This is a genomic window from Pedobacter sp. SG908, from assembly GCF_011759615.1.
Classification (GTDB): domain Bacteria; phylum Bacteroidota; class Bacteroidia; order Sphingobacteriales; family Sphingobacteriaceae; genus Pedobacter; species Pedobacter riviphilus.
Genome location: NZ_JAAOYY010000001.1, coordinates 2,119,870 through 2,235,212 on the forward strand (window position 1 = coordinate 2,119,870; position 115,343 = coordinate 2,235,212).

General features: G+C 38.1%; 100 protein-coding genes, 1 tRNA gene, 1 other RNA gene and 1 pseudogene (2 of these 103 only partly in view). 76 read left to right on the forward strand and 27 right to left on the reverse strand.

Annotated elements, in window-relative coordinates; genetic code table 11:
- Positions 1–281, forward strand: the 3' portion of a protein-coding gene (locus tag FHT21_RS08575) for a helix-turn-helix domain-containing protein (protein WP_167294271.1). 97 nt of this gene lie to the left of the window's left edge; 281 of the gene's 378 nt are visible here — the last part of the coding sequence; its start codon lies beyond the left edge, outside the window; its stop codon occupies positions 279–281.
- A gap of 133 nt (positions 282–414) precedes the next feature.
- Here the strand turns inward: FHT21_RS08575 and FHT21_RS08580 are convergent, their stop codons facing one another.
- Positions 415–1,032, reverse strand: a complete 618-nt coding sequence (locus FHT21_RS08580; RefSeq protein WP_167294272.1) for a response regulator transcription factor — start codon at positions 1,030–1,032, stop codon at positions 415–417.
- An 8-nt stretch (positions 1,033–1,040) separates the two neighbouring features.
- Complete coding sequence (locus FHT21_RS08585) at positions 1,041–2,981, reverse strand: sensor histidine kinase (RefSeq protein WP_167294273.1); 1,941 nt, start codon at positions 2,979–2,981, stop codon at positions 1,041–1,043.
- Between the two features lie 165 nt (positions 2,982–3,146).
- On the opposite strand from FHT21_RS08585, the gene FHT21_RS08590 reads away from it, so the two are divergent.
- The 22 genes from FHT21_RS08590 (at position 3,147) to FHT21_RS08695 (ending at position 33,975) form a co-directional block, all read left to right on the forward strand.
- On the forward strand, positions 3,147–3,770 hold the full coding sequence (locus tag FHT21_RS08590; RefSeq protein ID WP_167294274.1) for a hypothetical protein: 624 nt from the start codon (positions 3,147–3,149) through the stop codon (positions 3,768–3,770).
- A 125-nt stretch (positions 3,771–3,895) separates the two neighbouring features.
- Positions 3,896–5,002, forward strand: a complete 1,107-nt coding sequence (locus FHT21_RS08595; RefSeq protein ID WP_167294275.1) for a hypothetical protein — start codon at positions 3,896–3,898, stop codon at positions 5,000–5,002.
- A gap of 54 nt (positions 5,003–5,056) precedes the next feature.
- On the forward strand, positions 5,057–6,433 hold the full coding sequence (locus FHT21_RS08600; RefSeq protein ID WP_167294276.1) for a hypothetical protein: 1,377 nt from the start codon (positions 5,057–5,059) through the stop codon (positions 6,431–6,433).
- Positions 6,434–6,554: 121 nt separating this feature from the next.
- Positions 6,555–8,402, forward strand: a complete 1,848-nt coding sequence (locus tag FHT21_RS08605) for a hypothetical protein (RefSeq protein ID WP_167294277.1) — start codon at positions 6,555–6,557, stop codon at positions 8,400–8,402.
- Positions 8,403–8,453: 51 nt separating this feature from the next.
- A complete protein-coding gene (locus FHT21_RS08610; protein WP_167294278.1) occupies positions 8,454–10,640 on the forward strand; it encodes a hypothetical protein in 2,187 nt (728 codons plus the stop codon).
- 10 nt (positions 10,641–10,650) lie between these two features.
- Entirely contained in the window at positions 10,651–11,910 is a 1,260-nt protein-coding gene (locus FHT21_RS08615) for a hypothetical protein (RefSeq protein ID WP_167294279.1), read from the forward strand.
- Positions 11,911–11,954: 44 nt separating this feature from the next.
- Positions 11,955–12,974: a hypothetical protein gene (locus tag FHT21_RS08620; protein ID WP_167294280.1), complete on the forward strand. Its 1,020-nt coding sequence runs from the start codon at positions 11,955–11,957 to the stop codon at positions 12,972–12,974.
- An 82-nt stretch (positions 12,975–13,056) separates the two neighbouring features.
- Positions 13,057–15,090, forward strand: a complete 2,034-nt coding sequence (locus tag FHT21_RS08625; RefSeq protein WP_167294281.1) for a hypothetical protein — start codon at positions 13,057–13,059, stop codon at positions 15,088–15,090.
- Positions 15,091–15,107: 17 nt separating this feature from the next.
- Positions 15,108–16,388: a hypothetical protein gene (locus FHT21_RS08630; protein ID WP_167294282.1), complete on the forward strand. Its 1,281-nt coding sequence runs from the start codon at positions 15,108–15,110 to the stop codon at positions 16,386–16,388.
- A gap of 90 nt (positions 16,389–16,478) precedes the next feature.
- Positions 16,479–16,955 carry a hypothetical protein gene (locus FHT21_RS08635; protein ID WP_167294283.1) on the forward strand — a complete coding sequence of 159 codons (477 nt, stop codon included), beginning with the start codon at positions 16,479–16,481 and terminating at the stop codon, positions 16,953–16,955.
- A complete protein-coding gene (locus FHT21_RS08640; RefSeq protein ID WP_167294284.1) occupies positions 16,955–17,365 on the forward strand; it encodes an SET domain-containing protein-lysine N-methyltransferase in 411 nt (136 codons plus the stop codon). Before FHT21_RS08635 ends, FHT21_RS08640 begins: the two co-directional genes overlap by 1 nt.
- Entirely contained in the window at positions 17,365–17,760 is a 396-nt protein-coding gene (locus FHT21_RS08645; protein ID WP_167294285.1) for an SET domain-containing protein-lysine N-methyltransferase, read from the forward strand. The genes FHT21_RS08640 and FHT21_RS08645 overlap by 1 nt, the downstream gene beginning before the upstream one ends.
- 73 nt (positions 17,761–17,833) lie before the next feature.
- Positions 17,834–18,145, forward strand: a complete 312-nt coding sequence (locus tag FHT21_RS08650) for a hypothetical protein (protein ID WP_167294286.1) — start codon at positions 17,834–17,836, stop codon at positions 18,143–18,145.
- Between the two features lie 378 nt (positions 18,146–18,523).
- Entirely contained in the window at positions 18,524–19,084 is a 561-nt protein-coding gene (locus tag FHT21_RS08655; protein ID WP_167294287.1) for an RNA polymerase sigma-70 factor, read from the forward strand.
- 67 nt (positions 19,085–19,151) lie between these two features.
- Positions 19,152–20,348 (forward strand): FecR family protein, encoded by a 1,197-nt coding sequence (locus tag FHT21_RS08660; RefSeq protein ID WP_167294288.1) that lies wholly within the window; start codon positions 19,152–19,154, stop codon positions 20,346–20,348.
- Positions 20,349–20,566: 218 nt separating this feature from the next.
- Positions 20,567–23,977, forward strand: a complete 3,411-nt coding sequence (locus FHT21_RS08665) for a TonB-dependent receptor (protein ID WP_167294289.1) — start codon at positions 20,567–20,569, stop codon at positions 23,975–23,977.
- Between the two features lie 35 nt (positions 23,978–24,012).
- A complete protein-coding gene (locus FHT21_RS08670) occupies positions 24,013–25,572 on the forward strand; it encodes a RagB/SusD family nutrient uptake outer membrane protein (protein WP_167294290.1) in 1,560 nt (519 codons plus the stop codon).
- A 14-nt stretch (positions 25,573–25,586) separates the two neighbouring features.
- On the forward strand, positions 25,587–26,639 hold the full coding sequence (locus FHT21_RS08675) for a DUF6528 family protein (RefSeq protein ID WP_167294291.1): 1,053 nt from the start codon (positions 25,587–25,589) through the stop codon (positions 26,637–26,639).
- Between the two features lie 45 nt (positions 26,640–26,684).
- Positions 26,685–27,770, forward strand: coding sequence for a DUF6528 family protein (locus FHT21_RS08680; protein WP_167294292.1), 1,086 nt, complete (start codon positions 26,685–26,687; stop codon positions 27,768–27,770).
- Positions 27,771–27,775: 5 nt separating this feature from the next.
- On the forward strand, positions 27,776–29,689 hold the full coding sequence (locus FHT21_RS08685) for a family 20 glycosylhydrolase (RefSeq protein WP_167294293.1): 1,914 nt from the start codon (positions 27,776–27,778) through the stop codon (positions 29,687–29,689).
- A gap of 13 nt (positions 29,690–29,702) precedes the next feature.
- A complete protein-coding gene (locus FHT21_RS08690; protein ID WP_167294294.1) occupies positions 29,703–32,864 on the forward strand; it encodes a glycosyl hydrolase in 3,162 nt (1,053 codons plus the stop codon).
- A 121-nt stretch (positions 32,865–32,985) separates the two neighbouring features.
- The gene (locus FHT21_RS08695) at positions 32,986–33,975 is read left to right on the forward strand and encodes an NAD(P)-dependent oxidoreductase (RefSeq protein ID WP_167294295.1); all 990 of its coding nucleotides are present in this window, start codon (positions 32,986–32,988) and stop codon (positions 33,973–33,975) included.
- Between the two features lie 41 nt (positions 33,976–34,016).
- Here the strand turns inward: FHT21_RS08695 and FHT21_RS08700 are convergent, their stop codons facing one another.
- The 3 genes from FHT21_RS08700 to FHT21_RS08710 all read right to left on the reverse strand — a co-directional run bounded on the left by FHT21_RS08700 (position 34,017) and on the right by FHT21_RS08710 (position 36,798).
- Positions 34,017–34,886, reverse strand: coding sequence for an alpha/beta hydrolase (locus FHT21_RS08700; protein WP_167294296.1), 870 nt, complete (start codon positions 34,884–34,886; stop codon positions 34,017–34,019).
- A gap of 176 nt (positions 34,887–35,062) precedes the next feature.
- Positions 35,063–35,785 carry a LytTR family DNA-binding domain-containing protein gene (locus FHT21_RS08705; RefSeq protein ID WP_167294297.1) on the reverse strand — a complete coding sequence of 241 codons (723 nt, stop codon included), beginning with the start codon at positions 35,783–35,785 and terminating at the stop codon, positions 35,063–35,065.
- Entirely contained in the window at positions 35,782–36,798 is a 1,017-nt protein-coding gene (locus FHT21_RS08710) for a histidine kinase (protein ID WP_208398896.1), read from the reverse strand. The genes FHT21_RS08705 and FHT21_RS08710 overlap by 4 nt, the downstream gene beginning before the upstream one ends.
- A gap of 266 nt (positions 36,799–37,064) precedes the next feature.
- Between FHT21_RS08710 and FHT21_RS08715 the strand changes: the two genes are divergently transcribed.
- The 6 genes from FHT21_RS08715 to FHT21_RS08740 all read left to right on the forward strand — a co-directional run bounded on the left by FHT21_RS08715 (position 37,065) and on the right by FHT21_RS08740 (position 45,055).
- The gene (locus FHT21_RS08715; protein WP_167294299.1) at positions 37,065–38,420 is read left to right on the forward strand and encodes a TolC family protein; all 1,356 of its coding nucleotides are present in this window, start codon (positions 37,065–37,067) and stop codon (positions 38,418–38,420) included.
- 98 nt (positions 38,421–38,518) lie between these two features.
- Positions 38,519–39,553, forward strand: a complete 1,035-nt coding sequence (locus tag FHT21_RS25115) for an HlyD family efflux transporter periplasmic adaptor subunit (RefSeq protein ID WP_167294300.1) — start codon at positions 38,519–38,521, stop codon at positions 39,551–39,553.
- Positions 39,554–39,559: 6 nt separating this feature from the next.
- A complete protein-coding gene (locus tag FHT21_RS08725) occupies positions 39,560–40,795 on the forward strand; it encodes an ABC transporter permease (RefSeq protein WP_167294301.1) in 1,236 nt (411 codons plus the stop codon).
- A gap of 4 nt (positions 40,796–40,799) precedes the next feature.
- Positions 40,800–41,501 (forward strand): ABC transporter ATP-binding protein, encoded by a 702-nt coding sequence (locus tag FHT21_RS08730; protein WP_167294302.1) that lies wholly within the window; start codon positions 40,800–40,802, stop codon positions 41,499–41,501.
- Positions 41,502–41,699: 198 nt separating this feature from the next.
- Complete coding sequence (locus tag FHT21_RS08735) at positions 41,700–44,072, forward strand: TonB-dependent receptor (RefSeq protein ID WP_167294303.1); 2,373 nt, start codon at positions 41,700–41,702, stop codon at positions 44,070–44,072.
- 161 nt (positions 44,073–44,233) lie between these two features.
- Positions 44,234–45,055: a DUF4249 domain-containing protein gene (locus FHT21_RS08740; RefSeq protein ID WP_167294304.1), complete on the forward strand. Its 822-nt coding sequence runs from the start codon at positions 44,234–44,236 to the stop codon at positions 45,053–45,055.
- A gap of 90 nt (positions 45,056–45,145) precedes the next feature.
- On the opposite strand, the gene FHT21_RS08745 is transcribed toward FHT21_RS08740, so the two are convergent.
- Positions 45,146–45,892: a metallophosphoesterase gene (locus FHT21_RS08745; RefSeq protein WP_167294305.1), complete on the reverse strand. Its 747-nt coding sequence runs from the start codon at positions 45,890–45,892 to the stop codon at positions 45,146–45,148.
- Positions 45,893–46,158: 266 nt separating this feature from the next.
- Here FHT21_RS08745 and FHT21_RS08750 point away from each other — a divergent pair, with 266 nt between their 5' ends.
- The gene (locus tag FHT21_RS08750) at positions 46,159–46,752 is read left to right on the forward strand and encodes a hypothetical protein (protein ID WP_208398897.1); all 594 of its coding nucleotides are present in this window, start codon (positions 46,159–46,161) and stop codon (positions 46,750–46,752) included.
- A 104-nt stretch (positions 46,753–46,856) separates the two neighbouring features.
- Here FHT21_RS08750 and FHT21_RS08755 read toward each other — a convergent pair whose 3' ends face one another.
- Both FHT21_RS08755 and FHT21_RS08760 read right to left on the reverse strand, forming a co-directional pair.
- Positions 46,857–47,273, reverse strand: coding sequence for a hypothetical protein (locus FHT21_RS08755; protein ID WP_167294307.1), 417 nt, complete (start codon positions 47,271–47,273; stop codon positions 46,857–46,859).
- 10 nt (positions 47,274–47,283) lie between these two features.
- Positions 47,284–48,000, reverse strand: a complete 717-nt coding sequence (locus FHT21_RS08760) for a TNT domain-containing protein (RefSeq protein WP_167294308.1) — start codon at positions 47,998–48,000, stop codon at positions 47,284–47,286.
- 1,376 nt (positions 48,001–49,376) lie between these two features.
- Between FHT21_RS08760 and FHT21_RS08765 the strand changes: the two genes are divergently transcribed.
- The 17 genes from FHT21_RS08765 (at position 49,377) to FHT21_RS08845 (ending at position 63,629) form a co-directional block, all read left to right on the forward strand.
- Entirely contained in the window at positions 49,377–50,189 is an 813-nt protein-coding gene (locus tag FHT21_RS08765; protein ID WP_167294309.1) for a hypothetical protein, read from the forward strand.
- An 84-nt stretch (positions 50,190–50,273) separates the two neighbouring features.
- The gene (locus tag FHT21_RS08770) at positions 50,274–52,151 is read left to right on the forward strand and encodes a hypothetical protein (protein ID WP_167294310.1); all 1,878 of its coding nucleotides are present in this window, start codon (positions 50,274–50,276) and stop codon (positions 52,149–52,151) included.
- A 27-nt stretch (positions 52,152–52,178) separates the two neighbouring features.
- The gene (locus tag FHT21_RS08775) at positions 52,179–52,979 is read left to right on the forward strand and encodes a hypothetical protein (RefSeq protein ID WP_167294311.1); all 801 of its coding nucleotides are present in this window, start codon (positions 52,179–52,181) and stop codon (positions 52,977–52,979) included.
- 71 nt (positions 52,980–53,050) lie between these two features.
- The gene (locus tag FHT21_RS08780) at positions 53,051–53,599 is read left to right on the forward strand and encodes a DUF4269 domain-containing protein (protein ID WP_167294312.1); all 549 of its coding nucleotides are present in this window, start codon (positions 53,051–53,053) and stop codon (positions 53,597–53,599) included.
- Positions 53,600–53,602: 3 nt separating this feature from the next.
- Complete coding sequence (locus tag FHT21_RS08785; protein WP_167294313.1) at positions 53,603–54,382, forward strand: hypothetical protein; 780 nt, start codon at positions 53,603–53,605, stop codon at positions 54,380–54,382.
- Positions 54,383–54,617: 235 nt separating this feature from the next.
- A complete protein-coding gene (locus FHT21_RS08790; RefSeq protein ID WP_167294314.1) occupies positions 54,618–55,613 on the forward strand; it encodes a nucleotidyltransferase in 996 nt (331 codons plus the stop codon).
- A 1-nt stretch (position 55,614) separates the two neighbouring features.
- Entirely contained in the window at positions 55,615–56,487 is an 873-nt protein-coding gene (locus FHT21_RS08795; protein WP_167294315.1) for an S-4TM family putative pore-forming effector, read from the forward strand.
- Positions 56,488–56,518: 31 nt separating this feature from the next.
- Positions 56,519–56,959, forward strand: a complete 441-nt coding sequence (locus FHT21_RS24935) for a hypothetical protein (protein WP_243853930.1) — start codon at positions 56,519–56,521, stop codon at positions 56,957–56,959.
- Between the two features lie 159 nt (positions 56,960–57,118).
- Positions 57,119–57,850, forward strand: coding sequence for a DUF6794 domain-containing protein (locus tag FHT21_RS08805; RefSeq protein WP_167294317.1), 732 nt, complete (start codon positions 57,119–57,121; stop codon positions 57,848–57,850).
- Between the two features lie 43 nt (positions 57,851–57,893).
- On the forward strand, positions 57,894–58,172 hold the full coding sequence (locus FHT21_RS08810) for a hypothetical protein (RefSeq protein WP_243853932.1): 279 nt from the start codon (positions 57,894–57,896) through the stop codon (positions 58,170–58,172).
- A 77-nt stretch (positions 58,173–58,249) separates the two neighbouring features.
- Positions 58,250–58,738, forward strand: a complete 489-nt coding sequence (locus FHT21_RS08815; protein ID WP_167294318.1) for a DUF695 domain-containing protein — start codon at positions 58,250–58,252, stop codon at positions 58,736–58,738.
- A gap of 65 nt (positions 58,739–58,803) precedes the next feature.
- Positions 58,804–59,355 (forward strand): hypothetical protein, encoded by a 552-nt coding sequence (locus FHT21_RS08820; protein WP_167294319.1) that lies wholly within the window; start codon positions 58,804–58,806, stop codon positions 59,353–59,355.
- 167 nt (positions 59,356–59,522) lie between these two features.
- On the forward strand, positions 59,523–60,488 hold the full coding sequence (locus tag FHT21_RS08825; RefSeq protein WP_167294320.1) for a hypothetical protein: 966 nt from the start codon (positions 59,523–59,525) through the stop codon (positions 60,486–60,488).
- A gap of 139 nt (positions 60,489–60,627) precedes the next feature.
- Positions 60,628–61,299 carry a hypothetical protein gene (locus FHT21_RS08830; protein WP_167294321.1) on the forward strand — a complete coding sequence of 224 codons (672 nt, stop codon included), beginning with the start codon at positions 60,628–60,630 and terminating at the stop codon, positions 61,297–61,299.
- Positions 61,300–61,458: 159 nt separating this feature from the next.
- Positions 61,459–61,830 carry a hypothetical protein gene (locus tag FHT21_RS08835; protein ID WP_167294322.1) on the forward strand — a complete coding sequence of 124 codons (372 nt, stop codon included), beginning with the start codon at positions 61,459–61,461 and terminating at the stop codon, positions 61,828–61,830.
- Positions 61,831–62,102: 272 nt separating this feature from the next.
- Positions 62,103–62,615 carry a hypothetical protein gene (locus tag FHT21_RS08840; protein ID WP_167294323.1) on the forward strand — a complete coding sequence of 171 codons (513 nt, stop codon included), beginning with the start codon at positions 62,103–62,105 and terminating at the stop codon, positions 62,613–62,615.
- Positions 62,616–62,933: 318 nt separating this feature from the next.
- Entirely contained in the window at positions 62,934–63,629 is a 696-nt protein-coding gene (locus tag FHT21_RS08845; RefSeq protein WP_243853934.1) for a hypothetical protein, read from the forward strand.
- Positions 63,630–63,702: 73 nt separating this feature from the next.
- Here the strand turns inward: FHT21_RS08845 and FHT21_RS08850 are convergent.
- Positions 63,703–63,954, reverse strand: a pseudogene (locus FHT21_RS08850) (tyrosine-type recombinase/integrase); the annotation flags it as partial.
- 204 nt (positions 63,955–64,158) lie between these two features.
- A tRNA-Lys gene (locus tag FHT21_RS08855) sits at positions 64,159–64,231 on the reverse strand.
- Between the two features lie 184 nt (positions 64,232–64,415).
- Here FHT21_RS08855 and FHT21_RS08860 point away from each other — a divergent pair.
- The 3 genes from FHT21_RS08860 to FHT21_RS08870 all read left to right on the forward strand — a co-directional run bounded on the left by FHT21_RS08860 (position 64,416) and on the right by FHT21_RS08870 (position 67,595).
- A complete protein-coding gene (locus tag FHT21_RS08860; protein WP_167294324.1) occupies positions 64,416–65,534 on the forward strand; it encodes a formylglycine-generating enzyme family protein in 1,119 nt (372 codons plus the stop codon).
- A 104-nt stretch (positions 65,535–65,638) separates the two neighbouring features.
- Positions 65,639–66,925, forward strand: coding sequence for a sugar MFS transporter (locus tag FHT21_RS08865; RefSeq protein ID WP_167294325.1), 1,287 nt, complete (start codon positions 65,639–65,641; stop codon positions 66,923–66,925).
- Positions 66,926–67,088: 163 nt separating this feature from the next.
- Positions 67,089–67,595 (forward strand): HAD family hydrolase, encoded by a 507-nt coding sequence (locus FHT21_RS08870; RefSeq protein ID WP_167294326.1) that lies wholly within the window; start codon positions 67,089–67,091, stop codon positions 67,593–67,595.
- A 474-nt stretch (positions 67,596–68,069) separates the two neighbouring features.
- On the opposite strand, the gene fsa is transcribed toward FHT21_RS08870, so the two are convergent.
- Positions 68,070–68,729, reverse strand: coding sequence for a fructose-6-phosphate aldolase (gene fsa / locus FHT21_RS08875; RefSeq protein WP_167294327.1), 660 nt, complete (start codon positions 68,727–68,729; stop codon positions 68,070–68,072).
- Positions 68,730–68,815: 86 nt separating this feature from the next.
- An RNA gene (gene ffs, locus FHT21_RS08880) (signal recognition particle sRNA small type) lies at positions 68,816–68,915 on the reverse strand.
- Between the two features lie 422 nt (positions 68,916–69,337).
- Between ffs and gltB the strand changes: the two genes are divergently transcribed.
- From gltB to FHT21_RS08895, 3 genes are all read left to right on the forward strand, one after another.
- A complete protein-coding gene (gene gltB / locus FHT21_RS08885; RefSeq protein WP_167294328.1) occupies positions 69,338–73,837 on the forward strand; it encodes a glutamate synthase large subunit in 4,500 nt (1,499 codons plus the stop codon).
- A gap of 3 nt (positions 73,838–73,840) precedes the next feature.
- A complete protein-coding gene (locus FHT21_RS08890; RefSeq protein WP_167294329.1) occupies positions 73,841–75,307 on the forward strand; it encodes a glutamate synthase subunit beta in 1,467 nt (488 codons plus the stop codon).
- 557 nt (positions 75,308–75,864) lie between these two features.
- Entirely contained in the window at positions 75,865–76,422 is a 558-nt protein-coding gene (locus tag FHT21_RS08895) for a transposase (protein ID WP_167294330.1), read from the forward strand.
- Positions 76,423–76,933: 511 nt separating this feature from the next.
- On the opposite strand, the gene FHT21_RS08900 is transcribed toward FHT21_RS08895, so the two are convergent.
- Both FHT21_RS08900 and FHT21_RS08905 read right to left on the reverse strand, forming a co-directional pair.
- Complete coding sequence (locus FHT21_RS08900) at positions 76,934–77,377, reverse strand: SRPBCC domain-containing protein (RefSeq protein ID WP_167294331.1); 444 nt, start codon at positions 77,375–77,377, stop codon at positions 76,934–76,936.
- Positions 77,378–77,529: 152 nt separating this feature from the next.
- Positions 77,530–78,732: a DUF763 domain-containing protein gene (locus FHT21_RS08905; protein WP_167294332.1), complete on the reverse strand. Its 1,203-nt coding sequence runs from the start codon at positions 78,730–78,732 to the stop codon at positions 77,530–77,532.
- A 259-nt stretch (positions 78,733–78,991) separates the two neighbouring features.
- On the opposite strand from FHT21_RS08905, the gene FHT21_RS08910 reads away from it, so the two are divergent.
- On the forward strand, positions 78,992–80,095 hold the full coding sequence (locus FHT21_RS08910) for a metallophosphoesterase (RefSeq protein ID WP_167294333.1): 1,104 nt from the start codon (positions 78,992–78,994) through the stop codon (positions 80,093–80,095).
- Here FHT21_RS08910 and FHT21_RS08915 read toward each other — a convergent pair.
- On the reverse strand, positions 80,081–81,172 hold the full coding sequence (locus FHT21_RS08915) for a HAMP domain-containing sensor histidine kinase (RefSeq protein WP_167294334.1): 1,092 nt from the start codon (positions 81,170–81,172) through the stop codon (positions 80,081–80,083). The genes FHT21_RS08910 and FHT21_RS08915 overlap by 15 nt on opposite strands.
- 156 nt (positions 81,173–81,328) lie before the next feature.
- On the opposite strand from FHT21_RS08915, the gene FHT21_RS08920 reads away from it, so the two are divergent.
- Entirely contained in the window at positions 81,329–82,795 is a 1,467-nt protein-coding gene (locus FHT21_RS08920; protein WP_167294335.1) for a glycoside hydrolase family 130 protein, read from the forward strand.
- Between the two features lie 252 nt (positions 82,796–83,047).
- Here the strand turns inward: FHT21_RS08920 and FHT21_RS08925 are convergent, their stop codons facing one another.
- A complete protein-coding gene (locus FHT21_RS08925) occupies positions 83,048–85,318 on the reverse strand; it encodes a glycosyltransferase family 4 protein (RefSeq protein ID WP_167294336.1) in 2,271 nt (756 codons plus the stop codon).
- A 130-nt stretch (positions 85,319–85,448) separates the two neighbouring features.
- On the opposite strand from FHT21_RS08925, the gene FHT21_RS08930 reads away from it, so the two are divergent.
- Complete coding sequence (locus FHT21_RS08930; protein ID WP_167294337.1) at positions 85,449–86,219, forward strand: Ku protein; 771 nt, start codon at positions 85,449–85,451, stop codon at positions 86,217–86,219.
- A 168-nt stretch (positions 86,220–86,387) separates the two neighbouring features.
- Here FHT21_RS08930 and FHT21_RS08935 read toward each other — a convergent pair whose 3' ends face one another.
- Entirely contained in the window at positions 86,388–87,506 is a 1,119-nt protein-coding gene (locus FHT21_RS08935; RefSeq protein WP_167294338.1) for an alpha/beta hydrolase, read from the reverse strand.
- A 137-nt stretch (positions 87,507–87,643) separates the two neighbouring features.
- Here FHT21_RS08935 and FHT21_RS08940 point away from each other — a divergent pair, with 137 nt between their 5' ends.
- Genes FHT21_RS08940 through FHT21_RS08950 form a run of 3 tightly spaced genes read left to right on the forward strand, consistent with a single transcriptional unit; the run spans position 87,644 to position 88,371 of the window.
- Complete coding sequence (locus FHT21_RS08940) at positions 87,644–88,012, forward strand: STAS/SEC14 domain-containing protein (protein ID WP_167294339.1); 369 nt, start codon at positions 87,644–87,646, stop codon at positions 88,010–88,012.
- A 13-nt stretch (positions 88,013–88,025) separates the two neighbouring features.
- Complete coding sequence (locus tag FHT21_RS08945; protein WP_167294340.1) at positions 88,026–88,178, forward strand: hypothetical protein; 153 nt, start codon at positions 88,026–88,028, stop codon at positions 88,176–88,178.
- 43 nt (positions 88,179–88,221) lie between these two features.
- Positions 88,222–88,371, forward strand: a complete 150-nt coding sequence (locus tag FHT21_RS08950; protein WP_167294341.1) for a hypothetical protein — start codon at positions 88,222–88,224, stop codon at positions 88,369–88,371.
- 4 nt (positions 88,372–88,375) lie between these two features.
- Here the strand turns inward: FHT21_RS08950 and FHT21_RS08955 are convergent, their stop codons facing one another.
- Positions 88,376–88,744 carry a response regulator transcription factor gene (locus tag FHT21_RS08955; RefSeq protein WP_167294342.1) on the reverse strand — a complete coding sequence of 123 codons (369 nt, stop codon included), beginning with the start codon at positions 88,742–88,744 and terminating at the stop codon, positions 88,376–88,378.
- Between the two features lie 144 nt (positions 88,745–88,888).
- Between FHT21_RS08955 and FHT21_RS08960 the strand changes: the two genes are divergently transcribed.
- The 4 genes from FHT21_RS08960 (at position 88,889) to FHT21_RS08975 (ending at position 92,545) form a co-directional block, all read left to right on the forward strand.
- Complete coding sequence (locus FHT21_RS08960; RefSeq protein ID WP_167294343.1) at positions 88,889–91,102, forward strand: ATP-binding protein; 2,214 nt, start codon at positions 88,889–88,891, stop codon at positions 91,100–91,102.
- A 1-nt stretch (position 91,103) separates the two neighbouring features.
- On the forward strand, positions 91,104–91,523 hold the full coding sequence (locus FHT21_RS08965; protein WP_167294344.1) for a response regulator: 420 nt from the start codon (positions 91,104–91,106) through the stop codon (positions 91,521–91,523).
- Positions 91,524–91,598: 75 nt separating this feature from the next.
- Positions 91,599–92,183 carry a biliverdin-producing heme oxygenase gene (locus tag FHT21_RS08970; RefSeq protein ID WP_167294345.1) on the forward strand — a complete coding sequence of 195 codons (585 nt, stop codon included), beginning with the start codon at positions 91,599–91,601 and terminating at the stop codon, positions 92,181–92,183.
- A 182-nt stretch (positions 92,184–92,365) separates the two neighbouring features.
- The gene (locus tag FHT21_RS08975; RefSeq protein ID WP_010602585.1) at positions 92,366–92,545 is read left to right on the forward strand and encodes a hypothetical protein; all 180 of its coding nucleotides are present in this window, start codon (positions 92,366–92,368) and stop codon (positions 92,543–92,545) included.
- Between the two features lie 300 nt (positions 92,546–92,845).
- Here the strand turns inward: FHT21_RS08975 and FHT21_RS08980 are convergent, their stop codons facing one another.
- On the reverse strand, positions 92,846–93,898 hold the full coding sequence (locus FHT21_RS08980; protein WP_167294346.1) for an HmuY family protein: 1,053 nt from the start codon (positions 93,896–93,898) through the stop codon (positions 92,846–92,848).
- Positions 93,899–93,924: 26 nt separating this feature from the next.
- Entirely contained in the window at positions 93,925–95,988 is a 2,064-nt protein-coding gene (locus FHT21_RS08985) for a TonB-dependent receptor (protein ID WP_167294347.1), read from the reverse strand.
- Positions 95,989–96,090: 102 nt separating this feature from the next.
- Between FHT21_RS08985 and FHT21_RS08990 the strand changes: the two genes are divergently transcribed.
- Complete coding sequence (locus FHT21_RS08990) at positions 96,091–97,026, forward strand: AraC family transcriptional regulator (RefSeq protein WP_167294348.1); 936 nt, start codon at positions 96,091–96,093, stop codon at positions 97,024–97,026.
- A gap of 21 nt (positions 97,027–97,047) precedes the next feature.
- Here the strand turns inward: FHT21_RS08990 and FHT21_RS08995 are convergent, their stop codons facing one another.
- The gene (locus FHT21_RS08995) at positions 97,048–98,064 is read right to left on the reverse strand and encodes a LacI family DNA-binding transcriptional regulator (RefSeq protein ID WP_167294349.1); all 1,017 of its coding nucleotides are present in this window, start codon (positions 98,062–98,064) and stop codon (positions 97,048–97,050) included.
- 552 nt (positions 98,065–98,616) lie between these two features.
- On the opposite strand from FHT21_RS08995, the gene FHT21_RS09000 reads away from it, so the two are divergent.
- The 8 genes from FHT21_RS09000 to FHT21_RS09035 all read left to right on the forward strand — a co-directional run bounded on the left by FHT21_RS09000 (position 98,617) and on the right by FHT21_RS09035 (position 105,284).
- Positions 98,617–99,711: an MBL fold metallo-hydrolase gene (locus FHT21_RS09000; protein WP_167294350.1), complete on the forward strand. Its 1,095-nt coding sequence runs from the start codon at positions 98,617–98,619 to the stop codon at positions 99,709–99,711.
- Positions 99,712–99,763: 52 nt separating this feature from the next.
- A complete protein-coding gene (locus FHT21_RS09005; protein WP_167294351.1) occupies positions 99,764–100,126 on the forward strand; it encodes a hypothetical protein in 363 nt (120 codons plus the stop codon).
- Positions 100,127–100,182: 56 nt separating this feature from the next.
- Complete coding sequence (locus FHT21_RS09010) at positions 100,183–100,965, forward strand: hypothetical protein (protein ID WP_167294352.1); 783 nt, start codon at positions 100,183–100,185, stop codon at positions 100,963–100,965.
- Positions 100,965–101,894 carry a tRNA (adenosine(37)-N6)-dimethylallyltransferase MiaA gene (gene miaA, locus FHT21_RS09015; RefSeq protein ID WP_167294353.1) on the forward strand — a complete coding sequence of 310 codons (930 nt, stop codon included), beginning with the start codon at positions 100,965–100,967 and terminating at the stop codon, positions 101,892–101,894. The genes FHT21_RS09010 and miaA overlap by 1 nt, the downstream gene beginning before the upstream one ends.
- Positions 101,895–102,012: 118 nt before the next feature.
- Entirely contained in the window at positions 102,013–102,531 is a 519-nt protein-coding gene (locus FHT21_RS09020) for a hypothetical protein (protein WP_167294354.1), read from the forward strand.
- A gap of 152 nt (positions 102,532–102,683) precedes the next feature.
- Positions 102,684–103,235, forward strand: a complete 552-nt coding sequence (locus FHT21_RS09025; protein ID WP_167294355.1) for a hypothetical protein — start codon at positions 102,684–102,686, stop codon at positions 103,233–103,235.
- 95 nt (positions 103,236–103,330) lie between these two features.
- Positions 103,331–103,861, forward strand: coding sequence for a DUF3347 domain-containing protein (locus FHT21_RS09030; RefSeq protein ID WP_167294356.1), 531 nt, complete (start codon positions 103,331–103,333; stop codon positions 103,859–103,861).
- A 133-nt stretch (positions 103,862–103,994) separates the two neighbouring features.
- The gene (locus FHT21_RS09035; RefSeq protein ID WP_167294357.1) at positions 103,995–105,284 is read left to right on the forward strand and encodes a citrate synthase; all 1,290 of its coding nucleotides are present in this window, start codon (positions 103,995–103,997) and stop codon (positions 105,282–105,284) included.
- A gap of 60 nt (positions 105,285–105,344) precedes the next feature.
- Here FHT21_RS09035 and FHT21_RS09040 read toward each other — a convergent pair whose 3' ends face one another.
- The 5 genes from FHT21_RS09040 to FHT21_RS09060 all read right to left on the reverse strand — a co-directional run bounded on the left by FHT21_RS09040 (position 105,345) and on the right by FHT21_RS09060 (position 110,472).
- A complete protein-coding gene (locus FHT21_RS09040) occupies positions 105,345–106,460 on the reverse strand; it encodes a DUF3667 domain-containing protein (RefSeq protein ID WP_167294358.1) in 1,116 nt (371 codons plus the stop codon).
- A gap of 14 nt (positions 106,461–106,474) precedes the next feature.
- Entirely contained in the window at positions 106,475–107,854 is a 1,380-nt protein-coding gene (locus FHT21_RS09045; protein WP_167294359.1) for a nucleoside permease, read from the reverse strand.
- Between the two features lie 184 nt (positions 107,855–108,038).
- A complete protein-coding gene (locus tag FHT21_RS09050; protein ID WP_029275168.1) occupies positions 108,039–108,653 on the reverse strand; it encodes a bifunctional nuclease family protein in 615 nt (204 codons plus the stop codon).
- A 51-nt stretch (positions 108,654–108,704) separates the two neighbouring features.
- Complete coding sequence (locus FHT21_RS09055; RefSeq protein ID WP_167294360.1) at positions 108,705–109,673, reverse strand: electron transfer flavoprotein subunit alpha/FixB family protein; 969 nt, start codon at positions 109,671–109,673, stop codon at positions 108,705–108,707.
- Positions 109,674–109,734: 61 nt separating this feature from the next.
- A complete protein-coding gene (locus tag FHT21_RS09060) occupies positions 109,735–110,472 on the reverse strand; it encodes an electron transfer flavoprotein subunit beta/FixA family protein (RefSeq protein ID WP_167294361.1) in 738 nt (245 codons plus the stop codon).
- A gap of 131 nt (positions 110,473–110,603) precedes the next feature.
- Here FHT21_RS09060 and FHT21_RS09065 point away from each other — a divergent pair, with 131 nt between their 5' ends.
- The 3 genes from FHT21_RS09065 to FHT21_RS09075 all read left to right on the forward strand — a co-directional run bounded on the left by FHT21_RS09065 (position 110,604) and on the right by FHT21_RS09075 (position 112,900).
- On the forward strand, positions 110,604–110,939 hold the full coding sequence (locus tag FHT21_RS09065) for a tetratricopeptide repeat protein (RefSeq protein ID WP_167294362.1): 336 nt from the start codon (positions 110,604–110,606) through the stop codon (positions 110,937–110,939).
- A 35-nt stretch (positions 110,940–110,974) separates the two neighbouring features.
- Positions 110,975–112,192: a chromate efflux transporter gene (chrA, locus tag FHT21_RS09070; RefSeq protein ID WP_167294363.1), complete on the forward strand. Its 1,218-nt coding sequence runs from the start codon at positions 110,975–110,977 to the stop codon at positions 112,190–112,192.
- A 90-nt stretch (positions 112,193–112,282) separates the two neighbouring features.
- Positions 112,283–112,900: a porin family protein gene (locus tag FHT21_RS09075; protein ID WP_167294364.1), complete on the forward strand. Its 618-nt coding sequence runs from the start codon at positions 112,283–112,285 to the stop codon at positions 112,898–112,900.
- Positions 112,901–112,960: 60 nt separating this feature from the next.
- On the opposite strand, the gene dnaB is transcribed toward FHT21_RS09075, so the two are convergent.
- Complete coding sequence (gene dnaB / locus FHT21_RS09080; protein ID WP_167294365.1) at positions 112,961–114,523, reverse strand: replicative DNA helicase; 1,563 nt, start codon at positions 114,521–114,523, stop codon at positions 112,961–112,963.
- A gap of 200 nt (positions 114,524–114,723) precedes the next feature.
- Here dnaB and rlmB point away from each other — a divergent pair, with 200 nt between their 5' ends.
- Positions 114,724–115,343 carry the 5' portion of a 23S rRNA (guanosine(2251)-2'-O)-methyltransferase RlmB gene (gene rlmB / locus FHT21_RS09085; RefSeq protein WP_167294366.1) on the forward strand. 148 nt of this gene lie beyond the right edge of the window, so only the first 620 of its 768 coding nucleotides appear in the window; the start codon lies at positions 114,724–114,726; its stop codon lies beyond the right edge, outside the window.

The window sequence follows — 115,343 nt, forward strand, 5'->3', positions numbered from 1 at the left end:
AAGCGGTTATCCTATATCATTTAAAGGATACTGAAAAACGTTACAATGAACTTCGAAAAGAAGTACCGCATATTACAGAAATGACCTTGAGTTTACAGTTAAAACAGCTAGAAAAAGACGGCCTGGTATCAAGAAAAGTTTATGGCAAAAAACCGCCTATTAAAGTGATTTATGATCTTACAGATTTTGGCAAGACATTTATACCAGTCTTGGAGGTAATTACACAGTGGGGAAATCAGATCGCATCAGAAAAAGGTGAATTTTTAACATCTGGCATATAGATTTTTAGAAATAGTTCAAAAAATTAGCTCGGAGCTCATTTAAGCTCAATTTTAAAAGTAATTCTTAAAGGAGTTGTTGTTTTTTTAAGCTTTGCGTTTCTTTTGCTGCATCCCTTTCGAAACTGGAGTTGTATCATTCAAACAGGCCAAGCTTTGTAGCCTTGCCAATTAACATGGCGGTATTTTTTACATCAAATTTTTCTAATAAACTTTTACGATGCGTATTTACGGTTGGAATGCTGATAAAAAGTTTTTCAGCTATTGCTGCGTTGGTTAGTCCTTCGGCAATTAACAGTAACACTTCTTTTTCTCTTCGGGTGATCAGGAGTTGAGTAGGTTCAGGTTTTCTCAATGCGCTTAGCACCTCGAAACTATAATATACTTTGCCTTTGAGCACGCTATTTATGGCCTCCATTAATTCTTCCTTGGTAGCGTTTTTTAACACATAGCCAGCAGCGCCGTTATCGATCATATTTTTGATAATGGTCTGCTGATTAAAAGTACTTAGGCCAAGTATAGCCACGGAAGGATATAATTGTTTGACTTCTTTACATAAATCTATTCCACTTTTATCGGGAAGGTTTATGTCCATTAATATCACATCAGGTTCTTGTCGCTTCAAAAAACTTAAGCAAGATACGGCATTGGTGGCATGCCCCATCCAGTCGAGCGTCTTTTCGTTTTGCAGCAAAGAGCGGATGCCCTCTATCACCATATAATGATCGTCAACTACAAAAACGCCTATTTTCATCACTTAGATTAAATGTTAATTTCTATCATTATCGAAGTTCCCTTGCCAAGGCCAGACCGCAGGTCTACTTTACCTTTTAAAAACTCAATACGGTTTTGAATATTTAGCCAACCCATCCCGGCAGATTGTTTCAGCAACTCGGTATCAAAGCCATTTCCATCATCTTCTACAGTAACTACCAGTAGTTTATCCTGATCAGATTGGTGGAGCTGTACCAATACATTTTTAGCGTGGGCATGTTTCATTGCATTGTTCAACAGTTCTTGTACGATACGATAAATGGTAATTGATGTGGTTTGTGAGATATCTGTCTGATGCATACCTACCGATTGGTAGTTTACGTGAAGTACACTACTGCGGTCAACTTCTGCACAAAACTCCTTCAATGCCGTGTCCAATCCATATTTTACTAAAATTTCAGGCATCATATTATGTGCTACACGGCGCATTTCCTTAATTGAACTGTCCAGCATATCTATGCTTCGTTCAAAAGCATGTAGATTATCGGGTGTCATTATTAGATTTTCTTTCACGTTATTTAATGAAAATTTTATACCACTCAGCATCCCACCAAGCCCATCGTGAAGATCTTTGGCCAATCGGGTGCGTTCCTGTTCTTCGCCTTTTAGTACGGCTTCTGTAGCAGTAAGTTGTTGTGCTGTTTCTAATTCATCTATTTTGGCTTGCTGTAATTTTCGCCTATGCTTGTAATTCCGGTAGCTAAGTAAAGAAATTGCAAGCAATGCAATAGCACCTGCATACAAGGAATAAATTAGGTTGTTTTTTTGTCTTAGTTGTGTTTGTTGCAGTTTTATTTGTGCTTCTTTTCTTGAGGTTTCAAATTTTTTTTCGGTAAGGATGGTATGTTTTGTAATGGTTGCATTTAGCAAACTATCATTAAACATTTCGGCTTTGTGATAATAAAAGTAGCCCTGCTTTGGTTCCTGTTTAGCGTAAAATAAACTTGAAAGTAAAGGATATAACTTTTGATTTAAGTAGGGTATATTATATTGTTGAGTTAAGCGAAGAGCGGAGTCTGCGTATAGTTTTGCATTTACATAGTTCTTTTTTTGCAGGTAATAATAAGCCAGTCCGTACTGTGCTAAACCTTCCTGCTCATGCCAATTATTAGCCTTGGAAAGCCTAAGCGCTTTAGTTACATAGGGTTTTATGCTGTCTATTTGTTGAGACCTGAGTGCAATTAATGCAAAGTTTAGTGCCGTTGTTGTTTGTATCTGTTTGTTTCCACTTGCATTTGCCAAAACCATTGCCTTATTTAAGTGGTATCTGGCAGAGTCATATAATTTTAGTTCGATATAATTTAATCCCAGATTGCTTAAAGACTCTTGAAGCCATACCTTATTTTTTGATTTTGCCAAAATATTAACTGCTAACAGGCCATTATTTACCCCTTTTCTGTATTGATGCATGCGATAATACAATAGTTGGAGCACATCATAAATTTTACCGTCGTATTTATGGTTGTTGTTTTTAATTAATATATCTTTTGCCTTTTCATAGTGGTTTACAGCACTTTGATAATCTTCGATTAATGTATAGCCAATACCGACATTAAGCATGGTACGGGCAAATTGGGTAGCGTCAGCATTTTTTTTTGCATACTCCATAGCCTCCAGATCTAATTTTAGGCAGTCGTCAAATCTTCCATTCATATATAGCACATTACTATAATTGGTATAATAGTCCAGTATCCCTTGTTTATAATTTAGTTTCCTGCTTAAAGCTTTAGCTATGCGGCAAAATTTTTCTGACTCTTTTAAATTGAGATTAAGATATTGGTCGGCTAAGGCATAATACAATTTTACCTTGTTGGTATCATCCGGTATAACTTTGATTTTCTTTAACAGACTGTCTACTTTGTGTTCCACCTGGGCACTACATACAAAACAGGTTATCACCGAAAAAAATACCAGCGTTAATTTTCTCATATCCTAATTTACAGTTTTCTATTTGCAAATTAAATACAGATCTAGCCTGTTTTATATCGTCTTTTTTAATGATTTTTTTTAGAAATATGGCTATAAAAATCATCTTTTTTAATGATTGATATGCCTCTTCCACGCCATTAATTTTATACTAATAAATTTTACAAAATGAAAAAGCTAACGATAACCATCTTTTGCATTTGTTTTTTAAATCTGCTTCATGCACAAATTTTAAAACCTGTCAAAAACACTGGAAATATCCAGCAAACGTCTACAATACCGGTTACAATTAATGATGCCGATTATTTTTTAGCCGTAGCAAAAGTTACAATTAAAACGGGGAAGGATAATAAGGAGCTAAACTCAAAATTAATTGTAAGAGTATATCCCGCCTCCGGTACCGACAATTACCAAAAAGGATATATAATGGAAAATTACATGCCAGAGCTAAAAATCTGGAGTACAAAAGAATTTACATTGCCGCAAGCATCTGGTTTCGATCAAGCCTTTAATAGCCTTGCCCGCTACAGACAAACCGGTGTTATGTTAGATATTTTATACAACACACAGGGCAATGGGCCATTTTTTGGATTGGATGCCTGGAAAATTGATGAAGTAAGCGCTACGCTTGAGTTTAAGGATAAAAACGAAAACCCGCACCCAACCATACCTTCAAAAACAATCTATTTTACAGGATCTGATATGTATCTCGATTTTATGAAATGGCATTTATTCTGTAAAACCGATGCCTATTTTAATACGCTTCCAACTTTTATTACCAAGAGGGAATAATCCAGTATAGGCTTTTAATGGTATAATCCATTTATCTGTCCAGATACGCTTACAATATGAAATTTTACGGCCTTCAGCAATAAAGCTCATCCAATGAACAAGTTACCTCATAAAATCTAAAATACATGAAAAAAATACTCACCTTATTCTTATTCATTGCAGGTGCAATAGGCAGCAATGCACAAGTAAAAAAAATTGATTCAAGTAGATTGGTTAAACCAATTATTAACGCTAAGGTTAAGGGGCAAATCATTACGTCAACACCACAGCAAACGAATACGCCGCCAACTACTAACGTTTCAATAGTTCCGCCGAAACAAACGGCAACAGGAATATTATACGTACCCCCATCAACCACAACGCAAACGCCAGATCAGCCCGCCACAACGAATTCGACTATTACACCAGCGCCCCTTCCAGACATTGTGATTACAAATATTAGCTTCTCTCCCAATTCAGGTAATACATACGCCGTAAATTATACCTTAAAAAATGTGGGAACTGCCGCTGTAAAAAAAGGTCTACTATCAGTACAAGGCTATATAAATAGTGGCGCCGTGGGAGGTGGCAATTCTACCAGCCAAACGACAGAAATGAATCAATTGCTAAATCCCGGAGAATCTATGAGTAGCAGAAATACATTTAGCACTAATGGTATTATAGTGGGCAATGCATACACATTTGAACTTTGTGTAAATGGAATGAAATCAAATGTTGGTACTGCTTCCGAAACATGGGTTGGACAGCAATTTTCTGAATTGAATTTTACAAATAATACGATCCAATCCTCATTTACCATTCCACCACCGCCACCAGCTCCGGCAGATATAGAAGTTACCATTACCAAAATAGAAAAGAGCCCGGTGGATACAGCAACATTCGTTAGGATTTATTATACCTTAAAAAATATTGGGGAAACAGCTATTCCATCAACTGCTTCACTAAGCTTACAAAGCAGAGTTGAAGATACAGACAATAACCCAAGTACTTTTCTCGAAACGGCCTGTTGTGGGCAGGCCACAGGGGGAAATACCTTAAACGCAGATGAAATTCCATTTACACCCGGAAACGTAAAAGAACTTTTCTATGATGCGAGAGTAGCTGGAGGCGCTAATTTCTCCACTTTACCCAAAAATGTACTTTACAAATTCAACATTGAAATAACCGGATCTGGTTTTACCGATGGCAACAATTCAAATAATAAAAACGGATATAACTATTTACTTCGCTAACGTATAACTGCTGGCATTTTGAAATGATTTTCCAGAAATGACAAACCTAAAAAGATGGAACCTATAAAAAACATGCTCCTGTTTTACCTGCTGTTGATGGTAAGTTGTACTTGTTTTGCTCAAAAGCAGACTTTTGATGTAATAAACTATACGATACCCAACGGTTGGGATAAAACAGAAATGGCAAATGGCATTCAGTTGTCTACCAAAAACGATGGTAAAGGAAACTATGCAGCAGCTGTTATTCTGCGTTCGGTAGCAAGCACAGCCCCAGCAAATGAAAACTTTACCGCCAGTTGGGAAAAACTGGTAAAAGGTACCGTGTCTGTTTCGGGCGAACCAACCATACAGGCACCTGTTACTGAAAAAGGATGGAACGTTATTTCGGGGCAGGCCAGCTATACCGACGGCGCCAATAAAGGATGGGTAACCCTGATAACTGCTACAGCAACCGGTAAAATGGCCAATGTGGTAATCATGACCAATACCGATGAATATCAAAACCAAATATCGGATTTTATAAAAAACCTTGACCTAAATGAAACTGCTAGTGAAAAAGCTGTTAATGAAAACCCGGTTTCGCCCACAAACTATGCAACTGGTTCAAGCAGTAAAAATATTTATTCAATTACTGTTCCGCCCAGCTGGAGTTTAAATGCCGGCCAAAATAGTTTAACGTTAGAAAAAACTACAAATACCGGGAAAAGAATTATCGAGTTTATGAGTTTGATAAAATCATCTGGCAGTTTAGAAAAAGATATGGAACATATTTTCTTTGATGTTTTTGATGGTTGGAGCCTACATAACAGCCCTAACAGTCTATTATTTGAAAAAGGTGATCATGAAAAAGGCGTTACCAGTCAGGGGCTGCCTTATTATATGTTAAGCAATAGCATTACTAAACCTGGGGGTGACGTTATAAAAGCTACCGTATTGATTATACAGGTAGGTACAAACATAGCCATTATCAATACGGCTGATAACATACTGGGCAGCGAATCAGAACAGGCTTTGAATTTTCTTTTATTCACTTTAAAAATAAACGGTGTTGCCGATAAAAATGTGGATTATAAAAAACAGCTGACAGGTACATGGGCTTCAAGCAGCGGCTCATACGGAAATAGTTTAATTGCTGCTACCAGTTACACGGCAGAAGGAAAATATTATGTGTTAACACAATCTTCTTATACGGTGGGCTATGACTATTATAATGACTTAATTAAGAAAAAACAATTCAAAAGCGAGGGATTATACTCCTTTAAAGGAAATGTACTGGAAAGAAGGTCTGGTTCAGGTTCAAGCTCAAAATACTTCACCAGGTTTTATTCAAGAAAATATGGTAATAATACATGGAGAGATGTAATGGGTTTGTATGACTGTAATTATGATCAAAACAAAATAGAAACGGTACTTCCTTTTCAAAAAATTTAATTACTATGCCAATTTGAATAAAGGAAAGCAGATGAAAATCAGGATGGCTTTTACACAGGACAGGCATGGGGCAGCTTTTAAAAATCAACAGCTAATTTTCTATAATACAACATCCGCAATCATGACCAGATTTACAGCCTTAACCATTTTGCTATTTACGGTGTGCGGTGCAAAAGCCCAAAGCGACTTAGAACTTAACCGTGACTCCATAATAGGATGGCAGTATATAAGTAATCCACTCAATGCTAAAGTCATTTACAAACCCGTTAAAAGCCAGGATGGCGGTGTTTATTCTGTATGGCAACAACAGGCTTCGGATTTGCTGATCAACTGGATTCAACAATCGTACCTGCCCCGTGGCTTGGTGATGCGTACCATTGCAAAAAACGATGAACGTTGGTATCTGGATGGCAATGGCCCTTTACACAGTTATGGCGTAAATTTTCTGGGATATTCCACTCATTTTGTCAAAGGAAAAATTGACCTCCATTGTTGCGAACAAGGACAAAGATTAGTTGCCGGATTTAATGATTTTCCGGGTTCATTCATTAAAGGTTTTAATCCCGGTGGGATGTATTTTTTTGCCGAACAAGCACAGTTTGCGAGTGGCGATGATGATGCCCAACTAACTAAAGAAAACATTGACAAGAGCATTCAGCCCAATCTCTATAATTATCGCACCTACTTAGATCATTATCACAATAATGGGCAACAGGTTTTTAAAATGGGCGTGGTGGTTCCAAAAAATGGCGAATGGCCTTTTAAACCGGTTCTCGTAAAAGATGCCGTGGCATACATTCAACAGCAAATGGCAACTTACCCCGGCATCATGCAAAAAAATCCCTACTCGGTAGAGCCGTTGAAAAAAAATTTGGAAAGATTGAAACCTTACTACAATGAAGTTGTAAAATTAAATGCAAGCTATAATTACGACAACGGCATTAATGATGGCAATGGTCATTATCTGCTCAATTCCGAAGCTATTATAAACGGGAAAGGTAGCAACAAAACATTTCCCGAGTACAACATACTTGTTTCTACAACACAACAAACCATCGACCAAACAAAAACAGACGGCCCGCTTTGGATGTATTTTAATTTAACGCCAGCGATTGTAAACCTGGAAGGAAACCCGGCAAAATTTGATACAAAGTTTGGCACAGGCATATCGCACATGATATATTCTTTGTTGAACAATTTCAATTTTGATTTTGTGGCAAAATGGTTGGCACAGCCGGATACAAGAAAAACTATGGTTTATACGCCACTAAAAATTCCGGCAAAATCCACAGGCAATATTTTGGTAGTACCTACAGCGGTTTCTGCAACCTCATCTGAAAAAAATAAAGATCCTAATACCATTTTATATGAAGATTTTGAGGGTTATCCTGTCGGGTTTCTTTCTGCAAAGGGATGGCATACTCATGGGCGCGACGGGCATAGTGTTGAAAACGTAACCTTGAATAAAATTAATGGAAAGAGTGGTAAATGGGTTTCTATTCCTGATATGTACACTTTTTATCCGGATTTTAATAAGCCTTTAGGGAGCAGTTTTACGGTTAATTATGATCTTTATTTTGGTAATGATGTTCAAAACAACAGAACGCCCCTGTATTTCAGATTGGATACTAAAGACCCTAACAAAAGCAATCCGATTGATTTGCACGATATAAACAGGGAAGGATTCCAGTTTGCAATAGCCATGAGTGGGGAAACTGAAACCAGCAAAAGATTTATGAGCACAAGTTCAAATGAGATAATCGGCAAAGTAAAAATACCTGCATTTAAAGCAAATGATATAGCCCACATCAGTATTTCGATAAAGGGAGCTGTAGTAGCTATAGCTGTAAACGGAAAGGAAATCATGCGTGATGAGAATGTAATTCCTTCGGGAAAAATATTTAAAAGATATGGCTGGTACTGCGGTGTGCCAGGCGTACACCTTGGCAATATTGAAATAAGAAAATAAAGGACAACAATAGTTCTTCATTAAACAAAATAAAACATCAAAATTTAGGATATGAAATATTTAATCGCAGTCATGCTGATGCTCATCAGCAGCATTTCTTATGCCCAAAAGCCCTCTAAAGAGCAAATGGAAGCAGACAGGAAAAAAATGGCCGAAGCCCAAAAACAACTGGAGGCTAAAAAAGCATCCATGAGCCCGGAGGCTAGAAAGAATTTTGAAGATATGATGGAAAAAATGGGCGCGAACAAAGCCATGCAAAGTGCACAACAGGGTTTGAACTATAATGCCAAAGGCAACACGAATGTAATGCTGCGGAGTACCGACCCCAATCTTGTTCCCGATAAAATTGCTGAACTTAAAATTGCCACTACACCACAGACCAAGCCACAGCTAACAGCTTATCTTACGCCCATTTTTACCGAAGTGGATAAACTGATAAAGCCTGAAAGCAAAAACGCGGTAAAAAACCTGATGAACAAAGGCGAAAAAACCGGAAAGTATGCCATGGTATTTTGGGCAAATAATGAATTGGACAAAGCATTGTATCTCTTGCTGAATGCCTGTATGACCAATCCAGATGATTTGGCTTCCTTAAATAACTTGGGGAGCCTGCTTACCATTTCGGGTTATGCGCATAAATCGCTGCCTATATTATTGTATACCCAGAAGTTGTTGCCCAATAGCGCTACCGTACTCAACAACACCGGGCAGGCTTTGCTTAGTGTTGGCCATGTTGATCAAGCCAAAACGATGTTAGTTGGGGCAGTTACAAAAGATTCTACCAATTCTCAGGCGTATCGTTCTTTGGCATTAATTGCTCAGAAACAAGGAGATAAACCGCTATGCGCCGGTTATCTTCAAAAAGCCATTGCTCATGGTGGTGCAACCACGCAAAACATTAACCTTTTACAACAGCTGTCTCCAACAGCCGATAAGTCGGCTATGTACCGGGCTATACGCAATAATTTCAAACAATTTTATAAAGACCATAGCATCACCAAAAGATTTATTATACCTCCAATACCTAATAGTTACGAGACTGCCTTAGCAGTATATCCGGAAGTAAACAGCTTTTTTCTTAACCTGGATGCAACCATAAATGCAGCAGATAAACAGAGCAAAGAATTAAAGAAAGATTACGAAAAATCATTTATGGATAACGTGAATAAACGGATGGCGCAAACGAAACAAATAGTGGATAATGTGGGAAAGCCGGGCGCAACCAAAATGATACAAAATATGAAAGCAGAGCTTACCAATCCGTTTTTGGCCCATGCCCTCCTGATGCTCAATGCCATTGATAACCCACAATACAGCGTTTCTTACATCAGCCGAATGAAAAAAGAAAAGGCAAACGCAAAGCAAGGAATTGACGAATTGAAACTAGGATTGAAAACAGATTATGACGATAAAATAAGCGCCCTGGTAAAAGAAAAAAGTAAACTGGATGACGGAGAAGGCAAAGGTGCGGCAAACCAACGGTCTATGGAAATTGAAAAAGAACTCTGCGAATTAAGGACAGCAAGGCAAAATAAATGGCTGGAAAAATCGGCTGAGATCAATAATCAATATATCCGCAATATGGAAGATTTGATGAACCAGCGATTGCAGGAATATCTATTTTGGAATACGATAGCCATGCAATCTTTTCAAGATCCCACACCTGTAAACTATCAGGCTTATGTTGGCTACCTCAACGATTTAAAAAGCTTCCGTTCTTTTTTTCCTTTTTATGTAGATGGCGGTTTGTCGAAGCCTTGCGGCGATTATTTAAAACCAGATTACAATACCAAAGGGAAAATACAGGTTTGGGAGAAGGAACATTGCGAAGTGGATTTTGGTTTTGACGCTAAGGTAGTCGCTGGAAAAATGAACTGCGAAGGATTTTCAGTTTATGGCAGTATTCCCGCAGGCGAATTTACCTATAGCCGAAGCTATGATCCGGTAACCTGGGAAACCACTGGCCACAGTATTACAGTAAAAGGAGGGAAGGATAAAGAATTTGAAATTGGCAAACTCGGCGGGAAAATTGGCGCTTCAGTAGAAACAACTGTACAATTTGACGGTAATATGAACCCAGTTGATCTGATCGTGACAGGATCGGCAGGAGCAGAAATAAAGGGACCGATGGGGGGAGGGGTTTCAGCAGATTTAGGTGCTGTAACCGTAAGTGTAAACGGAGGCTTTAATTCTTCAGGCCCCGGATTTACACCATTCGGAAGTAGTTTTTTAAAATAGATATATTTCAATGAAAAAAATAGTACTCATTAGCCTGCTGTTTTATGGTTTTGCTGCACAGGCACAATTTAATGCCTTGGCAAAACAAATGAATAAGGATTGCACTGCTGAAAGTGTATTAAAAGAACCGGGTAGGTTTCTTGATGCTCATATTGGCGGCGTAACTGGAGGGGGCAAAGAAGGTATTTCTTCGACGGAGATTGCCAATGCAAGAAAAATGATGGAGGCATTTGAAAACATAACCAAACCAAAGCTACAGTTTACAGGCGGGCTGGCCAAAGCCAGCTTTGGGCTAAATTCTAAAATATGTTATAATCAGTTTTCTATCTGTAGCTATACGTACAACCTGGGTTTTCATGCATTTGTATGTAATGTGCAAACACATAAGCTGGCCATTGTTGACGAATACCAGGGCGTGCTTAGGGTAATCGGGAATCCATCGTTTCAAAAAGCGTTTAATTCATTCCAGGGAAATGCCGATGCTTATAAAATCCCGGCAAATTCACAGCTTGTAAATGCCCCTTTTATTGCTATACTTAATTACTATGGTTTTGCAGACAGCAGGGTGGTAAATGCCATCAACAACGGAAATGGTTTTATTGATCTGAATAGTGAACAAGCAGGTAACCTTAGTTCCTATCCGGTAATTGAGAATAAACCAGGCAAAGGATACGGCATTAACTTTCCTAATTCCGGTTTCGTTACAGTAAATAACGATTTTGTATATCGCCACGCATTTATTACACATAGCGATATTCCTTTTTTTATTCCCATTACAAGGAAGAAATTTTTACAGGATATGCTGGAATATTATGACCGGGAAAAAATAGGGATTGTACCTCTACTCGAAGAGAAAGTAAAAAATAAAATAGCCTATGCAGAATTGAACTTAAAAGAATTCTATGAGGTAAATGCAAGAAAAAAAACTACTGCACAAAACCTATTATCAAAGAAAGATGAAAAATGGCTGAACCAGCAGGCTGTTATACCGGGTGATAACAAAGCTTTTGTTGTGCCAACCGATCGTAATCGGTATTTGGGTGATGTGTATGGTAATTTTTATTTCACCGAATTTTATACCGGCACCGAAGGCTTCTGTCTGTACCAGATCAACCCCGAATACCTGAAAAAATATCCACCAAATGGCACAAAACCAATATTGGTCGATGTAATGTATCGTTTCAAGCCAAATTATAATTTTTTAATGGGCGTAAAAGAATCTTTTATAGACCAACTTAACCTGGATGAGTTTAGGAAACTGTTACAATAATCCGATAGGCAATGAAGCACATAAAAATATTTTTACTGTTCAATATGATAGTAGCGATAAGCTTTACAAGCTTCGCCCAAAAACAAACTTTCGATGTGGTTTCATATGCCTTACCCAAAGGCTGGCAAGAATTAAAAAATGAGGCTGGTATTCAATTATCCATTACAGATAAAAAAAATGCTTCCTATGCGATAGTAGTTATTACCAAAGCAACTGCATCTACTGCATCGGCAACAGAAAATTTCAACAATGATTGGCTTAAGCTGGTAAAAAGCACTGTACAGGTAAATGCGGAGCCAATTATGCAGCAACCCACAAACGAAAACGGCTGGGAAGTAATTTCTGGTGGAGCAAATTATGCCGATGGTGCAAATACAGGTATGGCTACTTTATTAACCGCCACTGGCGGCGGGCAAATGGTAAGTGTGGTTTTAATGACCAATACTAAGCAACATCAAAACGAGTTACTCGCATTTTTAAATTCTTTAGCGTTAACAAAACCCGCTCAAAATGAAATTGGTAATGCTACTGCTACTATCTCAAACCAAGCAGGGAAACCTTCGGTTGCAGGCTTGTGGTGTGATAACCATTTAGAAACGAGTGGGTATTATAACGGATTTCCGCAGTATACAGCGGGCTATTTTAGGCGGGAATATTTATTTAAAGACGACGGCACTTATATTTTCCGTCTAAAAAATTGGTCTACACTGATGAAAGAAATACTTTTTGCGTACGAAAGTGGAACTTATGTTGTTCAGGCAAACCAACTTATCGTAATTCCTAATCAAGGCAGAGGCGAATGGTGGAGCAAGAAGGATAATAATGCATCGCTATGGGGAAATAGATTAAAAGCATCCGATTATAAGCCGGAAAAAACGAATTACATCTTTGAAATAAAATATTATTCGGGAACAGATAGTTATAGTCTAATTCTTAACCCCAAAAAGAATACCGAAAGAGACGGCACTTATAATCAAAATGGTTTTTCATATGCCCGGAGTAGAACCGGAAAATCAATTATTGATAACCCACCAGGTTTTAAAACAAGTTTAGAAAATAAATAACTGCCAAAATGGAATCCGTTTAACTTGGTTTGAGCATCTCGTAACGGATTAAAATTTCAATTCTAAAAATCATTTTTAACCGATGAAACAGATCAATACCCTAATCATCGCTACCTTATTTGCATCAGCAGCTTTTGGCCAACAAAAAAATCCAAGCAATAAAAAAGAAGTAGATGATAAAATAAAACAGGCACAGGGGCAGTTAATTAAACTAACACCTGAACAGAAAAAGATGTTGGAGCAGATGGGAATGTCTACCAAAGTTCCTTCAATGCCTACCGGGATTACGGATGCGGATGTGAAGACCACCATAAGTGGTGGCGGAGCATTTGATGTGCCATCAAAAAATAATACGCTTATTAGCGCTATCCCTCAAATCACATTAACTGCTGCTACAGTTCCAGCTTATATCAAAACCCTAAACGATTATGTTGAAAAAGGAATTGCAAATGATGCAAAGCAGGTGGGACAAAATGTGTATTCCTACTTTAAAACCAATAAATATAAACCTGAAATAATAGGTAACGAAGGTATTGGCTTTTGGACAACAGGCCAGCCTGAAATTGCGGTGTACATTATGGGGCGAGCTTGTGCCGACAATAGTTCTGATGCAGATCTGCTCAGCAACTTTGCGGCTATGCTAAGTATGGGTGGTGCACCACATCGCGCCATTCCATTATTGGAATATCTTAACAAACAATACCCTGATAATACAACTATTCTGAACAACCTGGGGCAGGCCTGGTTTTATTTGGGCGAAACGGATAAGGCAAATACCAATTTAGAAAAAGTGATAAAAGCATTTGCTTATCATCCACAGGCAAACTATACCCAATGTCTTATTCAGCAAAGTAAGGGCAATACAACACAGGCAGTTGAAAAAATGAAAAACTCTTTAGCATATAGTTTTTCATTAGATAAAATAAATATGCTGCGCAAATTGGGCTACAAAGTAAAAGGCAGCGACATGCGGAAACCTTTTCGCCCTGATCCCAACCCTTTGGGTTTGAAAAATTTTGTGCGTCCGGATGTACCAACAAGCTATGAAGATGAAATGAGACTGAAAGTAGACTGGGATGCCTTTCAAAAACAAGTAGGTGATCAATCAATGGCGTTGGCAAAAGAAATGATTCCATATCAACAGGCAGCCGCAGCCAAGGCGGCACAAGCTTATAAAAAATTCGATAATAAGGGCGTGAAAGAAATTAGTGAAATGAAAGCAAATTCAGTATTGTCCGATAACCTTTATCGAATCGTTGGCGAAAAAAACCTGGAAGAAATGAATAAAGATGGGGGCGTAGGTTACCGTTTTAAAAAAGCAAAAGCACAGGTTGACTCGTTGATGAAAGATTTTATGGCAAAAGATGAAGCACAAAGAAAGAATTTGGAAAAACAAAACAGCGTCATTGCCGACAAGGAAACTGAGCTTGCTAAAAAAGGAGAAAATATTGGCTATGATAACTGCAAAGTACAACAGCAATACAGTGAGTGGGTATATAAAAATTATAATAAGCCACTAGAAGCAGCCTATCAAAACTTCCTGCACCAAGCGTATTTAAAAATAACCGAAGAGTTGTACTGGGAACAATTTACGATGGATGATGCAGCTTTTGAAGCAACAAAAATTGCAGCCAAAAAAGAATGGCTGGGAGTTCTTGGCAATACAAGATACATTGCTACCAATAAATATGGTAACAATTGCATAGCAGCTGAGAACAAAGCCTCAGGCTATAAGTTGGCTGATTTTGACGATATGCACTGCACTCATATTTCTACTTTGGATTTTGGTGCGTACAAGCAAATTGTAGCATGTGGTAAAATGCGTGTAGAATTTGATGCTGGTAAGTTGAAAGGTAGCTTTGATTTCAAGTCGGACAATGCAGGCAAAGATAAATTTGTAAAAGGTACGGTCGAAGCTACAGTAATTGATAAATCGATAGGTAAGGGGCCCTTAGAAGCGTCAGCTAAGGCCGGTATGGGCATGGAGTTTACCAGCCACGGTGTTGAAGATGTGTATGTAAGCGGCGAAGCATCGGTGGCAAACGTTTCTGCTTCTGGTCGCATGAGTTTGATTTCTGGAAGTATGTCGGGGGCTATTAGTGGCTTTGGTAAATAAAACTAAAAATATACACCATGAAAACAATAACTTCTTTTCAAATAATTGTTGCGTTTTTTGTATTCACTCAACAAGTACATGCACAAGATTGCCAGTCGTCAAAAGATCTGGAAAACCTTCCCGGAAAACTGATAGACGCGGCCCATTGTGAATGGCCACAACAAAAAGCCCATTGGTTAGATGACTTAGGTACAGCGGCCAATAAGGCCATGGCCAATACGGTACTCACAAAAATAGAGGCCCTCGAAAAACAAAGCCGCATTAACTATCCCCTTAAAGGTTGTATACTCAAAACCACCTTTTCGGGCCATACGGCTGTTACAATAGCTGGTAAATATCCATTAGCAAGCTATGACCTTAATATGGGTTGTTATGAATATATCTGTATCAAAAACAAAATGATAGTGAACAGCGAATACGCCAATGTTTTTCGTGCCTATGTTAACCGGTATACCGACATAGAGAATGCCTTTTCTTTCCCTGATGAGGCATACTATTACGAAACAGCCAAAAAATACAACGGACAGTTTATCGCGCTGCACGATTTTATCAAAATAGATGCCTCAAAAAATATCAACAATGGGAAAGGCTTTTATCAGGATTTGGCCGAGACCACTGTAAAACAGGGCAACCGCAGTGTATATATGACCCGCCATTGGTATTTTACCAAACCTGGTGTTTTATTGTTTGTGCCTGTTACCCGCAAAGAATACCTCGAAGCGCTATTGGTCTACTACGAAAGAGAAAAACTATTGGTAGCCGATAAAATAAAGGAGATTGAAAATGAATCCGCTGGCATGATGAAAGATCCACAAAAATATCCTCAGTTGTATGAAAACGGCAAGCGAAATCTTATCGTCAGGAAGGCAAAATATCCCGATTGGCAACAAAAAATCGAAGCAAAAAAAGTGATTGTACAAAAGGCATTGAAAGAAAATACTGCAAATTGGTTGGCGCAACCTGCTATAGTGAAGCCCAAAACAGAAACCTTTTCTTGGAAAAACAATTATGGTCCAGGTTCGAATGATAATGTTTGGATTGATACCTACAATGTGGATACCAAAGAAGATGCACAAAAAACAGGATCATTCACCTTTAGTGGCTTTTGGGATGATAAAAATGGCGCCACCCTCTATCAATATAACCGCGAGTATTTTAAGGGCGCAGAAAAAAATCCGGTCAAACCTTATATGATAGAATTGACCTATAGATATGTAAAAACCACACTTGGGAAAAGCCTTGTAGAAAATTTTACCGAAAACTTCGACTTTGATGCCATCAGGAATATGTTGGAATAAGCATATAAAATCATCTTTTTTAATGATGTTAACTAAGATTGGTACTATTTAATTTTATATCATCAATAACATTTTCTAAAACTGAATAACATGAAAAAAATCTTCTCCATTCTAGGCTCACTGTTGTTTGTAACAGCAGTTAAAGCACAAACTGTTACGGTAAAAAAAGAAACTGTAAACCCAGGTAATAATCAAACTACTAATACTTCAACCCCATTGAAAGATCCTAAGGGAGCTGCTGTCGATCCTAAAAAGGAAGCAGCCGATAAAGCTGCAGCAGAAAGAGCGATTAAAGATGCAAAAGTTGCACAGCATACTGATCCGCAAAGCATTACTGCAAAAGACCCTAAGGCAGCTCCTACAGATTTCAAAAAACAAGAAGCAGATAAAGCTGCAGCAGAAAGGGCAGCTAAAGAAGCAAAAATTGCGCAACATGTTAACCCTAAGGCCACCACGGCAAAAGATCCTAAAGCTGCACCTATCGATTATAAAAAGGAAGCAGCCGATAAAGCAGCAGCAGAAAGAGCAATTAAAGATGCAAAAATTGCACCCACAAAAGGCAACTAATGCTGTTCAATAGAAACATTTATCAACCGTTGTGTATTGAAGTAAAAGAAAGTCTCGCACATGGGCGTGGCGTATTTGCAAAAAACAAGATCCTAAAAGGGAGCCTTATAGAGCAGGCTCCCGTTGTTTTCTTATCGCATAATGAAAAAGAAGCGTTACGGTTTACCAAGCTTTTTCATTATTATTTTTTATTGGGCGAAGTTGAAAAACAGGCAGCTTTTTGTTTCGGCTACGCCTCGTTTTACAATCACTCGCCCCAAGCAAATGCCTTTTACACGTTTTCTAAGAAAAAAAATACCATTAATATTTATGCTTACCAAACCATTGAAGCTGGCGATGAAGTAACCATTAACTATAATGGCAAACCAGCAGATAAGAGTGAGGTTTATTTCCCAAATCCGGATGAATAATGACGAAACAATTATACTTAAAAACGATAAAGGGAAAGGGCAGGGGTGTTTTTTGTAATACAGCTATTCGCGAAGGAGAAGTGATAGAAGTTTGCCCTGTCATTATTATCCCTGCTAAAGAATTTGCTGCATTAAACGCTACAGCTCTGATGGATTATAGCTTTTATTTTAATAAAGAAGAAAATACATTGTCGTTAACCATGGGTTTTGGCTCCATGTATAACCACAAACAATATCCTAATGCTGTTTATATACTTGATAGAGGGAAAAAACAGATGGTGTTTACGGCTCACGAGCAGATAGATGCACATACTGAAATATGCATCAACTATGGAGGCGAGTATGGCAGAGATTACACTAAATGGTTTATAGACAGAGATATAGTTCCGGTTTGATCAGAAAAATCATCTTTTTTAATGATTGACCTGCCTACGCAGGCAGCCTATTTTTACTAGAAAAAAGCAAACCATGAAAAAAGTAATTTTGGCCTTTTTCCTCACTATTGGTATAGGAGGGATAGCACAAGCACAGATTTTGGGCAAACTCAAAGCAAAAGCAAAAACTGCTGCAGAAACCTCAGTCGATCGCTCTACAGATAAAGTTGTAGACAAGGCTGTAAATAAAACCGCAGATAACGTTACCGACAAAGCAATAAACAAAGTAAGCGATAAACTGAACAACTTGTTTAAGAAGAAAAATAAGAAACGTCCTGATACTGTTCCATCTCTAGTACCAGATTCGGGCAAAACTGCAATCAAACCTAAAAATCAAGATAAATAGTTTGCGCTATAAAATTAAGAAGTGGCAATAAATCGTAGTTTTTCCAAACTGGAACATCAAAACTACAATATATCATATGCCAACTTTTTGTGCTAAAGTAACCTTCTCAAGGTAAGTCCATTTTTAAATTACCTTGAGAATTACTGCATTTCCATATAATTTTTCGCTGTAAATCTTCAATAATGAACACGATAAGCTATAAAAAACGCTTTAAGCGTTAAAAAATTTTAAATCAGTATTAGCCATTCACGCCAAAAATAACCAGGTATATATGAGTCAGTAATATTTAATAGAAAGTTAATACATTAGGACTTGCTTAATTGCAATTTTTTTTTGGAACTTTATCTTTTTAACAATCTTAAGCAAGATATAAGAGCCATGGCTGCCTACGCCAAATTTACTGATGAGGAATTGACTGCCTTGCTTATAGAGGGAGACCATGCTGCATATACTGAGATTTATCATCGGTATTGGAAAAAGCTGTTTTATATAGCCGGGAAAAAACTGGGCAATATGGAAGAAGCAGAAGAAGTGGTACAAAATATTTTTATGTCGCTTTGGAACAGAAGAGCAGTTATTACCATCACCACTACTTTGGGCGCCTATCTTACTACCTCGGTAAAATACTGGATCATTAAAATACTAGATAAGCAGTACCATCAGCAAAAGTATGCCAAGAGTATTGCCAGTAATGTACTTGACGATTCTACCCAGCAATGGCTGGAGTTTCTGGACCTGAAAGAAATTCTAGACAGGTACGTCTCTGAACTGCCCGAAAAGTGCCAGCTGGTATTTAACATGAGCAGAAACCTGAACATGTCCCAGAAACAAATTGCCGAAGAACTTAATATTTCTGAAAAAACAGTTGAGGCGCATATGGGAAAGGCCATAAAAACCCTACGGACAAGGTTTAATCACTTCTTTTTGATTTTGTTGTAATTTTTTTGAGGGGGAACTAAGGGATTTCCATTTTACGATGGATATTATAGTTACAGACCCCTAAAAAATGGAACATTCAGAAGAACTACAAAGATATAGATACCTTGCCTCAAAATGGCTGGACCACAGCATTACGGAAGATGAGCTTAGGGAGTTTAATGATTGGTATAGTACAAACCTTGAAACACCATTAAACATCCCGAGTTCTTTTGCTGCAACCGAGCAGGTACTTGAAGCGCGGATACTCCAAAAATTAAACGACACACTAGAAGTTAACGTAATAACAGAAGACAGTAAATACAAAAATGGCAGCATAAAAATTGGCTGGCCTATACGTATTGCGATAGCTGCTTCCATTCTGATTGCCCTGGGCACAGGATTATGGTTTTATCAGAGCCAGACAATAGCACCCCAATTACAGGGTGTAACCCACACCGATATCTCTCCGGGTAAAAATACCGCTATGTTGACTTTTTCAAATGGGGCAGTCATACAACTCAGCGACAAAAGGAAAGCAGTATTCGTTACCCATAACAAATTAACATACAATGATGGCAGTGTAGCGGGCTTGGGCAGCCAAGACAGAAATATTGCAGCAGGTGAATTGATTACTGCAGTTACCCCAAAAGGAGGGACGTACCAGGTAATTTTATCCGACGGAACCCGTGTCTGGTTAAATGCTGATAGCAAATTATCATTCCCCTCACAGTTTACCAGTAATAAACGGGAAGTAAGTCTTAGTGGAGAAGCTTATTTCGAAGTCGCTAAAAACAAGGCAAAACCATTTGTTGTAAATTATGGTAGGGCAGAAGTGGAGGTTTTAGGTACTCATTTTAACATTATGGCCTATAAAGATGAAACAGCCAGCAAAGTTACCCTACTTGAAGGTGCAGTCAAAATAAATAATGGAGCCGAAAAAGTTGTATTGAAACCTGGGCAGCAAGCAGAAATTTCTGAACGTACAGGGCAGGATATTATACTCAATAATGAAATTGATACAGAACAGGCCGTTGCCTGGAAGGATGGATATTTTATGTTCGCTAATGAACCAGTTGAAAGTATCATGCGTAAAATAGAGCGTTGGTACGATGTATCTATTGTTTACCAGGATAACCTACAGGACAAAGCCTTATGGGGTACAGTGTCGCGGTATAAAAATGTGTCGGAAGTTTTAAAACGCCTAGAGCTTACAGGAGTGGTACGCTTTAAAATGGACAACCTAAACGGCAAGGGGAAAGAAAGGAGGATAATTGTTATGAAATAGCAATACACCATTTCAGCATAATTATCTAAAAAACCAGGAGCGATTGCAGCGCCCCCGGTTTACCCGCATCAATGCGGTTTAGGTGATTACTGCCGGTATAGACATTATAATAAGATCAAACAAATTATTGAACCAACCTAATATTCAAAGATATGGAATTTTATCCTTATGAACTCTGTAATAAAAAACGTTACGGGGGTTATAAACTATTTTTAATCATGAAACTAATAGTTTTTTTTCTCCTTATTGGTTTGCTGCAGGTAAGTGCTAATGGCTTTGCCCAACGGGTAACGCTGTCAGAAAAAAATGCAAAGCTGGAGCAGATTTTCAATAAAATCCGCAAACAAACCGGTTATGACATTTTGTGCGATGCAGATATTATCAAACAAACCAAACCAGTTACAATAAATGTAAAAGACACCCCATTAACCACTGCGCTTAAAAAATGTTTTGAAGGGCAACGGGTATCTTTTAGCTTTATTCAGGATATGGTCGTTGTTAGAAGAACGACCGACCTTTTGCTTTCCGAAATCAACCTCGTTACAGTTAAGGGAACTGTAACAGATACAAAGGGCTTGCCATTACCTGGTGTTTCGGTTAAACTCAAAGGTACATCTTCAGGTGGTGCAAGCACCAACAAGGACGGTAATTACACAATAACAATACCTGAGTTAACTGGTATCCTTGTTTTTTCCTATATTGGTTATGCCCCAAAGGAGGTTCCTGTTAATGGCAAAACTACTATAGATGTTCAATTAACGGAGTCGAATACAGCATTAAACGAAGTAGTTGTAGTTGCTTACGGAACGCAGACTACAAGAAACATAGTTGGATCTGTTGCAACGCTATCGGCTGCCAATATCAAGGATCAGCCAACGGGAACTTTTGCTGAAAGATTAACGGGAAAACTTCCGGGAGTACAAGCCGCTCAGGGAACCGGACGCCCTGGCCAGGGTATGGATATCCGCATACGTGGAGCCGCCTCGCTAACTTCATCGGTAAGGCCACTGGTTGTTATTGACGGAATACCTATGATTGGTAACCCAGATAACATCAATAATATCAATCCTGACGAGATTGAGTCTTTCTCCATATTGAAAGACGCTTCGAGTACTTCCATGTATGGTTCGCGCGGAGCCAATGGGGTTATCCTCATTACAACCAAACGGGGTAAATCAGGCGCACCTAAAATTGAATTTAACAGCTATTACGGGCTTGCAGAAAACATGAAAGAGCTGAAGCCTGAGGTAATGGATGCTACGCAGCTGGCTACTTACATGAAAGGTTTTTTTGAAGATAAGGCTTTATATGAAGGTTATACAGGAGGTGTACCCGGCGCTTACCAAAACCCCGAACAATATGGTAAGGGAACCGACTGGTACGATTTACTGACCCGTCAGGGTGCCGCCCAGAATTATAGCCTGGCCATTTCATCGGGCAATGATAAATCTGCCTTGAGCATAACAGGAGGTTATTTTGATCAGGATGGTATTGTAAAAAACACAGGTTATAAACGTTTTTCGCTACGTATAAACGGCGATGTAAAATTGACCGATAATATTAAGTTAGGGGTAAGCCTTGCTCCATCGGTGCAACTTGAGCACAACAACAGGCAAAACAGAGCAAATAGTTCAGGTTTCAATGTTGACGGGCAAAGGGCAATTTTTGCTTCAACCCTGATGATGCCCACTATGGGATCGCCATATAACGCGGATGGATCTTTAGCGTTAGGGGTTGGATCTTTTCCGAATCTGTTTGTGTGGGCGAATCCGTTGCGACAGTTAACTGAAATTAATGATGACGTTAAAAGAACACGTGTGCTGGGGAATATCTTTGCAGAGATCGGTTTTTTAAAACATTTTACCTTCAGAACTTCTGCCAATCTTGATCTGGGAAACATGCAGGCAAAAAAATTCGTGCCATCTACCGCATTCGGAGGATTTAATGATGTACCAGTCGAATTTCCTACTGCAGGAAGCAACGATACTGCTTTGGGCGAATCATATACAGAAAACCCAACCACCTGGTTAAACGAAAACCTGTTGAGCTACAAGAATACTTTCGCTAAAGACCATTCATTGGAGGTATTAGCCGGTTTTACTGCCCAGCGTTTTGATGTTTACTCTTCACAAATTGTTGGACGCGATTACCCTGATAACAGCGTACCTTATTTAAGCGCTGCTACGCGTTTTACAACAAATACATCAGCCGCTTACGCCTGGACCATGTTATCAGCCCTTAGTCGTGTAAATTATACGTATAAGAACAGATATTCCCTTCAGGCTTCGGTAAGAAGAGACGGCTCATCGCGCTTTGGTTCGAATAACAAATGGGGAACTTTCCCTTCAATAGGTGCTAACTGGATTGCCAGCGAAGAAGCGTTTTTAAAGGATTTTTCTAAAATAAGTTTTTTAAAAATACGGGCCAGCTATGGTTTAACAGGTCAAAATGAGTTTGGCGGCAGTCTTGCCAACCAGAATTATGCGCATACACCAACTATAGGCAATAGCAATTATGTGTTTGGCAGTGTATTGGCCCCTGGAAAGGTACAAAGTGGTTTAGGAAACATTGATTTGGTTTGGGAACGGAATAAACAGCTAGATCTGGGGATAGATATTGGCCTGTTTAAAGACAGGATTAATTTTACCTACGATTATTATAACAAATATACTGATGGCTTATTGTTTACCGTTCCGGTACCGCACTCATCCGGCTATACCAGCGTACAGGATAATTTGGGCGACATTAAACAATGGGGACACGAATTTACCTTAAGTACCAAGAATTTAACAGGTGCATTTAAATGGAATACTGATTTTAATATTTCTTTCAATAGGAATATAGTTAAGAAAATCGGTGTAAATAATATATCATTTGCCGATAATCCTTCGGGAGTATTGTCTGAATTTACCGACTGGAGAACAATTGTGGGCAAGCCGATAGGCCAATACTTTGGTTATGTGTTCGATGGTGTGTTTATGAACCAGGCAGAAGCAGATGCAGGTCCTAAATACTATGGTACAAGCCCAACTACATTATCGCAGGCAGGAACTGTACGTTACAAAGATTTGAATGGCGATGGTAAGATTACGTGGCCTGAAGACATGACTATTATTGGAAATCCTAATCCCGATTTTATATTTGGTTTCACCAACAGCTTTGCATACAAGAACTTCGACCTCAATATTGTACTTTCTGGTACTTATGGTAATGATCTGTACAATGGTATGGAAGAAAGCACCTATAATCTTGATGGGGTTTTTAATGGTCCACCAGAATTGTTGCAGCGCTGGCGTTCAGAAGCAAACCCGGGAAATGGTTTGGTTCCGCGTACATTGGCCGGAACAACGGGGGCTTATCGCGCCAATTCAAGCAGATGGGTCCATGATGCTTCACATATTACCATCAACAACATTGCGTTGGGCTATACTTTCAGGAATTTTAAAAAATTAACCTATATAAAAAGCCTGCGTTTGTACACGACTGTACAAAATGCCTACATATTTACCAGTTATCCTGGCAATCCTGAAGTGAGCATAAACGGCCTGACCTCTGTTGCACAGGGACAGGATTTAGGGGCATACCCAATACCCAGAACATTTACGTTTGGGATTAACCTTGTTTTATAAATTGATGTACAGTTCTCATCTAAAAAGCATTAAAAATGAAAAAGCATATTTTATATAGCATCATTATACTTACCCTGGGATTAGCTTCCTGTAAAAAGTTTCTAGACGAAAATAATCCGAACAGCATCAATCTCGGCAGTTATTTTAAAAGCCAAAATGATTTCGATCTGGCGGTGAACGGGGCTTATGCCCAACTTAGAGGCATATACAACAACAGAAGTGCCTGGCTTATGGGCGAAATGCGGTCAGATAATGCGCATTACGATTATACCCCGACTGATCAGGCCGTAGCAACTTTTAGTAAATGGGCCATTGCCGATTTTATTAACGATGGATCTAATATCGAAACCCCGGCCAAATGGGATGCAGCGTATAATGCCATATCAGCAGCAAACACCATACTGGATCATATCAATGATGTGGATCTCGCTGTAACTAGTAAAAACCAGATCATTGGCGAAGCTAAATTTATACGCGCACTTTCCTATCTTGAACTGGTACGGTATTTTGGTGGCGTACCTATTTATCCGCGGGCCCCGTTAAGTCGAAACGAAACGTATATAGCCCGTTCATCAGCACAGGAAGTCTATGATTTTATTATAGCTGATGCAAAAGATGCAGCAGAAAGGCTTGCTCCACCTTCCTTTCCTCAAACTGGTAGGGCCACAAGAGGAAGTGCGCTTACCTTACTTGGCGATGTATATGTAACAACAAAAAAATATGACCTGGCAGAAGCGGTATTAAAACAGGTTACCCAAATGAATTATGGCCTGATGACAACCTATCCTGATGTGTTTCAGCTTGCCAATAAAAACAGTAAGGAATCAATATTCGAAATCCAGTTTAATACCGGTTTGTCAACCCCTCAGGCAAATACAGGAGGAAATGTTTACAATTATTTGCCTAGAATGACGAGCACTACAATCATAACAGGCGTAAATACAAATACAGTAACAGCTCCTGGAGGATACAACACACCAACCCAGGAACTGATCTCAGATTATGAATCAGGAGATCAGCGGCTGGATGCGACTATCGCAGTGGCAGAAGGCTCTTTCAATGTAAATGATATATTTACTGCTACTGCGGTTAAATCTGTTGTTGGATACACGCCACCTTCGGGTAAAGTAGGCAGACCCTTTGCCAAAAAATTTCTTCATGCACACACCATTGCCAACCAAACAAACGATAACCTGCCTATTTACCGCTACGCAGAAGTGTTGCTGCTGCTGGCCGAAAGTTTAAACGAACAAGGTGGAAAATCGGCACAGGCATTACCTTACCTGAACCAGGTTAGGGACCGAGCATTTGGGGCAGGTAAAGGTACAATTAGCACGACCGATCAAAATGCATTAAGGGCTATTATACTACATGAAAGACGGGTAGAACTGGCTTTTGAAAATAAACGCTGGATAGATCTGGTAAGGACCGGAAATGCAATTACCGTGATGAATGCTTTTGGGGTAAGCCAAAAGCAGAGATTCAGCTATTTACAGGCGGGAACTTATAATATCACCCAGGAAAAGCTATTATTTCCAATTCCAACCTCCGAAATAATGCTGAATGATAAACTTAAACAAAATCCTGGTTACTGATTATTCCGAACGTCATGAAAAGATTTTTTATTTTATATGCCATTTTTACACTGGCACTGAATTGGTCATGTGGTAATAAAAAGACCACAGAACCCCCGGTTGTTAAACCTCCTTTTGTAAGCAAGCCACCTGAGGCCTTTGCCGGCTTTTTGACGGTGCTTACCAACGATGCCAGCCGGAAAATTGAAATTTACGATCCAACAATAGAAAACTGGAATGCTGCCGAGGCGAAGAAATGGTCATGGGCACCTACAACTGCGCTTGGCTTCGTTACTGCCGATATCAATACTTTTGGTGGCGGGACAGATTTTAAGCTCAGAAAAGTTCCGGTATGGAATAATGCCGAATATGCAGCACTCACTGATAATGGCTTTGCGGCCATTATCGAATATCCTTCGGGTAAGCGCAAATGGTCAAAACGCCTTAGCGGAAACCTTCATTCGGCAGAACTGCTGCCCAATGGAAATATCGCCATCGCTGCATCAGATGGGGGCTGGGTTAGGCTGTATGCTTCATCGCAAGGCCCAGATCAGGAATATTATGCCGAATATCCCCTTATTTCAGCACATGCCGTTTTATGGGATCCCAAAACCAATGTACTTTGGGTTACCGGTCAGCATGCCATAACCAAGGCGCATATTATTACAGCGCTTGCCATTGGGGGTACAGATGCTGTTCCGGAACTTACTGAAATTGATTCCTGGAGAACTACCATTCCATCTGCCTGGGGGCACGAAGTATCAGCTTACTATGGCAATGACAATTTACTTTGGGTAACCAGCAATGGCGGAGAGTATGTGTACAACAAAACGACCAAGACTTTTTCCATCGCCCCAACCGCAGGCCTCACCTTTGTTAAGGGGATAGCAAACCAGCCTAGCGGGCAAATTGTGCTGACCCGTCCTGATTACAATAAAAATCCACGTCCTGCAATGAACTGCGGTTTGAACGACTGGAGCACAAGCACGGTAGATTTTTATTCGGCCAACGGCCAGCTCGATGGCTCAAGGGTAGTAAATGGAGCATGCTTTTATAAAGTTAAGCTGCTTAATAGTAACTATCAATAACAGCTTCTGTACAAGCTTTTTCATACACAATCAAAATGTATAAAGATGAAAACATTAAATGCTAAAATCATATTCTTTTTATGTTGTTCAATCCTATTTTTGGCATGTAAAAAAGAAAACAAACAGCAGGAAGCGAATAAGCTTGCTGCTGCAAACAAACAATTAAATGCAAATGCTACGGCAAATGCAGTGCTGGCAAGCTGTTGCTGGATCGGTACCACCAACCAGGCCAATGCCACCATGGAAGCCTACGACCCTGTATTAACGAGCTGGGCCACCCCTAAATGGTCGTTTAAGCCAACAACAGCATTGGGATTTAATGCTACTACAGAAATACCTTTATGGGGCTATGTGAATGATTTAAAAGTTAGGAACAACAACCACTGGGGTTCTGGTCAGGTGATTACAGCCCAGGCAGAAAGATTATCGGTAATTGCTAAATACCCGGGGGGACAACGCATTTGGGCAACGGGATTTCCGGCTGATGCAGGTGTGCATGGTATGGAAATTCTCCCCGACGGAAATTGTGTGGTAGCTGCTGCCGGCACAAACTCTGGTACCGGTGGTAATTACATCAGGATCTATTCTTCTTCGCAGGCTGCGCCCAATCAATATGTAAATACAATTTATCCGTTGAAAGCTGCCCATCAGGTACTATGGGACCCTGTTAACAATTGTTTATGGGCAATTGGCGATTCACTGAAAAAGTACGCTTATAATACCGCTGCGAGTGGAGGAACGGTATCAAATCCTAAGCTGTCTTTAATAACAAGTTATTCCCTTAGTTCTATTACTCCTTGGGGGCACGATATTGCGCCTTACGATGGGGATACCAATAAACTGCTGGTTACCACCAATGGAGGCGTTTATGTATTTGATAAATCTGCTGGTGCATTTATTCCCAACGCAATAACCGGTGCTGCACAACGTACCTTTGTAAACTCGGTAAGTACCCTGCCAGGCCAGAACACCATGGTGCAGACCTATAAAGATCCTGGTTGTCCCATTAATGGCTGGTGCAGTACGCATGTAGATTTTTATAACCTCACCACCGGCGCATTTCTATATTCACGTACGGTTAGTTCTGCAGGATTTTACCGCGGAAAATCATTTGACCCCAATTATCTTTAAAATCTATGAGATCAACGATAACAGCAGGATGCATATTTATTTTATTGTTCAATTTTGCCTTAACAAAAGCACAGGAAACCGGCCATAGGAGCGCTATTATCCCTGCTCCTGTGACGTTTGAAAAACACGCGGGCGAATTTGTGTTCAATGAACAGACCGTCATTACAGCCGATGCTACTGGGCAGCCACTGCTCGTTTTTTTTAAAACCTATCTTTCTGGACTAAGCAAATTTCCGGGAGGACAGCCCGCCAAAAGGATGCTTCCCCAAACAGTAAAAAATAAACCGAATAGGATCCTGTTTACCAGCAAAGGCGCAGAAAATCTGCCAGATGAAGGCTACAAGCTTAGCATTACGCCGCAGACCATTGTGGTGACGGGCAAAAAAGCGGGGTTATTTTATGGAATGCAATCGCTCATCCAGCTGTTCCCCGTAGAAACTACTGGGGAGCTGAGGCTGCCCTGCCAGAGCATTAGCGACTATCCAAGATTTGGCTATCGCGGGCTAATGCTCGATGTATCACGTCATTTTTTTACGGTTACTCAGGTTAAAGATTTGCTCGATATGATGGCACACTATAAATTAAATCGCTTTCACTGGCACTTAACCGACGATCAGGGCTGGAGAATAGAGATTAAAAGTTTGCCAAAACTTACACAGGTAGGTGCTTTTAGGGTGCCCCGTATAGGCGATTTTGGCGCAATGGATCCGCCTAAACCTGGAGAGAAGGCCACAGATGGTGGTTTTTATACACAGGATGAGATACGCGAGGTGATCAGGTATGCTGCAGAAAGAAACATCCAGGTAATGCCCGAAATCGATGTACCTGGCCATTCCATGGCCGCCATTGCCGCTTATCCCGAACTTTCCTGCACACAGGATACCAGTATTAAAGTAAATCCGGGCAGCAGTTTTGCCAAATGGTTTTCCGACGGGAAGTATGAGATGTATGTCGACAACACCCTTAACCCTGCAAACGAAGCAACCTATGTATTCCTAGACAAGGTTTTTACTGAGGTTGCCTCCTTGTTTCCATATGAGTATATCCATATCGGTGGTGATGAGTGCTTTAAAGGATTTTGGGAGAAAGATGCTGGAATACAGGCGTTCATGAAAAAAATGAATATCGCAACCACCCATGAGTTGCAGGGCTATTTTATCAGCAGGTTGAATAAGATCATTAGTTCAAAAAACAAAAAACTGATCGGCTGGGATGAAATACTGGAAGGCGGATTGAATGACCAGGTTGCCATTATGAACCGTTTTGGAGAGAAAGGGGCCATAGCCCAATTAAAGAAAAAACTGAATATTGTTCTGGCACCTGGAAATAATGGTTTATATTTTGATTATGCACAGAGCCAATCAGATATGGAATCCATCAATCACGGAGGCTTTTCGCCGGTCTGGAAAGCTTACGCCTATAACCCCGAATATGAATCATTAACAGCCGAAGATAAAAAACATATCCTGGGTGTTTCCGGCTGCGTGTGGACTGAACATATTCCTTCTGTTTCCAAATTACAATATATGATATTTCCGAGGATGTTTGCGCTTGCAGAAACGGCATGGAGCCAGGAAAGCAACAAGGATTATAAAGGATTTGCTGAAAACACCCTGCCAAAGCATCTCGAAAAACTGGATAAAGCCGGCTACAATTACCGCGTACCTACACCTTTTGCCTATACCGATACTACCCTTGTTGGAAAACAGTTTTATTTTGACCTGAAAGTGCCAATGGCGGGAGCAAAGATATATTATACGCTGAGTAACCGTTTACCCGGCGATGCCGATCATGAATATCGCGGGCCGATAAGCCTCGATGTTCCGGAGGGAAAAAAAAGAGTATTGAAAATATTGGTGGTTTCGCCTTCAGGCCGTAGAAGCGTGGTTACGAACATTACATTGGATAACAGCATTTAAAGCAAACACACAAATGAAATTAAAACAATTATCAGCCCTTGTTCTGGTTGCCGGATTGCTGGTTCTCTTCGGTTTTCAGCTAAGAGAAGAGCAGCCTAATCCCGGCAGTTTCGAAGTATTGAAAAGAAGCTTTAAAAATCCTGTCAGCGCCTACGGCACAACCCCATTTTGGGTTTGGAATGCTAAGGTAAGCAAGCCGCTAATCGATTCGATGCTGCTCGATTATAAGAAAAACGACTTTTCGGGGGTAATCGTTCATGCCAGGCCCGGACTGATTACCGAATATTTATCAGCAGAATGGTTCAGTCTGTTTGAATATGCCGTGCAACAGGGCAAAAAGCTGGGCCTTAAAGTGTGGATCTACGATGAGAATTCGTATCCTACCGGTTTTGGCGGCGGCTTGGTTCCAGACCAAATGCCAGAATCGTATAACCAGGGGCAAATGTTATACATGAGTGAGGCAGAGCAACTTCCCGATAACCTTACCGATATCTTCATCGTTTTGAAAGCAGTTGACGGATCCTTTGTAAACGTCAGCTCAAGCCTGGCTGCAGAGCATGGTAAAACAGGAAAATATCAGATTTTTAAAAAGGTAAATTACGAAAAATCGAACCGGGGTACGGTGGCAGGCCCTATTGGATCTTCTTATGTAGATCTGATGGCCAAGGGTGTAACACAGAAGTTTATGGATATCACCTTCAAGGGATATGAAAAAGTTGCCGGCCGCGAATTTGGAAAAACCGTTCCGGGTATTTTTTCTGATGAACCAACCATTATTAATGAAGGAAAGGATTGCGTACGCTGGACACCTGATTTGTTTGCCAGCTTTAAAGAAAAATGGGGCTACGATCTGACCCTGCATCTACCTTCTTTGTTTGAGGAAACCGGAAACTGGAAAAAAGTAAGGCACAACTACTATCAGACCCTGTTACAGCTGTTTATAGACCGTTGGTCTAAACCTATGTTCAACTATACGCAGCAGAAGGGCTTAACCTGGACAGGGCACTACTGGGAACACGGCTGGCCAAGTCCTTATCACGGACCAGACAATATGGCCATGTATGCCTGGCACCAAATGCCGGGGATAGACATGCTGTTTAACCAATATAATGAAGAAAAGCCGGTACAGTTTGGCAACATCAGGGCGGTTAAGGAGTTGAGTAGTGTTGCCAATCAGCTTGGTAAACAGCGTACGCTTTCAGAAACCTATGGCGGCGGTGGTTGGGAACTCACATTTAAAGACATGAAACGATTGGGCGACTGGGAATTTGTACTGGGTGTGAATTTTATGAACCAGCACCTTTCGTTCATGACCATTACCGGGGCAAGAAAATACGATTATCCGCCCAGCTTTTCTTATCACGAACCCTGGTGGCCGTTTTATAAAACGCTGAACCAGTATTTTGCCCGATTGTCGCTTTGCCTGGCCTCAGGTCAGCAAAAAAATGAAATACTGGTGCTGGAGCCAACAACTTCAGCCTGGATGTATTATTTCAAGGGTAAGGAAAATAAACGCTTCTTTGAGATCGCAAAAGGTTTCAACGATTTTGTTACCACTTTGCAAAAACAGCATGTAGAGTATGATCTGGGTTGCGAAAACATCATCAAAGACCAGGCGAAAATTGAAAACGGAAAGTTTGTCATAGGGCAGCGTGCATATAGTACGGTGGTTATCCCACCCGGGATGGACAACTTGGATGGCCCTACATTTAACCTATTGAAAACATATGCCAGTCAGGGTGGCAAAGTAATCCTGTTTGAAAAACCGGGTTTTGTTGACGGAAATACCGGTATCTCCGACGATTTTTTCAATGCCGGTCATTCAAACATACAACAGGCCATGGCTTCAGATAAAATACAGGTCATCAAGGAGCATTTGCTGCCAAGCGATTTCAGAATTTCCGCTGTCAGCGATAAAGGAATAGGGGGTAACCTCTATTACCAACGTAGGCAGCTTGCCGACGGGCAATTGGTTTTCCTTTCCAATGCAAGTATGGACGCTGCTGCAACAGGCAGTGTGGCACTTAAAGGTAAAGATGTACTGCTTATGGATCTTTTTAAAGGCGAAATTGATGACTACCCTGAAAAGAGGATCCAGAACAAGATTGAATTTAATTTTACCATCCCACCCGCAGGGAGCATGATGGTTTTTGTGTCTGATAAGAAAGAAGCTGGTTTTAAGGTGGCAGCGCCTCTAATAAACAAAAAAGTGATAAAAACGTTGCCGGCTAAAGTTCTCCGTCCCGATGAAAACACGCTGATGATAGATTTTTGCGACCTGGAGTTGAAACGCCCCGACAGCACATACCACGATCTGCATGTTGGGGTAGCTTCTAATACTGCTTTTAAACATTTTGGCTTTAAAGACGGGGTAGGAAATCCCTGGAACAACCGCACACAATTTAAAGACAGGATAGTTGCCCGCGATACTTTCTCTGCTGGAAGTGGTTATACCGCAACTTATCATTTTGAAATAGATAGAAATGTAAAATTGAAGCACTGCCGTGCCGTAATAGAGCAGCGCGGGCTTTGGAACAGCGTAACCATAAACGGGATAAAAGTAGAAGCCCAACCAGGCAAATGGTGGCTTGATCGGTCTTTTGGTGTTTTTGATATCGGTAAATACCTTAAACCTGGCAAAAACAGCCTGGCCCTGTCGGTTTCGCCTATGCGGGTGTATGCCGAAATAGAACCGGTATATATCCTTGGTGATTTTAACCTGGCTGCAGCTGCCAAAGGCTGGAAGATTGTGCCCCCGCGGGCGCTTACATTTGGCTCATGGGATAAACAGGGACTGCCGCTTTATGGACAGGGCATTAAATACATTAAAGAACTCCAGGTTCAAAAAGCTGGAATACCGTGTATCCTTAGATTGAAAAAATGGAAGGGTACTGTGGCCGCAATAAAAGTTAACCGTGCTTCGGTTGGGATTATCACTTCAGAGCCGAATGAGCTTGATATAAGTTCTTATCTGAAAAAGGGGAACAACCGTATAGAAGTAGAAGTGATCGGAAGCCTGAAGAATCTGTTAGGACCTCATCATAATAAACCTTTGCCTGGACTGGTAGACCCCGGTAAATGGTATAATGTGAAAACCTATCCTTCGGGAAGTGATTATCAGACCTATAGTTATGGACTGGAAGAGGATTTTGATTTATTGACGTATGCTAAATAGTTTAACAATAAACTATCTGTTCACAATCCTTTTGGTTGCAAACACATTAAAGCAATATGTTTTCTGCTGATTGCAATCCTGCGTATATTTGAATACTATTTTTTTTAAAAACTAATCTATTATGCGAATTTTAGTTACAGGAAGTAGCGGGCATCTGGGCGAAGCCATCATTAGAACATTACTAAACACAAAGACAGATTATATAGGTATTGACCTGAATCCATCTGAATACACAACGGTAACAGGCACTATAACTGACAGGCACTTTGTTGATAAATGCATGAAAGGGGTCGATGCGGTCATTCACACAGCAACACTCCATAAACCTCATGTTGCTACACATACCTATCAGGATTTTATCGACACGAACCTGACCGGCACACTGAATTTACTGGAAGCGGCAAGGGCAAATGGGGTAAAGGCATTTGTTTACACCAGTACCACTAGTACCTTCGGCGATATGCTTACACCCGAAGCAGGAAAACCTGCTGTATGGATCACAGAGGATACAAAAGCAATCCATAAAAATATTTACGGCGTGACAAAAAATGCGGCCGAAGATCTTTGCCAGCTGTTTTACCGCAACCACCAATTGCCCTGTATTGTCCTAAAAACCTCGCGCTTCTTTCCAGAAGCAGATGATAAAAAATCAGTACGCGAATTATACGACGATGAGAACCTAAAGCTGAATGAATATCTTTACAGAAGGGTGGACATTGAAGATGCCGTAAATGCTCATTTATTGGCTATTGAAAAAGCAGGGAGTTTAGGCTTTGCTAAATATATCATTAGTGCAACATCACCATTTTCTCAAAGCGACTTGCTGGCTTTAAGATATGATGCCCCAGGTGTATTAGCAAAAATTTTCCCTGATTATGAAACCATTTATCAATCCAGAAATTGGATGATGATGCCTACTATTGACCGCGTTTACGTGAACGAAAGCGCAAGAATAGAACTGGGGTGGAAACCACAATACGATTTTGGCTATGCTTTAACATGTCTGAGAGAAGGAAAAGACTTCAGGAGCGAGCTGTCAAAGCTGGTAGGGATAAAAGGATATCATCCCGAAGTGTTTGAACATGGTCCCTATCCGGTAAATGAGCAATGATGCGGCTTTCTATTACAAAAATTTGCAATTACAACTTACATTTATGGCATCCCGCTTGACTGAAAAAAGATTGATAAGGCTTTTGCAATTTTTTCCGGACTGTTGTCGTTATCAGCGGCTATATGTCCTAAACCGTGGAATTCAAGGCGCTTTACTTGCGGCAAAACATTATTTAATTTATCAAGTGCAAGTTTAAAGTAACGTTGGCTCCTGGTTCCACCCATCAGCAGCATTTCAGCTTTAATCTCTTTACACTGATCTATAATTCCAGGTGATTGATGCACCAGCATGAGATCATATTGCATTGTTGGTATCAAGGATTTTAACGAGACACCATCGCCCACTTGTTTCTTCGAATCTGCATTTATCGCAATATTTAGCAATGGTGCAATAAGAAAAGCTGGTAAGGATGTAAATAAAGAGGGGTCATCGGTGCCTTTTATGGCCGCGAACATTGCTTTTCCAAGATTTCCAAGAGAGAGAGCTGATTCATAGCGACTGCCCCAGGCCGCAGGATCAGTTCCTTCGACTGGAATCGGAGGTTCGTAGAGTGCTACTTTTTTAAGCGCAGGTTCTATGATAGCTGTTTGAAGTACACAAATAGCACCAGAACTAAGCCCAAATATATTATCCGTTGCTGTCTTATGGATTAGCGCCTGCAAATCTTCGCTTTCTGATCCAATGCCATAGTTGGGGCCAAACGGACCGCTTAAACCGCGACCACGCCTGTCTGGAATATAAACAGTGAATTCATTGGATAAGAAGCTGGCAAGTTTCATGAAATTTTTAGAAGTCATCATGGCGCTATGGACAAGAATAACTCCTGGCCCGGTCCCGGTTTGTTTATAACCAATTCTTGTTCCATCCTTTGACATAACATAGCTGGTAGTATATTTCTCTAAGAGAGCCATAGGCTGATCGGGTTTTATAATTAAAAATACGAAGAAATTGCGTTACCCAGCTTCAATTCTGTCCGATTAAATATGCTTATCTGAATTAGATCAGTATAATAAAAGAGGGTAGGTCTTTCAAAAAAGAAAAATTCGACCCAGATTTACTGCATTGATAAAGCGATGAAATACATAAATTACCTGCTCACAATCTTTTTTGCTACAAATTCGTTGAAAAAGAAATCCCTATAAATACTTCCGATAGGGATTTCGTTTGTACCGATGTATACCGTGTTATTATCCACTGAGTCAATGTGCTTAACATTGATGATATAGGATTTGCTAACTCTCACAAACATATCTTTTGGTAGTTGATCGTGGATTGTTTTGATGTTCATGGCCGTAATTACTTTCTGTGTTTCGCTGTGCATCACCACATAATCTTTTAAACCTTGAATAAAAAGTATGTTATTGAAATAGACTTTAAAAATTCTTCGCTCTGCTTTCACAAAGAAAAAATCATCTGCCACCTGTTCAACACTGTTATCAGCGTAATCTGCTTTGAATAATTTGGAGTAGGTGTGGGCTTTTTCAACTGCCTTTTGAAAACGCCCTAATTTTATAGGTTTTATCAGGTAGTCAATCGCATCTACTTCGTAACTGTCGGTAGCAAATTCAGAATAGGCAGTTGTAAAAATCACAAATGTTTCTTTTGGAATGGTACGGGCAAATTCAATTCCGTTAATTCCGGGCATGTGTATATCAAGAAAGATTAACTCAACGGTATTGTTTTCCATAAAACTTGTAACGGTTTCGGGGCCGCTGAATGAACCGATTAAATCTAAATCGTCTGTTTGATTAATCAACATCTCTATGGCCTCTCTTGCCAATGGTTCATCATCTATAATAATGCAGTTCATAATTTTATGGTTAAGGTTATGCAATATCTTTCTGAACCATCCTCAATACTTAAACTATGAGCGGTCGGGAACAAAAGTTCCAGTCTCCGTTTCACGTTTGTTAACCCTAATCCGCCAGTATTACCAATATTACTAACAGATTTAAGCACTGGTTTGGAGTTGATGCATTTAAAGAAAAGTTCGTCATTCCTAATATCAAAATACAGGTTTACATAAGACGATCTTGTTACATCGTTGTTGTGCTTCACCGCATTTTCTACAAACGAAATGAGCAACAAAGGTGGAATTTGTACGCCGTTCAGATCTCCCTCTTTTGAAATCAGGAAATCAAAACTATCCCGCCTTACTTTTTCCAAAGCTAAAAAATCTTCCAGGAAATGAATATCCGAAGTCAATAACACTTTATCTCTTGCACTGTCATAAAGCTGGTAGCGAAGCAGATCGCTCAGCTTCATTAAAACCTGCGAGGCCTTTTCAGGATCTTTCTTTGTTAGCACATTGGCATTGTTCAGCATATTAAACAAAAAATGTGGGTTGATCTGGTTTTTCAATTGTTCTAATTCTGCATAAGTTTTAGACTGTTTCAGCTCGTAGATCAATTGCTTGTCCATCATTCCCTTCTGAAAAAGTTTTATGGAAGAGGAAGCCGCGAGCAGCAACACAGTAAGGAAAGAAAAAAGCGGGATGTTAAGCCCATGATCCTTATTAAAAGGATTGAAAAAATAGCCACAAATACCCATTATAACAAGGATGCCAATAACAGATAAGCAGTATTCAATATTTTTATTCCTGAATAAAAGTGTTGGCACCAGCACATACATATTTACATAGAATAATAACATAATATATACAAATATCGCCAACGGATTGGCAATTATAGAAGTGCTGTTGTACAGCACTGTACCCATAAAAGCAATGAATAACAGATGCCGGAATATCCTATGGCTAGGTGAAATCAGGAAACGAAAAAGTACGTTTTCGCTAATCGGCTGTTTATGGGTAAAATCATTCATTGATGAAATTGTATAGCACAAACTTAACATTTAAAGAGATGCTTTGATCTGCTTTTATACAAAAGCGTGTGCTTTTTATACGAAAGCAGGAAATACCATTAAAACGCATAAAACAAGAGCTATTATATTGCTTAGTAGTGCCCCAACATGCTTTGCTATAAAAGATACCGAGTTTGGTATAATTCCCAAAAGGGTAGTTATCCCAAAAGGTAGTTTTACTTCCAAAATTGCAATCGGTAATCGATTTTATTAAAGATGAGAAACATATGAAAGCACCGCGAGGAATATATGTTACTACTATAGGCCGTAAAAAACATCTTATTTGCGTTGTAGCTTTATCCTTATTTTTCCTGAATATCTGCCAGGCGCAACAGAATAAATTTCACTCGGTTGACTCGCTGTTTTCCTACGTGTCTTCTAAAAGTATTACCCTGCAATCGGGTGAAATACGCGTTGAACAGGCAAAAAAGGCCCGCCTGGCGGCTATCTTAAGTGTTCCCGACATATCCGGCAGCTTATCCTTTAGTTACACGCATAACACGAAATTACCCGTCAATTTATTTCCTGCTGCAGTTTTCGGTGGGCAGGTTGGAACCTTCGTACCTATCCAGACTGGTATCCCTTTTGTGAGCACTGGCAATGAGAATATCGATGTAAAGCTGATAAACCATAAGGGCTGGGAGAACCTGAAACTTTCTAAACTAAACATCCAAAGCAGTATTGCCGATAACAAACTTACAATTAAGTCACTGTATGAAGATATTGCATCCACATATTATAATATCGTATCGCTACAGCAGCAATTGTCAAGCACTGAAAAAAACCTGCAAACAGCTGAGCGCCTATTACAGATAACTATAAATAAATATGCCGAGGGTTTAATAAAGCAACAGGACGTGAATGAGGCCAAGATCTCCTCTCTTGATACCAGGGAAAATTACAACCAGATCAAATACCAAATCCAGCAGCAATACCTCGCCTTGAAAATACTTTGCAACTTTCCGGAAGACGAACAAATTACCATACAAGACCGGCAGGATAGCTTGTTTTCTGATAAAGTACAGGTTGGACTGAGCAGGGTTGCCATCGAAAACAGTGAATTAAAAGAGAGTATGGCACTTTCCAATTACCGGCAGCAAAAATATGCGCTGTATCCCACTTTGTCATTTTTCCAAAGCCATAATACCCAACAGAACAACACACGAAACAGGTTATTTGACAGAAATGTAGATTGGTTTAACAGCAGCTATATCGGGTTAAAGTTGAGCATTCCAATCCCATCTTCCTCAACCATAAAGCAGATTTCGGAAGCAAACTATAACTATTTGCTGGCGCAGAAGGATACCGAACAGCAGAAAATTAAAGCCGGTATTGAACAGCGTAAGCTTGAAATTGACTATTACAAGGTCTTGAGCCAAATTTCGTCCTATAGGGAGATCGCTCAGCTGAGGAAAGAAAACCATGAAAAGAATCTCAACCTGTACCAGCAAGGGCTTATTGATTTGCAAAAGGTACTAGACAGTTATAAGGATATGGTAAACAGTAACTATAACCTGGTTTCGGCTCAGGTATCAGCATTGGCCGCAAAAACAAAAATTCATATTAATAACACCATAAGATGAAAAATCACTACATAAAAACGGCAATGGTCATTTTTTGTTCCATGTCTTTTTTTTCATGTGGAAGGAAGACTGAAGAAACGAAACCAATACGGAAAGACGTGACTGAAACGGTATTTGCATCGGGCATGCTGGAAGCAGGGCAGTCCTATAATCTGGCAGCAGAATCGGACGGTTACCTTGTTGCAGTTAATTTTGAAGAGGGAACTGTTGTCCATTCGGGGAATGCCCTTGCCGTAATTAATAATCTTGAATCAAAATTCAACCAGCAGAGTGCAAACAGCCTGTACATCATAGCAAAGAGCAACACCCATACTGGTGCTCCGACGCTACAGCAGGCACAAAATACCATAGAAGTAAACAGGAGTAAAATGGAACTAAACCTGGTCAACCTGAAACGATACCAGAAACTTTGGGCCGGTAATAGTGTGGCGAAAGTAGACCTTGATGATGCGGAATTACAGTACAAGACTTCTAAAGTAGACTATGAAAGCGCCATGGAAAATTACCGAAAGCTGCAACAGGAAGCAGAGCAGGAAGTGATAAATACCCGTGCCACGAAAGAAATAAACGACCTTGTGAGTGCCCGTAGCCTCGTTAACGCCATTGGTGAAGGAAAAGTGCTTAAAGTATTTAAAAAAAAGGGAGATTACGTGAAACGTGGTGATGCGATAGCGTTAATCGGTAATCCCAACACCATCTACGCGAAAGTTAATGTAGATGAAGCGAACATCTCCAAAGTAAAAGAGGGGCAGGCAGCATACATACAGCTCAACACCCGAAAAAATAAAATCTACGAAGCCAGGGTAAAAGAAATCTATCCCGCGTTTGATGAGGCAAGCCAGTCATTCATCTGCAAACTTGAATTTACTGATACACTGGATTTTACGATAGTGGATACACAACTACAAAGCAATATTGTAGTAGGAGTAACTAAAGATGCGCTATTGATTCCACGCAATTATATTGATTATAGCGGTTATGTTCAGGTGAAAGGTGAAAAGAACAAGATAAAGGTCGAGACTAAATTTGTTAGCAGTCAATGGGTTCAGGTCTTAAAAGGCATAAGTGACAATACAATATTGATAACGGAAGACCTGCCCAAGAATAAACAAACTGAAGGAAAACCACAATGATAAATTATGAAAAAGAATGTAAATGTAGATATCGCCTTAACACATATCATTACCAGGAGAAGGCAAACCCTGATAGCGATACTTGGCGTAACATTGGGAGTAAGTATCTACCTGTTTATTAACTCCCTTGTTTCAGGATTTACAAACTTTTCTGTGGAAGAGATGTTCAAGAGCAGCCCGCATATTAAAATTTACCACGACGATGAGATAAGCACTTCCCTCATACTTCCAAAAGATTCGGCTGGGGTAGTTGCAATTATAAATCCCCAGATAACAACGCTTTCTAAAAAGATTGTTGATCCCGAAGCACTCCTGGAACGTATAAAACAAGAACCGTATGTGGTTAAGGCAATAGAGCAGGTTAGCTTTGATCTATTTTACAACCGCGGGCAGGCACAGCTTAATGGTTCGGGCAGCGGCGTTGATATATTTGAATATGATGCCATGTTCAAAACCGGAAAGACCCTTGTGGCAGGAAGGCTTGAAGACTTGCAAAATAATCTTAACGCCATAATTATCGGTAGTGGTATAGCAGAAAAGCTTAACCTGGCCATTGATGATAACATTACAATTACCTCCGCGTTCGGCGTTGTAAAAAGATTGAAGATCGTAGGCATTTTCACTAGTGGGGTAACTACAATAGACAATTCAAAATCCTATGTCAATATATCCACAGCCCAACAGTTTGTAAAGAAGGGCCCTTCCTTTGTCAATGATATATACATCAACATACCGGATCCAGATAAGAGTGACATCTATGCGGCAAGGTTGAGGCAGCTTACCTCATACACCGTAGAGGACTGGAAAGCCATCAATGCAGACGCACTTTCATCAAACAAGACAAGAAATGCATTAATGAACGCAATTTCACTTTCCATATTGATTGTTGCCGCTTTTGGTATTTACAACATCTTAAGTTCCACGATTTCACAAAAAATAAATGACATTGCTATTTTAAAGGCCATTGGTTTTTCAGGAAGCAATGTGGTATGGATATTCCTAATTGAAGCAATCTTCATGGGGCTTGCCGGAATTTTTATGGGTTTAATTGTTGGTGGGATATTTATTGCAATCATGTCTAATGTATATATGGGAGGCCACATCGGCTATTTTCCTATCAAATTCGAGGGCAGGCTATTTGCCAGCAGTTCAGCACTTGGTTTATTTATTACAATATGTGCGGGCTATTTCCCGGCAAAAAAAGCTGCCGATGTTGATCCTGTTGAAATTTTTAGAAAATAATGGCATGAAAAACAAAGAAATCATACTGAGCACTGCATCACTCGGAAAATATTTTTATGAGCCCGTAAAATTCAAGGTGCTTGACGATATAAATATAGAAGCCTATAAGGGAGAATTTCTGACACTTGTAGGGAAGAGCGGATCGGGAAAGTCTACATTATTGTATTGCCTGAGTACCATGGATACATCTTATGAAGGCGAAATCTATATCAATGGTACAAAGGTCACCGGGCAAAAACAAAATCAACTATCTGCTATGCGAAACGTGGATATTGGATTTATTTTCCAGTTTCACTATTTGTTACCAGAATTTTCCTGTCTAAAAAATGTTATGATCCCTGCACTAAAGCTTGGAAAGCTATCACATAAAGAGGCTGAGGAAAAAGCCTATCAAAAACTCGAAATGTTAGGCCTTAGAAACCAGGCGTTAAAACAGTCTTCAAAACTTAGTGGCGGACAACAACAGCGAGTTGCTATTGCAAGGGCGCTTATTAATGACCCGTCTATTATTATGTGTGACGAACCGACGGGTAATCTGGATAGCAAAAACAGCCAGGTTGTCTTTGATATTTTCAAGCAAATTACAAAAGACCATAATAAAACCATTATCGCGGTAACACACGATAACGACTTTGCAGCAAACAGCGACCGTACAATTGAGTTGGCAGATGGTAAGATCATCAGCCACGATAAACACTTTGATTAAGCCTCAAATTACCGCACCTAATAACCTGGCAAACCTAAATTTATAATTATAATAATGAAATAATGTATAAAGAATTTGGTAGTACCAAGATGCATTTTAGTATAAAAAGAAACCAACTTGGTATAATTTAAAAAAAGGTAGTTGCTCAAAACAATAGGTTTACATCCAAAATTCAATCGTTACACCGATTTCCAAAAAATGACGAACAAAATCATTCACACCTTGCTCCTTATCGTGATTTCATTTGTGGCATACGGACAGGAAAAATTTACACTTAGCGGCACTATCGTCGTAAAAGCAAACACCGAAACCATAAGCGGCGCAAGCATTTACATTCCTGAAGCAAAGGTATCAACAGTTACCAATGCCTATGGCTTTTATGCGATTGCCTTGCCCAAAGGCACCTACACAATCATTATTAGCTATGTAGGCTTTGAGCCTATTGAGGAACATATCGTTCTGACGAAAAACCTCAAGAAAGATTTTTCGATGAATGAAAAAAGCAAAGCCCTGGATGAAATAGAGATTAAATACAATAGTTCAGTAAGTAACATCCGAAAACCAGAAATGAGTGTGAATAAACTTGCTATCTCCACGATCAAAAAGATGCCGGCGGTTATGGGAGAAGTTGATATTTTGAGAGCTATTCTGCAACTTCCAGGAGTTTCCAATGCACAGGAAGGAGCAACAGGCTTTAACGTTAGGGGCGGTTCGGTCGACGGTAATCTGATCTTGTTAGACGAAGCCGTTGTTTACAATACTTCACACCTGTTCGGCTTTTTCTCTGTTTTTAATGCCGATGTGATTAAGGATCTGAAATTGTATAAAGGTGGCATACCTGCTAATTTCGGTGGGCGCGCTTCCTCCGTTTTGGATATTTATCAGAAAGAAGGGAACAATAAAGAATATCACCTAACAGGCGGCATCGGAGCGGTTTCGAGCAGATTATTGGCAGAAGGCCCTATTGTAAAAGATAAAGGCTCGTTCGTGGTTGCTGGTCGTACTTCTTATGCGCATTTGTTCCTGAAACTGGCTGACAACCCCAATGCTGTTTCTTTTTACGATTTGAATGCTAAACTGAATTATAAAGTCAATGACAATAACAGGATTTTCCTTTCAGGATATTTCGGCAAGGATAAAATGGATTTCAGTGATTTTTTCAGCAACAATTATGGGAACTCGTTTTTTAATCTTCGATGGAATCACATCTTTTCTGAGAAATTATTTTCCAATGCATCGGTCATTTACAGCAAGTACGATTATGGCCTGAAGATAAAAAATGTTGGTATTGATTGGGCATCAGACATCCGCAATTATAACCTGAAGTATAATTTTAACCATCACCTGTCTGATAAACTGGCTTTGAACTATGGTATCAATTCCATCTACTACCAGTTTAATCCGGGCACTATAAACCCTATAGATGCGACATCACCTATTAATGCCGACCAGATTGAAAAAAAATATGCATGGGAAAATGCATTATATATCAGTGCCGAGCAAAAAATTGGGGCTAAAACAGCATTGGTTTATGGACTGCGATATAGCAATTTCCTGCGATTGGGAGAACAGAATATAAATAACTATGTGAATAATCAGGCGGTGGTTTTCAACCCAGAGTTGCAAATTTACGAGGAAGGAACGCCTGCAGGTACAACACATTACGATAAAAACAAAAAGATTATTGGTTTTGGAAATTTAGAACCACGGCTGGCAGTTTCTTATGCCATAAATGATGAGCAATCTATTAAGGCAAGTTATAACCGGATGAGCCAGTATATTCATTTAATTTCCAATACGGCTTCTGTTTCTCCACTTGATATTTGGGCGCCGAGCGACCAATACCTGAAACCCGAAATTCTTGACCAGGTTGCATTGGGCTATTTCAGAAATTTCGGCAATGGAAAATATTCTTTGGAAACAGAAGCTTTTTACAAGAAAACCAAAAACAAAACGGATTATATTGATGGAGCCGAATTGATCGCTAACAAAGCCATAGAAAAGGTGTTGCTAAACGGGGAGGCGAGGGCCTACGGATTGGAGGTGATGCTGAAAAAAAACACTGGAAAATTAACAGGCTGGCTTTCTTACACACTTTCTAAAGCAGAGCAGCGTACACCAGGAAGAAACGCAGAAGAACCTGGCATTAACAACGGCGAATGGTATCGTTCCAATTACGATAAAACACATAACCTTTCGCTTACAGCTGCTTATCAGTTGTCGAAAAAATGGAATTTTGGTGGTATTTTCACCTACCAAACAGGCAAAGCTGCAACCTATCCCATTGGCAAATACCAGTATCAGGGAATTACCATTGCGAATTACGGCGCAAGAAATGCTAATTCACTTCCAGCTTATCATCATCTGGATTTATCGGCAACCTACACCCCAAAGCCCGACAGCAAAAAAAGGTGGAAAAGCGAGTGGGTGTTTAGTATTTATAATGTTTATAACAGGAGTAACGCCGCATCTGTTATGTTCGAACAAAACAGAGAAACAGGGGGGAGCGAAGCGAAGAAGATATCGATCTTCGGCATCATTCCAGGTGTTGCTTACAATTTTAGGTTTTAATACAAATCATATAAAAATGAAACCATCATGATCTTTCAAAATCACACAGTAGAATGATTAAGGTCATGATAACTTCATCACAAATAAAAAACAAACCGAGCTTTTGCGAACTCATTAATGCCATTGAAAACAATGAGCAATAAATTAATAATTATAACCAGATGAAAAATATACTTAAATACCTTATCGTTTCATGCTGCTTTTTTTTGCTGTCTTGCACAAAAGTAATAGAAGTGGATTTAGCAACGGCAGAGCCGAAATTGGTCATTGATGCATCGATTGATTGGGTGAAAGGTACAACAGGCAATGCGCAGAAAATCAAACTCTCCACTACAACCGGATATTACAGTACCGTATTTCCAACAGTTTCGGGAGCGGATATAGTGATAACAACTGCCGCAAATACTGTTTTTAGCTTTATAGAAAATCCTGGTACGGGAGAATACAGCTGCTCCAATTTCCATCCGGTTATTGGCGAAACTTATACCCTAAAAGTGGTTTTAAATGGGGAGATTTATACCGCAACCGAAACTTGTATGGGTGTGCCGGATATTGAAAATAAGATAGAACAAAATAATACCGGCGGATTTGGAGGTGATGAGGTGGAAATCAAATATTACTACCAGGATAATGGCAATGAGGAGAATCACTATCTACACCGTATTGTATCACCTGTATCAACATTTCCTGATTATAAAGCCAAAGATGACGAGAAAAGTCAAGGCAAACTGATGCAGGAATATTTTTCTGATAAAGAGCTGAAAGCTGGGGATAAGATAAACATCAGGCTGTATGGGATTTCTAAAAGATATTATGATTATTTCAGGAAATTGTTAGCAGCTGCCGGAGCTGGAAATGGCCCGTTTCAAACGGCGCCAGGGTCGGTAAGAGGAAATATCATTAATCAGACCCATTTTTCAAACTTCGCTTATGGGTATTTCAGGTTATCGGAAGTGGCCGCAAAGGATTATACGATACAATAATTAATTGGATTAATGGATATTGTATGTGCTTAGCTTCGATCAATTAACAGTGCAAAGCAGGAATGAGTCAACCAACACAAGTCCAATACTTTAAATCTCAATAATCAAATCTTTATCATATCCATTATATTGCTCACTAAGATAACCATGTGGATTACATATAATTTCAGTTTTGCCAATTTTATACCTCACAGGTGTATGAATGTGGCCATGAATCCAGTAATCAGGCTGATATTTTATAATAATGTCTTCCAAATTCGAAGCGTAGGCTGAAGATATCGGATCATTTTTATATAGGTCAGGTATCGATTTTATACTAGGAGCGTGATGAGTGATTACAACATTTTTATAACCAATAGATTCTTCCAGGCTTTCCTCTAGCCATAGCTTTGATGCCTGGTGAATTTTATAGGTGTCTATACTTCTGAGCTTTGAAAAGGATGGGGCTTTGCGGATCTGTCTATAATCGTTCATCTGTCCTTGGCAAATTATACCATATTCTACCGGACTGCCAAAAAGAGAAAAGTCGGTCCATAAAGTTGCACCGTGAAATCTGATGTTTTCAAATTCAAATCTTTTATTTTCGAGAACAGTTATATTTGAATTAAGAGATGCTTCAAGTATTTGGTTAAGGGTTTTGGGATATGAACCCTTATAATACTCATGATTTCCCAAAAGATAAATTACAGGCTTATCGCTTATGTTTTTCTTAACCCATTCTATTCCACTGGTACCCAGGTTCGTATCGCCAGCTAAGATCACAATATCAGCATTGCTAAAATCTAAATCGGAAATACCAAATTCTTGATGCAGGTCACTGATGATCTTTGCCTTCATTTCTTTATTCGTGTAATGGCTAAAGTAGATATTAATTAAGGAAAATCATATGCTGTTCTTAACTCAACTTAATCTCTCCTGGAACGACGCCGCAATTTACATTTCTATTTAACCGTTACGGAATAGACATCCGAAAACATTATTTTCCTTATTTTAGCTATACCAAAATTATTGAAGGATTATCTCATATGAATAAAAAGCTATTATCGATATTGACCTTAAGCTTAGTGTTTAGTTTGAAATCTAAAGCTCAAAAAAATGCAATAATGCCATCTGATGTAATTCCATTTCAGGTAACTGTCAAAAAATCTACCTTTAAAAGTAAAAAAGCATTAGCCTTGGAAATACAGGGGCAAGCTAATGGAGACAGTACAGTTGCAATCTTGAAGGATATTAACTTTCATAACGGCATAATTGAAGCCACAATTAGTGGGCAAACACTCGCAAACGCTGGTGAAACAGCACGTGGGTTTGTAGGTATTGCGTTTAGGGCAGCTTTAAATGCTTCCAAAATGGAGGTTTTTTATTTACGTCCTACTAATGGCCGGGCAAATGATCAAGTACGCAGAAACCACGCTAGTCAGTACATTTCTATTCCGGGATATCCCTGGGAAAAATTAAGAAAAGAAACGCCAGGAAAGTATGAAGCATACGTGGATATATTGCCGGCGGAATGGATCAAAATAAAAATTGTAGTGAAAGATGAAATGGCCAGGCTATATGTTAACGGTGCTACTCAACCTACATTGATTGTAAATGACTTAAAGCAAGGCAAAGATAGGAGAGGAAGCATTGGGTTATGGGTAGGCCCCGGAACACTAGGTCACTTTACTGACGTAAAAGTAACCAAAGAAGATTGATCTATTGTTTATCAGTTAATACCCTCCAAAAACAAAAGCCCGATAGGAAACTATCAGGCTTTAACAATTTTTCTCAAATTCTTTAACACCCTAATACAACTGTGTTAAATTTCGTTATATTTCCATACGCCCGAAATGGTAAGCAAAGTCAATCCAGGTTGTTTTTCACCATAACTGAAAACACAAATATATTTTGAGCGACAAGATGGGCAATCTGTTCCAAAGTACAATGTTGGTAAATCATTTACCGTTAATTCTCCGAAATAAAGTGAATTTTTTGAGGTTTCGGACACAATTTTATTTCTGAGTAATTCATTTTTAGCTAAAACCTTTTCTTCATTATACAATTGAAAAATCGGAAAACCAGACTCATATGGCGTTATTTTAATGGTATTTTCATGTCCGCAATTGCAACATTTGAATTTTACTTCTGCCAAGTGATCAATCTCGGCATTACTAAAAGTGTCTTTGTCAACAGAGACCTGTTTTTCAATGAATATTTTTTTTGAAATTGAATACATCTAAATTATTTTATTTTGCAATAACTACCCCCACAGCTCCAGGATATTTTCCACTGGGATTTTTCTTAATTGTTACTTTGATATATCCTTCCTGTGCCAATTTATTCCAGGTTTTTTGGTAGCCAGTCGCTGGATCTATCGGGATTTTCCACATGGTCTGCTTACCATTACCTACCTGATTAAACCAGGGAATAATGTCTGCTGTTTGCCCCCCGAAATTTAGTGAATTATTTAAAACTTCTATTTCATAATAAAAATCATAAGAATTTTCTGGTTGGTTCAAGGCCCTTTGCCCGAAAGTATACGCAGATCCATTGATGATCGGACTTGTAAAACTGCCTCCCAGAGTCGGAGCTCCCGTTCCACTATAAGTTCCGATCCCATTACTGTACCTATCATACTTTTGTCCAGCCGTGATCGGTGTATCATCTACTATATTAAAACCTCCGTTTGCAGGCGGCCATTTTCCATTTAAATTGTTGTTTATAAATAAGTTTTCCAACTCGCTCCACTTTTGCGACTTGTATAAATCGTAAACGCGATCTCTCACGGTCTGAGTTACAACGTTCGAAGGATCATAGGTTGCGGCCAGTTCGTTTGCATTTTTGTAAAACTCAATGGCTGGCTTGTTCGGCTCTTCGTTCAAAAGGTCATCCTTATCTGAGCGACAAGCCACAGCGAATAAGGTAATGTTTAAAAGCAGCAAGTACTTGAATAAATTTTTCATAGTTGTTAGTTTGATTTATTAAAATTATGGTTTCAAAAAAAGAAGGATGATCACGTAAAATTCAGACATGAAACTGTATAACGAATCTAATATATTTTTACAGCAAAATATACAATGAATAAGAATAATCACTACACCACTAAACAAGCCAGTTTTAGGATCAATTAGGAGGAAGTTATCCAAATTGTTCATTTTACCTGAATCAATATTATCGCTAGCTCCAATTACCTAAATCAATATTATCGCTAGCTCCAAATTTCTTCTGAGAGACTGGTGGATCTTTTTTTTGAAAATTGACTTTGCAGCATTTAAGGAACTGCATCAGGCTATATCCAAAGTCGTTAGCGGAAGAGGATATCGCGGTAGGTGCATCTTTTATAATTTCATTTCGGAAAGCCATAATTTTAGTATATTAGTTTAATCAAAAAAGGATGATAACCCAAATCAATCCATCTGATTAAAAATCCCCAAAAAAAATATTCCAAAATCCACTTTTACGCCACATTTACCCCACGTTTAGGCCGCCTTCCGGCTAGGCTTGCTTGGTACCTGCTTGCACACTACTTCGCACTTGCATTGGTTGAGTCTTAGTCCTAGTGTAGATCAGATAGACCAAAGATTTGCCCCGCTTTATATTGGCAGGTTAACAATAGTTCAATAAAAAGGTAGAGAGAAAGTTATCTTAAAGTATTGTTGGTGTAAAGCTGTGTCGGAGCAGCCCGGTTAAAAGGGCAATAAACAGCTATTCTGGATTTTAGCACAGTAAATCTCCTTTTAGACAAAAAAACCTCACATTTCTGTGAGGTTTTCTGTGATCCCGCTGGGATGTGAACTTCGTTCAATTTTCAGCGTTTAGAGCCTATCTGGAAGGGTTTTTAAAAGCGACTCACCGAATCACTCACCTTTTTGTCTGTATTTTTTAGTTGCAATTGCTATTGTTTAAAAAAAACAAACAACCATTCGAAAGAATTTAACCATGATTTTAGAGAAACTATAAGGACTAAAAGACTTAGAATCTTTGACTCCTATCTTCTACACCATCTGAGCTCATTTCGAATTATCTTAAATTTTTAATAAGTACCAGCTATCGCCGTAAACCATAGTTGAGATATATCAGTAAAAATATTGGGACTCAAAGATAATGTTCAGTTATCCTTTATTGATAGCAAAATTTATAGTCCGATTATTCTATATAATTGAATTGTTTTTGGTAATTCAAGCGATTGGACTGGTAAAACTTTGATTCAACCCAGTTGAGCAAATTAGAAATAGAGCTGATTATGACCTGACCTCCAGACGGACATCTATGTCTTTGAGTTGTGAATTAAGTATATTTGTAGTAGAGATAATTCACATACCTTAAACCAGATATAACATTGAAAAAACTTATACCAGCAGTATTTCCAATCGTAGGATATGACGACCTTAAAGAACCGTGGATAAACATAGGCACCGCATTTTTTATCAATAAAGATGGCATTTTTATTACTGCCGCACATACCTTCAAAAAGGACCTAAATGGACAAGAACGTACATATTATGCCATTATCGATTACCAGAAAGTGCCGATCACCCAAATCTTCCGGGAGCGGGAGGATATGGAAAATCAGATTCCACCAATCCATAAAGACCTTTATATCGGTCGCCTGGTACTCGGATGTGAAAATCTGTTCTTTAATTTAGATACAACTGATATTTCTGAGGGCACAAATTTGTTAACGGAAGGCTTTGCCAGAAAAAATTATGTCGAACGTGCTGCCGACGACCAGCCACTCATGAGCATTGATGATCTTTACGACGATAGCTCAGAAGAAGCTGACGCCGCATCTGAAGATGATTTGATAGTCGATAATAAGGGAGAATTATTAATTCCTGAAATACAAACAGCGGAGTTAACGGAAGAAGAAAGGGATTTGTCCAGAATAAACTATTCAAAACTTAATGGCAAGTATAACAGTGCTGGACTTGAAAAGATATTTGAATTCAGCCCCGATGATATGTTTACTAATGGCTTTAGATTTAACTATCCGCTTTTTGATGGTGAGCCAAAGGGTTATAGTGGTGGCCCAATCTCCGTCGATGGTAATCTTATCGGTATGTTAATATCAAAGGATGCAGGAATTTCAGCGGCACATATTGTGGAAAGACTAAAAGAAAATAATCTATCCTTTATCTTGGTTAGCAGTTGATGTTATTCTGAAAACAGCTATCTTCTTATTAATGCTTAGCTTGGTATTTGGCAAAGCATCTTTACTTAATCGCAATATTTTAGTATGTCAAAACAACTACTCGAACAACTCAAAGATATACCGTTAAGAAATCTGTCCCCGGTTTCAATGGAGGATCCAAATGAAACGATTAAAATCTACACCGGGGATTTTGCACTGAGAAATCAGGGAGAAACTTACAATATCAATGGAGAGATCCATTTCAAGTGGTTTCCGGATATGGGTGTGAAATTTAAAGGTTCTTTTGTCGATAATGCAAATCCAGGGCTTAAATGGCTGGAGCAATATGAAATATTAATAGACAATAGAGTAACCGGCAAAATATACGTTACGGGTATCGATCTTACCGGCAAGCCAACTTGCAGCGGCGAAGGGAACGTATTTATTTGGGGGGAAAGTACTATTCCGGTAACTGAGGTCAGCTTTTCAATTCCCAATATGCGTGAGTTCCTGGGGGGATCTGTAAAAGATATCATGCCAACAGGCGTCAAAATGCAGAAATCAAGACTGGTCCTGGATGACAAACCTTATAATATAGTGATTGACAAACTGGTAAATTATAAAGAACGAAAAGAAAAGCTAAGCGATAGCGGTGGCTATTTGATCACCTACGCTGGAAAAATCACCAAAAAAAAGGGATCCATCAATCTCGCAGAATTACATAAATGGCATGACCGTTTTCATCATTTTCTCTATTTTCTAAACGGGAGAAGAGTTGCACCGATGTTTTATACTGGTGCTTACGAGGGACAGAATATTTGGACAGATTACTCCAATTATACGATCGACATACATAAGCATGTCAATTGCTGGTCTGACATCATGTTTCTAAATGATCTGCCCCAGCTATGGAAATCTTACAACAAACTTTGGAAGGAAGAGTCAGACCAGGATTTTTTGATTACTGCCATTCATTGGTATGTGGAAGCAAATTCCAACGCCGGTATGGTAGACGGTTCCATTATTCTGATCCAAACGGCTCTGGAACTAATCTACAATTGGCTGATCGTTGAACATCAAAAAGTCATTATTGGTGGCGATGCGGAAGGTATGTCCGCTGCAAATAAGATCCGTTTATTAATTTATCAGTTCAGGATCAGTACGGCCGTTCCGCCTGCTTTCAAGGAACTTGCCGCTATCCCAAATGTGCAGGATGGCCCGGAAGTATTTGTAAAAATAAGAAATGCACTTGTTCATGGTCAGGAGAGTAAGCGGGCAGAACTGAAGAAAATTACACCAAAGGCGAAATATCAGGCGCTGCAACTTGGGATTTGGTACGTTGAACTCGCCCTGTTATACATTCTGGGTTATAAGGGCAAGTATAATAACCGAACTGACGGGAATGCCTGGAGGAATACAGGTGTATTGGTGCCTTGGGTAAATGACCAGTCATTCAAGGTCGGCAAGCCGTCAGAATTCACAGATGATGAAATCAATAGTTTCGTTGAGCTATTGGAAAAGCAAAATAAGGTACTTGACCCGACGGTGGCCAAAGTAAAACGGTGCAAACTCATAGGAATGGGATTTTCATGGGGACAACCTGTTGCCATCGGGGCTGTAAAACAAAAAACACAAAGCGATTTCGGAACGGCAAAAGCCAATTTGCCGGAGCTAGCAAATGACTATGAATGGGAAGTGGGCTATTTTTTCACGGAACCGGGACACGAAGGTAAAAGGTTTTCTTCAACCATCCTGAATCATTTACTCAAGAGTTTTGGTGAAGGCAGGTTAATGGCCACCACTGAAATCAGAGAGGGCAATAACATGATAAACAGTTTGGAAAATCGCAGGTTTAAGCAAGTCGGGGCAACATGGAAAAGCGTAAAGAGTGGCAACGATCTTCGGCTTTTTCTAAGAGATTTACCTGAAAAACAGGATATGCGGCAAATCCTCGATCAACTTCGCCCTGAATTAAATGCATAATACCTAATCGAACCGTTCATGGACGTAATGAAATACATACAGGAAAATGTCAGCTGGTTAAAGGATATTTTTACGCTTGTTTTTACGGCAACGGCTACCGTCGTGGCCATACTTACTTATAGAAGAGCACGGGCAACTGTTTTACAGCCCATTCGTTCAGAGGTAATAAAAAAACAGTCTGAATTATTATCTAACTTTTTACAATTGCTGAAGGAGCACGATCATTCTTTCGAGGCGGGATTGGATTACACCAATCTGGTTCAGCTTAACGTAATGATGGTGCTTGATGCTTACGGCTTTATATTTAATAGCCACAAGGAGCTAATGGAAAAGATAGGCGGAGAAATTTCGTGCTGGATTCCCTGTGGAAGCAGCAATATTCTTAAGGATGTGGAGATTGTCAGCTCTTTCAAAGAACAGCCAAAAGAATCAGATGTTCCGAATAAAAGTCCGGGTCAGGAAAAATTCGAATTGCTTAAAGTTGGTGTGGCGGAGGTGGATAAGATCTACCTAACCAAGGTTCATTTTGAATTCAGCAAGAAAATAAGCGAGTTCGGAGTCGATCCCTTTATGCCAACCAGCCTCCAGATCACACTTGAAGAACTTACTAATGACATCAACAGCAATTTGACAATCATTCTTAAACATGAGTTAGAGGCTTTTATAATTGAATTTGGTAGGTATTATTTTGCAAACCAATCAGCGCCGGCTTTTGATCCGGTTGGCGTTTTTAATGAATTTAACCATGCCAGGGCGCATCACCGGCTTACACTCGATAAACTGCGGAAGGATATCAGGAAATATCTTCGTATCGATGAAAGCTGGTGATCGGAAGATCTAAGCTGTTTTATGATGGTCAATTTACACGAATAAATCCTACCTTAGTTCTTTTTACATAAATGGCTGAATTTAACAATATTGATTATTTACAAACAGGGTCAATCAGGCAGCAACAGCTTTATAAAACTTTGGAAAAAAGCGGCTTACTCGACCTATTAAGGGCTTACGATCCGATAGTTGTCGGCAGTATCCCTTTGGGTCTGGACTTGCCGGATAGTGATGTCGACATCATCTGTTCTTATGCTGACAAGCTGAAATTTCAGAATTATTTAAAAGCTGTTTTCGGGGAAAAGGTTGGTTTTGTTACTAGCCAGTCAGCTATCTATGCCAATGAGACGATCACCGCTAATTTTCGCGAGGATAATTTTGAGTTTGAAATATTCGGACAGCAAATACCAACCAGGGATCAGATGGGTTATAAGCACCTATTGATTGAAGACCATCTGCTTATGACCCACGGACAGACATTTAAAAATCAAATTTGTGAGCTGAAAGAAGACGGCTACAGAACGGAAGAAGCTTTCTGCAAGTTGCTTGGCATAAATGGCAATCCCTACATCGCACTTATTGAACAGTATGAACAAGTTCTCCATCAGCACGATATTTAGATTATGGCCCAATTTGCACCCCATTACAATCTGTTCAAAATAATAAATGCGCTTAGAAGCTTCCTTACGGTAGCATTTTGGGGCATTCTCATTGTGTCGATAATTCCGTTTATTGTGAAATATTTCGGGATTGACTGTCACATTGATGATATTCTCAATATTGCCAATATTATTTTCCTGTTCTTTTACTTTTTTATAGACATCATTATTGAATTCATTTTGATACCGCAGGCGGATGGTAAACGCCGTGATGACTTTCTTGACAATTCTTTCGGTAGTAACTTCGCGCTTCAGTCATCGGTAGGCTACTTTGATAATGATGAAGTTGCACAAGGCATATACAAAGCTGCCGTAAATCTTTTTGAAAATTGCTTTTTTACCCATAGTCTCATCAAGTATATCACCATTAGAAAAATTGTGCTTCCGCTGTGTGTATTACTAATTGTGGCAGTCTTTGCCTATATTGGTTTTAAGGATGCGCCTATAGCCTTATCCGTTTTGCAGGCATTGTTCTCAGCGACGATTTTAGGGGGGCTGATCAAACATTTGATCCTGATGGCACGCCTGAATACAATAGAGAAAGATTGGGTGTTCCTGTTTCAGGACCCGGCCTTTAAAACCAGGACTGTAGATTATGCGCACCATGTTTACAGAAACTGGTTGAGTTATGAATCCTTGCACAGTAAATTACCTGCGGAAATACCGGGGAGTATTTATAATAAGCTTAATCCTAAGCTAACCGCGGACTGGCAGCTTTTAAAAACCAGGTTTAACATCAGCTAGGATTCGATGAGCCTACTGCTTTACTGACATGGATTAACTGATCTGTTAACTAACACGACAAATTGACATTCCGTTTTCTGAAAATTGAAGCTGTGCAAATTAAAACGGGCGTTGGCACGATTATGAACAAGCCTTAATTGATTGAAGATCAATAAGGATAACAGTGCATTAGAGCTATAGCGGAGTTGACGGAAAAATGCTGTACCTATTGGTTATAACCAATAAACTGAAAAGTATGGCAAATAATGTTACTCAAGCTTTTAATGAATTTTTGGCAAACGCGGTTCGATTGGACACTGGGCGCTCAGATACCGCCAAAAGCAGTAGAGATTATCTCAAAGGACAAATACTCAAATTTCCCGATGATAAAGATTTCCCCGAAATACATCCCGATGGCGTTATAGACTACGGCTCCTTTGCACGGAAAACGAAAATCCGTCCCCTTGATGATATTGATATGATGGTGATCATGCACGGGCAAAGCGGCACTTATAATGAATTTTATGATAAGATCGAGATAACTGTTCATCCGGATGCCAGGACCCTGGTAAGTTTATGCAATGCCAATTCAGTTATCCTGAATTCGCGAAAAGTAATCGAAAAGTTTAAAGCCAGCTTAGGTAATATTACAGTATATGGTAAAGCAGATATCAAACGGAATATGGAAGCAGCAACACTAAAACTGGATTCTTATGAATGGATATTCGACATTGTGCCCTGCTTTCTGACCACGGCGGATGCAACCGGCAAAAGTTTTTATTTGATCCCGGATGGCAATGGAAATTGGAAAAAGTCAGATCCCAGGTTTGACAAAGAACGTATGCGGTCGACTAACGCACTGCAAAATGTTTCTGTTTTGGATATGATCAGGCTTTTCAAATACTGGACCGGCAGGGCGACCATGCCCACTATCAAATCCTATTTCCTAGAAAATCTCATTCTCAACTATTATAATTCCGGCGTGACAAGTTCCACGTATGTTGATTATGAAATCCCCAATGTCTTGGCTTACATCTATAACAATATTCACAATGCTTTAAACGATCCCAAAGGGTTCCAGGGAGATATCAATCACCTTACCTGGGACGAGCGTGAAAAAATAAAAAACAAAGCAGCAAAGGACTATCACATCGCAAAAGCTGCTATAGAATTTGAAACCAATAAAAACATGAGAGAATCAATCAATAAATGGCGGGAGATATTCGGTGAAAGTTTTCCTCAATATGCTTGATATGGAGACGATCTTTACGAGGCAGAACGAGCCGCAAAACATTGACAGGCTTGCTGCACAGAAACAGTTGTATATTGAGGCTAAGAAAGCTTTTATTTTTATGGTTTTCCTCGCCGTTCCATTAACAGTGACCTTAGCATTCGTAAAAATCGGCTTTGCATTATTTGGTATTGACATTACAGCCTTCGTGAACGTCTATTCCGTTAGTGTGGTCATCTCCGAATTGTTATTGGTTAACGTGGTGATCAATGGCTACAAAACGGATGCAGCTAAAATTCAGGAACAATTCGATTGTAATGTTTACAAGCTCGACTGGCATCGCATTGTAGTTGGGAAAAAGCCTAAGCAGGAAACTATTAATAAATATGCAGCGAAACTGAAGAAGTCCGGGGCCGACTTAAATAAGCTATATGATTGGTACCCCACCGAACTGGCTGCAAAGGATCATCTTACCGCTGTCCTGTTATGCCAGAAAACCAACCTGAATTATGACCAGGCAATAAGGACTTACTTTAAAAAATTAGTCTATAAGATCAGCCTTGCAGTTTTTCTTTTATTAGTAATTTCAGCATTGTTTTTCAACTATTCCTTTTGGGACTTCGTTGTAAAATTATTTATGAGCTGTCTGCCGGTGTTTGCCATGGGAATCAAAATTATTTTAGATCAAAATAAGGCCATTGAAACCGCCAGCATTCTGGCCGAATCTATAGAAAGTATTTTGGAAAACAATCAAATACAGGTGCAGGATATTCGGAGTGTTCAGGATAAATTATTTGCCAACAGAAAAGAATCGGGACTGATACCGGAAAAGTTATACGATAAAATAAGACAGCGGCTCGAGGATGAGATGCATCGCAATGCGGCGAGCTTTTGATCCATCAATATAATCCTTAGTTTAAACGACAATGACAGATAAGTGCAGATTATACGGTGTAGAGGAAGAACTCAGGCAAAGTCATATCCTGCCAAAGTTCATAATTGATTATTTCAAATCGACGGGTTCGAGATTTATCAGAGGTTTTAGTACACCAAACCAGCGCCGCCAGGATGGTATCAAGAGGAACTATCTCTCACATCAGGCCGAGCAGGATTTCAGTATCAGGGAAAAATGGTTTGCGGAGAATTTTTTCAGACGTTTTATGGACGATGGACAAAGCATTTTTCCTTATGACAAGAACCTCTATTATTTTTTGATCTCAGTGCTGTGGCGCGGATTATTGCATCAACTGGAATTACCCGAGATCTACAGCAACCCGCAGCTGAAGGTGGACTTTCCCAAGAACAGCTCTCTCTGCTTACCGAAGTATCCCAGAGTCAAATTGCTAGAACAGAGCTCGGTCAGGTAAATACCAGTATTAGTCATGTTTCAATCTATGCTAAGTTTCTGAAAGTTGATCCGAAAGATTTGTTCGATTTCGCTGATTTGAAGCAGAAGAGATGAAAAAGAGCGAGTAGTGCTACTAATTCAATAGCGTTTTGTAGATTTAAAAATTATTCGCTCTCTAATGAAAACATTGGTCAATATTCTGTTGCTTATTTCATGCCTGGGTTGTTCTTCACCATCTTCTCCGAAAACACAGGCAATGCCGAAAAACCTGGAGGAGTCAATCTCTTACCTCAAAAATGGATGGACTTCCTCCGAATTGAATTCGTTTAAAACCAAATCTGAACAAAAAGCCGTTGCTGAGGCCCACTTTGGAGCTGGACTTTGGATCAGAAATAATTGGATAAGAGGCGACAGAAATGTTCCTTTAGCCAAATATTTTAGATCATTGGGCATTAACCATCCCGATGATATGTCCTCGATCATCCTTACATCTTTGCACAGAAGATTAAATAACAAAAAAATCGGTGTGGATGAACAGGTTGAAGAACACAAAGTATATTGGAAAACCTTAAAGGAATGTCAAGAAAAAATTGCACTCATAGGCGTTAAAAACTATAACCGGTTTAAGGAAGGAGATCATATTTCAATCTATATGCACATAGATAATACTGATGGTTCGAGAAATGCTGTAGTTCTCAGCTGCCCAAATGTATACTGGAAATTTGATCCACAAACTGACCTTTTGATTAAAGGTACTATTGAAAAAAAGTATAACATCAATGCGCCATCGAATGTATTTTTTAGAGTAAAGATAAATAGCGCAAATAGAAACGATACTGATATTCTTATGCAGAAAATAAAAATTGGAGAAGATATCGACTTCTCACTTACAGGTTTGACCGTCGAATAAAATTGCAATTTATATTTCAGAAGAAAATTAATGGCTTATCACAATGAGTAAATGGACACCAATTTCATTAACAAAATTAAAAGAATGCATTTTACGTGTTGAATTAAAACTTGATGGTGAGTTGCTGAATTTCTGGAACCTGATTAAAATTGCGTCCCAGAAATGGCAGGAAAAAGAATATAGAAACGAAGGAGGAGGATTTTGGGTTGTTGCTGTTTTCGAAAATACAGTAATTTTTTATAATGATATCGAAGATGGGTTTAATATTTCGCCATATACAGTTTACGAACAGATTAGCGAATATGCATGTGAGCAGACCTAACTTGATTGCATAGTTAAAATGCTTTACAGGAGGATAAGCAAAGACCTCGTAACTAACTAACAATAACCCCCTAAAAATTGAACTTTTTAAACAAGTTTTTTGGAAACAAAGCTCCTGTGGTTGACTGGGAGATAGTAAAATATTCGGATCAGGTATATCCGAAACATTCTTTCACCCTCTTAAAGCTAACCATGCAAAATGGCAAGCTAGGCACCGGCTGGGTTGATAAATCATATAGAAAGTACGGGTTCAAAGAATTTTGCCCTTATCATATCGGGATAAGTATTGATCTCACTGATAAAGTTGCCGAGGATAATCCAGATTTGGATATGGGCACAATTGAAGATTTCTTTTCAGATGAATTGAAGAGGATATGCATTTGCCACTTGGTTTCTAGGTTGGTATCAGATAGAGGAATGGAAATCGAGTTTTATTCGGAAGAGAATGAACCTATCGAGCAATTTTTAAGAAAGGTTAGTCTGGCAGAAAACAGATTGGTATCTTTTACCTACGAAATAGATTTTGACCCGAAGTGGAAGCAAGTTAATACGTTACTTAACATATAACCTATTTTGCTTTTATTGAAAACATCAATAATTGAGCTCCAGTGCCTGAAAAGAGCGATCATACTATGAAAAACGAAATCGACATTTTATCTGACAGAGAAGTAGAAATTTGGGATTATGCCGAGTCTCAAAATGGAACGATGGATTTTGTAACCGAAAAACTTTCCGCAGAAGGAATATTCGAGCGATATCGGAATATCCATAAATCTTATCTTGAACTCTATTTTCGCATTGATGAAGAAACAATAAAGCTTGAAATCTTAAAGCGGCTGATATTTTTAAATTGGTACGCTCTAATAGAGCCAAGTTGTTATACAGGAATTGAAAATCTTGACAATACAACCGTATCTGAATCGTATTCCATTTTAAATCAATATTTAATCGATGGAAAAATCGATACAGAATTTAAGTGGATGTTGTCTTTTTATTCCAGTTGGGATTACACTATACTTGCATTTTCAGAGAATAAACTTGAAGCCTTAACTGCATTCGTAAAAGGGGTAGATAGTTCCATTTTAAGCTGTCCTAAAAATCAGTTGCCAAAAGGAACAATGGATAACAGGGGACAAATGGGAATTTACTGGATAAGTATGTCAGTTGAAAAAAAGATTACATGAGCACCCAAAACAAAAAGATATACAAGTCCTTATGCTTAACTATAAATTAATATATTAGTGATACAAAACCAGCAAATTTATAGCTCAAATACCACCGCTTATAGCTGCATTGGAGAATGTTTATGCTTGGTATATGTAAATTAGGCACAATATTGAAAGAAAACCGAATGAAGAAATTAATTATTGGAATTTTATTTTTCTCAACTTCTGTTTATGCACAGGAATTTAATTTTGAAATTCACAACACGAAGCTTACTGAATATTTGAAAATGGAAGAAAGATTGGGAAGTGAAAGAATTCCAACAACTTCAAATTACGTTTCTTTTGGTGGAGAAGCACAACCAATTAAATTTTTAAGAAAAGAAAAAATCATTCCTGACTTAACAGCGTATTATTTTTTCAAAAAAACAGACTCAACTATGTCCTATGTTCTTTATGAATGGGACGTGTCAAATTTTGAGAAACAAGATAATAACCAAAAATCAGAAATTTTTCAAAAAGCCTTAATTGCAAAATATACAGCACTAAAAAAACATATTTCACAGAATTTCGGACAGCCAGTGGTAAAAAGAAATTATTCTAATATTAGTCAATTGGATTCTATAAACACATTTGTAGAAAGTTCTACGTGGAAAACTAATGACAGCACTGAAATAGAAATGTATGCGACTGTTTCTAATTATTACGAAAGAAAAGGTGCAATGACTATTAACCCAACTCACAGAATAAGGCTTTATATTAAAAACCAATCGAAAGGAAGAGAAAAGGAAGTGCCAAAATTGGACGATAAAAAGTTGTCCGATTTAGAAATAATTAAAACCGATTTTTTCAAAGCCTTAAAAGCAAAGGATTTACCAAAATCAAAATCGTTTTTATCTGACTTAATCCGTGAGAAGGTTACAGACGGACAAATTAATATGTTAATTGACAATATTAATTTTGATAAAGAAACTAAATTGGTTTATAGCGGAATTCAGATGGGTCTTGATGGAAGTATGTTTACTCTACTTCAGTATAAATATTCTGACGACAATTCTAATCCTCCAAGTGAAATTATAAAGTTGACTTTTGACGACAAAAACAAAGTCGTAGGAATACAACCGATTAAATTGCAAAAGAAAATTAATGATTAAAAGTACTGTGCCTAACAGCGTCTTGGCAAAGTGGCGGAAAATCCTTCTACAACCTTTCCAATCTTTTAGTAATTTTATCAAAACCGCCACCATTCGCCAAGCCGCCAAACGTTACTGGAAAGCTTAAGAGAACAATACAGTGGACAACAAAATTGAAACATATTCGACACTTTGGAGTTTGGTTGACCTCGACCAGACAGACCACAAACTGAAGGAAATCGCGGTAATCTTCTTAAGTGCAATGAACGACTGGCCGACACATGATCAGCACAAAATTGCAGACTTTGACAAGGAACTTAAAGAATATTTCGGCTCACCATTGACAATTGAGAAAATACAACTAAAGAAGTTTAACGGAAAAAATGCTTGGCAGGTTGAAGCGGGCAGCTCAATAGTTGAAGTCATTGACACTTCGGCAAGATTTTGCAATGAAAGTAACTTCGATAATATATTAAAAAATATTCTTGATTTCTATGAACAGGAATTTAAGAAGACTGACTTTATTGCACAACTGAAATATAGGACAACAGAACAAGGTGGGAGACAGACTCCAGCTAAAAGCGGTTACAGACCACAAATAAAGTTTGACTTCATAGAAATGCAGACATCAGGACAACAAACTTTTATTGACAAGGAAACTGTTTTTCCTGGTGACACAGTTAACGCAAAAATTAAAATATTATCACCAGACTATTTTTCGGGTTGTCTAACAGAAGGAATGGAGTTTGAATTTAGAGAAGGTGAGACAGTTATTGGGGCAGGAGAAATAAAATATATCGTAAATGACAAACTTGAAAAAGCCAACCGGTAACAGCCCCCACCCAGATGGCGGGGTTTCGTGTTCCTAAGACAGTAATGATGAAAAATCAGTACTAAATCACAAATTGCTTTCAATTAACCACGCTTCGTTAGAGCCTGTATGAACAGAAATTATATGTTATTTAAGTATAAATCAGCCAAACATTTCATAATGCTGTTTTTTGCATTCTGCTTTATTTCGTGTGCTACGATTTTCGAAGATAGTCCTCTTACGCTCTTGAAAGAGGCTTATAATCATAAGAAAACAAAAAAAGCCATGGTGTTTATGAACGGTGGGAACGCAACAACTGATAATTCGTTGCATGTAGTTCTGGAAAATGCAGATTTTAAATTAACCGACGCAGAGTCAGGAAATGTTTTTATAGTAGATTCTGACCATAACTCTGCAAAACTGGATTCAAATGCGATAAACTTAACCTGGTTAAGTGAAAAAACTTTGGAAATCTCATTCGATTCAAAATTGAGGACATTTAAAAAAGCTGATGAAATAGATGGAGTGAAGATTGTATATAAAGAACGATAGAAACAACCATATGAAATAGGTAATGAAATTGATCATCTATATCTATGGATTGCCAGTGTCCGATCCTTAAAGATAATGCGGTACCGCCTACAAGGTAAAAGGAATTGAGCTGATGGTCTTGCATCAGTGTCTGGATTAGATACAGTTGTACTGGGATGGTGCATACACGACAAATATCGACCAAATAATTGGAAAGGTATTTGAGAATTATTTAGATAGGAATAATAGCAAATAGTATTTTACTACAACTCGTAAATATTCAAATGAAATTTTTGGCCAAAATATTATTACTTGTCATTATCGACTTCTGCATTATATGGGGCTGGGTGAGAACAATGGATCCCGATCCTAGTGTATCAATTGGCATAATTTTGCTAATTCCATTTGTGATTGTAATAAATCTTATTATCGCTGGAATTTTATTTTTCTTCAAAAAACAGTACTCGAAATTTTTTTTGATTAATGCAGTGATTTCAGCATTCATCATAAATTTTCTTTTTAGTGCAGAAATTAGTAGACATCAGAGAAATAGACTTGAAAGTTGGGAATTCAAATATAACAACAGGATATATAAGATAGTGCATTGGAAATCAGAAGGTACCTTTAGTATGAGTGAACAACTAGATCCTGGCGCATCATTACAATTTCTGGAAGGAAAGTTTATTGAGTCTAATAAGGAATATTATCTAACTACAGATTCCACTAAATATGTTATCCGAAAAAATATTCTTTACGGTTTCGGAAATGGAAGTAAGGGGATTGCTTTAAAAAAAAATGACCTCTAAGTTTTTGTACTTATGAAAGTTAATTCGATTTATGAAAATTGACCAAATATCAGAGATTGGAATAGACATCGAAGAAAGGCTGTACATAAAACCCTCAATAGCCCGTTTTGATCTCATTTATAGAACAGCTACAGAAGTACTCCCTCTGTCCGTAGAGTTAAGCATAGCGCCTCCAAGGATATTAGAGAACTTATAGACTCAAATAAAAGCGAGTCATAGACTCTTTTCTATTTGCTAATCCGTAGAGCCCTGCGGAACTCTACGGACAGACATGACAAGAACGATATTAAATAGTATAGAAAAAAAAATAAGCTTATCTTGAACAGAAAGGAAAAAATGGATTGGAGATTCAATGGCATCTGGTGGGATCAATTACAAGACGATACAATATTTAGAAAAGACTTTAAAGAACCTTCTAAATGGGTTACAAACAATGATCTTTCTGATTCTGAATACGCAGTTATCTGGCATTTAAAAGGAAAAGTAAACTCATTTGAAAACCTTTCTGACTCCGAGAAGTTATTGTACCTTGAATTGAACTGGGCTAATATCAAAGACTTTATTGGAATTGAAAAATTTAGTAACTTAAAAAGACTCGAGCTACATTATTGCACCAAACTAGCAAGCGATACCGGTTTGAGTGTTTTGAAAGACTCCTTAGAATTTTTACATATTAACCGAAGTAAGAAATTTGTACCAACAGACGAACTTCTTTCACTCAAAAAAATTAAAGTTTTGTGCCTAAATGAATGTGGAAACATCGATAATCTCGACTTTTTAAGCAACTTTCCAGAACTTATCGATTTCCGTTTCGTTAATACCAATATTTTGGATGGAAATCTCCAGCCAATCCTCGACCATCCCACGATAAGATCTGCAGGCTTTTTAAACAAGAGACACTATAACTATAAATATGAAAAAATCGACTCAATATTAGATGATAAATTTGCAATCGACAATAAAATATACGCCTATAAGGGCGAATACCGGACATTCAGATATGATTATGAATAGTTGAAATAAGGCGTGAATGATCATTGAACACTCACGCCTTAATTAAATTAACACACTTTTATATAATCAATATTTAAGAGAGACTATTATACGGCAGATTGAATTTATGCAATTTCTTTTTCAGTATCGCCATATCTTCACTCACTTTGATATCCAAAATTTTAGCGTAATGCTGTGTTGTCCTAATGTTCGTATGCCCGAGCATCTTTGAAACACTTTCAATCGGCACCCCATTCAATATTGTAACCGTAGTCGCAAAAGTATGGCGGGCAATGTGTGAGGTAAGTTTTTTCTCAATTCCGCACAGGTCAGCGATTTCTTTAATCTACACAAGATGTTCAGTTTGTAACAACCTGTACAGTAATTGATTATATGCCATTCGGTGAGTCAATTTTAACCGTTTTGCCTTACTCACCGAATCACTCACCAAAGTTTTGTGAATTCATGCGAATTTTGGCAATTCCCTAAAAGCAAAAACCCTGCTAATCGTGCGATTGCAGGGTTTTATACATTTTGATAGTCTTTGGTGTGATCCCGCTGGGATTCGAACCCAGGACCACTACATTAAAAGTGTAATGCTCTACCAGCTGAGCTACGGAATCTACTTTGTTCAAAAACGTTGCCCGTTTCCTTTAAAGTGGTGCAAATATAGGGTTATGAAGCATTTCTTGCAAATAAAAAATAGCCAAATGCGTTAGTGTATTGATTTATAGGCGAATTAATTATTTGCCTTCTCTTTTTTAAATAGATTTGATATTTTTATCGCTCCTAATTTAATATCCTCCTATGCGTAGATTACTTCTTGCCTTACTTTTTTTACCAACACTCTCCATATTATCCTGCCAATCTAACAAAGCTAAAGAAGAAGAAAAAGTAAGACATAAACAAGATTCCCTAGCATCATGCGAAAAGAACATGCCCAGCCGTTTTGGTGCAGTAAAGGATTCTTCGAGTTTTGCGGGCAATAAAGTAAGTCACGATGGTATGGTTTTAATTCCCGCTGGCGAATTTGCCATGGGTGCATCAGATAAAGAGGGCAGGGATGATGAATATCCCCAACATCAGGTTAAAGTATCTTCTTTCTGGATTGATGTTACCGAAGTAACCAATGCCAGTTTTAAAAAATTTGTAGATGCAACCGGATATAAAACCACTGCTGAACGTAAACCAGACTGGGAAGAGATGAAAAAACAGCTTCCCGCAGGTACACCAAAACCACCAGACAGTGTTTTTGTTGCTGCATCATTGGTTTTCTATCAACCTAAAAGTATTACGACCTTAAATGATGCCTCGCAATGGTGGCGTTGGGTTAAAGGTGCCGATTGGAAACATCCTCATGGCCCAAATAGCAATATTAAAGGAAAAGAAAACTTTCCGGTTGTACATGTATCCTGGGATGATGCCATGGCTTATTGTAAATGGTCAGGTAAACGTTTACCAACAGAGGCAGAGTGGGAGTATGCTGCAAGAGGGGCCTTGAAAAATGAAAAATATCCATGGGGAAATGAGGATATAGAGAAAGGTAAAGTAAAAGCCAATACCTGGCAGGGAGACTTTCCGATTAAAAACACCAATTGGGACGGTTTTAGTGGTTTAGCTGCAGTCAAAAAATTTAAGCCGAACGGCTATGGTCTTTACGATATGGCAGGCAACGTATGGGAGTGGTGCAGCGATTGGTATCGCCCAGATTATTATAGCACGATTACAGGGTTGAGCAACAATCCTAAAGGTCCATCAGATAGCTACGACCCTATGGAACCAACCGTTCCTAAAAAAGTGGTAAGGGGCGGTTCTTTTATGTGTAACGCCTCTTATTGCAAAGGCTACAGGGTAACTTCCAGAATGAAAACTTCTGTTGATACAGGCTTAGAGCATACTGGTTTTAGGTGCGTGAGCACTAACTAAAGCCCTTTTCTGTTAAAGTTAAAATTACGCAAACGTTTGACCCATATTTTATTAAATATTATTGTTTAGTTTGGCCCAAACAAATTAAACCGAACCAAAACTTTATGCAACCAACAACAAAACCAGGTCAAACGCAAGGGCCGAAACCACTTATTATTATTTGTGCCTTATTCTTCATTTTTGGCTTTGTAACCTGGGCAAACGGAACATTAATTCCTTTCTTTAAATTATCTTTCGGATTATCGAACTTACAAGCATTCTTCGTAACCTTTGCATCGTATATGGCTTACTTCTTTTTAGCTTTGCCATCTTCGTGGATACTAAAGAAAGTTGGTTTTAAAAATGGAATTGTTTTAGGTTTAGTAATTTTAGGCCTGGGCTCATTGATATTTATACCGGCGGCACAAACCAGAACTTTTGGTTTGTTTTTAACCGGAATTTTTGTACAGGGTGCGGCACTAGCTTTGCTGCAAACAGCATCAAACCCTTACCTCACCATCATTGGCCCAATAGAAAGTGCCGCAAAACGTATCAGTATTGCCGGTATCTGTAATAAGTTTGCCGGAATGATTGTGCCTTTGATTATGGGCACTTTGTTTTTGAAAAATGCTTCAGAAGTAGAAAAACAGATCAAAGCGGCCACCGGTGCTGTTCACGAACAGTTATTAAATGATGTTTTAGGTCGTGTAAATATGCCTTATATTGTTTTGGCAATCGTTTTCTGTCTTTTTGCGGTTTTTATTAAATTTACCAACCTTCCAGAAGTTGAGGTAGAAGAAGATGTGATCGACGAAACCAAAGGAGAGGTGGTAAAACATAAAAGCATTTTTCAGTTTCCACACTTATTCCTTGGCGCCCTTTGTATTTTTGTATACGTAGGAGCTGAGGTAATGGCCGGTGATATTATTGGTATTTACGGTCGTGAATTAGGTATCAGTACCGAGATTAGCGGTAAATTAACTTCCATTACGCTGTTTAGTATGTTAATCGGTTATATTATCGGTATCATTACCATTCCAAAGTACATCTCTCAACAAAAAGCCCTTAGAATTTGTGCCATTTTAGGCATTATATTTACCATATTATCTTTTGCTATTTCGAGTTGGTTTGCTGTAATTTTTGTAGCCTTATTAGGCTTGGCAAATTCACTAATGTGGCCTGCAATTTTCCCGCTGGGCATTAGCCATTTAGGCAAATTCACAAAAATTGGCTCAGCCATTATGGTTATGGGTATAGCAGGTGGGGCAATTATGCCATTATTATATGCGTTTTTAAATGAAAAATTACACATACACTTCCAGTTGGCCTATCTGTTAACCGTATTGCCTTGTTACTTATACATTCTGTTTTTCGCCATCAAAGGCCACAAAGCCGGATTGAATTTAAAATAACCAAAACCAAATAAATTTTATGATTAAGCCCGGTCTTTAATTAGATCGGGCTTTCTTTTGTCCTTAATTTTCGCTTATTTTACCCCAATTATTACAGAGGTTGAATCTTGATACGCAATACTCAAGTCTTGATACTTAATATTACAATACTCATATCCCAATAATGAATAAAGCTATTTTTCTCGACCGCGATGGTGTGCTTAATCACGAAATATACGATTACATCTGCCGCGTTGAAGATTTTAAAATCTTAGATTACCAAATTCCAGTATTAAAAAAACTATTCGACGAAGGTTATCTTCTAATCGTAATTACCAACCAGGGCGGTATTGCCTTAAAGCGTTATACCGAACAAGAACTGGCCATTATGCACCAAATGCTCCGTAATGCTTTTGTGGCTAAAGGGGCCGATATTGCTGGTTTTTATTATTGCCCGCATCATCCAACTGTTGGCGGCGAATGCAAATGCAGAAAGCCGGCTTCTGGAATGATTTTAGATGCAATTGACATGTATGATATTGACCCGGCACAATCTATTATGATCGGCGATAAGCCACGGGATGTTGAAGCTGCAAATGGGGCAGGAGTAAAGGGCATTCTAATCGAACCTGATGAGCAGATTAGTTATGAGAAGGTGAAGGAAGTCTTGAGTCGGGAGTCTTTAGTCTAGGGTTTTCAGGAAAAGTGCTAAGGACTGGTATTATCATTTGGGCGTTTTAACACGCTGTACACTGTATCTTTTTGGCTTTCTTTCGGCTGCGCTCTCCACAGGAGTCCTTTAGACAGGATGAAAGCCAAAAAGGATGCCGTTTCCATCGTTAACGCGTAATCACTTTATGGAGTTTCTAAACTGGCAAAAGAACTTTTATTACTGCCAGCTAGCCCTGATTGCAATGGCATTCCGGTTTTCGACTAATTTATCATTATCGAACATTTACCGGAATATAATGGAAAGCAGGACTGCAGAAACCGATCAGCACTGTTTCTGCGCTCCAAAAAAGAGAAAACGATAATATAACCTAACCGGTAATTTGTCCGTCATACATTTTACCGTTTACATTTTCTATAAAACAAAAAATCCTAAGTCTTAAACCGGAAACCCGACTCAAGACTTAGGACTAAAAGACTTTCGTCTTTATAATTCTTATTTCCCAGCAGCTTTAGCGTGGTCAGCTAAAAATGTAGCTAAACCGCTATCTGTTAATGGGTGTTTTAATAAACCAACAATAGCAGCCAAAGGTGCAGTAATTACATCAGCACCTAATTTAGCACAGTTTACAATGTGTAATGGGCCGCGGATTGATGCTGCTAAAATCTGAGTTTCGTAACCGTAGTTATCAAAAATAGTTCTAATATCTTCAATTAAAACCAAGCCATCGCTAGAAATATCATCTAAACGACCTAAAAACGGAGAAACGTAAGTAGCTCCAGCTTTAGCAGCCAATAAAGCCTGGCCGGCAGAGAAAATTAAAGTACAATTTGTTTTAATTCCTTTTGAAGAGAAATATTTAATGGCTTTAACACCATCTTTAATCATTGGAACTTTAACTACGATTTTTGGGTTTAAGGCCGCTAAAGCTTCACCTTCTTTAACAATTTCATCAAAAGTGGTAGAAATAACTTCAGCACTTACGTTATCATCAACAATATCGCAAATAGCTTTATAATGGTTAATTACATTTTGTTCGCCAGTAATACCTTCTTTCGCCATTAAGCTAGGGTTGGTGGTTACGCCATCTAAAATGCCAAGATCTTGCGCTTCTTTGATTTGATCAAGATTTGCTGTGTCAATAAAAAATTTCATGTTTATAAATTCTTAAATATTTGAGTTTCTATGATTGAACCCTGAAGAATTTAGTTCCCCCTTCAGGGGATTAAGGGAAAAGAAAAAAAGGGCAAGCACCTTCTATCGCACCGCTACAACCTTCTACCCTTGCTGTGTTCCCACCCTGGGGGAGTTCAAAGGGAGCTGGTCGTAAAAGACTTGCCCGGGCACAAAGGTAGAAAAAGAAGTTGTTACACAAAATGCATTTTTGTATTTTTTTTCTCTTTTAGGCTATCTGGCTGATTAGTAAATTAATAAAATTAAAATGTGTATTTTTAAATAGTTGTAAAAAATATGATATCAAGAATACTCTGAACATAGTATTTATATATAAATTATACGTTCACAAATAAATCAATAATTAAATCGATTTATTTACGGAATTAGCAGAAAAAGTGTATTTATTGTATGATATTACCATTATTAATATGGCAAATTTTTATCAATATCATTGTCATTTTTCCAATACTAAGGCTTTAAATTACTTAAGGACTAAAATTTTTCTAAAAATCGTGTCAACTCTGTAATTTAAGATTTGTTTTTCGTATCTTAGTGTTTCCTATACACTAACAACTAACGAGCAAAGAATGGAACCAAACAGTGGATTGTACGATGCGCAATTTGAACACGATGCCTGCGGTATTGGGTTCGTTGCACATGTGAAAGGGCGAAAATCGCATCAAATCATCTCTGATGCACTTACTATTTTAGAGAATCTAGATCATAGAGGGGCATGCGGGGCAGAACCAAATACAGGCGATGGAGCCGGTATTATGATTCAGATTCCTCACGAATTTTTTTACGACGAATGTTTAAAAGCTGGCTTTAGCCTACCAGAAACCAATAATTATGGTGTAGGTATGTTATTTATGCCAAAAGATATCAGATCGAGAGAAGAGTGCAGAGAATTGATTTACCGTGCCGCCGAAAAATTAGGCCTGGAAATTTTAGGTTTTAGAAAAGTTGATGTTGACACAACAGATATTGGCAATATGGCCCTTTCTGTTGAACCAGAAATTGAGCAGGTATTTATTGCCCGTCCTTATGCAGTAGCACCAGGGGCAGATTTCGAACGTAAACTTTATATTTTTAAAAATTACCTGATTAAACTGATCGTAAACACCGTTCATGGTGGTAAAGATTTTTATATCGTTTCGCTTTCTGCGCAAACCATTATATATAAAGGTCAGCTTACTTCCTTACAGGTACGTACATATTTTACCGACCTAACCGATAAGCGCATGGTTTCTGCTTTAGGTTTGGTTCACTCACGTTTTGCAACCAATACTTTCCCTTCGTGGAGGTTGGCCCAGCCATTCCGCTTTATTGCACATAATGGTGAGATCAACACTTTACAAGGAAATTTAAACTGGTTTAGAGCGGGCGTTAAATCTTTTGCTTCTGCTTACTTTACGCCAGAAGAATTAGATATGTTATTGCCTGTAATTGACGAATCCAATTCAGATTCAGGCTGTTTAGATAATGTTATTGAACTGTTACTTCACTCTGGAAGAACCTTGCCTCATGTATTAATGATGTTGGTACCAGAGGCATGGGACGGTAACGAAGATATGGATCCTGTTAAAAAGGCATTCTATGAATTCCACGCTACTTTAATGGAGCCATGGGATGGACCTGCAGCCATTGCTTTTACCGACGGTAAATTAATCGGTGCTACTTTAGACCGTAATGGTCTTCGTCCTTCCCGTTATGCCATTACTTCTGATGACCGTGTAATTATGGGTTCTGAGGCTGGTGCATTAGCCATCGACCAAAGTACGGTAATCGAAAAAGGCCGTTTAACGCCAGGCAAAATGTTTGTGGTGGATATGGAGCAGGGTAGAATCATCAGTGATAACGAAATTAAAGAAGAAGTTTGCGGTAAAAGCCCTTATGCCGATTGGATTAATCAATACCAGATCCGTTTAGAGGAATTACCCGAGCCACGTGTAATGTTCACCGGCTTATCTACAGAGTCTATTTTTAAATATCAACAGGTTTTTGGTTACAGCAGAGAAGATGTAGATCTTTTACTTAAACCAATGGCCATTGAAGGTAAAGAACCGATCGGTTCGATGGGTACCGATACACCACTGGCTATTTTATCAAAACGCCCTCAGCATTTATCTTCTTATTTTAAGCAGTTATTTGCACAGGTAACCAATCCACCGATTGATCCGATCAGGGAGAAAGTGGTGATGAGTTTGGCCAGTTTTATGGGTAGCATGGGTAACTTGCTGGAAGAAACACCAAAACAGGCACATTGTGTAGCCATTAAACACCCGATTTTAACCAACCAGGAATTGGAGAAGTTAAGAAGTATTGACACAGGTGTTTTCCAGGCGAAAACTTTACAGACTTATTTCAGGGCCGATGGCAAGCCGGGTGCTATGGCGAAAGCTTTAGACCGTTTATGCCGTTATGCAGTTGATGCGGTTGAAGATGGTTTCCAGGTAATTGTATTAACCGATAGAGCTATTGACTCTGAGCACGCTGCAATGCCTTCTTTATTAGCCGTTTCTGCCGTACACCATCACTTAATCCGCAAAGGATACCGTGGGGCCGTGGGTATTGTAATAGAGGCTGGTGACATTTGGGAAGTACATCATTTCGCCACATTACTGGGCTTTGGCGTTACAGCCATTAACCCTTATCTGGCTTTGGAAACCATTAATGAGTTTAAAGAAGAATCGGGCTTATCAACAGAGCAGCTTACCAAGAACTATATCTACGCGGTAAACAGCGGTTTACTTAAAATTTTCTCTAAAATGGGAATCTCAACCTTGCAATCATATCAGGGAGCGCAGATTTTCGAGATTTTAGGTTTAAATAAACAAGTAGTGAATACTTATTTCACCGGTGCAGTTTCGCGTATTGGTGGCTTGGGACTAGATGAAATTGCAAGAGAAACGTTAATTAAACATCACCGCAGTTTTGGCCCGTTAACAGAAACAGAAAACTTGTTGCCAGCTGGTGGAACTTATAAATTCCGCCGTAAAGGTGAAGCGCATTTGTTTAACCCGCAAACCATTCACTTGCTGCAAAATGCAACACGTAAAAACGATTATAATATTTTCAAACAGTACTCTAAACTGGTGAATGAGCAAACACAACAAGCTTATACCATCCGTGGATTGTTCGAATTTAACTATAGTCGCCCATCGGTACCTTTAAATGAGGTAGAATCTACAGAGTCAATCTTAAAAAGATTTGCAACCGGGGCAATGTCTTTCGGTTCAATTTCTCATGAGGCACACTCTACTTTAGCGATTGCCATGAACCGTATCGGTGGAAAGAGCAATACCGGAGAGGGTGGTGAAGATGAAATGCGTTATACTAAATTGCCAAATGGCGATAGCATGCGCTCGGCAATTAAACAAGTGGCCTCTGCACGTTTTGGTGTAACCAGTTACTACTTAACCAATGCTGATGAGTTACAGATTAAAATGGCTCAGGGCGCTAAACCAGGAGAAGGTGGTCAATTACCAGGACATAAAGTAGATGATTGGATTGCAAAAGTTCGTCACTCTACACCAGGGGTTGGTCTAATTTCACCTCCGCCACACCACGATATTTATTCGATCGAAGATTTAGCACAGTTAATTTTTGATTTGAAAAATGCTAACCGTGCCGCAAGGATCAATGTGAAATTGGTTTCGAAAGCGGGTGTAGGTACTATTGCAGCGGGTGTTGCGAAAGCACATGCCGATGTGATTCTGGTATCTGGTTTTGATGGTGGAACGGGAGCATCTCCTTTAACCTCAATCCAACATGCTGGTTTACCATGGGAGTTAGGCTTAGCAGAAGCACACCAAACTTTGGTAAAAAACAAATTGCGTAACCGTATCGTGTTACAAACAGATGGCCAGCTTAAAACTGGTAGAGATATCGCTATTGCTGCATTACTAGGTGCTGAAGAATGGGGTGTTGCAACAGCAGCCTTAGTAACTTCGGGATGTATTATGATGCGTAAATGCCATTTAAATACTTGTCCGGTTGGCGTAGCAACGCAAGATCCGGAATTAAGAAAATTATTTACGGGTGATGCTGATCATGTAGTAAACTTATTTTATTTCCTTGCCGAAGAGTTACGTGAGATTATGGCTGAATTAGGTTTCAGAACCATCCACGAAATGATCGGTCAGGCTGATATTTTAAAAGTACGCGAATTGCCTGCTGAAGATTGGAAATTGAAACACCTTGATTTATCAGCTATATTATATAAAGCAGAAGACAATGGCTTGCCTTTATTTAATACTGAAGGCCAGGATCATGGTTTGGACCAGGTTTTAGATCATAAATTAATTGCAGCTGCACAACCTGCTATTGACCATAACGAACCTGTATTTGCCAGTTTTGATGTGAAAAATACCGACCGTGCACTGGGTACCATGTTATCAAATGAAATTTCGAAAGTTCATTTAGGCGCTGGTTTACCTCCGGATACGATCAACTTTAAATTTGTTGGTTCGGCCGGACAAAGTTTCGGTGCTTTCAATACCCGTGGGGTAACGTTATCACTAGAAGGTGAAGCGAACGATTACGTAGGTAAAGGATTATCGGGTGCAAGATTAGCCATCTATCCTTTCTCAAACTCAACTTTTATCCCTGAGCAAAATATCATAATCGGTAACGTAGCTCTTTATGGTGCAACATCTGGTGAGTTATTTGCCCGTGGTAAAGCAGGTGAGCGTTTCGCCGTACGTAACTCTGGTGCAACAGCTGTTGTTGAAGGAGTTGGCGATCACGGCTGCGAGTACATGACAGGAGGTGAAGTGCTGATTCTTGGTGATACGGGAAGCAATTTCGCTGCTGGTATGAGTGGTGGTGTAGCTTGGATTTATGATGCCAATGGAACTTTTGCACGCAAATGCAATAAAGAAATGGTTGATCTTGATCCATTACAAGCTGAAGATGAGGAGCGTATTTTAGCTTTACTTAAAACACATATCCGCCTAACGGATAGTAAAGTAGCTGAGTTTATCTTAAGTGATTGGAAAACTCAATCTGCTCATTTCGTAAAAGTATTCCCTAAGGAATACAAAGCAGTTTTAAGTAAACGTAATCAACAAGTAAAAACACACTAGGTCATGGGAAAAGTAACAGGATTTCAAGAATACGATAGAGTTGCGCCCACTAGAGAAGAGGCTGCAACGCGTGTAAAACACTACGGTGAATTTTTAAATAATTTACCTTCACAAGAATTAAACAATCAAGCTGCCCGTTGTATGGATTGCGGCGTACCTTTCTGCCAATCAGGCTGCCCACTGGGTAATGTGATACCAGAATTTAACGACGCTGTTTATCAAAGTAAATGGGAATTAGCTGCCAATATTTTATTAAGCACCAATAATTTCCCTGAATTTACTGGTAGAATTTGCCCAGCCCCATGCGAATCTGCATGTGTGTTAGGCATTAACAGACCACCTGTTTCTATCGAGGAAATTGAAAAACACATCATCGAAATTGCTTTCGAAAAAGGATTTATCAAAGCAAAAGCGCCATTAATCAGAACTGGTAAAAAAGTAGCTGTAATTGGTTCAGGTCCTGCGGGCTTAGCTGCTGCTGCTCAATTAAATAAAGTTGGACATGAAGTTACCGTTTTCGAACGTGATGATGCTCCGGGTGGCTTATTGAGGTATGGTATTCCTGATTTTAAACTACAGAAAAATGTAGTAGATCGCCGTATCGATTTAATGAAAGAAGAAGGCATCATCTTTAAATGCAATGCCAATGTAGGCGAAAATGTTGAAATAGGTACTTTGTTGCGCGATTTCAATGCGATTGTATTGGCTGGAGGTTCAACTATTCCACGCGATTTACCAATTGATGGTCGCTCGGCTAAAGGTGTACATTTCGCAATGGATTTCTTGAAACAACAAAATAAACGTGTAGCGAGCAGAACCGTTGAAGCGGAAGATATTATGGCTACCGGTAAAAATGTAATCGTAATTGGTGGTGGCGATACCGGATCTGACTGTATTGGTACTTCAAACCGTCATGGTGCAAAATCGGTTACACAATTCGAGATTATGCCGATGCCGCCACAGGCACGTAACGAGCATATGCCTTGGCCAAATTACCCAATGTTGCTAAAAAATACTTCTTCTCACGAAGAAGGTGCACAAAGGGCTTGGTCGGTAAATACTAAAAACTTTATTGCTGATGAAAAAGGAAACCTTAAAGGATTAAAAGTAGTTGATGTGGAATGGGAAATTGATGCAAACGGACGTCCGGTTACTTTTAAAGAAATAGCTGGTACCGAAAGAGATCTTCCATGTGAACTGGTACTTTTAGCAATGGGTTTCTTACACCCTCAAAAAGAAGGTTTAATTGAGAAGTTAGGTGTAGAGTTAGATAACCGCGGAAACGTAAAAGCATCTGAACACACTTACCAAACCAATATTGCTAAGATTTTTGCTGCAGGCGATGTTCGCCGCGGACAATCATTAGTGGTTTGGGCCATTTCAGAAGGTAGAGAAGCTGCCCGTAAGGTAGACGAATACTTAATGGGGACAACCAAACTGGCATCGAAAGATGCAGTTGCATACGCTTAGTAGGTTTTAAATTCTATATTTTTAGGGTCGTGGTGCAAATCACGACCTTTTTTATTTAATCCTTTTCTATCATATACTGTCCGTGGAGTTAAACGCAGAATCTCTACGGATTTGCTAATAGGATTGAGTTTTAAACTCAGCAATAAGACTGATTCACGTACTGTCCGTGGAGTTAAACGCAGTGCCTCTACGGATTATCAATAGAATTGAGTTTGTAACTCAAATAATGGCGAGTCACAGACTCTTTGCCATTCTGCAATCCGTAGAGCCCTTCGGAACTCTACGGACAAAAACTATACAGAAACTATATACTGTCCGTAGAGTTAAGCGCAGAATCTCTACGGATTTGCTAATAGGACTGAGTTTTAAACTCAGCAATAAGACTGATTCACGTACTGTCCGTAGAGTTAACGCAGTGCCTCTACGGATCTATAAATAGAATTGAGTTTGTAACTCAAATAATGACGAGTCACAGACTCTTTGCCATTCTGCAATCCGTAGAGCCCTTCGGAACTCTACAGACAGATATTCTTTAAACTAAAAGCTTATATTAGTATATGGGAGAAAGGGGCTATCAAATAAAAGATCATGAAGCATTACACTTTATAACATTTGCTACAGTGCAATGGGTAGATGTATTTACTAGAAAAGAGTACTCGGATATTGTTGTAGAAAGCTTAATTTACTGTAAAGAAAATAAAGGTTTAAGGATTCATGCATGGTGTATTATGAGTAATCATTTACATTTGATATTATCCGTAAATGAGAATAACAACTTGTCTGACGTATTAAGAGATTTTAAGAAATTTACATCTAGCCATATTATTAAGGCCATCAAAAATAATACTCATGAAAGTAGACGGAATTGGATGCTTTGGATATTCAAAAAGGCTGGTGAAGAAAATAAAAGAAATAAAGATTACCAGTTTTGGCAACAGGAAAATCATCCTGTAGAACTTTCTACAAACGAAATGATAGATCAGAGGTTAAATTATTTACATAATAATCCTGTAAGATCAGGGGCAGTTAGAACCGCAGAAGAATACGTTTACTCTTCTGCAATTGATTATTATACAACAGAAAGCGGCTTGATAGGAATAGAGTTTATAGCATAAAAAACAAATAATATCAGGTGGGGGCATGCTGTCCGTAGAGTTAAACACAGTGTCTCTACGGATCTATAAATAGAATTGAGTTTGCAACTCAAAAATAATAACGGGTCACAGATCCTTTTCCATCCTCCAATCCGTAGAGCCCTTCGGAACTCTACAGACAGAAACTATATACGATATATACTGTCCGTAGAGTTAAACGCAGTGCTTCTACGGATCTATAAATAGAATGAGTTGTAACTCAAAAATAATGACGAGTCACAGACTCTTTGCCATTCTGCAATCCGTAGAGCCCTTCGGAACTCTACAGACAGAAACTGAATATACGATATATACTGTCCGTAGAGTTAAACGCAGTGCCTCTACGGATCTATAAATAGAATTGAGTTTGTAACTCAAAATAATAACGGGTCACAGACTCTTTTCCATCCTCCAATCCGTAGAGCCCTTCGGAACTCTACGGACAGACATTTATTTCTTCTCCTAGCATACTGAATTAACAATCGTGATTTGCTCAAGAGTCTTGTTCTATGCATGTTTTCAGAATTTTTAGGGTTGTGTTCCAGTAAAATACCAAATGTTTATAAATGATATCTGTAGGGAAATTACATAGATTAATTGTTAAGTTACTTCCTTTTTCATTTGGACGGAGCAGGAATTCGATGGTAGTATAACTTTCTGGTTGTTCTGGCAGGTTGGATAGAGAGCTTAAATGGCTATATTGTAACTGTTCTTCAGGCTTAAATTGAAGAACATTTCCTTTATTTTCAAACGGTGTTTGCGATAGTATACCGCGGATGGTGATTGGAGCGCCGATAATCCAATCGGTATTGATTTCGATCAGTGATTCAGACATCCACTGCTGCATGATTTCTGTATCGGTTAGGGCTTTCCAGACTTTCAAAGGGCTGCTATGAATGTCAATACTGTTGCTGTATGGAATATTGGTAGTTTGCATAACATTTCTAAATATCGCTATTATCTAATATGTTTTAACTCTTTTATGCCAAAAGGCAATAACAACTTTTAGCGGGGTGAATAAGAAAGGCGATTTAATCGCTATTAAGTTTCTTCCCGCATTACAAATGCAGTTTCGTTAGCGATTTAAATTTAAAACAATTTCAATTGCTCGTTTCTCGGCGGTTTCTCCTTCCCAAAAACGGTTCTGCCGCCATATTTCCAGCTTTCAGCGCGTTCTTTGTGAATCAGCTTTTCAAAATCCATATTCGGAACAAAGTTTTTTTCTGCATTACTGGCAATTTGATGTAATGATTTAATGGCTTGTTGTTTATCGGTATTTCCAATCTTCGCTTTTTCAATTGATTTCTGCAAAACCCTTATGGTCTCATCATAAACATTTACAGGCACAGGAAAGGGATGTCCATCTTTACCGCCATGTGCAAAAGAATAACGGGCAGGATCGGTAAATCGGGAAGGCGCACCATAAATTACCTCACTCACTAAAGCCATCGATTGTAAGGTTCTTGGCCCCATGCCTTCAAGTAATAATAATTCCTCAAAATCTCTCGGCTGCTTTTCCTGGGCCAGCCACAATATACTGCCTAAACGTTTTATATCTACATCTTTTGATTTTACATCATGATGGTTGGGTAATACCAATTTTTGTATTTCACCAAGCATCCGCGTCGGCGATTCAGCTGTAATGCTCATCATGCTCTGCCTTGCCTTATCAGCATCATTAGCTGTTAGGTTCAAGATCTTACCTTGATTAATGCCACAGATACCTGTGTGCGGTTCTTCCACAAAAGATTTTAAGTTTTCAGAATGCCAGTGGTATCTTCTCGCTGTTGAGCTGCTATCACTCATACCTTGTTGCACCACTGCCCAATCGCCTTCGTTGCTTAAAATAAAACTATGAAGATACAGTTGAAAACCATCTTGAATCGCCGTGTTGTCTACTTTTGCACTGAGTTTACTGGCCCGTACCAATGCTGTTCCATTTAAACCCGTTTTATCGGCAATTTTTAAAAGTTCATTTGGTGTTTCTCTGCTGTGTTTTCCTTTGCCTCCACAAATGTAAATTCCCAACTCTTTCGATAAGGGATTGATCGATTTCTTTAAAGCGCCCATTACCGATGTCGTAATACCTGAGGAATGCCAATCCATACCCATTACAGCGCCTAAGCTTTGGAACCAAAAAGGACTGCTTAATCGGCGTATTACTTCCGCCTTACCATATTCTAATAGTATCGCTTCTGTTATAGCCAGGCCAAGTGCTGCCATACGCTGTGCCAGCCATGGTGGTACATGGCCATAATGTAGGGGTAAATCTGCGCTTCCTGATCTTTTCAATACTAACAAATTTAGTAAAATATTATTTAAAAAAGGTTTTATTTTATTGGCGATAGAAAGGACCTGACTTTAATAAAGGCGATTAACCGATGTAAACTAAACTTGATTGGAGTGAGCATGTCGATTTTTCATCGGCATAAAACGGAAAGCAAGGCTGAACCTAACCTAAGAATTACAACTATTGCTTTTCAGAAAAAACGATTGATAATATTTTTTGTTATTTTGAGAAACTATTCAATAGCGAAGACTCATTTTATACATGCGGAAATTCTTACAACGTTTACTTAGTACCTGGATTATTCGCATGTCGAATAAATTTGGATCAAGGCCCAACCGTAAACGTATCCATTCGGCTTTAAATAAACTTTACAAAACCATAAATACCAACCCTGGAAAACGCGGACTTATTTTTGAAGTTACCGATACGGATAAATTTATCATTTTATCAGACCAGCATAAAGGTGCCCGCGATTATGCTGATGATTTTACTTTAGCCGAAAAGAATTACCTAAAAGCACTCGAATACTACAACCAGCAAGATTTTCATTATATAAACCTGGGTGATAGTGAGGAGCTTTGGGAGAATTTACTCGAATCTGTAATAAAACACAATAAAGAAACTTTCGAAGCAGAAAAAGCCTTTATTTCTAAAAACCATTTCACTAAGATATTTGGCAACCATGACTTATATTGGGATAATGATCCTTTAGCAGGATTTAACCTCAATAGAATTTACGGCACTAAAATCCACATTTATGAAGGCGCAATCTTAAGAATGTCCTTGGGCGAGATTAAACTCGATATTTTTTTAACCCACGGCCATCAGGGCGATTTACAAAGCGATGGAAACTGGTTTAGCAAATGGTTTGTGAGTACAGTTTGGGCACCACTGCAATCGTATCTTCAAATTAACCCGAATACACCAGCATACAGCAATCAGCTCAAAACAGCACATAATGCACTCATGTACAGCTGGGTAGCTACAAAAAAGAACATAGCTTTAATTACCGGACATACGCATCAACCGGTTTTTGCTTCATTAACACACCTGGAGCGGATTTATATAAAACTGAATAAGGCCAAAAAAGAAAAGAATGCTGATAATCTTGCTATTTTAAATGCAGAACTTCGTAAACTGATAAAAGAGGGAGATAAAGCACCGCAATTCGGCAAATACACCCCAGCTTACTTTAATAGCGGTTGTTGTTGTTTTAGTGATGGCGATATAACCGGTATCGAAATTGATAATGGTTTTATAAGGCTTATAAAATGGTCGTATCATAGAAATGCCATACCAGAAAGAATTTTACTCGAAGAAATGAAACTCAGCGATTTATCAGATTTAAAGCTATTTGATGGGTAACGTTACGTAAAAAGTAGTACCCAAATCTTTTCCATCGCTTTCTACCCATAACTTCCCTCTATGAATATCAACAAGTGCGTTTGCTGTAGTAAGCCCCAACCCATAAGTATTTTCCTGATTTGTGCTTACCGAGCTCAGCCGTGCGAATTTAATAAAAACTTTATCCAGGTCTTCTTCAGTTAGGCCCACACCATTATCTTTTATCGAAATAGTTACCTCGTTATCTGATGTTTGATGACTGATGTAAATATCTTTTCCCACCGATGAGAACTTGATGGCATTATTAATCAACTCACTAAAAACCGTTATTAGTTTGTCAGGATCAGCAAAAATTTCAATAGGCTGCTCAATATCAATAAAAACAGTTTGATTTTTATGCTTAAGTGGTAAATTGAGTTCTCGTTTTACCTGTTCTAATATTTCTTTTAAATCTATTTTATCTTTTTTTGGCTTAAATGAGTTAGCTTCTTTCCTGGCAGAACTTAAAATACCGTTCAGATTATCAATCATTTTTTTAGATTGCGTATTAATCTTGCCCGCAATTAATAAAGCCTTGTCATCAATACCCGGAATGCGCCCAAGTAATTCAGATTGAAGTGAAATGGTAGTCATCGGGTTTTTAAGATCGTGAACAAGCACATGTAAACGATCATCGTAGGCCCTTAATGCTCTTCTAATTGCAATTCTAGACTCCAGTTTTTCCATTACTATACCGGCTAAATGCCCTAGCATTTTTAGCTGCTGCTCTTCGGCTGGTTTAAATTTAGTATCTGCAACGTAAATCAGGCCAAGTTCATAACCCTCTGGCGACCTGATAGGGGTGGAAGCAAAAAAAGTAAATGTATCATTTTTTAAAGGTAAGGAGATAGATGCTCCTATTTGGGCCTTCATAAACATATTCCCATCTGCCTGAAAACCGATACCCGCATTCGGAACATCAAATATTTCAGCAGCCAATTGTGCAATCTGATCAAAAGCACTTTCTGCAGGTGTACTTAAAATCTCGTAGTATCTTAATTTTCCCAAACGCAAGGTTTCATCAGTTGGAATCGTGTTATCTGCTTTTTCGTATTGCATTTAAGGTTTAATTAACATATGGGGATGAATAACTAAAGGTAAAAATTATGTGTAAATACTGTAAATAATATAAACAATTAAGTCGTAAATTTCGTTAATATAGAGTTGGAAGAAATAGGGCCAAAAGCGTTAAATTACTACAAAACAGCTTAAATAATGAGATTATACATAGAACGTAAACCTGTTAAGGTTAACCCGGATACTAAAAGAGTTATTGCCCGTTTTTTTTTTAACGGAGAGGAGAGAGCACTAGAAGTAATCAAGAAAGTTTTAGAATTTTCAGATGAGAAAGTGTTTTCACTAATATCGCCCATATTACAAGAATATTCTAAAAGACACCGGAATATTACCAAAATCTTAACCCGGCATTGTAAAAAATTAAGAAAACAATTTGCAGCCTTAGGTACTTCATTCGAAGATATTGATGAATATACCAGATTGTTGATTGGTGCCTACTTTACACATGAATATTCAATAGAATCGGCCGCTTTTTTTAATCCTAGTATTGTTGATGATCCTGATCAAACTGATTTAGTAGAGGGCGAGAAGCGGGTAATCATCAGCTTCAGGGCTGTAGGTGAGGGGCATATTTCTTCAATTGTTTTCCGGCGCGCTTTGATTGATAAAGACAACAATATCCAGGTTTTACCTGTTGGAAATTATGTTGATGAGGCTGAAGTGGTGAAGAATGCCATTTATGTTAAAAAACTATTTCTAAAAAAAGCCGCCTATGCACAGATCGATCCTTCTGTTTTAGAAGAAATTGAATCGAAACTTGATGACAAATTTGAATACACCAGCTTAAGCAATATCATTAAAGATTCCAAAAGTTTACATAAAGAAGATCCATCCCGCTTAATCGAATACGACAAAGTACTTTGGCTATCAGATACTTACCACACCATAACATTTTCAAAAGATACAGATATTTCGGATCGGGTAATTTTTCCGATTTCAGAATTTGAACGTAAAGGGATTGAAGACGCCCGTTTTGTAAAATTTGTTAAAGACGATGGCAAAGTACTGTACTACGCTACATATACTGCTTTCGACGGTTCTTTAATTATTCCCAAGCTCGTACAAACCGAAGATTTTTACGAGTTTAAAGTGATTCCACTTTATGGCGATGGTGCGCAAAATAAGAACCTGGCACTATTTCCACGAAAAATTAAAGGGAAATATGTGATGATGAGCCGGATAGATGGATGGAACAATTATCTGATGTTTTCTGATAAAGTTAATGTTTGGGAAAACCCAATCCTTTTAAAACAACCGCGCTACGATTGGGAGCTGGTACAGATCGGCAATTGTGGCTCTCCGATAGAAACAGAAAAAGGATGGATTGTAATTACACATGGCGTGGGACCAATGCGAAGATACTGTATTGGAGTAAGTTTATTGGATCTTGAAAACCCAAGTATAGAAATAGGCCATTTAAAAGAGCCGTTGATTATTCCTAATAATGATGAACGTGAAGGTTATGTGCCCAATGTAGTATATTCCTGTGGATCGATTATCAGTAATGGCGAATTAATTATTCCATATGGCTTATCTGATTATAGTTCGTCGTTTGCAAGCGTAAATCTGGAATTATTGCTGGCTAAATTGCTGGAAAATAACTAGAAGTTTATCGTCTCTATCGGTCGTACTGCTGAACTTGTTTTACAAGTAATAATAGAGTTTTCAATTGTCTTGTATCTACTACGTGGTCAGCATTTTACCGGTCATCAAGACCCTGAAATAAATTTACTTCGTAGCTTTCCGCTGCGCTACAGGTCAGTGTGGCGATCGTCTCTGCTTATTCTTCAAAACAACATAAAAAATGCTGATTCATTTCTGAATCAGCATTTTTGTCTTTCCAGGGCAATTTAGCTTCTAACTACATTTATCTGCTTCCACCAAGGGAGACGACATCGTTTCGTATTCCGCCTCTGCAGCCTTTAATATGGCCAAATGGGAGATGAAATAGGCCAATGTACTCTCAGCACCCTGATTCCTATTCACACTGTTGAACTGTAGTCCATCTGCACATCCATGTGTTTCAAAATCGTATAAAGGAATATGCAAGCTGTTTTTCCCTAAGAACCACTGATAGCTGATGTGCATTAAATTTAAATATTTATCATCTTTGGTTACCTCGAATGTTTTAGCATAAAGTAAAACCATTGCCATCGTTTCTATAGCCTGTTGGTCGTAGATGGGGTTTTTGCCATGTTTTTTCATCCATCCTGCATTTCCAACCGGATTTAGATATCCATTTTCGAAAGAAAAGCTATTTAAAAACTCAATACTTTCCATCGCAATTTTATAAGATGTTGTATTTCCGGTAACTTCGTAATGATGAAGCAAAGCCAAAGGAAGTATCGCATTATCGTAGGTAAGGATATCTTCAAACCAATGCCAATCGCCATCTTTATTGTCATGATATGATGCTGTTAATGAATTGGCCAGCATATTGATTTCTTTCGTGATTAACTCATCACCAGGATGGGCACACAAGTAATAGGATAAACCGATAATCGTATTTGCTTTTCCACGGAGATATTTTAATTCTCTAAAATGCGGAATAGAATGCGAAAATAATTCCCTGCCGAATTCACGGTAAGAATTATTGGGTGCACTGCAAACTAAATAACCCAATGACCAGATGGTACGGCCAAAAGAATCTTCTGAGCCTATTTCATCCAGGTAATTGCGATTAAAACTCAAGAAATTCCTAAAGTTCCCATCATCGGTTTGCATATACTGAATAAAGCTCAGATAAACAGGCATGAATTTTAAAGCTTTAGGATTTTTATCCCGTTCAATAGCCATTAATGCCATAATTAAAGCTCTGGCATTATCATCAATGCAATAGCCTTCCTTCAAATTTGGAACACCAAAACGGGCATGCTGAATAATTCCGGTATCATCTGTTAGTAACGAAATATGATCTAAGTTAAGTGCTGGCATACCCTCTACATCGATAATAGGCGGAGTAACTCTTTCGGGTCTTTTTCCATCGGCCACAGCTTCATTTAATATGTTAAGATAAACACTTCCAATGGCTGGCCAACGAAGATTTAAGCCATATTCGTAAGCATTTTGCTTCAGTTTTTGATATTTATCTTTATCGCTTAAAAGTTCGTTTACAATTGTGGCCAATTGCGCATCATTCTTAAAATCAAATAATTTGCCTCTGTTATCGGCCAAAAGCTCTTGTGCATGCCAATATGGAGTAGAAACCACTGCTGCACCTGCACCAATAGCATATGATAAAGTACCGCTGGTTATCTGAGCCTCATTTAAATAAGGCGTAATGTATAAATAACAGGCGGTTAAATACTGGTGCAATTCTTTTTCAGATACAAATTTATTAACGAAAGCAATATTATTTTCTACGCCTAAATCTTTAGCCAATGCTTTCAAGCTATCGCGATACTCTTCGCCATTATGTTTTACGACGCCAGGGTGGGTATTGCCCAGAATCACATATAAAACATCTGGGTGTTGAGCAACAATTTCTGGTAAAGCTTTAATTACGGTTTCTAAGCCTTTGTTCCGGCTAATTAATCCAAATGTAAAAAGCACTTTTCGATCGGTAAAAAGTTCACTTTGCGCAATTTCGTTATTGGGTATAGGCTCCAGATCTGGAACGCCATGTTCAATTAATTTGATTGAAGCCTTAGGAATTTGGTAAACACTGGTCAAAAACATGACTGCTTTTTTGCTCATCACGACTATTTTAGACGACTTAACTGCAATCTCTTTAATAATAGTCTGTTGCATGAAATTCGGTTCTTTTAAAACCGTATGCAAAATGGTAATGAATGGCTTTTTTAATCTATTGATTAAGGACAATAAGAATACGCCGCTGTTGCCGCCATATATACCGAATTCATGTTCAATAATACAACTATCTACTTCACTGTTATTGATAAAATCTGCAGCATCGATATAATCTTTTTGATTTTGCTGACAGATAACGAATTTCACTTCGCTTGGGTAATCGTGTTCATTAACATCATCCGATTCATTTAATGCAACAACAAAGCTTTTCTGTGAATTATAGGCAGGATTTAAACTTAAGGCATTAACCAAATTCTGATTAAAGGTAGCTAAACCGCATTCACGAGGAGGATAAGTTGAAATATAGGCGATTTTCATATGTATTTCAAATAGGGTTGATACTTAAATAACATTGTATTATCTAAATAGTTTGTGATTTCCTCAATTTACGCTTTATAAAGCCAAAACAATCTGATTTGGACACTTGTTAGTAAGTAAATATTTAACTATGAGATCAATATGGAAAGGTTCTATTGGATTTGGTTTGGTAAACATTCCAATTAAGTTGTTTTCTGCTGTCCAGAATAGTAATCTCGATTTAGATATGCTCGATGAGCGTGATCATGCAAAGATTAAATTTTTAAGGGTAAATGAAAACACCCATAAAGAAGTGCCATATGAGAAGATTGTTAGGGGCTATTTTTTAAAAGACAGGTATGTTGTGCTAGATAAGCACGATTTTGAAGAGGCTGCACCCGAAAAAACTAAAATTATTGAATTAGAGAATTTTGTTGATATAAAAGATATTAATCCTATTTATTATGAAACTTCTTATTATACAGAGCCTGAAAAACAGGGCAAGAAAGCTTATGGATTGTTGCTAAAGGCCTTAGAGAAATCGGGTAAGGCCGGAGTGGCCAGATTTGTACTGCGTAATACAGAAAATCTTTGTGTTATCCATCCCATGGAACATGTAATTGTGATTACTAAAATTAGGTTTGAACAGGAAATAAGAAGTTTATCTGAAATTACCAAGGTTGACGATATTACCATTACCAAAAAAGAAATGGATGTGGGCTTGGCTTTAATTAAACAATACAGCTCGAAATTCGACTTGAGCGCCTTTAAAGATGATTACAGTAGCGAATTATTGAAAATTATCAAAGCAAAGTCTAAAGGCAAACGGGCAACGGTTAAAAAGATGAAACCACAAAAAGCGACAAGCGATGACCTTTATGATCAATTGATGCAGAGTTTGGGCTCAAAGAAAGGTGCATAGCTAGGTTAGCGGTTAGCATAAGAGATTTTTAGGCTTGTACTACAACCAGAAATACATTTGGGGCTTGAGGTAATGTAATAGCTGAACAAGTTCGAAAAATAATTTAACCACTGATATAAAGTACAAACACAGATACTAAGATCTGTGTTCAACTGTGGTTAAAAATGCTTATTTAAAAGCAGCTTTTAATTGATCTGCGGCATAAGCCTGAGCGGCTTTCGCTTCTGGTACAAGCAGCGCCATACCAAAAAAATCATGTGTTACGCCCTCATAATTTTTACTATCCACTTTTACCCCCGCAGCTTTCAATTTATTAGCCAGTATTACACCATCATCGTGTAAAGGATCTATTTCGGCCGTAATAATAGTTGTTGACGGAAGCCCATTTAAATTGGCATTAACCAATGATATTTTAGGGTTCTGGGCTTCGATCATTGTAGTCAGATATTTCTCTGTAAACCAGCCCATCATTGCTTTGTTCAGCGGTTTTGCCTTTTCATACATTTTATAAGATTCGGTGTTCATATTTGCCTGAGCAATGGGATAGATCAAAACCTGGTGCACAGGAAGCATAATATGTTTGTCTCTGGCCATAATAGATACATTTGCCGCTAAATTTCCACCTGCACTTTCACCAACAACTGCAATTTTAGCTGGATCAGCTTTTAAATCTATCGCATTTTTAACTGCCCATTCGTAAGCTGTAAAAGCATCATTATGCGCAGTAGGAAACTTGTTTTCTGGTGCTAAGCGGTAAGCTACAGAAATCACAATAGCACCAACCTGCTCGGCCAAAGCCTGTGCAGATGCATTATAAACATCTAAATTGGCAATAACGAAACCACCGCCATGGTAATAAACAATTAATGGATAAGGCCCGTTGCCTGCCTTTGGCGTATAAATACGCAGATGGATTTTACCTCCGCTAACATCAATATCTTTCCCCATGGTATCTACCTTAGCAACTGGCACGGTAATATTATTTTGTTCTGCCAAATCCCTTACCGCATCGGTTGGTGTATGATTCTTGCGTGCATCAGTAGCCGTTAAAGTTTCTAAAGGTTTATCCCCATAACTACTTAATTTTTCTATAACCGCCTGCATTTCTGGCTTTATTGTTTTCCCCCACTCAGGGGCAGGCCCTGCAGGTTTTAATGCTGCAGCCGATGTTGAATCTGTTATAGTCGAATCTGTAACGGTAGTTGTTTTTGTTCCACCTGTACAGGCACAAAGCAAAACAGCCAAACCACAAACAAAAGTAATAGGTTTTAAGAAGTTGGTTTTCATAAGATTGTTTATTGATATATATTGTTTCTATAACAGCATCTGTAAGATAGTGTTTTTGATGTTGCATAAATTTCAAAATTTATTTAAATGGCAAACATCTTGGCGAATTGGTGTGTTCATTAACTAAATGAAATTTTATGCTGACAGAAATAATAGGATTACCGGACCATATTTTTGGTGTAAGAGCTACCGGAGAAGTAACGAGCGACGATGTAAAGAGCGTTTTATTAACCGGCTTAAAAAGAACGGCTGAGCGATTTAAAGAAATTAGATATTTATTGGTATTGGAAACTGATGTTAAAAATTTTACTGCCGGCGCATGGATAGAGGATGTTAAAGCTGGACTACAGAATTTTACCAAATGGAAAAAAATTGCCGTAGTAAGTGCCGAAAAAGGAGTGGAGTGGTTTACTGATATTTTCACAGTAGCTACACCTGGTAAATCTAAAGGCTTTAAGCCAGAAGAAATAGAAGAAGCAAAAGCATGGCTAAATGCCGAAGACTAATTTAAAATAGTGTATGAAAAATGCTAAAACAGCGGCCGAAAGTAGCAAGGCTACCGCACCGAAAAATGCAAAAGCTAAAGGGGCTGATGATAAAGTAACATCAGCCAAAGATGCAAAGAAAGTAAACGTAACTAAAGACACGCCAGTTAAACACAAAAAACCGTAATAATATAAGAAGAATTTTAAAAACACCAGAACGAAGAATAGGCGTGTCTGCTTTAGAAGATAGTGGCTTTAAAGTAAGGTTAAATATTTGGGTAAATGCATACGGTTTTACAGATATTGAACTTTCTTTTTGGCAAGTATTGATGAAAAACCTAAAACTGGGAGGAATAAAATTACCTGGTATGGCTGAGTAAAAAACTATTTTCTTAGCAAAGCATAAATCTTGTCCATCAATTCATCGATGTTAAAAGGCTTGGCCATAAAATCGTCGGCTTCAATACCATCCAACGCATAATTGTTTGCATTATAACGGGCAGAAATCATTAAAACGGGAATATGGTTTGTAGTTGCGGTATCTTTAAGTTCTTTTAAAAGTACCCTTCCATCAGCGTCAGGGAGCATTATATCCATGATGATTACATCTGGGTTAAATTCCTGAACATGGTTAATAAAATCAGCACCTTTGTTTAATCCATCAACATTAAAAGCTTCGCTTTCTAAAATAAGGGTTATAACATCTAGGATTGCATGGTTATCTTCAATAACCAAAATATTTTTCTTTGCCAAAGTTTGAATGATTTTTAAAAATTCAAACAAATATATAATAAAAAATAAATCTCAAATCTGAATTTACCAAATTAGAGTGATTCTAAAAATAGGCTTAATATTTGTTAATTCGTGAAATTAAATACGCTGAAATATCAAATATATATGACTAAATTTTCTGTAGACCTTACCAATTGCGATAAAGAACCCATTCATATTCCTGGTAAAATTCAATCACATGGCTTTCTTGTAGCAGTTGATAAGAACAGCTTGTCTATTACCTATATTAGTGAAAATGCTGAAGTTTTTTTAGGAGAACAAGCCAAAAGCTTACTAAACAAACAACTTTCTACCTTAAATCAGTTTCTTAAACAACAAAATCCAGCATTTGAAATCGAAGACCTACTTAAGCTGGGTATTATCCGCAAAAGTTTTGATGCCATTAGTCCCCATCCAGTTGAAATTAATAGCCGCTCTTATTATTTAATTATTTCTTCATCGAAAAACGACTGGCTATTAGAATTTGAGCCAGTAACCTTACAATTCGATATTCAGAGTTCTATAGGTCGCTCCGCCTCATCTATGCTTCAGGGGAAAAGTATTTCAGCTTTGTTAAAAGGTGCTGCGCAAGAAGTAAAAAAACTGATCAATTACGATCGGATAATGATTTATAAATTTTTAGACGATGGACATGGTGAAGTTGTGGCAGAAGAAAAAGAGGAAGACTTAGAACCATTTTTTGGATTACATTACCCCGCATCAGATATTCCGAAACAGGCTAGCGAGCTTTATAAACTAAATTTAACCAGGTTAATAGCTGATGTAAACATACCTGATTCACCCATTTTTACTTTTAAAGAAAACGAAGCACTTGATTTAACCAATAGTGCCTTACGTGCGGTATCGCCCATACATATTCAATATTTGAAAAATATGGGTGTTCATTCGAGTTTTAGTATATCCTTAATTGCTCATGGCGAATTATGGGGTTTAATTGCTTGTCATAACTATAGTCCTAAGTTTATAGATTATAAAGCCAGAGAAGGGGCTAAGTTAATCGGGCAGATCCTTTCCTCAGCATTAGAATACCGCCAGGAAGAAGAGGATACAGAGATTATCCAGCAATTTAAAAATACGGCCAACATTCTTCTAGAACACTTAAACCGTGATAAGTATTTAGTAGAAGCCATAACCATGCACCAAAGAACTATTTTGGACACAACCAAAGCCTCGGGAGTGGTTATCATATTCGACAATGAACTTAAAACCATTGGAGATGTGCCATCGGAGGAAGAAATAAGAGAACTTGCCGAATGGTTGAAAGCGAATAATGATGAATCGATCTATTACACCCATCGATTGCCTGAAATCTATTCTCCAGCTAAAAAATACAAGTCAATAGCCTCTGGAATCCTATCTTGTATATTAAATAAAGAAATGGGCGAAATGATCATCTGGTTTAAGCCCGAAATCATTACTACTGTAAATTGGGCTGGAAATCCCGAAAAACCCGTAGTTCCATCAGAAAATGGCTTATTGGCCCTGTCGCCACGCAAATCTTTCGAAACCTGGTCGCAGGTAGTTAATAATACCTCTGAAAAATGGATGCCTGAAGAAATCGCCTCTGTTTTAAGGATACGCGAAATTATTATTACCGATATCAATAAAAAGGCTAACGAAATTAGATTGCTTAATGAAAAGTTGCAGGCCGCTTACGAGGAATTAGATACTTTTAGCTATACCATATCCCATGATTTAAGAACACCATTAACCTCAGTAAAAACTTATGCTGAGCTTATGCTCAAGAATAAAAGTATTGATGAAAATGGCCAGAAAATGCTCAGTAGGATTTTAATAGGTGCAGATAAAATGAATTTCTTAATTAAAGAGATTTTAAATTTAGCAAGGGTTGGCCGTTCTGAGATAAATTTTGAAACAGTTGATATAGAATCTTTGTTAAAAGAAATAAAAGGCGAAGTATGGTCGGCTTTTAAAGCAGATCATACCGAATTAGTTTTAGGGCAACTTCCACATATCAAAGGAGATAAGACCATGATAGCCCAGGTTTTCACAAACTTGATTGGGAACGCGGTAAAATACTCTGCCATGGTGGACAAACCTAAAGTAGAGGTTTCTGCGTATATTGATGGAGGAGAGACTATCTACGCAGTTAAAGATAATGGTATAGGAATAGACAACCGTTATTACGACCGGGTTTTTGAGCTTTTTAAACGTATGGATAATGTTAAGGATATAGAAGGAACAGGAGTGGGGCTGGCCATTGTAAAAAGGGTGGTAGAAAAACACAATGGCAGGGTTTGGTTTGAGAGTAAGTTAAATGTAGGATCTACCTTTTTTGTAGCTTTTAAAAACAGATAATATGAAAACACCAGATATATTTTATGTTGAGGATGATATAGACTATGCATTTTTTATGCAAAGTGCCGTACAAGAGGTTAAGGATACTCTTAATCTAACTATAGTTGAAGATGGTATGAAAGCATTGCAAAAACTTCAACATTTTGCCGAAAGTAAAACCAAGCCTAAATTAATATTGCTTGATTTGAACTTACCCGGCTTATCAGGCTTAGATCTCTTAAAGTTTGTACGGGATATTCCTTATCTCAAAACAGTACCTGTAATCTTGTTCTCTACGTCTGATAATCCTGATGATGTAAAAGCATCAATAGAGTTTGGTGCCAATGCCTATCTTACCAAGCCTGATGGTTACGAGAACTTGCTTAAATGTGTACATTCTGTACACGATTTTTGGTTTAACCAACATTTGAGGTTAAATTAAAATTTTATAAAACCATATGGAGAGATTCGGCTATTAAATCCGGATCTTTTCTTTTTAATAATTAAATTTCCAACAATGATTGCCAATTTATTGAGAACTGAAACAGCAGAAAACCATAAAACATTAGAATCCTTAATGTTTGTGAATGAGATTATGAACAATTCCTTAAGCATTGAACAGTATAAAAAGCTGTTGACCATTAATTATATTATTCACCAGAAATTAGAGAATACGCTCGCGAATATGTTGGATACAGCCATTGCCGAACAATTAGAAATGAAAAGCAGATTGAAACTCACTGCTTTAGAACAAGACTTAAATTATTGGAATATAGATAGTTTAACATTACCAGGTTTAGATTTTGAATTGTTTGTTCCAGAAAAAAATACGGCAGAAATTTTAGGTGCGCTGTATGTGTTAGAAGGAGCTACCTTGGGCGGAAACGTAATTAAAAGGCATATTTTAGCCAATCCCAATTTTAAAGATCACGAAGGTGGCTTAAATTATTACGGTGTTTATGGCGATGAGCTAAGTGCAAAATGGAAAATATTTGTCTCTGTAATAAACCAAACCGTTGCTGAGGCAGACTATAAACGTTGTGTAAATAGCGCCAACTTAACCTTTAATAACCTGATCAACTTATCAAAACAACTGAATTAAGTTACCAAATTTTGAGAACAAAAACTAAAAAAATACGTCTATAATAGTGCCAGGGCATTTTTTTGATTGTGAAAATGTGCAAAACTTCTTTCAAATAAATATTTGCTTTCTGTTGTTAATTCAAGGTAAATATGTATTATTGAAAAAATAATTTTTTTAAACCTTAAAAACATCAATTAGCGATGGAAAAATTCTCAAAAGTTAAAGCTGCTGTTGCTGCTATTGAAGCAGATGTAGAAAAATTTTATAATGCTGGCAATGCAGCTGCTGGTACTCGTGTGCGTAAAGCAATGCAAGATCTTAAAGTTTTAGCACAAGAAATCCGTGCAGAAGTAACTGACAAGAAAAACTCTGGAAAATAATATTTCGCGAGTAGAAACAAAAAGGGTTCTGGTATGCCAGGACCCTTTTTGCGTTTAGGGCAAAATTGACTTATGAAGTCTGATAGAGCCGTACCATTTAGACCTCCAAAGTTTTACGAAGCCACCAATCGTCTTCCTGAACTTGTTTCAGGATCTTAACGAGCTACCAATATAGATGCTGAATTAAATTCAGCATGACGCCCATAAATTAATAATCCCAATAAAAAGATAAAGCTCCCCATCGCGGAGAGCCTATATCCAACTAACAAAACATATTTTTTAGGTAAGCCTTAACTTACGTTATCCTTTTTTCACCAATTTATATTCGATTATTGGTTTGCCACGGGTACCACCATCACCAGCACCCATCGAAATGAATTTCAACTTGTAAACATTACCAGCTGCATCTTTAATTACATAAAAAGTTTTAAGCGTAACTCCTGTAGCCGGCTGTGTGCTTCTCCATGTTGAGCCAATTATTGCTCTATCTGATTTAAAATCTACTGTACTGATGTTTGATTCTTTAAAATCTGCATAAGCAATAGTGTTTTCTGAAACAATACCAGCCGTTACACCTCCTAAATTGTTAATGAAAATCAAATCAGAAAATGCATAAGGGAAAGTAGCGGTCCAGTACATGCTGTAAGTCCAAACAATATCCCAGCTAGCCTTTACGGGCTCAGCAGAAACAGTAGTTCCTTTTATCAAAGCGGTAAACTGGAAGTTAGCATCAGCATTTTTGATAACATCTAAAGTCTTAAAAGTAGTTTCAGTAACCTTAGCATACTGCAAAGTATAACCTGTTGCACCTTTTCTAATTACCCTGATTTTGTAAAGTTCATCGTTAGCTAAAACAGTTGCAGTACCACCTTTCCGGTTAATGATATAAACTTTGTTTTCGGCATCTGTAGCAGAAATAGCAGCAATAGCCGTTTTATTTAAAATATTGGCTTCTCTACCATCGTCAACTATGGTAAAATTACCTTGTCCCTGACCAACTTTTAAAGCATTAGGATCAAAATCGGCAGTGGTTACAGCGTTTAAATCTGTTTTATTAACTACTAAAGCAGAAGCACCATTGGTTGAGTTTAATATCACTTTAAAATCTGCTCCCGAATAAAAACCTAAATCCCAACTATCTCTTTCAACAGCAGTTTGTTTATCAGCACTAAAATCTACATAAACACTGTTCCCGGCAGCGCTTCCTGCCTCCGTGCCAACTATTCCATTAAGCGTTAAAGTACTTCCATCTGAGGGCGGCACCACTACTATTGGTTCTTCAGTGTCTTTTTTACAGGCTGTAAAGGTTACCGCCATAAAAGCGATGGCAATCATTGAGTTTAATTTATTCATGTCTGTATATAATTATTTTGTTTTTATTATAGTTTATCCCAGCTATAGCTTAAACCCAGGAGGTAAGAACGACCATAGCTGTATGGTACGGTTGCACCGCTAGTGCTATGTGCGCCACCACTTGCTACTGAGCTATTGGTGAGTTGTGTAACATTGAAAAGATTTTTAATGCCGGCATTAATGGTTAGCGATTTAAGCAGGTTTTTGTTGAACATTAAATCTGCTGTGTGGAAGGCGCCAATTTTTACCAGTTTTACCGTAGCATTGTTAGTTATCTGATAGCTTGGTAAGTTGCCAGTATATTTATAAAACAGGCTGATGCTTCCATTAAGCTTAGTAAAAGTGTAGGTAATGTTCGAGTTTAGCTCTGTAGCCCAAGCAAATTCTGGTGTTTGCAGGTTGGTGTTTTCGCTTAAATCGTTATATCTCCCGATATACGATGCACCAAGTGTAGCCTGAAGATTTTTAAAGATGAACGTGTTTTCCAATGTACCACCGGTTGTTTTGTATTTAGAAATATTGATTAGTGTGGTAATGGTTGGGTTTGTTGGATCGAAACCAAATTCTATCCTGTTTTTAAACAGATTGTAGAATCCTGATAGGGTAGAACGGAACTGAAAATCCCTAACCTGTACGCCCTCCCAAGCCAATGAACCATTAAAACTGTTCGATTCTTCTGCTTTTAAATTGGGATTGCCCAAAATATTATGACTGGCATCAACAAAATCATAATATAGCTCCCGCAACGCAGGAGAGCGGAAACCTTTGGCAAAGGCTAAGCGTAAATCGAGTTTTTTGGTTAAAATAAACTTTGTATTTAACGATGGAATTACAGGAGGTGCATCGTAAACAGAATTTTTAATCACCCTTAAACCTGGTCTGATGCTTATTTGATCGCTTACTTTGAGCGCTGCGGTAAGAAAAGCTGCATAATCGTTAATCATCGGTGATCCGTTAATTCTTTGTCCGCTGGCGGCATCTCTACTGTATTCAAAACCTGGCTGAAAAGAAACCGATTGGCTTAGTGTGTAAATAGCAGTAACCCTAAAATTAGCAGCATTAAATTTGGCTATATCCTGTTCACCAGCTCCTGTACTTAATTCTTCAGTATTGTTTGTGAAATTATGGATCACTGTTTTAGTTGCACGGTCCAGTTTGGTAAAACCTGCAATGGCAGACAACTGTAAGCTGTTGTTTATTTTGTATTCCGACTGAAGTTGTTGTGTATACCTGTGTGTGGTGTAAGTTTGCAATATTCCTTTATAATTGTTGGGGTTTAGGCCATAACGTACATCAATATCTTCTTTCAAGGCATCTAGCCTGTACCAGATATTAAAGTTATTGTAACGATAGCCTACCTTGGCGTTACCCAAAAACTGTTCTTTTGGTTTCCAGCGGTTAGCAATGGCATTAACTTCATCTATAGTGGCTGTTTTTGCTGCTAAATTCCAGCCACCGAAATCGTTGTGGCTAAAACCAGTCAGTACACTCCAGTTATTATTTTTCCAATTTGCAGTGATATTCTGCATATGGTTACCCTTGCCCGATAAAGCTTCATATTCGTTACCAGCAGTTTCTTCCTGTATCCTTGCAGATAGATTTAGTAATTCCCTGCCAGGTTTTTTGGTGATAATATTAATTACACCTGCCAGCGCATCGGAACCATATATAACAGACATGGGGCCTTCAACAATCTCAATCCGCTCAATGGTATTGATATCGATCTGGTTTAAACTCTCGCGGGTATCCGAGCGATCAACCATGGGTACCCCATCTAAAAGTATTTTAACGTTTCTTCCTGTCATACCCATTAACTGAATATCTGTAGTGCCCAGGGTTAAATCATTACTAAAGCGAAACCCGAGTTCGGTATTTAAAACCTGCTGTACATTGGTTGCGGCTCTTAACTTAATCCGTTCTGCACTTATTGTTCTTACATGGTATACCGAATTTCTTAAAGTTTGCGGGCCATACTGCCCCGTAATTACCACATCTCTTAAATCATTTGCCTTTGCGCTATCAACTTTAATCTCCTGGGCTACAGCAACAAATCCGTAAAGCAATAAGGCAATTGATAAATATATCTTCATTTATTTAGACTAATTATAAATAATTATGCAAATTTGTATATAATCACAAAAAGCAGATAACGTTAAACGGATAATTAATACCGCCAAACGGATTAAATAAATATGGAAGTTAAACTCTCAACCTATCCAACAGGAAATATTGTTTATAAGAATACCTATCCCGATAATTTTGATAGCATTAATGATGTAAGCGAAACTGTGTTAGCATTTGAAAAGGATGGTGTAAAATACCATATAAAGGAAAAGTGGTTTAGGGGAATCCACATTGGTATTACGGAGATCCATCCGCACAAAGAAGAGAATTTTTGCTTTGAATCTTCTCAACAACATATTGGCTTTTTATTTTGTCTGAACGGTGCGATTAATTATGGTAACGATCGTCAACAAGATGCTTTTTTATCGCTTACTAAAAACGAGCAAGATTTTAATATAGGCAGGGTTAATTCGATGAGATTTAACGTAACACTGAAAACCAGATATCTTTATATACAGTTTACGTCAGATTATTTTCGTCAGGTAACCGGAGGAAAACTCGATAATGACATTAAATCTGAAATCTCAAAATCCATCACCCCAGAAATCGGGTTGATATTGCAGCAAATTATTTATCCTAAGTACGAAGGTAGGGTAAAGCGCCTGTTCCTGGAAGCCAGGATATTTGAGCTGATTATTGTTTATATTAATCAAAAACCAGAGAAACAAACACGCCTTTTAAAAAAGGAAGACGTAGAAAAAATTCTTTTGGCCAAACAATTGGTTGAGTACGATTTACAACATCCAAATTCATTAATCGAGCTATCACGCAGGGTTGGAATTAATGATTACAAGCTTAAAAGAGGTTTTAAGGAGCTAATTGGACATACCGTATTTGGGTATCTCTATAAGATCAGAATGGAGAAAGCCCATTATTTTCTATCCAGTGAAAAGAAAACGGTAAACGAAGTTTCTTTTCTTGTAGGCTATAAAAACGCACAACATTTTATTACTGCCTTTAAAAAGTATTATAATATTTTACCAGGAAGCTTAAACAAAAGCTAGAAATTTAGCGCAAACGTTTGTTTATTCTTTTACATCGTTTATAATCAAATCAGACTCTACAATGGTGTTGTAATAGGCCTGGTTCTCAGAATTAGGACTATGAATAAGATCTAACAAGATGTTGGCCGCTTTTTGCCCCTGCAAATATGGATATTGCTCTACTGAGGCTACAGGCGAATTATCTAAGTAACTGATAATAGGTAGGTTTGCATAACTCACTATATCAAAATCATTAATTACATTCAGCTTTTTGAAGTATTTAATCAGGAAAAGCGCTACATAATCATTAAAGGCAACAATCGCTGTTGGTTTCCGCTTGTGATTTAAAAATTGATTGGCTGCGTCGATGGTGCCTTCCTCAGTTAGGTCACAGTTCACCACCAACGATGGATCAAATTTTAAGCGGTTAAAGGTAATCGCCTGCATATAGCCATCCTTGCGTTCCTCACTGGCGTATAAGGTACTTGGTCCATTAATCATTCCGATACTTCTATGTCCTTTTTTCAAAAGATAGTTCACAGCCTTAATTGTTGCGCTCTCTAAGCTACACGCTACATAATGCACGTTTTTAAACGGAGGTATCCGGTCGAAAAATACGACAGGTATATTAAATGAATTAAGTTTTTCGAAATGATCAAACTTTGAAGTGTCTTTACTGATGGATACTAATAAGCCATCTACCCGTTGATTTTTCATTTTTTCAACGAGTTTTACTTCCTGGTCATAATTATCATGCGACTGCGCAAAGATAACCGTATAATTTTTCTTAATAGCCTCATCTTCAATGGCAGAAATAGCGATAGAGAAAAAGTGTTCTGATAGCTCAGGTAAAATTACGCCAATAGTATATGTTTTCCCTTTTTGAAAAAGAATTGCCGCATTATTAGGCTCATAGTTTAGAGACTTAGCCAGCTGCTTAATTTTTTCCCTAGTTACCGCTCCAATGCTAGGATGATCATGCAATCCCCTAGAAACACTGGATGGAGAAATGTTTAAGATTCTGGCTATTTCTTTGATGGTTGTTGGTTTCGACTGCATTCTGAGTGCTAAACTACATTAAATTTCTTCAATATGTAATAATACAAAATTAATCAAACGTTTGCGTTGTTTTTTTTTCTTATTTCTTTCCTCTACTATATAAATATCAATACTTTCGGGAAAACTTAAGGGCTATACGCTCTAAAAAATAATAATATAAAAATTATACATAGAAAGCAATTTTAGCCTCTTAAAAAGACAAAATTGATATGCACCCCAATGATTAACAAAGGTGCCCGTCAATTTTTGGGAGTATTTAAATAAAAAAGGCGAGAAGTGTTCGTACCACTCCTCGCCAAACGGGTTATTTTCCTGCAAGCAGGCACAAAAGTTATCTAAGCTATATGTTTAACCCTTATTCAAAGGTATAAAATTTACGCGTGTTATAAATAAAGTGCCTTATTCTAATTATTATAAAGTTTTTACAGCAATGCTTTTACCAGTTAAGGCATTGCTATTTTAACCCCTAAGAAGTAATCCATACGTCATATATCTCACTCCAGCTTCTTTTTTAAAATCATATTCCTACTTTGGTTTTATTAATTTTTAATAATGATAGCTATATACATTTTACTTTTTATCCTAATCGCGTTCTTCATTATAACGAACCTCCCGGTTTTTGGCCGTTTGCCAAAGGGGGCAAGATTGGAAAAAATCCATCATTTAGCTAACTATCGTGATGGTGCATTACAAAATCAGTCGATAACGTTAATGCAGCCCGAAGGTGTTAGCTTTTTTAAGGTTTTAAATGCATTTCTTTTTAAAAAACATCCCAACAGGGCTCCAGATAAATCACTTCCTTTTATTGCGCCTAACTTAAACGGAAAACCTAAAAGCGATGCTCCTGAAATTATCTGGTTTGGGCATTCTTCTTATTTAATCAAAGTTGATGGACTAAGGGTTTTAGTTGATCCGGTATTTAGCAAAACTCCATCTCCATTTTCATTTATTGGGAGTAAGGCTTTTTTAGGTACAGACGTTGTAAAAGCAGAAGAATTTAGAAATATCGATATCCTGATCATCACACACGATCATTATGATCACCTCGATTACCAGAGTATTTTAAAAATCGCGCCTGAAGTTAAGACTATTGTTACCTCGCAAGGGGTTGGTGAACATCTGGAAAGATGGGGAATTAATAGCGGGAAGATCAACGAATTAGGCTGGGACGAATCAGTTGATTTATTTAATAACCTGAAAATCACAGCTGTTCCGGCGAGACATTTTACCGGACGAAAATTTAAACGGAATCAAACCCTTTGGTCGGCCTTCGTATTGAAAACTGAAAATTACCAATTGTTTTTGGGAGGCGATTCTGGCTATGATGCACACTTCGCCAAAATAGGTGAGGAGTTTGGCCCCTTCGATTTAGCCTTGCTCGAATGTGGACAGTACAATGCCTATTGGCCTTACATCCATATGTTTCCCGAAGAAACGGTGCAGGCTGCAATCGATTTAAAAGCAAAAATTCTGATGCCGGTACATTGGGGCAAATTTAGCTTAGCCATGCACCCCTGGAATGAGCCAGTAAAAAGGGCAGTTTTAGCTGCAGCAGAAAAGCAGCTTCCTTTGGTTACGCCAAAATTGGGTGAAACAATAATTTTAAACGAATATTTACCAACAGAAAACTGGTGGCTTGAAGAATAAAAACTAAACAATAATTGTAGTATGGTGTTTAATTCTAAAATCAAATACAATTATGAAAACTGATCTTGTTGAAATTTTTCAGACCATTAGAGCTGGATTACAGCCCTACGCCAGCCGTGGATATACGGTACACGAAAATTCGGAGAATGGCTATGATCTTTATAGTGAAAAAAACATTGAATTAAACGGCGAAAAAGTGACCGAACGCTTTTTTACCGGCGTTTATATTAATGGGGATACCGTAGAAGTTAAAATCAATACAGACGAATTTTCTACAACAAATCATAATTTAAATGATTTTGGCAAAAATAAAGCAGGCTTGAAAATCGCAGTACTTGATGATCCCAAATTAAAAGAAATAGAAACTTTGATAGAAATTATCCATACTAACTTTAAAGAAAAAGAATGGATTTAACAATCTGATGGTTAAATTTGCAGCAGATAATTTATTCTGAATAACCCCTCTGCTGATTGAACAATTTAATTTCTGACTGTAACTGGCATCATCAATTAAGTTTAGCGCTCGCTAATAACAAAATTGGTTATGCTTTTTTTATAGAAGATGAATTTCGGTTATTACGGATCGAACATCAATTGATCATTCACCTGGTAAGTTTAAAAAATAAATTTACTCCACGAGATCTCATTCAATTGCAAGAAAAACACGATCAGGAAGGAACTAAACTCATTCATCTTTGGGAAGATCTTTGGCAATCAAAACCAGATCAGGTTTTAGGAAGAATAAAATCTTTGCTTGGCAAAAATATCCGTATTCACGGAAGAAAAACCAAAGTATTAAAAATTACTAAACCAGTTTCTGATTCTTTTTTAACTGAAAATCACTTACAGGGATCAGTAAGTAGCCGTTATAAAATTGGTTTATTTGAAAAAGATGAGCTCGTGGCTGTTGCTACTTTTTCGGCATTAAGAAAAATGAACCATACCGAAAATTATAAATCGGCAGAATTGATCAGGTTTGCGGTTAAAGCAGGTTATTCCATTACAGGAGGATTAAGTAAACTAATTTCCTTTTTCGTTGAAACCTATAAACCTAATGACCTGATGACTTACGCAGATCGTGACTGGTCGACAGGAGCGGCCTATATCAAATTAGGTTTTAAACAGACTGCAGTTTTAGAACCTCAGGTTTACGTGCTGGACGAAAACCTAAATCGTCAGTTAAAAAAAGAACAGCTGATTTTAGCACAGGAGATGTTTAATACGGGAAGTTTAAAATTTATTCTCAAATTTTAATGGATCAGTATAACCTCATCATCATTTTAGGGGCAACCGCCGCTGGCAAAACCAAGCTAGCCGTAAGTATAGCCGATGCCTTAAACGGCGAAATTATTAGTGCCGATAGCCGTCAGATATTTAAACGAATGGATATGGGCACCGGTAAAGATTTGGAAGAATATCATATTAACGGAAGAAAAATCCCTCACCATTTAATTGATATTTTAGAACCTGGTGAACGCTATCATGTAGATGCTTTTAAAAATGACTTCTATCAGGCTTTTGAATTTATCACGCAAAAAAACAAAATACCTATCCTTTGTGGTGGAACAGGGATGTATATCCATAGTCTTTTGCAAAATCAAACTTTAACCGCTGTTCCCGTAAATCAACCATTAAGAGATCAGCTCAATCCATTGTCGAAAGAAGAGTTGATTTTAAAACTTCAGCATCATAAAAACCAAAACATTGATCATGTTGATCTTTCCTCCAAAAAGAGATTAATCCGTGCACTAGAAGTAGCAGATTATTTAAACCATAATACCATCGAAGCTGTTGAGCGACCAGAAATTAAACCGATTATTTTTGGATTGAAGAATGAAGTAGAAGTAACCAGAGCTAAAATTCTAACAAGACTAAACGAAAGATTCAATGCAGGTTTAATAGAGGAGGTAGAACAATTAATTAAAGAAGGTATTAGCAAAGAAATGTTGGTTTTCTATGGACTGGAGTATAAATTCATTGTTAATTACCTGGATGGATTATTGACTTTTGAAGAATTAAAGCTAAGACTGGGTATCGCCATTTGCCAATATGCCAAACGACAAAATACTTTTTTCAGGAAAATGGAAAAGGACCATATCGAGATTATTTGGCTCGATGCATCAGCACCTTCAAACCTACTAAAACAGTTGATAATTGAAAAAGTTTTAGTTAGCGGAAATTAACTTTTATTGGTCATCTTAGTGTTGCTTTATGGCCTAAATAGTATCAAAAATGCCCTTTTGGCACAACCTTTGTATTTGTTGAAGCATATTAATTTAACTCAAAAACAATATCTTAAGCATGAAAACAATTACAAAAATCATTGCTACTTCAGCAGCTGTCGTGGCTTTATTCTTTAGTACAAATGCTAACGCGCAATCTTCTCAAAAATTAGGAATAGGAATAATAGGTGGTATCCCTACCAGTGATGCATATGGTGTAGCCCTTGGTGCCGATTTACGTTATCAATTTGATATTGATAAACAATTATCAATTCCAGTAACTGCTGGTTATACCCGTTTCTTAGGTAAAGAAATTGGTAATACCGGTGTTGATTTTCCTGATTTTGGATATATCCCTGTAAAAGCTGGTGTTAAGTATTTTTTTAATGAATCTGGTTCTGGTTTCTATGGTTTAGCAGAGTTAGGTGCTGGTTTCGGTACAAACGAAGGTAGCGGAACATCATTTGTGTATTCACCAGCTCTAGGTTATGCATGGAGTAACGGTTTAGATTTAGGTGTAAAATACGAAGGCTTAGCTAGAGATGGTGGTAGCACAGGTTATGTAGGTTTGCGTTTAGCATATGGATTTAGCTTATAAACTTAAACCGCAGATCATATTGAAAGCCCCGACTTTGGTCGGGGCTTTTTTATTTCATAATATTCTGAAAAAAATGAAAATTTAAAAATCCATAACAGATATTTTAACGTAAATACACTAAACCCTTAATTGATAACTTAAAATATCTAAGAATGAAAACAATTACTAAACTTTTTGCAACAACATTAACGGCCTTTGCAATTTTAACCTCAACGAATTTAAAGGCCCAAACAATGGGAGCCACCGAATCTACGACAAGAGAAAGTGGAATGGCATTTAAAATTGGTGCAGGCGTAAATTATGGGATATTTCCAGATAGATCTGAAATGGATTACGGTTATGGTGCAGATGTAAAACTTCAGTATGATTTAAGTCCGTTTGTAGCAGTAACAGCTTCTGGTGGTTATACCCGCTTAAAATGGAAAGGTAGCCCACTTAAATTCGAATTTATCCCTTTATTAGGCGGTGTTAGGGTATTCCCGATTGAAAGAATGTACCTGGCTACTGAGCTTGGCTCAGGTTTGGCCATTAAAGAGGGGGCCAATATGAACTTTATCTATACCGGTGGTTTAGGTTACGAATGGAAAAATGGTCTTGATCTTGGTGTGAAATACGAAGGTTATGTAAACAATAGTGCTTCCGATCTTTACTTCATGAAAACCGGGCAATTTAACTTGAGATTAGCTTATAATTTTAAATTATAATTAAAACATCATATAATTTAAAGTCCCGATGAAAATCGGGACTTTTTTATTTATTTACCATTTTAATTACTATTTTGAGCCGAAAACCAAATACAATGAAAAGAATATTCGGATTAGCAATACTTACCGCATTAATGGCCTGCAACCAGGCTGATAAAAAATCTACAGAAACTAACGATTCAACAAAAACCGATTCAGCATCGGTGAAAAATGAGATTTCTATAAAAGACAAGCAGAAATCGGAAATCTTTAATCAATATGTAGATTTAAAAAATGCACTGGTAAAATCAGATTCAGCAAGTGCACAAAAATCTGCAGCACAGTTACAAACGAGTTTAGCTGCTTATAAAGGTTGTGAGCCTACTGCAGCTGTTGCTGGCAAAATTGCTGCAAGCAATATTCTCGTTTCGCAAAGAAAAGATTTCACGGTTTTAAGTGCCGATTTGATCGCTTTACTTAAAAATGCTGAAATAGAAAAAGGCACAATTTATGTTCAGCATTGCCCGATGGCTAACAAAGGAGATGGAGGTGACTGGTTATCAACCGAAAAGGAAATTAAAAACCCTTATTACGGCAAAGAAATGTTAACCTGTGGCAGAGTTGCCGAAGAAATCAAAGCAAAATAAGATTTCAGATCCTGTTTAATTAAGCATGATTGTTACGTCATTTTGACTAATTATTCATATTAATTTAACAGATTTGTTATGCATGTATATTAATTTTATATAATTTAGAAAGCTATAAACACAATACAATAATATGTCAGATATTGCAGAGATAAAAGTTGATGGTAAGACAGTTGAATTGCCAGTAATTACAGGAACAGAGGATGAAAAGGCCATTGATATTTCGAAATTAAGAGATCTTACGGGCTTCATAACTTTAGATACTGGTTTTAAAAATACTGGTTCTACAAAAAGCAAGATCACTTTTTTAGATGGTGAAAAAGGCATTTTAAAATATAGGGGATATTCTATTGAAGAGCTTGCCGCAAAATCGAGTTTTTTAGAAGTGATTTATCTGATTATTTATGGTGATCTTCCAACGCAGGCTCAGTTAGAAGGGTTACAGGCAGAAATCAGCAAACATACACTCATCCATGAGGATATGAAGAAATTTTTTGATGGTTACCCATCAAGATCTCACCCAATGGGTCAATTGGGCTCCTTGATCTTCTCATTATCTACATTCTATCCTGAGTGCTTAAAACCAAATCAAACCGCAGAAGAACAAAATTTAACCATTATCAAACTTTTGGCTAAATTCCCAACCATTGTTTCTTTCGTTTATAAAAAATCATTAGGCCACCCACTTATTTATCCAAAAAATAAGTACGATTATGTTACCAATTTCCTTTGGATGACATTTGGGCAACGCACCGAAGATTATGATGTAAACCCGATTGTTGTTAATGCCATGAATAAATTGCTAATTCTGCATGCAGATCATGAGCAAAACTGTTCGGCATCTACAGTGCGTATAGTAGGTTCATCTGATTGTAATTTATATGCTTCAATTGCTGCTGGTATTGCTGCACTTTGGGGTCCACTACATGGTGGTGCTAACCAGGCGGTGATCGATATGTTAGAATTGATTAAAGCTGATGGCGGAGATACAGAGAAGTGGATTGCAAAAGCGAAAGACAAAAACGATCCATTCCGTATGATGGGCTTTGGACACAGGGTTTATAAAAACTTCGATCCAAGAGCTAAAATTATTAAAAAAGCTTGTGATGATATCTTAGAAAACTTAGGCATTGATGATCCGATTTTAGAAATTGCTAAAAAATTAGAAGAGGCAGCTTTAACTGATCAATACTTCATCGACCGTAAGTTATATCCAAATGTAGATTTCTATTCAGGTATTATTTACCGCGCATTAGGCTTCCCATCGGAAATGTTTACCGTTCTGTTTGCTTTAGGCCGTTTACCAGGATGGATTGCACAGTGGAAAGAGATGCACGAAAACAAAGAACCGATAGGTCGTCCACGTCAGATTTATGTTGGCGAAACCGACAGAGAATTTGTTGAACTTAAGGATAGAAAATAATCCAAATAAAAAATCCCTTAATTATTTAAATTAAGGGATTTTTTTTGTGCTCTTCTTTATTTAAACGGCTATGTAGTAGATTAGATTCATCATAACGGCTTCGGTGATGAAAAGTGATACCGCGTAAAGTATAAAAATCATAAACATTTTGCCGATAACTTTTTCCCTTTGGTAAAAGATCTTAAGTGCATTAAACATGTACCAACAGATCCAGGCAATAACTGCAAGTGAAATAATATTCTTCATTACGCCTTTGCCACCAAAAACATATTTTACCAGCGGCTGTGTAAAAATTTGCACCACAAAATAAGCCGTCATACCATGAATAGTAAAAATCAGGTGATCGAGATAATAAATATGATTTTTCCTGAAATTCCACATAATAAACAAAGCCAGTAAAGGCATCAGTAAAAAATACTGTTTGGGTCTGTTATGCTCTAAAGTATCCTGTATTACTTCTGATTTTTCTCCAATTGTAATCGAACGCTTCTTAACCAATCTTTCGTACCAGCTGTCTTTTTCGGTTATTGGTAGTGTCTTTTGTCTTGCCAGGTACGCTTCATAGGTACTATCATTTCTATTGTTATGGATCTTACTAAATCCATCAATGATATCAGTTAACGAATCGGAGCTTTTCGCTTTATTCATTTTCTTTAAATCTGCCAAAACTATACGCTGCTCATTAAAGCTTAGATTTTTAAACTCCTCCTTATCCATCTCTTCTTCAAAACCTTTTTTAGCTTTATTCAGTATATTGGGTGCCTTATCCGCTATCCCAATTTTATTTAAAACATTTTGCGCACTGTCTAGTGCTGCTTTCTGTTCAACTTTCGAAACTGCATGCTCTTTTTTCTTTGATTTATGTTCAGGAGAATAAGCCACTAAAAAATAAACAATGGAAACAAAGATGTACATGCTTACCGGATTGATGTACCTGGCTCTTTTACCAGCTAAATAATCGAGTGTAACTTTTCCGGGCTTTGTTAAAAGAGGAGTGAGGGTTTGAAAGAATTTATTGTCGAAATGAAAGTAATGTGCAATACTGTGACTGATAAAAGCCCAGAAACTTTCTTTTAATTCTAAATTTGGCTGACCGCAATCGCTACAATAATGTTTCTCAACATGAGCGCCACAGTTTAAACAATTGTGTTCTTTTCTATACTTACCGGCTGACATGGGATAAATGGAAATTATAAATGATTAATGGCTTCTACTTCTGCTCGTGTATGTTTGTGTTTAAATATCACAACAAAAACGATTGCAATAACAAGTACATAAATGGTAAAAGTTAACCAGATGTTATGCCAGTCTTTTACATCAAGCGCCCTGCTCAGATCTCCATTAGGTAATACATCAATTCCTTTATTTTTAAGGAATTTAAGCAGGTGTACATTATCTTCCTCACTTTTAACGTATTTGGAGAGCGAGCCAATAGTATGGTAGTAAGTGGTAAAGAAATGGCTAATCATCCAGCCAGAAACCAAACTGCCAAACACGGCACCAAAGCCATTGGTCATCATCATAAATAGACCTTGTGCTGAAGAACGGATTTTTGGCGTAGTTGATGTTTCTACAAACAGCGATCCCGATATGTTAAAGAAATCGAATGCCATGCCATAAACAATGCATGAAGTGATGATCATCCATAGGTTGGTTGATGGATCGCCATAAGCGAATAAACCAAAACGCAGCACCCAGGCGAACATCGCAATTGCGATTACCCATTTAATTCCAAATCTTTTCAAAAAGAAGGGAATAGCCAGGATAAAAAGCGTTTCTGATACCTGCGAAATGGATAAAATAATGGTAGAATATTTAATTACGAATGACTCTGCAAAAACAGGGAATAATTTAAATTCATCTAAAAAAACATCGCCATAAGCATTGGTTAGCTGTAAGGCTGCACCTAAAAACATCGAGAAAATAAAAAACAAAGCCATTTTGTAATCGGCAAAAAGTTTAAAAGATTCGAGTCCGAGCTTTTGTGCAAATGTTTTCTTATCGCTTATTAAGTTTAAGGGCTTACAAGCGGGCAGCGTAAAAGAGTATACCCCCAATAACAACGCACTTATTCCTGCAATATAGAACTGGTTGGCACTGGCTTTATTACCTGTTAAATTGGTAATCCACATGGCAGCAATAAAGCCAATAGTACCCCACACCCTAATGGGAGGGAAGTCTTTTATTACATCGAAATTGCCGTTCTTTAAAGTAGTATAACTAATAGAATTGCTTAGTGCTATTGTTGGCATGTAAAAGCACATGGCTACCAGCATTACCCAAAAAAAACTATGCGGACTTTCTACTTGAGGTAAATAAAACATAGTGGCTGCATAAAGGATATGCAAGATAGCGTAAAGCTTCTCTGCATTGATCCATTTATCGGCAATGATACCTGTAATGGTTGGCATAAATAATGATGCAATGCCCATTGTAGAGAAAATTATCCCAAAATCTGCGCCATCCCATTGTTTGGTTCCGAACCAATAATTTGCAATTGTAATTAACCACGCAGCCCATACAAAGAATTGCATGAAACTCATTATAGTTAAGCGAAACTTAACGTTCATAATAATAGTTTAGTTTGAGTTATTGAAAGTAAAAGCTGAATATAGAACTATTTTGAATGATAATCCAAAATGAGCCCAAATTATTTTAAACAATTTGGGTCATCTTAGAATTTAGCTTTTTATTTAGAGATTTTTAGCAAAAATCTGAAGGAATTTTGATGGATGAATATTTTTTAAAGAAAAATTAAGAGGTTCCGCGTTTGTTTAGTTCGTCTCTTAACCGTGCTGCCTTTTCATAAGCCTCTTCAGCAATAGCTTCCTGCAATTTTTGTTGAAGTTCTTCTAAGGTAAGATCGCCAAAACCTTGTTGCTGGGTTGAGGTAGGCAAGCTATCTGCTTCAGGTTCTTTTGCAATAGAATCCATGTTTTCGAGGAAAAGAAAATCATTACCTTCTATCACAATACCTGCAGAAGCCAAAATAAATTCGTAAGTATAAATCATCGCATTAAACCGGACAGCTAAAGCAATAGCATCTGATGTTCTGGCGTCAACTTCGTGTGTATTTTTACCATCACTACAGATCAACTTAGCATAAAACACACCGTCAACCAGATTGTATATAATAATTTCCTGAATATTGATATGAAAAGTATCAGCCATTGATTTGAATAAATCATGTGTTAATGGCCTACTAGGAGTCATTTTCTCAATTTCTATCGCAATGGCCTGTGCCTCAAATGCACCAATAATAATCGGTAGGCGGCGGCGTCCATTTACTTCTCCTAAAACAAGGGCATAAGCACCAGATTGAGTCTGGCTGTAAGATAAACCTACAATATCTAATTTAACTTTTTTCATATTTATGATAAGACCTTATAAGTTTTAAAAACCTATAAGGTCTATAAGATATTATCCCTTATGTGCTTTTAATGCTTCAATTAATTTGGGTACAACCTCAAAAGCGTCGCCAACAATACCATAATCGGCCACTTTAAAGAAAGGAGCTTCTGGATCTTTGTTGATTACAACAATCACTTTTGACGAACTCACACCCGCTAAATGCTGGATAGCCCCAGAAATACCGATAGCAATATAAAGGTTAGGGCTAATCGCAATACCAGTTTGACCAACGTGTTCTGAGTGTGGTCTCCAGTCTGCATCCGATACCGGTTTAGAACAGGCTGTAGCAGCCCCCAACAAACCAGCTAATTCTTCGATCATTCCCCAGTTTTCTGGTCCTTTTAAACCCCTGCCAGCAGAAACTACCAATTCTGCATCAGGCAACGAAACTTTATCAGTTGCCCTAACAATTTCTTTAATAACGGTTCCTAAATCTGATTGTTTAATATCTGCAGCAAAGGTTTCTATTGCAACATCTGTAGCATTTTCTTTAACACCAAACGCATTCGGGTTTAAGGCGATTACTTTATTAGCCGATGTTAACTCTGTAATAGCAAACGCTTTACCTGAAAAGGCAGTTTTTTTAACCGAAAATTTACCATCAGTACTCGGTAATTCTACTGCGCCATCAGCTAAACCAGCTTTAAGTTTTACTGCAATACGCGGTGCTAAACCTTTACCAGAAAAAGAGTTAGACAAAACTATAATATTGGCACCTTCTTTTTCTGCTGCTGCAGCAATAACACTCGCATAAGCCTGATTTACAAAGGTTTTTAATTGGTCGGCATTTACATTTAATACCTTTGATGCACCGTATTTACCTAATTCTTTTAATTCACTGTCGGCAACATCGCCAATAGAAATTGCGGTTAAATTAGTTGATTGTTGATCGGCAATGGCTTTGGCATAAGATACGGCTTCAAATACAGATTTCTTAAATTTCCCCTCAGCTTGTTCTACATATACTAATACTGACATATATTTATTTCTTTATCCTTAACAGGATGGTGTAAACGATTTGATTTATTATGACTTAAAACTAGATTACTTTAGCTTCACTATGAAGTAAGCCAATTAACGATTCTGTTTGATCAGCAGGAATTAACTTAACCGTTCCGCGAGGAGCAGGAGTTTCATATTTGGTTACCTTGGTTAGCTCTTCTACAGCAACTGCATCTACCACCGTTAATGGTTTAGTTCTAGCGCTCATAATACCGCGCATATTCGGGATTTTGGGTTCTGCTACACCTTCAGCACAACTTGCAATAAACTTACCAGAAACGGTTAGAACTTCTTTACCACCTTCAATTTCTCGTTCAATTGTCGCTGTATCGCCATCAATAGTTAATTTTTTGATGATAGATACTGAAGGGATATCTAAAAATTCGCCAACCATAGCAGCCACCTGGTTACCGTTGTAATCGATAGACTCGCGACCAGTTAAAATAATATTGAAATCTTTGTCTTTCGCATATTCTGCAATCTGTTTTGCTACAAAATAAGCATCTCTTGGTGCCGCATTAATCCTAATTGCATCATCTGCACCAATTGCAAGCGCTTTTCTGATGGTTGGATCGTTACCCGCTTCGCCAACATTGATCACAGTTACTGTTCCTTTTCCGCCTTCAGTTAATTCAATTGCACGTGATAAAGCAATTTCATCGTATGGATTAACAATATATTGCACTCCCGACGTATTGAATTCGGTATTATCATTAGTAAAAGTTATTTTTGTCGTTGTGTCTGGCACGTTACTGATACAAACTAATATTTTCATATGTTAATAGTGGTTTTTATTACTATGAACGATCTGGAACTAAAATTGTTTAGCTGTTGATCGGTTCATATATGATATCATTATTATATAAGGTCTTTCTGCAAATTTAATTAAAAAAGCAAGGAATTAAAATGTCATCCACCCGATTAAGCAAGTTATTAGAATTTTTAGAAAGCGATCCTAACGATCCATTTATACTATATGCCTTAGCCACAGAGTATAATGCGCAAAATGATAAAGAAAAGGCCTATTCTTTTTACCTTCAGTTAACTGATAAACACCCTGATTATGTAGGTACTTACTATCATTTAGGCAAGTTATTCGAAAAAGACGATCAAAAAGAAAAGGCTATCGCTATTTATCAGAAGGGTATGGAAGTTGCCCGCAACAAAAGAGACATGCATGCTTTTTCTGAATTACAGGGCGCATATAATACCGCAGCGGGATTAGATTATGAAGACGACTAGGTCAGTTTTTAGTTAACAGTTATCAGTTTAAATTAATGCAAAACAAACCTATCGCTGCAAAAAAACAGTGGTTATTTATTAGAAACGTAATCTTTTTTACATTTACTTCATTTGGAGGTGCACAGGCACACCTTGCACTGTTGCTTAAATACTTTGTTCAGAGCACTAAATTTATTTCTGAGGAAGAACTTTTAGAGTTAAATGCACTGGCGCAGGTACTCCCTGGACCAGCATCTACACAAACCCTGGTTGGGATAGCCTGGAAAGTTGGAAAGCTTAAACTGGCCATTATTACTTTCCTGATCTGGATATTACCCACAGCCACCATAATGACCTTTGCAGCAATTAGTTATGCTTTGCTCGATCAAAAACAAAAGTTTAACGATATTTTAGAATATATCCAGCCAATTGCACTAGGTATTGTAGCTTATGGCGCATGGAAACTTGGTAAAAAGGTTTTATCCTCACAGGTTTCCATATTCCTGGCTACCGCTTCGGTTATTGCTACATTGGTTTTAAGAAATGCTTATGTATTTCCATTATCAATATTGATTGGCGGAATGATCTCTTCGGCCATCGAAACACCAAAAGAGGAAACAGAGTTAAGGGTTAAACTTTTTTCAAATATCAATCCTCGAAAACTGATCTACTTTTTAGGTGCTTTGCTCTTGTTCGCATTGGTAGGTGCAATTATAAACCGAACTTCGCCTTTTAGCTTGCCCATTCGCTTACTCGAAAACTTTTACCGTAATGGAATATTGGTTTTTGGAGGAGGGCAGGTGCTTGTTCCTTTAATGTTTACCGAATTTGTAGAGATGAAACATTATCTGCCTTCATCAGGGTTTTTATCTGGCTTTGCACTCCAGCAAGCTTTACCTGGGCCAACATTTTCTTTTACCAGCTATTTGGGTGCACTAAGCATGAAGAATTTTGGATACGGATTATGGGGCCAAATTTTAGGCGGATTGATCGGAGTAATTGGCATTAACTTACCTGGACTAATCCTCGTTTTATTTATTGTACCGTTTTGGGATGATTTAAAAAAAATCTCCAGGATCCGTCATAGTCTTTCCGGAATCAATGCTGTTAGCGTTGGATTTATTATTGCTGCTTTTGTGCTTCTTTTAATACCAATGGGCTTTAACTGGATATTTTTTGGGATTATGATCGCCACATTTCTACTGCTTAACTTCACAAAAATAAGTCCACCGATTATCGTATTGGCAGGTATTCTTATCGGATATATTTTTTAATCCCTCATACTATTTTCAAATCGGTTGTTGATTTTTCAATAACTTGCTTTTTAGTTTTATCTTCGCCAAAATTTAAAATCAGATAAAATTATGAAGAAACTATTAACGCTTTTATTATGCGCCGGCTTAGGCGTGACCAGCCAGGCACAAGAAAAAAACAGTCTTGAATTAGGAATTCATGTTGGCTATAATCTGGCCACCGTATCAACAAGTAACCAAACGAACAGTGACTACAGAAATGGCTTTAACGTTACAGCGGTTGGAGATTATTTCTTTTCAGACAGATGGAGTATAAAGGCAAAGATCGGGTATGATCAAAAAGGCTGGGACAGTGGTTATTTAACCAATTTGGATAATGGGCAAAGTTTTACTACTGATTATCATATCAATTACCTCACCATTCCGGTAATGGCGAACTGGCATTTTGGTAAGAAAAGAAACTGGTATTTAAACTTTGGTCCGTATTTTGGCATTTTATTGAATGCAAGCGAAACAAAATTTAATACCGACCTAAAGAATTTTATCCACAACAGGGATATCGGCATAGATTTAGGCATTGGCGTTAAATTACCAGTGGCCAATAAAGTAAAGGTATTGTTAGAACTTGATGGACAATCAGGTCTTACTGACGTATTTAAACAAAATCAAGGTTATCAGATTAGAACAGTAAGATCAGGCATTAATGCAGGTTTGCTTTTTAGCTTATAATATTAAAAATAAAAATGCCCCCAAATATAAAATTGGGGGCATTTTTATGATCGAATTATTTTAAAACGGTGGATCGTCATCATTATAATCGTCCATTTTTGAGGGACGGATAATTACGTTGCTCTGTTTTTCAAAATCCTGTGATGGATACATTCCAGCTGAAGGATCGGCAGCGAATGAATTTGGTGGAGCATTAAAATCATCTTCCAGATCCTGGAATTTCACAAACTTACCTACGAATTTAAGCGGAACAATTCCGGTTTCACCGTTACGGTGTTTTGCGATAATCACCTCGCCAATACCTGCCTGCGATCTTCCTTGCTCATCTTCGGTAATACCATAATATTCAGGACGATACAAAAACAAAACCATATCCGCATCCTGCTCAATTGAACCAGATTCACGTAAATCGGATAACATAGGCCGTTTTCCCTGTAAACCTGGCCTGCTCTCTACTGCACGACTTAACTGTGATAATGCCAGCACAGGCACATCTAGTTCTTTTGCAACAGATTTTAGTGCCCTCGAAATACTACCAATTTCCTGCTCACGGTTACCACCACCTTTTCCTTCGCCTTTACCATGCATTAACTGCAAGTAATCGACAATTACCAATTGAATATCGTATTGTGATTTTAATCTTCGGCATTTTGCCCTGAACTCGAAAATATTTAATGCAGGTGTATCATCAATTAATAGGGGAGCTTCGGTTAAGCGGCCAATTTTGCTGTGTAACTGCTGCCATTCCCATTCCTGTAAATTTCCTTTTCTGATTTTTTCCTGCTCAATTTCTGCTTCTCCGGAAATTAAACGATTAACCAGCTGAACTGACGACATCTCTAGCGAGAATACTACTGTTGGTTTTGCAAAATCGACTGTGGCATTTCTCGCGCAGGTTAGTACGAAAGCCGTTTTACCCATCGCCGGACGTGCAGCAATAATTACTAAATCTTGCTTTTGCCAACCACCAGTTATTCTGTCTAATCCTGTAAAACCTGTTGGCACACCTGTTAAACCATCGGTTTTAGTACGAAGTTCTTCAAGCGTAGCTAATGATTGCTTGATAATATCGTCCATTTTCTGTGTATCTCTACGCAGGTTATTTTGGGCAATTTCAAAAAGTCCCTTTTCAGCCTGATCTAAGAGATCGAAAATATCTGTAGTATCTTCGTAGGCATTTGTAATGATTTCGGTAGAGATTCTGATCAGCTCACGTTGAATGTATTTCTGAGAAATAATACGGGCATGAAACTCAATATTTGCTGCAGAAGCAACACGGTTAGTTAAGCTCGTAATATAATATGCACCGCCAACTATTTCTAGAGAACCTAAAGTCCGCAGTTCGGCAGTTACAGTTAAAATATCAACCGGACGAGATTTTTGAAATAAAATATGAATCGCTTCAAAAATTTTCTGATGGGCAATGTTATAAAAAACCTCTGGTTTTAAAACATCAATTACAGCAGAAAGTGCATCTTTTTCGAGCATTAATGCTCCAAGAACTGCTTCCTCAAGATCTAACGCCTGAGGAGGGATTTTCCCTTGTGAACTTATGGTATTACTTAACCTGCTTTTTCTAGCAGTCATACTGTTCTTTCCGCCTTGTTCATTATCGATACTCATTCAACAAAAGTAATTAAATTTTGATGTGGTTGCTCGAATTAGTTACTAGCTGTTTGTTAACAAATTGAAGCATAATCAGATTAAATTTTATTGGATTTATGATGCCGTAAAAATTTTTAAACAATTAAATGTTAATAAGGCGTACATTGTTTAAGGCGAAAACATTTTATTTGAATACTTTTGCCTAACAATTTAAAAACATGGATAATTTTAGAAGACCGCAACGCGCAAAAGAGAATAATGAGTTTGTATTCGGTATCAGGGCCGTAATAGAAGCCATTAAAGCAGGAAGAGACATTGAAACCATTTACCAGCAACGCGGTCTGGGCGGCGATCTTTTTTTAGAATTAAAAGCCCTGCTAAAAGATACTTTGATTCCCTTAAACTCGGTTCCGATTGAAAAGCTGAACCGCATGTCGCAGAAAAACCATCAGGGTGTAATTGCTGTAATATCTCCAATTACCTATCAGAATATTGAAGATATTATCCCTGCAGTTTTCGAAAAGGGCGAAGTTCCATTAATTTTGGTATTAGATAGCGTGACTGATGTGCGTAATATGGGCGCAATTGCACGTACGGCGGCTTGTGTAGGCGTTCATGCTATTGTTGTTCCGTTAAAAAATGCAGCGCAGATCAATGCAGATGCCATTAAAACATCAGCAGGTGCATTATTCAGCATTCCGATTTGCCGACATGCCAATCTCCACAAAACCTGCTTATTTCTACAGGAAAGTGGCCTTCAGATTGTAGCCTGTACCGAAAAAACCAACGATTTTATTTATGCGCCAGATTATACCATGCCCACAGCAATTGTAATGGG

Coding starts and splice junctions, on each gene's coding strand:
- FHT21_RS08640 (WP_167294284.1), top strand. CDS start 16,955: ATGCTGTTCAATAGAAACATTTATCAACCGTTGTGTATTGAAGTAAAA.
- FHT21_RS08595 (WP_167294275.1), top strand. CDS start 3,896: ATGAAAAAAATACTCACCTTATTCTTATTCATTGCAGGTGCAATAGGC.
- gltB (WP_167294328.1), top strand. CDS start 69,338: ATGGAACCAAACAGTGGATTGTACGATGCGCAATTTGAACACGATGCC.
- FHT21_RS08730 (WP_167294302.1), top strand. CDS start 40,800: ATGAAAAACAAAGAAATCATACTGAGCACTGCATCACTCGGAAAATAT.
- FHT21_RS09030 (WP_167294356.1), top strand. CDS start 103,331: ATGAAAAGAATATTCGGATTAGCAATACTTACCGCATTAATGGCCTGC.
- FHT21_RS08795 (WP_167294315.1), top strand. CDS start 55,615: ATGGAGACGATCTTTACGAGGCAGAACGAGCCGCAAAACATTGACAGG.
- FHT21_RS09045 (WP_167294359.1), bottom strand. CDS start 107,854: ATGAACGTTAAGTTTCGCTTAACTATAATGAGTTTCATGCAATTCTTT.
- FHT21_RS08675 (WP_167294291.1), top strand. CDS start 25,587: ATGAAAAGATTTTTTATTTTATATGCCATTTTTACACTGGCACTGAAT.
- FHT21_RS08960 (WP_167294343.1), top strand. CDS start 88,889: ATGACTAAATTTTCTGTAGACCTTACCAATTGCGATAAAGAACCCATT.
- FHT21_RS08785 (WP_167294313.1), top strand. CDS start 53,603: ATGGCCCAATTTGCACCCCATTACAATCTGTTCAAAATAATAAATGCG.
- fsa (WP_167294327.1), bottom strand. CDS start 68,729: ATGAAATTTTTTATTGACACAGCAAATCTTGATCAAATCAAAGAAGCG.
- FHT21_RS08580 (WP_167294272.1), bottom strand. CDS start 1,032: ATGAAAATAGGCGTTTTTGTAGTTGACGATCATTATATGGTGATAGAG.
- FHT21_RS08865 (WP_167294325.1), top strand. CDS start 65,639: ATGCAACCAACAACAAAACCAGGTCAAACGCAAGGGCCGAAACCACTT.
- FHT21_RS08630 (WP_167294282.1), top strand. CDS start 15,108: ATGAAAACAATAACTTCTTTTCAAATAATTGTTGCGTTTTTTGTATTC.
- FHT21_RS08625 (WP_167294281.1), top strand. CDS start 13,057: ATGAAACAGATCAATACCCTAATCATCGCTACCTTATTTGCATCAGCA.
- FHT21_RS08895 (WP_167294330.1), top strand. CDS start 75,865: ATGGGAGAAAGGGGCTATCAAATAAAAGATCATGAAGCATTACACTTT.
- FHT21_RS08985 (WP_167294347.1), bottom strand. CDS start 95,988: ATGAAGATATATTTATCAATTGCCTTATTGCTTTACGGATTTGTTGCT.
- FHT21_RS08805 (WP_167294317.1), top strand. CDS start 57,119: ATGAAAACATTGGTCAATATTCTGTTGCTTATTTCATGCCTGGGTTGT.
- FHT21_RS09025 (WP_167294355.1), top strand. CDS start 102,684: ATGAAAACAATTACTAAACTTTTTGCAACAACATTAACGGCCTTTGCA.
- FHT21_RS09000 (WP_167294350.1), top strand. CDS start 98,617: ATGATAGCTATATACATTTTACTTTTTATCCTAATCGCGTTCTTCATT.
- FHT21_RS08590 (WP_167294274.1), top strand. CDS start 3,147: ATGAAAAAGCTAACGATAACCATCTTTTGCATTTGTTTTTTAAATCTG.
- FHT21_RS08870 (WP_167294326.1), top strand. CDS start 67,089: ATGAATAAAGCTATTTTTCTCGACCGCGATGGTGTGCTTAATCACGAA.
- FHT21_RS08775 (WP_167294311.1), top strand. CDS start 52,179: ATGAAATACATACAGGAAAATGTCAGCTGGTTAAAGGATATTTTTACG.
- FHT21_RS08585 (WP_167294273.1), bottom strand. CDS start 2,981: ATGAGAAAATTAACGCTGGTATTTTTTTCGGTGATAACCTGTTTTGTA.
- FHT21_RS08735 (WP_167294303.1), top strand. CDS start 41,700: ATGACGAACAAAATCATTCACACCTTGCTCCTTATCGTGATTTCATTT.
- FHT21_RS08755 (WP_167294307.1), bottom strand. CDS start 47,273: ATGTATTCAATTTCAAAAAAAATATTCATTGAAAAACAGGTCTCTGTT.
- FHT21_RS08990 (WP_167294348.1), top strand. CDS start 96,091: ATGGAAGTTAAACTCTCAACCTATCCAACAGGAAATATTGTTTATAAG.
- FHT21_RS08860 (WP_167294324.1), top strand. CDS start 64,416: ATGCGTAGATTACTTCTTGCCTTACTTTTTTTACCAACACTCTCCATA.
- FHT21_RS08680 (WP_167294292.1), top strand. CDS start 26,685: ATGAAAACATTAAATGCTAAAATCATATTCTTTTTATGTTGTTCAATC.
- FHT21_RS08820 (WP_167294319.1), top strand. CDS start 58,804: ATGAAAAACGAAATCGACATTTTATCTGACAGAGAAGTAGAAATTTGG.
- FHT21_RS08920 (WP_167294335.1), top strand. CDS start 81,329: ATGAGATTATACATAGAACGTAAACCTGTTAAGGTTAACCCGGATACT.
- FHT21_RS08710 (WP_208398896.1), bottom strand. CDS start 36,798: ATGAATGATTTTACCCATAAACAGCCGATTAGCGAAAACGTACTTTTT.
- FHT21_RS08620 (WP_167294280.1), top strand. CDS start 11,955: ATGATAGTAGCGATAAGCTTTACAAGCTTCGCCCAAAAACAAACTTTC.
- FHT21_RS08600 (WP_167294276.1), top strand. CDS start 5,057: ATGGAACCTATAAAAAACATGCTCCTGTTTTACCTGCTGTTGATGGTA.
- FHT21_RS08945 (WP_167294340.1), top strand. CDS start 88,026: ATGAAAAATGCTAAAACAGCGGCCGAAAGTAGCAAGGCTACCGCACCG.
- FHT21_RS08615 (WP_167294279.1), top strand. CDS start 10,651: ATGAAAAAAATAGTACTCATTAGCCTGCTGTTTTATGGTTTTGCTGCA.
- FHT21_RS08750 (WP_208398897.1), top strand. CDS start 46,159: ATGCCATCTGATGTAATTCCATTTCAGGTAACTGTCAAAAAATCTACC.
- FHT21_RS08780 (WP_167294312.1), top strand. CDS start 53,051: ATGGCTGAATTTAACAATATTGATTATTTACAAACAGGGTCAATCAGG.
- FHT21_RS08715 (WP_167294299.1), top strand. CDS start 37,065: ATGAAAGCACCGCGAGGAATATATGTTACTACTATAGGCCGTAAAAAA.
- FHT21_RS08665 (WP_167294289.1), top strand. CDS start 20,567: ATGAAACTAATAGTTTTTTTTCTCCTTATTGGTTTGCTGCAGGTAAGT.
- FHT21_RS08975 (WP_010602585.1), top strand. CDS start 92,366: ATGGAAAAATTCTCAAAAGTTAAAGCTGCTGTTGCTGCTATTGAAGCA.
- FHT21_RS08760 (WP_167294308.1), bottom strand. CDS start 48,000: ATGAAAAATTTATTCAAGTACTTGCTGCTTTTAAACATTACCTTATTC.
- FHT21_RS09035 (WP_167294357.1), top strand. CDS start 103,995: ATGTCAGATATTGCAGAGATAAAAGTTGATGGTAAGACAGTTGAATTG.
- dnaB (WP_167294365.1), bottom strand. CDS start 114,523: ATGAGTATCGATAATGAACAAGGCGGAAAGAACAGTATGACTGCTAGA.
- FHT21_RS09060 (WP_167294361.1), bottom strand. CDS start 110,472: ATGAAAATATTAGTTTGTATCAGTAACGTGCCAGACACAACGACAAAA.
- FHT21_RS09065 (WP_167294362.1), top strand. CDS start 110,604: ATGTCATCCACCCGATTAAGCAAGTTATTAGAATTTTTAGAAAGCGAT.
- FHT21_RS08610 (WP_167294278.1), top strand. CDS start 8,454: ATGAAATATTTAATCGCAGTCATGCTGATGCTCATCAGCAGCATTTCT.
- FHT21_RS08900 (WP_167294331.1), bottom strand. CDS start 77,377: ATGCAAACTACCAATATTCCATACAGCAACAGTATTGACATTCATAGC.
- FHT21_RS08725 (WP_167294301.1), top strand. CDS start 39,560: ATGAAAAAGAATGTAAATGTAGATATCGCCTTAACACATATCATTACC.
- FHT21_RS08700 (WP_167294296.1), bottom strand. CDS start 34,886: ATGGCTCTCTTAGAGAAATATACTACCAGCTATGTTATGTCAAAGGAT.
- FHT21_RS08810 (WP_243853932.1), top strand. CDS start 57,894: ATGAGTAAATGGACACCAATTTCATTAACAAAATTAAAAGAATGCATT.
- FHT21_RS08740 (WP_167294304.1), top strand. CDS start 44,234: ATGAAAAATATACTTAAATACCTTATCGTTTCATGCTGCTTTTTTTTG.
- FHT21_RS08940 (WP_167294339.1), top strand. CDS start 87,644: ATGCTGACAGAAATAATAGGATTACCGGACCATATTTTTGGTGTAAGA.
- FHT21_RS08935 (WP_167294338.1), bottom strand. CDS start 87,506: ATGAAAACCAACTTCTTAAAACCTATTACTTTTGTTTGTGGTTTGGCT.
- FHT21_RS08910 (WP_167294333.1), top strand. CDS start 78,992: ATGCGGAAATTCTTACAACGTTTACTTAGTACCTGGATTATTCGCATG.
- FHT21_RS08655 (WP_167294287.1), top strand. CDS start 18,524: ATGGCTGCCTACGCCAAATTTACTGATGAGGAATTGACTGCCTTGCTT.
- FHT21_RS08705 (WP_167294297.1), bottom strand. CDS start 35,785: ATGAACTGCATTATTATAGATGATGAACCATTGGCAAGAGAGGCCATA.
- FHT21_RS08685 (WP_167294293.1), top strand. CDS start 27,776: ATGAGATCAACGATAACAGCAGGATGCATATTTATTTTATTGTTCAAT.
- FHT21_RS09005 (WP_167294351.1), top strand. CDS start 99,764: ATGAAAACTGATCTTGTTGAAATTTTTCAGACCATTAGAGCTGGATTA.
- FHT21_RS09050 (WP_029275168.1), bottom strand. CDS start 108,653: ATGAAAAAAGTTAAATTAGATATTGTAGGTTTATCTTACAGCCAGACT.
- FHT21_RS08835 (WP_167294322.1), top strand. CDS start 61,459: ATGCTGTTTTTTGCATTCTGCTTTATTTCGTGTGCTACGATTTTCGAA.
- FHT21_RS08650 (WP_167294286.1), top strand. CDS start 17,834: ATGAAAAAAGTAATTTTGGCCTTTTTCCTCACTATTGGTATAGGAGGG.
- FHT21_RS09055 (WP_167294360.1), bottom strand. CDS start 109,673: ATGTCAGTATTAGTATATGTAGAACAAGCTGAGGGGAAATTTAAGAAA.
- FHT21_RS08770 (WP_167294310.1), top strand. CDS start 50,274: ATGTCAAAACAACTACTCGAACAACTCAAAGATATACCGTTAAGAAAT.
- FHT21_RS08660 (WP_167294288.1), top strand. CDS start 19,152: ATGGAACATTCAGAAGAACTACAAAGATATAGATACCTTGCCTCAAAA.
- FHT21_RS08670 (WP_167294290.1), top strand. CDS start 24,013: ATGAAAAAGCATATTTTATATAGCATCATTATACTTACCCTGGGATTA.
- FHT21_RS08790 (WP_167294314.1), top strand. CDS start 54,618: ATGGCAAATAATGTTACTCAAGCTTTTAATGAATTTTTGGCAAACGCG.
- chrA (WP_167294363.1), top strand. CDS start 110,975: ATGCAAAACAAACCTATCGCTGCAAAAAAACAGTGGTTATTTATTAGA.
- FHT21_RS08635 (WP_167294283.1), top strand. CDS start 16,479: ATGAAAAAAATCTTCTCCATTCTAGGCTCACTGTTGTTTGTAACAGCA.
- FHT21_RS08745 (WP_167294305.1), bottom strand. CDS start 45,892: ATGAAGGCAAAGATCATCAGTGACCTGCATCAAGAATTTGGTATTTCC.
- FHT21_RS08915 (WP_167294334.1), bottom strand. CDS start 81,172: ATGCAATACGAAAAAGCAGATAACACGATTCCAACTGATGAAACCTTG.
- FHT21_RS09020 (WP_167294354.1), top strand. CDS start 102,013: ATGAAAACAATTACAAAAATCATTGCTACTTCAGCAGCTGTCGTGGCT.
- FHT21_RS08690 (WP_167294294.1), top strand. CDS start 29,703: ATGAAATTAAAACAATTATCAGCCCTTGTTCTGGTTGCCGGATTGCTG.
- FHT21_RS08605 (WP_167294277.1), top strand. CDS start 6,555: ATGACCAGATTTACAGCCTTAACCATTTTGCTATTTACGGTGTGCGGT.
- FHT21_RS24935 (WP_243853930.1), top strand. CDS start 56,519: ATGACAGATAAGTGCAGATTATACGGTGTAGAGGAAGAACTCAGGCAA.
- FHT21_RS08825 (WP_167294320.1), top strand. CDS start 59,523: ATGAAGAAATTAATTATTGGAATTTTATTTTTCTCAACTTCTGTTTAT.
- FHT21_RS08890 (WP_167294329.1), top strand. CDS start 73,841: ATGGGAAAAGTAACAGGATTTCAAGAATACGATAGAGTTGCGCCCACT.
- FHT21_RS09075 (WP_167294364.1), top strand. CDS start 112,283: ATGAAGAAACTATTAACGCTTTTATTATGCGCCGGCTTAGGCGTGACC.
- FHT21_RS08965 (WP_167294344.1), top strand. CDS start 91,104: ATGAAAACACCAGATATATTTTATGTTGAGGATGATATAGACTATGCA.
- FHT21_RS08925 (WP_167294336.1), bottom strand. CDS start 85,318: ATGAAAATCGCCTATATTTCAACTTATCCTCCTCGTGAATGCGGTTTA.
- FHT21_RS08995 (WP_167294349.1), bottom strand. CDS start 98,064: ATGCAGTCGAAACCAACAACCATCAAAGAAATAGCCAGAATCTTAAAC.
- FHT21_RS08970 (WP_167294345.1), top strand. CDS start 91,599: ATGATTGCCAATTTATTGAGAACTGAAACAGCAGAAAACCATAAAACA.
- FHT21_RS08645 (WP_167294285.1), top strand. CDS start 17,365: ATGACGAAACAATTATACTTAAAAACGATAAAGGGAAAGGGCAGGGGT.
- FHT21_RS09040 (WP_167294358.1), bottom strand. CDS start 106,460: ATGTCAGCCGGTAAGTATAGAAAAGAACACAATTGTTTAAACTGTGGC.
- FHT21_RS08980 (WP_167294346.1), bottom strand. CDS start 93,898: ATGAATAAATTAAACTCAATGATTGCCATCGCTTTTATGGCGGTAACC.
- miaA (WP_167294353.1), top strand. CDS start 100,965: ATGGATCAGTATAACCTCATCATCATTTTAGGGGCAACCGCCGCTGGC.
- FHT21_RS08930 (WP_167294337.1), top strand. CDS start 85,449: ATGAGATCAATATGGAAAGGTTCTATTGGATTTGGTTTGGTAAACATT.
- FHT21_RS08695 (WP_167294295.1), top strand. CDS start 32,986: ATGCGAATTTTAGTTACAGGAAGTAGCGGGCATCTGGGCGAAGCCATC.